A 115,343-nucleotide genomic window follows, 5' to 3' on the forward strand; every position below is an offset into this window, starting at 1 on the left:
GGAAGAACTTCCTGTACTCGCGCCTGATGTGCTGGGTGGCGATCGAGCGGGCGATCCGCATGGCCAACCGGCGTGGTCTGCCCGCCGATCTGCCCCGCTGGCGGGAGTGCCGGGACACCATCTACCGGCGGATCATGAGCCGTGGCTGGTCGGAGGCGCGTCAGGCGTTCGTGCAGCACGAGGACGGCGACGTGCTGGACGCGGCCGTGCTGATGATGCCGCTGTCGAAGTTCATCGCACCGACCGACCCCAAGTGGCTGTCCACGCTGGACGCGTTGACGCAGGAGCTGGTCTCGGACTCGCTGGTCTACCGCTACGATCCGCTGGCCAGCCCGGACGGACTGCGCGGCGACGAGGGCACGTTCTCGATCTGCTCGTTCTGGTACGTCGAGGCGATGGTGCACGCCGGCCGGGTCGACGAGGCGCGGCTCGCCTTCGAGAAGATGCTGACGTACGCCAACCATCTCGGCCTCTACGCCGAGGAGATCAGCCACACCGGTGAGCAACAGGGCAATTTCCCGCAGGCGTTCACCCATCTCGCGCTGATCAGCGCCGCGTTCAACTTGGACCGGGCGCTGGGCTGAACAGCGACCTGGGGCGCAGGTCGGTCCAGTTGGCCTCGACGTAGGCCAGACAGGCGTCCCGGGTGTTCTCCTCGAAGGCCACCGTCCAGCCGCCGGGGACTCCGGCGAAGGCGGGCCACAGCGAGTGCTGGCCCTCGCCGTTCACCAGGACCAGGAAACGGCCTTCGGCGTCGTCGAACGGGTTGGTGCTCACGTCGAGTACCTCCTGCGAACGTCAACATTAGGTTAGGCTCGCCTAATTGGATCGAGCGTAGCTTTTCGCCTTCCCTCCCACAAGGAGTCGTCCATGGCCCAGCACGCCCTCGGCTTCGGCGAGTTCGGGCTGGCGGAGGAGCCCGGCTCCGACGCGTTCTGGGCGACGGTGCGCGGGCCGCTCTCGGTGCCCGCCGGTGATGGCGGCTGGGTGACTTTGTTCCTGTGGCGCGGGTCCGAGGCGAGCGTCGGCTTCGAGAGCTGGTCGGGTCCGGTGGCATTGCGCCGGTGGGGCGACACGGACTGCTGGTACGCCGAGGTGCGGATGCCCGAACGGCTGCGGGTCACTTACCAGTTCCTCGTCGACGGCATCGCGTACGCCGACCCGTTCAACCCGGCCGGGGCGGGCGGTGACCGGTCCATCGCGGCCACGCCGGACGCGCCGCCGCAGCCGCACTGGCCCCTGGTCGGGGCCGACGACGTGCTGCCGCTGCCCCGCACCCGGCTCCGCTGGTCCTCCGAGCGGCTCGGTGGGCGTCGTACCGTACGCGTTCATCCGGTGGGCGGCGGTGGGCCGTTGGTGCTGCTCCTGGACGGGGACGACTGGCTGTATCTGCATCCGGCCATGACCGCCTTCGAGTCGGCGGTCGCCGGTGGTGACATGCCTCCCGTGACGCTGGTCTTCCTTCCGGCCAAGGACCGGGGGACCGAGTACGCGTGCCGGCCCGAGCTGTGGGAGGGCGTCCGGGACGAACTGCTGCCGCTCGTCGCGGAGTCGGGCGTGCCGGGCGACCCGGACCGGCTGGTGGTCGCCGGGCAGAGCCTCGGCGGGCTGAGCGCACTGTACGCGGCGCTGGAGTTCCCTGAGCTGGTGTCGCGCGTCGCCTGTCAGTCGGGGTCGTTCTGGTGGGCGCCGGGGGCGATGGAGTCGGCGGATCCGTTCGGGGGGACCGTGGGTGGCGCCCTCGCCGAGCGCCTGCGCCGGCTGCCCGACCCGTCCGGACTGCGGGTTGCCTTCGACGTGGGGGAACACGAGACGCGGATGCTCCCGCACTGCGGACGGGTGGAGGCGCTGACGGAGCGGTGCGGTGCGGTCGTACGGGTGTCGCGGTCGGCGTCGGAGCATGACCGGGCGGGGTGGCGGCACGCGCTGCTCAGGGATGTGGCGTGGGTGCTGCGCTGATGTGCCGGGATCACCGGCTCATCGGGCCACCGCCGCGCCGTAGCCCGCGTCCGTGGCCAGCAGGTTGCGGTGGCTGTCCTCGGCCGTGACGACCCCGTCGTCCAGGACGAGGACGCGGTCGGCGGCGTCCAGCAGGGCCGGGCTGCTGGTGATGACGAGGGTCGTCCGGCCGCGGCGGAGCTTCGCGAGGTTGCGGGCGATGAGCTGTTCGGTGACCGTGTCGACGGCGGTCGTGGGGTCGTGCAGGACCAGGATGTCGGTGTCGGCGGCCAACGCGCGGGCCAGGGACAGGCGTTGGCGCTGTCCGCCGGACAGGTTCGCGCCCCGGTCGCGGACGGCGTGGTCGAGGCCCTCGCGGTGAAGGGCGACGACGTCGGTCAGCAGGGACGCCTCGACGGCTTCGGCGACATTGCGGCTGGTGCCCGAGGGGTCGATGTTGGTGCGGAGGGTGCCCGCGAAGATCTCGCCGTCGTACGGGTTCACCAGCAGGTGCTCGCGGACCGCCTCCACGGACAGCTCCCCCAGCTCTCGTCCGCCGAGCCGGACCGTGCCCTCGTAGGCGTCGGGCGGGACGCGCACGGCCAGGACCGCCACGAGGTCGGCCGCGGCACGCGGCTGGTAGGCGGCGATCGCGACGAACTCGCCTGCCGCCACCCGGAACTTCAGCTTGCGCAGGGTTCCGTACCGGACGCCGTCGACCTCCAAGTCACTGCCCGCTGACGGACGTTCGGAACCCGGCGTGGCCACCGGCAGCGCGGTCAGCACCAATGCCATCCGCTCGGCCGAGGCGCGCGCGATCATCACGTACTTGGGCATCTCGGAGAAGAGTTTGAGCGGTTCGATGATGAACTGCGCCAGCCCGACGGCCATGACGAGTTCGCCGACGGTGATGCGGCCCTCGAAGGCCAGCCAGCCCGCCGTCAGGGTCACGGCGGCGGCGAGGAGGGCGTTGAGGGCCAGGGCGGCGCCCGCGTAGGCGCCGTTGACCTTGGCGACGGTGATGGCCTGGTGTTTCGCCTCGGTGCTGACCGTGCGGTACGACGCGAACGCCGCGTGGTTGCCGCCGAAGCCGTGCAGTGGGCGCAGCCCGGTGATCAGGTCGGCGACCTTCGCCCCGGCCCGCGCGACCCGGGCCTGCTGTTCCTGGGTGCTGTCGCCGATGCGTTTGGACAGCACGCTGAGGATCGACAGGATCGCGACGGTGCCGACGATCACCAGCAGGCCGAGCCGGAGGTCGGCCAGGCCCAGCGCGACGGCGGCGACCAGGACCGCGACCAGCGAGCTGATCAGCAGCGGCACCACCTCGATGATGTCGGCGGTCTGGTCGGCGTCCTCGGTGGCGATGGTGAGCACCTCGCCGGACTTCAGGTCGACGTCCCGGGCCACCGGCTGGAGTCCGCAGGCGGCGACCCGGACCCGCCAGCGGTGGGCCTCGGTCGTGTTGGCCTTCTGCAGGACGCGCATCCCGAACCGCCAGGACAGCGAGACGGTCGTGACGATCACGGCCAGCGCGGCGATCGACAGTCCGAGCGCGCCGGGGCTGCGGTGCTGCAGGGTGTGCTCGACGATGAGGCCCAGCGCGATCGGGAACGCCGTCTCGCCGGCCTGGTACAGGCCCATGAGGACCGTGCCCGCCACCATGGCACCGATGTTGCGGCGCAGGGCGATGCGGAGGATGTCGGCCCCGAAGCGGGGCGCTCGCGTGTCAGGAGGGGTCATCGAATCGGTCATCAAGGTGACGGGCGATCGCTTCCGGGGTCCGCAGGGTGAACAGGTCTCGGATGGTGATGACCGGGCCGAACTCCCGGCGGAGCAGCCCGATCAGCCGCACCGCCAGCATGGAGTGCCCGCCCAGGGACACGAAGTCTCCCACCGCGCTCACCTCGTCGTCGTCCAGGTCCAGTGCCTCGGCGAAGTACGCGCACACCACGCTCTCGGTCTCGGTCTCCGGCCCCCGCTCCCCTGCCGTGGACAGTGCGCCCAGCGGCTTGGCCTCCGGGAGCGCCTTGGTGTCAGCCTTTCCGTTGACGGTCAGCGGGATGCTGTCGACCTGGGCGTAGTGCGTCGGCCGCAGGAAGTCCGGGAGACCGGCGCCCACTTCCGTGGCGACCGTCGCCAACTCGGCGCCGTCCAGCACCAGATAGGCCGCCAGCCGGTGGGCGCCGTCGACCTGTGGATCGGCCTGGGCGACGGCGGCGACGAAACGCACCGCCGGGTGGGCCGCGAACGCGGCCTCGACCTCGCCGAGTTCGACGCGGTGGCCGCGGATCTTGACCTGCTGGTCGGTGCGGCCCAGGTACATCAGGTTGCCGTCCGGGCGCCGGACGACGAGGTCGCCGGTGCGGTACATGCGCTCGCCGGGGGCACCGAACGGGCAGGCCACGAACCGGTGGGCGGTCTGGCCGGGTTGGCCGAGGTAGCCGCGGGCGATGCCGATGCCCGCCACGTACAGCTCGCCGGGCACGCCGTCCGGCAGGGGTCGCAGCCAGGGATCGAGGACGTAGACGTCGGTGTTGTCGATGGCCACGCCCACCACCGGGTCCTCGCACTCGAAGGTGCCGACGCCGAGGGTGTTGATGGTGTACTCGGTGGGCCCGTACAGGTTGTAGCCGACGGTGCCCTCGGTGTCGGCGAGCCGCTGCCACAGCGTGGGGGTGACGGCCTCGCCGCCCAGCAGCACCAGCGGCGGCCGCCGGTCCGGGTCATCCAACAGGCCCTCGGCGACGAGCTGTTGGGCGTAGGTCGGGGTCACGTTGATGACGTCGATGCCGTGTTCCAGGCAGTACTCGACGAGCCGGGGCGCATCCCTGCGCAACTCCTCGTCGCAGATGTGCACTTCATGCCCGTCGGCGAGCCACAGCAGCTCCTCCCACGACATGTCGAACGCGAACGACACGGTGTGCGCGATACGGAAGACACGGTGGCCGTGGTCCGCCAACACCGGTTCGAAGATACGGCGCTGATGGTTGATCAGCATGTTGGTGAGTCCGGCGTACTCGGTCACGACGCCCTTGGGCTTTCCGGTCGAGCCGGAGGTGTAGATCGTGTACGCCGGGTGCCCCAGCCGGTCGGGGTCGTCGGGGGCGAACGTCACGTAGGGCTCTGCGGCGGGCAGCGGCCGGTCCAGCTCGACGAGGTCACCGGTCAACCGGGACGCCACCGAGCTCACGGTGAGGACCACGTCCGGGCGGGCGTCCTCGACGATCGCCGCGATCCGTTCGTCCGGGTGGTCCAGCTCCAGGGGCACATAGGCGGCACCGGTACGCAGTACGGCGAAGAGGGCCACGATCGAGTCGAGCGAGCGTGGCACGGCGAGGCCCACGGTCCGCTCCGGGCCGATGCCGCGCCCGGCGAGCACCCCGGCCACGGTCCGGCTGCGGTCCCGGAGTTCGGCGAAGGTCATCCGTGCGCCGTGGGCGACGAGCGCCACCCGGTCCGGATGACGGTCCGCCGCCTGGTCGAAGCGGTCGACGACGCTGTCCGTGCCGACGTCAGTCCGCGCCCCGGGCCCCGGAGCCGGCCCGAGCCCCGGCAGCGCACCGACCGGCCCGGTCGAGCGGGCCACGTCCTCCAGCACCCGCAGATAGTCGTCGAGCAGCCGCCGGGCACCGGACGTGTCCCCGTCGCGGTGCTCCAGCTTGACCGTGAGCCGATCGCCGGGCGTGACGACCCAGGTGAACGGGTAGTGGGTGGAGTCGTCGGCCTGCACCGACGTGATGCCGTGCCGGGCGTTCATCGCGGCCAAGGCGTCCAGGTCGAGGAAGTTCTGCAGCACGAACAGGTTGTCGAAAAGCGTGTCGTGGCCGCTGGCCCGCTGGATCTCCCCCAGCCCGAGGTGCTCGTGCTCCATCGCCGCGACCCTGGCCGCCTGCACCCCCGCGAGGTACTCCCGGACCGTGTCGCCGGGCCGGGCCCGCGTCCACATCGGCACGGTGTTGAGCAGCACCCCGACGACGTCCTCGAGCCCCTCCCCCTCCCGCCCGGACACGGTCACCCCGAACACGGCGTCGCCCCGCCCCGTGCAGGCGCCCAGCAGCAGCCCGAACGCCCCGGTCAGCACCGAGTTCAGTGTGACCCCGTGCACCCTGGCGGCGTCCCGCAGCAGCTCCGACAGTTCGGCGGAGACGGTGTGCACGAGGGTGCCCGGCAGGTCGTCGGTCAGGGTCGGTGCCGGCCCGGCGAGCAGGGTCGGACCGGGCAGGCCCGCGAGGTGCTCGGCCCAGAAGCGTTCGGATACGGCGGTGTCCTTGGCGTCGAGCGCCCGCGCATGCTCCTCGAAGCTCGGCACGGCGGGGACGGGGTCCGTCAACTCGCCTGCGACAAAAGCCTCGTAGGCGTCGAAGAGATCCCGCAGCACGATCTCGCGGGACCAGCCGTCCCACAGCAGCAGGTGGTAGCTGAGAAGCAGCCCGTCCCGCCCGCCGGGCAGTCGCACGACGGTCAGCCGGATCAGCGGGGGCTCGCCCGGGTCGAAGCCCGTGTCCCGGTCACGGGCGCGCAGGGCGTCGACCTCGGCGTCCGTGGACAGCTCGACCGTACGGACACCGACCCGTCGCCCGGCCTTGAGGACCTGCACCGGATTGCCGTCGTCGTCGGTGGTGAACCCCGCGCCCACGACCGGGTGGCGGGCGATGACGTGGGCCATCGCCTCGGCCAGCGCCTCCGTGTCCAGACGCCGGTCGAAGGTGAACCAGCTCTGCGCGACGTAGTGTCCGGTCGACCCCGTCAGCTGGGCCTGGAAGAACAGGCCGCGTTGGAGCGGGGTGACCGGGGCGGTGCGCTCGGCCGTCGCCGCGGCGTCGGCGATGTCCTCCAGGGCGTCCAGCCAGTACCCGGCTATGTCGTCGGAGACACCCTCGGCGAGCACGACCTCCGCGGCCAGACCGCCGGTCGCCTCGTCCAGCCAGGCGTTGACCTCGACGGCGTACGGACTGCCCTGCTCGCCCCCGGTGATGCGCAGCGCCTGGGACTCGCTGCCGCGGCCCAGGTAGTTGAACAGCACCTGCGGCTGGGCGGTGAGCAGGGGCGCCGACTGCGGGTTGAGGTAACGGAGTTGGCCGTAGGCGATGTGCGCCCGCTCGTCCGGCTGTCGTGCGGCGACCTCGTGCGCGGCCGCCACGGGGTCGGTGTGCGCGGTGAGCCGTACGGGTGCGACGGAGGTGAACCAGCCGACCGTACGCGTGTAGTCATGGCCCTCCAGGGCGGGGACCCGGCCGTGCCGCTCCAGGTCGATCGCCAGGTCGGTCGGGGTGGCCTGGACACGGGTGAGTGCGGTGCGCAGCGCGCCGCACAGCAGCTCGGTGAGGCCGACGCCGAAGGCCGCCGGGGCGGTACGGGTGACGTGTTCGCTGACCTCGGGGGCGAGGACGACGGTGGTCTCACGGAGCCCGCCGACCTCGGGCAGCAAGGCGGGCGCCTGGAGCGTCGTACGCCAGTGCCCGAGCCCGTCGAGGGCCTGGGCGGACCCGAGGGCCAGCGCTTCGGCGTACTCGGCGTACGAGGTGGTGGGGGGTGCCAGGGGCTCCCCGCGCAGGGCGGTGGCCAGGTCGTCCAGGAGGATCAGCCAGGACACGGAGTCGACGGCGAGGTGGTGCACGGTGACCACCAGGGTGCGGGTGACCTCCAACCACGCGAACGCCACGACGTCCCCCGACGCGGGGTCGAGGCGTGCGGCGGCCTCGTTCGCCGCATCGGTCGTGTCGGGGCGTACGACGGTGACCTCGCGGGCGGGTTCGGTGCTGAGCGCCCACACCCCTTGTTCGACGCGGAGGCGCAGCCGGAGTGCCGGGTGGGCGGCCACGACGGCCTTCGCCGCGCGTCCTATGTCGGCGTGTCCGAGGCCCTCGGGGACCGGCAGGGTGCGGGCCTGCGCGAACCGGGCCAGCGTGCCGCCCAGTTGACGTTGGCGCAGGATGATCGGTGTCGGCGGGAAGGGGCCGTCGGCACGGTGGGCGGGGGCGGTCTCCGCGTGGGGTGTGTGCGTGCCGAGGTGCTCGACGAGGGCACGCGGCGTCCGGAGCAGGAACACGTCCCGGGGCGCGATCGGCAGGCCCAGCGCTCGCGCCCGGTTGATCACGGTGATGGCGACGATGCTGTCTCCGCCGGCCCTGAAGAAGTCGGTGTCGGCGTTCACGTCGGCGCCGCCGGGCAAGGTCGCGGTGAAGATGTCGACGAGAGAGGCGAGCGCGGAGTCGTTGGCGGCCGTGGGAGTGTCCGGTGCTGCGAGCGCGGAGTCGTTCACGGGCGTAGGAGTGTCCGGTGCGGCGGCCGCCCGCTCGGTCAGTGCCTTCCGGTCCAGCTTGCCGTTGACCGTCAGGGGCAGGGCGTCGACCGTCAGCACCCGGCTCGGCACCATGTGCGCGGGCAGCTTCGCGGACAGTAGGGCGGTGACATCGCCGGGGGCCCGGCCCACGACGTGCGCGACGAGATGATCGCCGGAGGCGGCCACCGTGACAGCCGCGTCGACCACACCGTCGAGCCCCCGGAGCGCGGCCTCGACCTCGCCCAACTCGACGCGGAAACCCTTGAGTTGGACCTGGTCGTCGGCGCGTCCGACGAACTCCAACTCGCCGTCTAGCGTGCGGGCGGCGAGGTCGCCCGTGTGGTACATGCGGGAGCCGTCGCCCGCGAACGGGTCCGCCACGAACCGGCCCGCGGTGAGCCCGGGCCTGCCCAGATAGCCGAGCGACACCTGGTCACCGGCGACGTAGATGGCGCCCACACGACCGGGCGGCACCGGCCTGAGCCGTTCGTCGAGCAGATAGGTGACCAGGCCGGGGATCGGACCGCCGATCGGACTCGCCTCGGCACCGGCACGGAAGTCGTCGTCGGTCAGCACCCGGTGGGTGACATGGACGGTCGTCTCGGTGATGCCGTACATGTTCACCAACTCCGGCTGGTCGGAGCCATGTCGTGCGACCCAGCCGCGCAGCCGCCCGAGGTCGAGCGCCTCGCCGCCGAAGACGATCCGACGCAGGGCGGGGATCGGCGCCTCGGCCTGCCGATCGGCCTCGATGAACTGGTAGAAGGCGGACGGCGTTTGGTTGAGCACGGTGACCCCCCGTTCGCGGACCAGCCGGTGGAAGTCGACCGGCGAGCGGGTCAGCCCGTACTCCGGCACCAGCAGTTCACCCCCGTGCGCCAGGGCGCCCCACAGCTCCCAGACCGCGAAGTCGAAGGAGTACGAGTGGAACTGGACCCACACGTCGTCCGGGCCGAAGTCCATCACGGGCCGGGTGTTCGCGAGGAGGGTCACCACGCCGGCGTGCGGGACGACGACCCCCTTGGGGCGGCCCGTCGAGCCGGACGTGTAGATCACGTACGCGGGGTCGTGCCAGTCGGCCTCGAACTCGACGGGTGACTGCGGGAGTTCGTCACCCTGCACCAGGACCCGCGCCGATACACCGGTCCGGTCCAGCAGTTCGGCGAAGCGCTCCCGCTGCCCCGCCTCCACCAGGACGACCTGAGGGGCGGCGTCGGCAAGGATGTACTCCAGGCGTTCGTCGGGGTACGCCAGGTCCAGGGGTACGTAAGCGCCGCCCGCGCTGACGATGGCGACCAGGGCCACGACCTGCTCCAGGGAACGCGGCACGCCGACGGCGACCCGTTTGCCGGGGCCGACCCCGGCGGCGGCCAGTACAGCCGCCAACTCGCCCTTCTTGAGCGCTAGTTCCCCGTACGTCAGGGACCGGGTGCCGCCGTCGAGGGCGCACTGGGTGACGGCCGTGGCGGACGGGTCGCGGCGTGCGGCGGCGTCGAAGAGGGCGCCCAGGGTGGTCGGGGTGACGCGCTGCCGGGAGCTCTCCGTGGCAAGGTCGTCGACTGGTGTGTCCGGTCGGGTGAGCAGGCCGGTGAGGGTCGTCTCGAAGGTGCGCAGGATCGCCTGGGCTCCGGTCTCTTGCAGCAGCTCGCCGTCGTAGATCAGGTTGAAGCGCGGGCGGCCGTCGAGGGTGCGCTCCACGACCAGGGTCAACGGGTAGTGCGGGGCGCCCTCGTTCACGATGTCGGTGACGATCAGCTCGTCGGCCGGTCCGCGCAGCGCCTCCACGTCGGTCGCCACGTCGAAGACCACCAGGGTGTCGAACAGAGAGCCCGCGCCCGCCTCACGGCCGATCCTCGCCAGCGAGACGTGCTGATGCTGGAGTACCGCGCTCTGGTGTTCGCGGACCGAGGCGAGCAGGTCACGCGAAGTGGTCGTAGGGGTCCAACTGGCCCGCACAGGAATCGTGTTGATGAACAGGCCCACCATGTTCTCGATGCCGGGCACATCCATGTCCCGTCCGGACACGGTGGAGCCGAAGACGACGTCCGTGCCGTGCAGGATGCCGCCGAGCGTCACCGCCCAGGCGCTGTGCACGGCCACGCTGAGCGGGACACCGGCCGACCGGGCGGCGGTGTCGATGTCGTCGGCCGGGGTGCGGGAGGTGTCGGCGAACCGGTCGGACGGGGTGTGGCCCTCGGCGACGAGGGAGGGGCCGGGCAGTTCGGCGAGCTGGGTGCGCCACACCCGGTCGCTCTCGTCCTCGTCCCGCTCGGCGAGCGCGCGCACATAGTCGGCGAAGCCGCCGAGGGGATAGGTCGTCCCCGGCGCGTGGTACTCGGCGAGCAGGGCGCGGAGCATCGGCGGCACCGACCAGCCATCGGCGATGATGTGATGCACGGTCTGCACCAGGACGCTGCGCCCGGCCTCTGTCCGAATGAGGGTGTACCGCATGAGCGGCCCGGTCGCGAGGTCGAACCCGGCGCGGCGGTCGCGCTCGGCGTAGGCGCGGATCTCGTCGTCGGTGATGCCGGGGCGGTCCAGCGTGCTGAATGGCGCCTCGACGCCGCTCTCCAGTACGGAGACCACGCGACCGTCGCCGAGGGACACGAACCGTGCGGCCAGGTTCGGGTAGAGGGTGAGGAGCCTGGTGGCCGCCGCCGCGAGCCGTTCGGCGTCCACGTCGCCTTCCAGGGTGAGGAGTTGCTGCTCGACGTAAGCGCCGGCCGAGTCGTCGTCGAAGACCGAGTGGAAGTACAAACCCTCTTGCAGCGGGGTGAGCGCCAAGATGTCCCGCAGGTCCGGGCCGTCGAGGGCGTCGGCGTCGGCCTGGGTGAGCGGGACCAGGTCGAAGTCGCTGGGCGAGTGGCCCCCCTGGTCGAGGGCGGCGAGTCCGGCGAGGGCCGTACGGAAGTACGCGCCGATCGTCGTGATGTCCTGGTCGGTGAACAGGCCTTCGGGCCAGGAGAGGGTGGTGACCAGCTCGTACTCACCGCCGGCTGTGGCGGGTTCGGCGATCGCGTTGAACTCCAGGGCGCGCGGGAGCCGCATGGCGGGGTCACGCTTCTCGCCCAACTGGCCGGTCGTACGGGCGAGTTGCCAGTCACCGGCGGCGCCGGCAGCGAAGCGGCCCAGGTAGTTGAAGAGCACCTGGGGCGCGGGGGCGTCGAACTCGGTGTGGGTGAGGTAGCGCAGGGCGCCGTAGGAGACGCCGTTGTCGGGCACCCTGGCGAGGTCTTCCTTGACGGCCTTGAGTGCGGTGGCCAGGTAGTCGGGTGCGGTGAAGTCGGCTGCCGCGCCGGGGTCGACGACCACCGGGAAGAGGGTGGTGAACCAGCCGACCGTGCGGGCGAGTTCGGGTTCGAACCCGGCGGTGTCCGCCACGAAGTGGCCTTCGCGGCCGTGGCCCTCCAGTTCGATGTGCGCGAACGTCTGGTCCTGGCCTCGGTCGTGGCGCCAGCGGGCGAGGGTGACCGCGAGTGCGGTCAGGAGGACGTCGTTGACTCCGGCGTGGAACCTGGCGGGGATCTCACCGAGCAGGGCGGCGGTGACCTCAGGGCCGACGGTGACGGTGTGCAGCCGTTCGCCCGCGACGGTGTCGGTCTCCGCCAGGGGCCGCCTGCCCAGCAGGTGGTCGTCACCCGGCAGCGGACGCCAGTAGTAGGAGCTGTCGGCGTCGAAGGCCGCGCGCTCCAGCAGCTGGGTCCAGCGGCGGAAGGACGTGCCGGTCGGGGGGAGTTCGATCGGTGTGCCGGAGGATGTCTGGCGCCATGCCGTGGCCAGGTCCTCCATCAGGACACGCCAGGACACGCCGTCGACGACGACGTGATGGGCTGCCAGCACCAACTGCCGTGCCGCGGGCCGCCATAGGGCCCGCAGCATCACACCGCTGTCGGGGTCGAGTCCGGCGGTGGCGAGCGCGACGCACTCCTCCAGCGGACGGTCGCTCTCCTGCCAGGCCACGGTGGTCGCGCCCGACTCCGGGATGTCGAAGCTCCAGCGGTCGCCGCGCACCAGCCTGGCGCGCAGCATGGGGTGGTGTCGTACGACGGCGGTGAGGAGTGCGTCGAGGGTGACGGCGGTGAGGTCGGCCGGGGTGTTCAGGACCACCGACTGCACGAATCCGTCGACGGCGTCCGTGGTCTCGCCGAGCCACTGCACGACGGGTGAGCCGACGACGGTGCCGGTGGGGACGTCGCGGTGGTCGACGGTGGAGGTGTCCTCCCGGCTTGCCACGGCCGCCAGCGCGCGCGGGGTGCTGTGGGCGAAGATCTGCCGGGCCGTCACATGGAGTCCCTCGGCGCGCAGCGCGCTCAGCAGGGAGATCGCCAGGATGCTGTCGCCGCCGAGTTGGAAGAAGTCCTGGTCGGCGCCGATCTCGTCGAGGCGCAGTACGTCGGCGACGGCTTGGCACACCACGCGTTCGTCGTCGGTGGCGGGCGGGACGAGCGTGCCGGTGGCGAGCTCGGGCTCCGGCAGGGCGTTCCGGTCGAGCTTGCCGTTGGCCGTCAGCGGGAACTCCCGCAGGACGACGACATGGGCGGGGACCATGTACTCGACCATGTGCTCGGCGGCCCAGACCTTGACCTCGTCGGCCCGCAGCGCCTCACTCCCGGCGGCCGGGATGACGTACCCCACGAGGTAGGTGCCGCCGGCGGTGTTCTTCCTGGCGACGACACAGGTGTGCCGTACGCCCGGGTGTTCCGCGAGGCCGATCTCGACGTCCTCGATCTCCAGGCGCATACCGCGGATCTTGATCTGGTTGTCGGCGCGGCCGAGGAAGTCCAGCGAGCCGTCGGGGGCGTAGCGAGCGAGGTCGCCGGTGCGGTAGAGGCGGGAGCCGTCGGTGGCGAAGGGGTTGGCGACGAACCGGGAGGCCGTGAGGCCAGGCGCGTTCACATAGCCGCGGCCGAGGAGGAAGCCGCCGACGTAGAGTTCGCCGCCGACGCCGACCGGGACGGGGCGCAGCTCGTCGTCGAGGACGTACAGCTGGGTGTTGGGGTTGGCCTTGCCGATGGAGGTGGACAGGCGTTCGGCGGCACCCCGGTAGATGACGTGGGAGACGCCGATGGTCGTCTCGGCCGGTCCGTAGCCGTGATACATGGGGATGTCGAGCTGGGTGCGGAACCGCTCGTACAGCTCAGGGGTCAGCACCTCGCCGCCGCACCACACGTGGCGCAGGCTGTCCAACTGCCCGGAGTCGCCCGCGATGTCGAGCAGCACGTCCAGCATGGAGGACACCAAGTAGGTGAAGGTGACGCGGTGTTCGGCGATGACGCTCAGCAGGTGGTGCGGGTCGCGTTCGCCGCCGGGGCGCAGGACGACCAGTCGGGCGCCGGACACGAGGGGCAGGAAGATCTCGTTGATGGAGATGTCGAAGGACAGGGGCGCCTTGAACAGCGAGGCGTCGTCGTGGCCGAAGCCCAGGATCTGGTGGACCTGCCACAACAGGCGTTCGCTGATGGCCTCGTGCCGGATCATCGCGCCCTTGGGTCGGCCGGTGGAGCCGGAGGTGAAGATCACGTAGGCCAGGCCGGTACCGGGGACGGTGATCCCGGTGCCCTCAGTCGGGTAGCCGTCGAAGCGCCAGTCGTCGAGGTCGACGGCGACGGCTTCCGGCTCGCCCGGGGCGTGTTCGCCGTTGTCGTTGAGCTGGAGGACGACCCCGGCGTCCTCGATGACGACGGCCCGGCGTGCGGCGGGCCACTGCGGATCGAGTGGCACGAACGCGCATCCGGCCTGGAGCACGGCGAGGAGCCCGATCACCATGTCCGCGGAGCGGCCCAGGGAGATGCCGACGATCTGCTCGGCGGTCAGGTCGCGTTCGAGCAGGTGGTGGGCCAACTGGGCCGAGAGGGCGGCCGCTTGACGGTAGGTCAGTGTGCGGTGTTCGTCGACGATGGCGACGGCGTCCGGCCTGGTCCGCGCCTGTTCGAGGAACATCTCCACCAGGGTCGGGCGGACCCGGTCGGCGTCGGTCGCGTTCCACACGGCCAGGGCTTCGAGTCGTGCCGCCACGCTGGAGGGGCCGACGGTGCCGAGCGGGCGGTCCGGGAAGTCGGCGAGGTCGTCCAGGGCGAGCTGTGCGTCGGCGAGGTCGACGCCGTCCGGGACAGGGACAGCCACTCCGTCGTCCTGCCGACTACCGGCACTTGTACCGCCGTTGTCGACCCAGCCGAGGACGTCGGCGAACAGGGTGCCAGGGGTGAGGTCGATGCCGTCGGGGCTCTGCCCAGTCGCCCAGAACGCCAGCGCGATGGCGCAGGCCTCGGCGAGGGTCCGGTCGGAGTGGTCGCCGGTCCTCCGGCGCAACTCGGTCAGTCGGGTGGGGGAAAGAAGTACGTGACGAGCGCGCGGTTCGATCATCGAAGACTCAGCACCCTTCCACAGCATGAAAGTTAGGCTAGCCTAAGCTAAATTCTCTCAACTGCCTTCTCGCCAGGCCTGCCACAGTCGTGCGTACCGGCCGTCCAGGGCCACCAGCTCCTCGTGGGTCCCCTGCTCGACGACGCGTCCGGCGTCCAGCACGGCGATCCGGTCCGCCGCCATCGCCTGCGTCAGCCGGTGCGCCACGAAGAGCGTGGTCCGGCCCGCGCACGCGGCGAGTACGGCCCGTTCCAGCTCGGCGGCGCCCTCGCTGCCGGCCTCGGCGGTCGACTCGTCCAGCACCACCACCGGCGCCCGGCCCAACACGAGCCGCGCCAGGGCGATTTGAGTGACCTTGGTGACGTCGAGCCGCTCGCCGCCCTCGCCGACCGGCGTGTTCAGGCCCTCGGGCAGCGCCTCGACCCAGCCCTCCGCGCCGACCGTGCGCAGCGCGTCGGTCAACTCCGCGTCGGTCGCCTGCGGCGCGGCCAGGCGCAGGTCGTCGGCGAGCGGGCCGGAGAACACATGGGTCTCCTGCGTCAGCAGGCTCACCAGGGCCCGCGCCCCGGCCTCGTCCAGGTCCGCCAGGTCGGTCGTCCCGATGCGGACGGTCCCGGCCCGCGGGGTTCCGATACCGGCGACGAGCGCGGCCAGTGTCGTCTTGCCCGCGCCGGTCGCACCGACCAGCGCGAGCGAACTCCCCGCCGGAATCCTCAAGTTGACGTCCCGCAGGACCGGCTCCTCGGTGCCTGGATAGGCGAAGGTCACACCCTCCACGGTCACGGCGTACGCCACGGAGGCCGCCGGTGTCACCGCCTCGTCGCCCACCAGCCGTTCCTCCGCCTCCTCCCCCAGCACCCCGACCAGCCGGGTCAGGCTCGCCCCCGACTTCTGCGCCTCGTCGAAGGTGAACATGATCATGCCGAGTGGCACGAACAGCCGGTGGAAGAGCAGCGGGGCCGCCGACACCTCGCCCAGGCTGGCGGCGTCGGCCTCCAGGAGGGCGTAGCCGACGCCGAGGATCAGGGTGAGGCCGATGAACTCGGCGCGGTTCTCCCGGCCGACGAACCGGCCGAAGAAGTGGAACACCTCGATGCCCAGGTCGCGCACCCGCCGCGATTCATCGGTGACCTTCTCCCGGAAGGCCTCTTCGAGGCGGTACGCGCGGACCGTGTCGATGCCGTTGAGACCGCTGATCAGCGCCTGGGCGCGGTCGGCCTGGGCCGCGCGCTGCTTGCGGTAGAGCGGGGCCGAGCGCGGGAGGTACCAGCGCAGGGCCAGGGCGTACGCGGGCAGCGCGCCGGCGCCGGCCAGGCCGAGCCGCCAGTCGAGGCCGAACATGCCGGCCGTGGCGATGACGACCAGCACGCCCGCCGAGAACACCGTGGGGACGGCCATCCGGATGCCTCGCGAGAGCACGGCTACGTCGTCGCCGACCCGGGACAGCACATCGCCCCGGCCGACCTGTTCGATCCGGGCGCTCGGCATCCCGAGCACCGCGCGCACGGCGGACTCCCGCAGCTTGGCCAGCAGGTCCGCGCCCAGCCGTCCGATCAGGTAGGTCGAGGCCGCGGTGGCCACCGCGCCGAGCAGCGCGGCGGCCACCATGACGACCCCGATCCTGACCAGGACCGAGCGGGACTCCCCCGCGACGACCCCGTCGACCACCTGGCCGAGCAGCAGCACCGGGAGCACCTGGAGCGCGGCCCCGGCCACCGAGGTGACCACGGTGGCGGTGGTCAGCCAGGGCACTTCGCGGCAGTGTGCCGTGACCCAGCGGGCGGCCTCGCGGCCGGTGGTGGTGTGCAGGGCCGGCGAGGCCGGGCGCGTGACCGTGTCGTACGTCTCGGTGGCGCTCACACCTACCCGGCCGCCGACTTGACGAGCTCGTCGATGGCGTACGGCATCGACAGCAGGGTGCCCTGCGAGATGGCCGCGCCGACCGCCGGGCCCTCGCTGTCCAGCAGGTACGACACGTTGCCCTTCTTCACGGCGTCGAGGTTGGCGAAGAGCTTGAACTTCTTCAGCGCCTCGGTGTCGGCCTTGTCGTTGATGACGAAGATGTGGTCGACGTCGACCAGGTCGATGCGCTCCGGGGAGAGCTTGGTGTAGAAGCTGCCGCCGGCGGCCTTGTCGATCTCCGTCCGGTACTTGAAGCCGATGCCGGAGACGAGGCGGCCGCGGACGTCGGTGGAGGTGAAGGGGGCGACCGAGTCCTCGTACCAGGACAGCGCGACAGCGGTCCGGCCGGCGAACTCGGGGTGGGCCTTCTTGGCCGCGTCGAGTTTGCCCTGGATGTCCGCGACCATCTTCTCGCCCTCCTCGGCCTTGCCGAGGGCCTTGGCGATGTGCAGGGCGTTGTCCTGCCAGGGGGCGCTGAAGGGTTCCTTCTCGGCCTTGGTACGGCCGACCGTCGGCGCGATCCTGGAGAGCTTGTCGTAGGCGGCCTGGTCGATCTCGGAGTAGACCGCGACGATCAGGTCCGGGCGCAGGGCGGCGATCTTCTCGTAGTTGGGGCCGGAGTCACCGTTCTTCATGATGACCTCGGGCTTGGTGTCGCCCCACTTGTCCTTCACCCAGGGCCACTGGGTGTTGATGTCGGGGCTCTGCCCGGGCGGGTTGGGGTACTGATCGACCATGCCGACGGGCTTGATGCCGAAGGCGAGGATGGTCTGGTCGTCGGTGTAGCCGACCGAGACGACGCGCTGTGGGGCCTTGGTGATGGTCGTGGTGCCGAAGGCGTGCTCGACCGTGACCGGGAAGGCGCCGGCGGCGGCCGTGGCCTTGGCGTTGTCGCCGGTGGACTCGTCCGAGGAGTCGGAGCCGCATCCGGCGAGGAGGCCGACGGTCAGGCCTAAGGCGGACACCGTTGTCGCCAGCCGCCGCAAGGGCGTTGTGAGCGTCGTTCTACGGAGGAGCATCAGCCATCCCTTGCCTTCGCACAGTCGCTGCGCCACGTTCTTAGGGCAGGCAAACCTTATCCATAAAAATGAGGTTAGCCTAGCCTAACTACCGTTCTTTCCTCGGTAGTTGGGGTGCACCTGCGTGCGACCGATCGGCACGACGAGCGGGCGGTCCCCCACCGGGTCGTCGACGACCAGGGCGCGCAGTCCGAACGCCTCGTGCAGCAGCTCGGCGGTGACGACGTCCCGCGGGTGGCCCTGCGCCAGGATGGCGCCCTCCTTCATCACGACGAGGTTGTCGCTGTAGCGGATGGCGAGGTTGAGGTCGTGCAGCACCATGACCACCGTGCAGCCCGACTCGTGCAGGTCGTCGACCAGGTCGAGCACGTCGATCGCGTGCGCCAGGTCGAGATAGGTGGTCGGCTCGTCCAGCAGCAGCAGGTCGGTGCCCTGGGCCAGGGTCATCGAGATCCACACACGCTGACGCTGTCCGCCGGACAGGGTGTCGACGGGCCGGTCGGCCAGGTCGGAGACCCCGGTCAGGGCCAACGCCCGTGCCACCACGTCGGCGTCGTCCGAGGACCACTGCCGCAGCCAGCTCTGGTGCGGATGCCGGCCCCTGGCGACCAGGTCGGCCACCGTGAGTCCTTCCGGCGCGACCGGTGTCTGCGGCAGCAGGCCGAGCTTCTTCGCGACGTCCCGGGTCTTCAGCCGGACGATGTCGTCGCCGTCCAGCAGGACGGTGCCCCGGGTCGGCTTGAGCAGCCGCGACAGGGTCCTCAACAGGGTTGACTTGCCACAGCCGTTGGGGCCGATGATCGTGGTGATCACTCCGGGCGGCACGCTCACGTCGAGGCCGTCGATGACGGTCCGGCTGCCGTATCCGACGGTGACGTCCTCGGCCGTCAGCCGTGAGACCTGCTCGACGGCGGACTTGACCTGGGTGATGTCATGAGCGACCACGAGGCCCCCTGTGTTTAGGCATACCTGACTCTCGCATCGTCTACCGGGCGTTGGCCCGCACCAGCAGATGGACGAGGAAGGGTCCACCGATCGCGGCGGTCACCACACCCACCGGGAGGCTCACCGGCAGCGCGGTGCGCGCGACCAGGTCCGCACCGATCAGCAGCAGCGCCCCGACGAGCCCCGAGGCCGCCAACGGCGGTGTGGGGCACCGCGCCAGACGCATCGCCACCTGCGGCGCGACCAGCGCGACGAACGGGACCGGGCCCGCCGCGCTCACCGCCGCGCCCGCCAGCAGGACCGCGCACAGCAGCATGACCGCCCGCACCCGCGTGTACCGGACGCCCAGGCCCGCGGCCACCTCGTCGCCGAAGTGCAGCGGCCGGAACTGGAAAGCCACGCACGTCACGACGGCGAGCAGGGCGAGCGTGCACCACAGTGCGGTCCGCACCTCGTCCCACCCCCGGTCGTCCAGCGAGCCGACCAGCCAGGCCTGGGCCCGCGCCACGTCCCTGATGTCGGCCGTGGCCAGCAGCCAGGTGGTGATCGCCTCCATCACGGCGGTCACCGAGATGCCGATGAGGATGAGCCGGAAGCCGTCGATGCCGCGCCGCCAGGCCAGGAAGTACACCAGCAGCCCGGTGCCGAGACCGCCGCCGAGCGCGGCCGCCGACAGTCCCACGGAGTCGACGATCGCCGTGGCGGTGCCGCCGGAGACGGTCACCAGGAACACCGCGACCGCGCCGGCGCCCGAGGTGATCCCGAGCACGTCCGGACTGGACAGCGGATTGCGCGCGACGGACTGCGTGATCGCCCCCGACACCCCCAGCGCGATGCCGACGACGAGTCCGGCGAGGGCCCGCGGCAGCCGCAGGTCCATGATGACGAACTCGTCGACCGGCTCGCCGTGACCGAAGATCGTGGCGATCACCTGGGGCAGGCCGATGGGGAAGTCGCCGATGCCGATGGAGAGACAGAACAGCAGGAAGGTCACCGCGGCCAGCAGCAGCGTGACGCCCGCGATCCAGGGCCGCCAGACGAACGACACCCGGCCGAGCCGCAGGCCCGGCAGGACCGATGACTTCGCCTCTGCACTCATCAACTCTGGTCCGCTCATGCGTTCTTGAACTTTCCGAGCCACACCAGCGCGGCGAAGAACGGGGCGCCGAGCAGGGCGACGACGACGCCCGCGTCCAACTCGCCCGGCCGTACCACCAGTCGGCCCACGATGTCGCAGACCAGCAGCACGATCGCGCCGAGCAGTCCCGCGTACGGCACCAGCCAGCGGTAGTCGGGGCCGGTCAGATAGCGGGCCACGTGGGCCACCATCAGTCCGAGGAACGCGATGGGACCGCAGGCCGCCGTCGCCGCGCCCGCGAGGAGGGTGATGGCGACGATGCCGACGGTCCGGCTCAGCGCGATGTTCACCCCGAGCCCGCGGGCCACGTCCTCCCCGAGGTTGAGGAGGTTGACGGCGGGCAGCGTGATCAGCGCCAGCACCAGGCCGACCGCGACGAACGCGGTCACCGGCCAGATGACGCCGAAGCCGACCCCGGCGACGGAGCCCGCGTTCCAGAACCGCAGCGCGTTCAGCGCCGCCTGGTCCGTCAGCGCGATCGCCGTGGTCATCGCGGCGAGGAAGACCGCGACGCCCTGCCCGGCCAGGGCGAGCGTGAGCGGGTTCCCTGCGCCCCGGCCGAGGCTGGACAGCCCGAACACGACGACGCCGGCGACCGCCGCGCCCAGGAAGGCGAACCAGACGTACTGGAAGGGGTTGGTGAGCCCGAACAGGGTGATCGCCGAGACCACCGCGAAGGACGCGCCCGCGTTCACCCCCAACAGGCCTGTGTCGGCGATGGGGTTGCGGGTGTAGCCCTGGATCAGGGCGCCGCCGACGCCCAGGGCGATGCCCGCCACCACGGCGAGCACCGTCCGGGGGACCCGGACCGTCCGCACGATGAGCCTGATCTCGGTGAGCCGCTGGTCGGACTCCGGCGCCGCGAACAGTCCGTGCCACACCTCGGCGGGGCTCAACGCGCGCGCACCGACGGCGAGCGACACCGCCCCCGCGACCACCAGGATCACCACGAGCACGGCCAGGCCCACAACTCGCCGCCTTCGGGCCGGAGTTGAGGCTCTGGGCGCGGCACGCTCGACTGCGGTGATGGCCATGTGGACGTACGTTATCCCTTTGATCGAACCGGTGGAGCGGCTGTCGCTAGCGGGCGGCGGTGCTGCCGATCCCGTCGACGACCGGACGGGCCTCGTCGGGGCCGGTCTTGAGGACGGAGTCGAGGATCTCGCCGACCCTGATGGCGGTGTTGGAGAGCAGGGACGAGGTGATGCCGTGCGTGTGCTCGGTGCCGCCCTGAAGGTAGATGCCGCAGCGGAGTTCGGGGCGGGTGGCGATGCGGTAGTCGCGTTCGACGCGCAGCCGGCCCTCGTCGTCGCGCAGACAGAGGTCGGCGACCTCTCCCAAGAGGCCCTGCGGGTCGGCGGGGCGGTAGCCGGTGGCGAAGACGACGACGTCGGCGTCCAGGGCTGTTTCCTCGCCGGTGACAAGGGACTTGACGGTGGCCCGCACCCGGTCGGGCCGCTCCTCGACGCCGACGAGACGGGAGACGTTGAGGAAGCGCAGCCGCTCGGTGCCGAGGACCTTCTCCTGGTACATCTGCCGGTACAGGTCGTCGATGAGGTCGATGTCCACCACGGAGTAGTTGGTGTTGCCGTGGTAGTCCATGAGTTGGCGTTTGACGTCGTCGGGCGCCGCGAAGTACTCGTCGACCGCGGCGGGGTCGAAGATCCGGTTGGCGAAGCTGCTGTCGTCGGCGGGGCTGTAGCCGTAGCGGGAGAAGACCGCGCAGACCTCGGCCTCGGGGAAGCGGCGGTGCAGGTAGGCGACGTTCTCGGCGGCGCTCTGCCCGGCGCCGACGACGACGAACCGCGAGGGCGAGGCGCCCCCTAACTCCTCGACCCGCGCGAGGAGTTCGGCGTTGTGCCAGACCCGCTCGGTGCGCTCGACGCCGTCCGGCATGAGGGGGCGCAGCCCGGTGCCGATGACGAGGTTGCGCGCCCGGTGGAGCGCGAGCCCCTCGGCCGAGCGGACCGTGACGTCCAGGTGGTCGACGATGCCATCGCGGACGACCGGGGACACGGCGACGACCTCGTGGCCGTACGAGATCATGTCGTCGACCTTGGCGGCGGCCCACTCGAAGTAGTCGTGGAACTCCACCCGCAGCGGGAAGAGGTTCTTGTGGTTGATGAAGTCGATCAGCCGCCCCTTGCTCTGCAGATAGCAGAGGAAGCTGTACTCGCTGGCCGGGTTCCGGAGCGTCACCAGGTCCTTGAGGAAGGACACCTGCATGGTCGCGTCGTCGATCAGCATGCCGCGGTGCCAGCCGAAGTTCGGCTGCTGCTCGAAGAAGTGAGCGCTGACCGCTTCCTGCCTGTCGACGCGTGCGTTGTGCTCGCTGAGCGCGATCGCCATGGCGACGTTGGACGGCCCGAAGCCAACACCTATGAGGTCGTGGATCAGTGATGCGTCGTCAGGAAGAGCCTGTGCCATGTCACTCCCATCCTGCGGGGGAATGGGCGCACCCACGGACGGGCAGCCCAAAACTTAGGTAAGGCTAAGCTGATCCTGTGGAACTGTCGATAGGCCGGGCACCGTTGTGCGCTTAGGTAAGCCTTGCTTTACTGGCGCCGGTCAGTCCCTGCTCCGAGGAGGAACCGCATGCGGGTCGTCATGTTCGGCTATCAGACCTGGGGGCACCGGACCCTCCGCGCCCTGCTGGACTCCGAGCACGACGTGGTCCTGGTCGTGACGCACCCCAAGAGCGAGCACGCCTACGAGAAGATCTGGAGCGACTCGGTCGCCGACCTCGCCGAGGAGCACGGCGTCCCGGTCGTGATCCGCAACCGCCCTGACGACGACGAGCTGTTCGCGCGCCTGAAGGAGGCCGACCCGGACATCATCGTCGCCAACAACTGGCGTACGTGGATTCCGCCACGCATCTTCGACCTCCCCCGCCACGGCACTCTCAACGTGCACGACTCGCTGCTGCCGAAATACGCCGGCTTCTCCCCGCTGATCTGGGCGCTGATCAACGGCGAGACCGAAGTGGGCGTCACCGCGCACCTGATGAACGACGAGCTCGACGCCGGCGACATCGTGCGTCAGGAGGCGGTGCCGGTCGGACCGACGGACACCGCGACCGACCTCTTCCACCGCACCGTCGACCTCATCGCCCCGGTCACCATCGGCGCACTCGCCCAAATCGCCTCCGGACAGACGGAGTTCACCCGGCAGGACCGCTCACAGGCGAGCTTCTTCCACAAGCGCTCCCTCGAGGACAGCCGCATCGACTGGACCTGGCCGGCGGCGGACCTCGAACGCCTGGTCCGCGCCCAGTCGGAGCCGTACCCGAGCGCCTACACCTTCCACAAGGGCCGGCGGCTCGACGTCCTCGCCTCGGTCGTCTCCGAGGGGCGCTACGGCGGGACGCCCGGCCGCATCTTCTACCGCGAGGGCGAGGGTGTCGTCATCGTCGCAGGCGCCGACGCCCGCACGGGCCGCAACCACGGGCTGGCCATCACACGCGTACGGACCGAGGACGGCCGGGAGCTGCCCGCCACGGAGTACTTCACCGCCATGGGCGGCTATCTGACCAACCAGCCCTGAAGAAGCGGGAGTCGGAACACGGCGACCCGCCGCTGCACTCGCAGCGGCGGGTCGCCGTGTGTCCGGGTCAGTGACCGTGCGCGCCCTCGACGCCCTCGTGCCCCTCACCGGTGGTCACGGTGAACGCCGCCGTGTGGACCTGTCCCTGGTGCTTGAAGTCGAGGAACAGGCGGTACGTCCCGACGCTGGGCGCGGTGGCCGTGAAGGAGATGTCCGGGCCGGGCTTCGTCGTGGCGTCGCCCGGTTCGCCGTTGGGGTGGACGTGGAGGTAGGCGAGGTCTCCGGAGCGCAGCGCGACGAGGTGGCCGTAGGCGCCGAGGTAGGGCTGGAGGTCGGTGACGGGGCGGCCGTCGCGGGAGACCTTGAGCTTGAGCTCGGTCGCGGTGTTCGGGGTCAGTCCGCCGGCCAGTTCGACCTTGTAGCCGTCGACGGTCGCGGTGCCGTTCGGCTCGGGGAGCTTCTGGGCCGTGTAGCTGCCCGAGGCCGCCAGGTCCGCGCCGAGGACGAGGTTCTCGGCACCCTTTTTCGCCGGGGTGAAGTCGGCGAAGACGCGGTAGCCGCCCGCGCGGGGCAGCTCGACGGGGATGCTCCAGGTGCCGTCGGCGGCGCGGGTGGGGTGCAGATGGCGGTAGGTGACGAGGTCGCGTGAGGCAACGATGAGGTGGAGTTCCTTGTCGTGCTCGCGCTGGTACGCGGTGACGGCGCGACCCGCGGCGTCGCGTATCGCGAACCGCAGCTCGGTCCGCTGCCCGGCCGTGACCCTCGGGGTCTCCAGGTCGAGGGTGTAGCCGCCCTCGGAGATCTGCAGCCCGCCGGCCGGGCTCTCCTTGTGCGCCGCGTCGTCACCGCCTCCCTCCTGGGTCCCATGACTCTCATGGGAGGGGGTCGCACTCTCCGTGACCACCGGGTCGATGCCCTTGCCCACGCCGTAGGCGGTGCCGAAGGTCGCGGCGAGCGCGGCGGCGAACGCGGAGATCTTGAGTCCGGCATGCATGGCCAGCTCCTCGGGATCACGGCCACCGCCTGGTCGCGGCGGGCCTCGATGCAGTCGACAATACCCCTGGGGGGTATAAAGTCAAGCCGTCTCGGCGCTTGCGTCGGATACCCCCCATGGGTATATGTTTGAGCCATGGCGGTGATACCCCCGCCCCCTGTCCAGTCCACGAGGAGCAGCAGCGATGACCACCACCGCGACCGGAGCCCCTTCCGAGGTCGAGCTCGCCATCGGCGGCATGACCTGCGCCTCCTGCGCCGCCCGTATCGAGAAGAAGCTCAACCGCATGGACGGGGTCACCGCCACGGTCAACTACGCCACCGAGAAGGCGAAGGTCAGCTTCGCCGGTGACGTCTCCGTCCAGGACCTGATAGCGACCGTCGAGAAGACCGGGTACACCGCGCAGGAGCCGTCACCACCGGACGAACCCGGCGACGACGAGCCCGTGGACGACGAACTGCGCACCCTGCGGCAGCGGTTGACGACCGCCGCGCTCCTCGCCGTGCCCGTCGTCGCGATGGCCATGATCCCGGCCCTGCAGTTCGAGTACTGGCAGTGGCTGTCGCTCACGCTGGCGGCGCCGGTCGTCACGTACGCCGGCTGGCCCTTCCACAAGGCGGCGTTCACCAACGCGCGGCACGGAGCCGCGACCATGGACACCCTGATCTCGGTGGGCACGCTCGCCGCGTTCGGCTGGTCGCTGTGGGCGCTGTTCTTCGGCACCGCGGGCGAGCCGGGCATGACGCACCCCTTCGAGCTGACGATCGCGCGCGGCGACGGCGCCGGGAACATCTATCTGGAGGCCGCGGCCGGCGTCACCGCGTTCATCCTGGCCGGGCGGTACTTCGAGGCGCGCTCCAAGCGCAAGGCTGGTGCCGCGCTGCGGGCGCTGCTGGAGCTGGGCGCCAAGGACGTGACCCTGCTGGGAGTCGACGGGCGCGAACAGACCGTTCCCGTCGGTCAGTTGAAGGTCGGTGACCGGTTCCTGGTCCGGCCCGGCGAGAAGATCGCCACCGACGGCACGGTGGTCGAGGGTTCCTCGGCCGTCGACGCCTCGATGCTGACCGGCGAGTCCATGCCGGTGGAGGTCAGCCAGGGCGACGCGGTCACCGGCGCCACCGTCAACGCCGGCGGGCGGCTCGTCGTCGAGGCCACCCGAGTCGGCGCCGACACCCAACTCTCGCGCATGGCCAAGCTGGTGGAGGACGCGCAGAACGGCAAGGCGGCGGCGCAGCGGCTCGCGGACCGGATCTCCGCGGTGTTCGTCCCGATCGTGATCGCCCTCGCGCTCGGCACCCTCGGCTTCTGGCTCGGCAACGGCGCCGGACTGACGGCCGCGTTCACCGCCGCGGTCGCCGTGCTGATCATCGCCTGCCCGTGCGCCCTGGGGCTGGCCACACCGACCGCGCTGCTGGTGGGCACGGGCCGTGGTGCCCAACTCGGCATCCTCATCAAGGGCCCTGAGGTCCTGGAGTCCACCCGCAAGGTCGACACGATCGTCCTCGACAAGACCGGCACGGTCACCACGGGCCGGATGACTCTGCTGGCCGTGCACACCGCCGACGGCACCGACGAGGCCGAAGTCCTGCGGCTGGCGGGCGCGTTGGAGCACGCCTCCGAGCACCCGATCGCCCGTGCCGTCGCCGACGGCGCGCTGGCGAAGCTCGGTTCGCTGCCCACGCCCGAGGACTTCGCGAACGTGCCCGGGCTGGGCGTGCAGGGGATCGTCGACGGCCATGCGGTGCTGGTCGGCCGGGAGCGGTTGCTGGCGGAGTGGGCGATGGAGCTGCCCGGGACGCTGGCCCTGGTGAAGGCGGAGGCCGAGGCGTCGGGTCGTACGGCGATCGCGGTCGCCTGGGACGGCGAGGCGCGGGCGGTCCTCGAGGTCGCCGACGCGGTCAAGGAGACCAGCGCCGAGGCGATCACGCGGCTGCGGGCGCTCGGCCTGACGCCGATCCTGCTGACCGGTGACAACGAGGCGGTGGCGCAGTCCGTCGCCCGCGAGGTCGGCATCGCGCCCGAGGACGTCATCGCCGAGGTGCTGCCGCAGGACAAGGTCGACGTCGTCAAGCGCCTTCAGGGCGAGGGGCGTTCGGTGGCGATGGTCGGCGACGGCGTCAACGACGCGGCCGCCCTGGCCCAGGCCGACCTGGGGCTCGCCATGGGGACGGGCACGGACGCCGCGATCGAGGCCGGCGACCTGACCCTCGTCCGCGGCGACCTGCGCGCGGCGGCGGACGCCATCCGCCTCGCCCGGCGCACCCTGGGCACCATCCGGTCCAACTTGTTCTGGGCCTTCGCCTACAACGTGGCCGCCCTGCCGCTCGCCGCGGCCGGCCTGCTCAACCCGATGCTCGCGGGGGCGGCGATGGCCTTCTCGTCGGTGTTCGTGGTGGGCAACTCGCTGCGGCTGCGGTCGTTCAAGGCGGCGAACTGAACGCGCCAGGGCCGCGCTTGTCGACGACCGCGGTCTGAGGGACCGGACACCGAGCAACGCCACAGCGCCCGCCGGACGACACCGGCGGGCGCTGTGGCGTTGCGCTCAGCCCAGCTTCTTCAGCAGCTCGTCGGCGAGCGGCGCCGACGAGGCCGGGTTCTGGCCGGTGACGAGGTTGCGGTCGACGACGGTCTTCGGCGCCCACGGCGTGCCCACCTGGACCTCGACGCCCGCTTCGGTCAGCCGGTCCTGGAGCAGCCACTTGGCCTTGTCGGCGAGGCCGCCCTGGATCTCCTCGTCGTTGGTGAACGCGGCCACCTGGTAGCCGGCGAAGGAGTTGGTGCCGTCGTCCCGCACCGCGGCGAGCAGCGCGGCCGGGCCGTGGCAGACCACGCCGAGCGGCTTGCCGGACTCCAGGGCTCGGGTCAGCAGCTTGCCGGAGTCGGCGTCGACGGCCAGGTCCTCCATGGGGCCGTGGCCGCCGGGGTAGAAGACGGCGGCGTAGTCGTCGAGGTCGACGTCTGTCAGCTTGACCGGGTGCTGGAGCTCGGTCATCGCGGCGAGCGCGGCGGCGGTGCGGTCGGCGCCCTCCTGGCCGCCGTTGTACTCGGGCGCGAGGCTGCCCTTGTCGACGGTGGGGACGACCCCGCCGGGGGTGGCCACGACGATCTCGTGCCCGGCGGCCTTGAAGGCCCGGTACGGGGCGACGGCCTCCTCGGCCCAGAAGCCGGTGGGGTGCAGGGTGCCGTCGGCGAGGGTCCAGTGGTCGGCGCCGGTCATCACGAAGAGGATCTTTGACATGGTTCGAACGTAGGCCGTCCACTCATAGAAATCCAATAGGCTCACATATATGAGAGATAGGGAAACCAATGCCCACCCGGTCGGAGGCCCGCTGGACCTGAACCTGCTGCGCACGTTCCTGACCGTGTACCGCACGGGCTCCTTCACCGCCGCCGCCCGGCTCCTCGGCCTGTCGCAGCCCACGGTGACGACCCAGATCCGCGCCTTGGAGCGGCAGCTGGACCGGGAGCTGTTCGAGCGGCTGGCCCGCGGGGTGGCGCCCGCGCCTTACGCGGACGAGCTGGCTGCCCGGATCGTCGAGCCCTTGGACTCGCTCGCCTCGGTGGCGCGACCGGAGGACACCCCGGCCGAGCCCGTGCACCTCGCCGGTCCGGCCGAGTTCCTGGCCCGTTCCATCCTGCCGGGCATCGCGCCGCTCGTGGAGAAGGGCGTACGGCTGCGGGTCACGCCCGGCCTGACCGAGCCGCTCCTGGAGGATCTGCGCGCGGGCCGGCACGACCTGGTGATCGCGACCTTCCGGCCGCGCGGCCGGACGCTGACGGCGGTGCCGCTGAACGACGAGGAGTTCGTGCTGGTCGCCGGGCCCGCGTGGGCGGAGCGGATCGGTGGCGCGGGCCGGCTCGCGACGGAGGGGGCCGCCGCGCTGCACGGCGTCCCCCTGGTCGCGTACGCCGAGGACCTGCCGATCGTGCGCCGCTACTGGCGGCATGTGTTCGGCAAGCGCCTGGTGTGCCAGCCCGCGGTGACGATGCCCGACCTCAACGCGGTCAGGGCGGCGGTCGCGGGCGGTACGGGATTCTCGGTCCTCCCCCGCTATCTCTGCGCCGACGAACTGGCGTCCGGCGCACTGGTCCTGCTGCACGATCCGGACGACCCACCCATCAACACCGGGTTCCTGGTGCAGCGCCCCGGCGTCTCGGGCAACCCGCACGTGGCCGTCGTACGCGACCATCTGCTGCGCGCCGCCCGGGAGCGGTAGTCGGGCTTGAGGAACTCAGGGCTTGACGAACCTCAGGGCTTGAGGAACGAGGAGCGGGCGCCCTCCAGGGTCGCGTCGATGCGGGCCGCCTGGCCCTGGGTGAACATGAACATCGCGATGTCGTCGGTGTAGTCCATGTAGTTGACGAACATGTCCCCGTCGGGTGCGTTGTTGCAGGTCACGTGCGGGAACGTGGGGGTGCCGAAGTTGGGGCCACCCGCGTTGGGAGTGTCCGCGACGAAGTCGCTGCCGCTGCACCCCTGGCCGTCGTCACCCCAGATGTGGAAGAGGTTCAGCCAGTGACCCACTTCGTGGGTGGCGGTCCGGCCCAGGTTGAAAGGCGCCTGTGCCGTACCCGTCGTACCGAGGAAGCGGTGTCCGATGACCACGCCGTCGGTCTCGGGCGGGCCGCCCGGGAACTGGGCGTAGCCGAGGATCTCCCCGAGGTTGGGGTCGGGGTCCTCGAGGCGTGGGGCGACCCAGAGATTGAGGTACCGGTCGGCGGGCCAGGCGTCATGGCCGCCGCTCGCCGCGAACTTGACGGCGTCGTCGGTGCGGAAGAGGTCTGCCGCGGTCTCGGTGCGGGTGATGCCGTCGGTGGGCGCACCGAAGGGGTCCTCGGTGGCGAGCGCGAACTCGATGCGGCAGTCGGCGGTGAGGGACCGCCAGACCTCGGGGACCTTCGAGACGTCCGGGTTGAGCATCCGGTAGTCCTGGTTCAGGACCTCGATCTGGCCGGCGATCTGCGCGTCGCTGATGTTCTGGTCAGGCGTGTGGTGCACGACGTGCACGACCACCGGGATGACCGTCACGCCGACACGGGCCGAGGTCTCCATGCCGGTCTCGAAGGCGAAGGCCCTGTTCTCCACCGCGTCCCGCGCGAGGGCGTAGGAGGGGTTCTCGGTCAGCAGCCGCCGGTGCACCGGCATGGTGCCGCAGACGCGGCGGGCGGGGGCGGGGGTGGTCTCGTCGATCTCGTTCTCGGGCACGCTGCACCGCCTGACGATGGCCGCGTCCGTGCGACGCGGAAGGTGAGGGTGGAACGGGCCCGTTGAGGTTTACGGTAGGGCGACCGCACGGACACGGTCAGCAGAATCACCGAATTCACGGTAAGTACGGCGTTGCATTCCGTATCGGGTCAACCGGACAGGTTTCCGGCCGAACCCGCAGGGAGCAGGAGGTGCCCGGCCATGAGCGGTCCGCCGCCGGAACTGATCGGAACATGGGTGCATTCGTACGAGGAGGACTCGCCCGGCGTGACCGTCTACCGCCGGGCCGGGTACCCGCTGCCGCCCGCGCGGGGCCGCCGCGGACTGGAGTTCGCCGCGGACGGCACCTTCACCGAGCGGCCCATCGGACGCGGCGACGCACCGGGGCGGCGGACCGGCAGCTGGGCACCGGCGGACCAGGAGGGGCGTCGACTGGCCCTCAACTTCCCTGACACGGAACGCCAGTTGGAGGTTCTGCACGTCGACGACCAGATTCTCGAGGTGCGGGCCCCGGACGGAGGGCGGCGTGTTCCGTAGGAGTGCCGTGGCGGTGGCGGCGGTCGGTGTGCTCGCGCTGGCGGGCTGCGGTGCCGATGACTCCGGGGGCGCGGCGCCGGAGCCCACCGTGACTTCCGGAGCCCCGGCGCCGGAGGTGACGGCCGACGCCACGACGCCGACCCCGGCCCCCACCACTGACCCCACCCAAAAGCTCGCGTCCCTGAACATCAGCGGCGGTTTCGCCGGCGTCTCCCGGCAGGTGGTCCTGCGCGGCGACGGCACCGTCCACGCCCGCGACAACGGCAGGTCCGCGACGCGCCACCTCAAGGCCGCCGAGTTCAGGGAGCTGCGGACGCTGCTCGGCGATCCGGCGCTCGACAAGGTCCCCGACTTCACGGTCAACACCGGCGCCGCCGACCTCTTCCAGTACCAACTCCGCTTCGACGGCCGCACGATCATGACCGACCGCTCCGCATCACACCCCGCCCTCGACCGCCTCATCGACGCCCTGAGCGCGTTCCTGCCGAAGGGCTGACGGCGTACTCCCCCGTCAGTACACCGGCTTACTCCCGCTGTGAGACGACCTCGCCGTGCCCGCCCGGCACCGTGGGACCCATGAAACTCAGCCGCCCGGCCCGCAAGGGCTCCGTCGTCGTCCATGTCGTCGCCTCCGCCGGCTGGCTCGGGCTCACCTTCGGCCTGCTGGCGCTCGGGATCACCGCGGCCACCACCGGTGACCCGGTGATCGTGGAGTCGTCGGTCCGGGCCATGAAGCTGTTCGCCGACTGGCTCCTCCTCCCCCTCGCGTTCCTCACCTTCCTCAGCGGACTGCTGCTCTCGCTGGGCACGCCGTGGGGACTGGCGAGGCACCGCTGGGTCTACGCGAAGTTCTGGCTGACCCTCGCCACGCTCACCGCGACGGCGTTCGTCCTGCGCCCGGCCGTGAACTCCGCGGTCGCCGCCGTCGCCGCGGGGCACCCGCTGCCGGACACCGGCGACGTCCTGTTCGGTCCGATCGTCTCGTCGAGCGCGTACGTCTTCATGACGGTGATCTCGGTCGTCAAGCCGTGGGGGCCGACGCGGCGCGGACGCATGCACCGGGCAAGCTCAACTCCCGCCGCCCGACGCGGCATTGACGTCCCCGTCCGGACCGCGTCACGGTGATGGTCCGTCAGACATCTCCGGAGGGCGTCCATGACTTCAGCGTCGGCACCCCGCTCCGACTCCGAACTCCTCGCGCGGGTAAGGGAGATCCGTCCGCTGATCGCCGAACACGCGTTGCGGACCGAGCAGGAGAGGCGGGTGACCGGCGAGGTCGTCGCGGCGCTCACCGAGGCCGGCGTCCACCGGATGAACGTCCCCCGGCGGTACGGCGGTCATCAGACGCGGCTGCGCACCCAGGTCGACGTGCTGGCCGAGGTGGCCGGGGCGTGCGGGTCGGCCGGTTTCACCGCCCTGATCCAGGCGGGCTGCGCGTTCATCGCCGCGCTCTTCCCCGACGAGGCGCAGGACGAGATCTTCGCCCGCCCGGACGTGCGGGTCGGCGGCACGCTCATCCCGGACGCCACGGCGGTCGCGGTGGACGGGGGCTATCTGGTCAACGGCACCTCGGGCTTCGCCACCGGCTGTCAGGACGCCGACTGGCATCTGCTGACCGTCCGCGTCGAGTCCGGCGAGGGGCCGCCGGAGGTGCTGTGGACGGCCGTACCGGTGTCGGAGCTGGAGATCCTGGACGACTGGCACGTCTCCGGGCTGGCCGGTTCCGGCAGCAACAGCGTCGTCGCCCATGACGTCCTCGTGCCCGCGCATCGCGTGCTGCCCGTCGGGCCGCTGCTGGCGGGCGAGTTCCCCTCCAAGGCGAACGCCGACGACCCCTTCTACCGGATGCCCGTCCTGCTGCTGTTCTGCGCGTGGACGGCCCCGCACGCGCTCGGTCTGGCGCGGGCGTCCCTGGCGGGGTTCACGGACCGCATCCACCGGCGGGGCATCACGTACACCTTCCACGAGCGGCAGCACGAGGCGACCGTGACGCACCTCCAGGCGGCCGAGGCGGCGATGAAGATCTCTTGCGCCGAGCTGCTCGCGGACGAGTTCGTCGCCCGCATCGAGGCCGGGGAGCCGTACACGCAGGAGGAGCGGGCGAAGATCCGGGCGCAGAGCGGTTATGTGGCGCGGCTGTGCAAGGAGGCCGTCGATCTGATCGCCTCCGCCTCCGGCGCGTCCTCGCTGCGTCTGGACGTGCCGGTGCAGCGGGCGGTGCGCGATCTGCACGCTCTCAACCTGCACTCCTTCGTCAATCCGGCGACCAATCTGGAGCTGTACGGGCGGGTGCTGTCCGGGCTGGACCCGGGGACGCTCTTCCTCTGATCGAGGGGTGCTCGCTCTTCGGCGGAGAGGTGATCCAGACCACGAAAGAAACGATGCCGTTTCTCTGGTGGCGGGGCTATGCTGAGCTCCAAGCGAACGAAACCGTTTCGTTCAGGAGGGTCGCTCCCATGACCTCTGTACTCATCGTCAGCAGCCAGTCGCTCCAGCGTCTCGGCCTGCGCATGCTCCTGACGGACCAGCCCGACCTGACCGTCTCCGGCGAGGCGACCACCGGCGCCGAGGCGGTCCGCATGAGCGCCGTGCTGCGCCCGGACGTCGTCCTGCTCGACGGCCGCGTCCAGGACACCGACGGCATCGATGTCATCCGCCGGATCACCCATCCGCCGGCCTTCGCCGCCACCCCCGGCCTCTCCGAAGCGGCGGCCCGCCCTCCGCGCGTCCTCGTCCTCACCCCCGACACCCATGAGCAGCACGCCTACGCCGGGCTGCGCGCCGGGGCCGGCGGGTTCGTCCTGGAGAGCGCCGCCCCCGAGGAACTGGTCGCGGCGATCCGGGTGGTGGCGGTCGGGGACGCCGTCATCACCCCGAACCTGACCCGCGCCCTCATCGACACCGTCCGGCAGCAGCAGCCGGTCCGTCCCGCCACGACCGGGGTCGGCCTGGACACGCTCACCGAGCGGGAACGCGACGTCCTGACCGCCATCGCCTCCGGCTGGTCCAACGCGGAGATCGCGGCGCGCCTGAACATCGCCCCGACGACCGTGAAGTCCCATGTCAGCCACATCCTCGCCAAGATCGGGGCGCGTGCCCGCGTGCACGCGGTCGTCTTCGCCTACGAGACGGGCCTGGTGCGGCCCGCCGCCTGAGGGCCGCGCGGGCGTTTGAGCCCGCGAGAACTGGTCAGGCGCGGGGGATGTTCCAGCTTCCCGCCCCCGCGGTCCCGTCCCCCACGCCCGTCAGACCGGCCCCCGGCGCCACGCGTCCCCCGCGCGGCGTACCGGGGGCGGTGTGGTGAGCGGGCCCCTCACGAGCCGCCCGCCGGTCCAGGACCCGGCGCCCGGACCCGGCCGCCCCGCCGAGGACCGCGACGCGTTCTTCGACAACGCCAAGTACCTGGCGATCGTGCTGGTGGCGTCCGGCCACGCGTGGGAGCCGCTGCGTGACGGCAGCCGGACGGTCAGCGCGCTCTACATGCTCGTCTACGCCTTCCACATGCCGGCGTTCATCGTCGTCGCGGGCTACTTCTCCCGGAACTTCGACGCGAGCCCACGGCGGCTGAGACGGCTGGTGACCGGGGTCGCCCTCCCCTACGTCGTCTTCGAGACGGCGTACACCTTCTGGACGCGCTGGACCGACGGCGTCCCGGACCGTCCGGTCAGCCTCCTGGAACCGCTGTATCTGACGTGGTTCCTGGCCGCGTTGTTCATGTGGCGGCTGACCACCCCGGTGTGGCGGCACGTGCGGTGGCCGCTGCCCCTCGCGCTCGGTGTCGCGGTGCCGGCGAGCGTGACGCCGTCGATCGGCGAGGACCTTGATCTCCAGCGCACGTTGCAGTTCCTGCCGTACTTCGTGCTGGGCCTGTGTCTGCGGCCGGAGCACTTCCGGCTGGTGCGCCGCCGTGCGGCGCGGGTGCTGGCGGTGCCGGTGTTCGTGGGTGCGCTCGGTGTGGCCTACTGGGCGGTGCCGCGGCTGAGCGGTGCCTGGTTCTACCACCGGGACAGCGTGCAGGAGCTCGGTGCGCCCGGCTGGTCCGGCCTGGTCATGACGCCGGTGCTGTTCGGCTGCTCGGTGCTGCTGGTCGCGTGCTTCCTCGCCTGGGTGCCGGGGAGACGGACGTGGTTCACCACGCTGGGCGCGGGCACGCTGTACGGCTATCTGCTGCACGGGTTCGTCGCGCGGGGCTCCGAGCCCTGGGGCTGGTACGAGCCCGCCTGGGTCCACGGGCCGCTCGGCGCGGTCGTCGTCACGGCCGTCGCTGCGGTGACCGTGACGCTGCTGTGCACCCCGCCCGTGCGCCGGGTGTTCCGCTTCGCGGTGGAGCCGGACCTGCCGTGGGTCTTCGGACGTCACGGGTCGCGGGAGCGGGTCGCCGCGCCCGTGTGAGCGGGTGTGCCGTCACGGGGACGGCGGCCTGGAGGTGCCCGCGACGGTGGGGGTCGGGGTGACCTCGGGCAGGTGGGTGTCACCGCCCGACGGGATCGCGGTGACGGCCATGACGACGGCCACGGCCGCCGCGACGATCAGCACCAGGGCGACCAGGAGCCGCGAGCGCACGTCACGCACCGGCTCGGGGCTCGCCTCGGGTCGCGCCGCCACGGCGGCCAGTGCGGCCACGATCTCGTCCGCGCCCGGTCGCCGCGCCGGGTCCTTCGCCAGGAGCTCGCGCAACAACGGCGTCAACGGGCAGTCCGCGCCGGGCAGTTCGGGCTCCTCGTACACCACCGCGTACAGCGTCCCCGGCGCGGACGGCCGGGCGAAGGGGGAACGGCCGGTCAGGGCCGTGCAGAGCGTGGCGCCGAGCGACCACCAGTCGGAGGCGGGCCCCGGCACCCCTCCGGTGGCGCGCTCGGGCGGCATGTACTCGGGCGAGCCGACGAGCAGACCGTCCTGGGTCAGCCGCTGCGCGTCCTGTACGGCGGCGATCCCGAAGTCGGTGAGCACGACCCGGCGGCCGGGGCCGAGCAGGACGTTGCCGGGCTTGACGTCGCGGTGCAGCACCCCGGCGGCGTGCACCCGGCGCAGCGCATCGGCGAGCGCGAGACCGATGCGTGCCGTCTCCCGCACGCCCAACGAGCCGTACCGGGCGACCGTCTGCTCAAGCGAGGGCGCCTCGACCAGTTCCATGACGATCCACAGCCGGTCGTCCTCCTCGGCCACGTCGTACACGCGGACCACGCCCGGATGGTCGATACGGGCACCGGCCCGTGCCTCACGCAGTGCTCGTTCGCGGCGGGTGCGCTCGTCGGGGTCGGTGCCCGGGCCGTCGAGACGCAACTCCTTGACCGCGACCTGCCGTTCGAGCATCTCGTCGCAGGCCCGCCACACCCGCCCCATGCCGCCCTGTCCGACGCTCTCCGCAAGGCGGTAGCGGCCGGCGATGCGCATGGGTGGTCACCTCCCCGGCTTCCATCACAACACAGGCCGCCGGTCCACGACAGGCCACGACCGGCCGGACGCGGGGCGGGGGTGTGAACACGCCGTTCAGGGACGCCAGTACAGCGCGGGATCGGGGTGGTCGGTGAACCCCAGGTCGCGGTAGAGGGGTTCGCCCTCGGCCGAGGCGTACAGGTCCACGCGTGACACCTCACGCTCCCGGAACCAGTCCAGCAACTCCCGCATGATCGCCCGGCTGTGACCGCGCCGTCGGTGCGCGGGGTCGGTGACGACGCCGACGACCTGACCGACGCGGCCGTTGAGGAGGTGCGGTCCCGGCAGTCGTTGTTCGACGACCCCGATGCCGCAGGCGGCGAGCCGGCCGCCCGCGCCGTCGACGACGAGGATACGGACGGACTCCGAGGTCAGCTGCTCGGTCAGCACCACGGCCAGTGCGTCGAGCCAACCGTCGTCACCCGATGCGGAGTTGAAGAAGGGGTCCGCCAACTCGTCGAACAGCAGCGCCCTAAGACGCAGGAGCTCGACGAGGTCGTACGGCCCCGCCGGGCGTACGGCGGTACGGATCGCGGTGCGTTGTCCCATGCCCACGAGCCTGATGTAATGACCTTATGCATCTCAACCCTTACGGCGAGGATGCCGTGAACCTCGCCGCCGACCTGGCCAACCGCCGCCCGGCCGACGCCGGGGAGCTCGCGGACCGCTGCCGGGCCGCCGGGGTGGCGGTGGAGGGGCCGGTGACGCCGGACGACCTCGACCGGGTCGGGGCCGCGCTGGACGCCTGGGAGAAGGTCGTCGACGCGACGGCCGAGCACGAACGCGCCGCGCTGGTCAACGCGATGCTGGCCGCGGCCGCCGCCCATCCCCGGATGACGAACCACGTCGGCACCGGCTGGCACCTTCACTACCGCGACGACGGCCAGCCGCTCGGCGCGGTCGTCTCCTCACTGATCTCGGTCGGCACGGCACTGCACCTCGCGGGCCGCGGCATGCACCGCCTCGGCCGCTGCGCGGTGACCGAGTGCACCACGATCTTCGCCGACACCTCCCGCACCGGCAGACAGCGCTACTGCTCCCACCCCTGCGCCAACCGCGACGCGGTCCGCCGCCACCGCGCCCGCGGGGTGCCGCCCACCGGCTAGCGAACGGCACCCTCAGGATCAGCTCACTCGCCGACCGGCTTGCCGCGCTGCCAGGCCCAGGCCAGGCGGTCCGCGCCGGACTGGTTTGTGGTCTTCAGCCAGGGCTTCGCCGGGTCACCGGTCAGCTCCTGTATCGAGTAGATGTCGTCGGTGCGCAGGCCCGGCCAGTACACCGAGCCCATCTTCAGCTCGCGGAAGGTGTCCGTGACGGCCTGGATGAAGTTGACGTAGTTGTCGTCCGGCGTCTTCACGTTGTAGTTCAGGCCCGTGGTCATCGGCGCCCCGAACTCGTCGGCGACGGTCCGGTTCGCGCAGTCGCCGATGCGCACCTTCAGGTCGGCGACCCACTCGTCGTAGGTGGCGTACGACTTCCAGAAGCCGTAGTGGTGCAGGGACAGGTACGTGCCCTTCAGGCGCGGGTCGGCGCAGACGGACGTGACGTGGTCGTTGTAGCCGGCGCCGCTGACGAAGACGCGGTTGCGCGGCACGGACTTGTAGGTGTCCAGCCACTTCGCCGCGATGTCGGCCCACTCGGTGTCGGTGTAGCCGTGCGGCTCGTTCATCGGCTCGAAGTAGACCCGGGAGTTGCCCTTGTAGGCCTTCACGACGGTGTTCCACATCGGCCAGTAGGTGGCCTCGTCGTCGATGTAGCCGTCCTTGCGCTCGCCGGTGCCCTCCCAGTAGGACACGATCACCTTGAATCCGTGGGCCGTCGCGGCGTCGATGACCCCGCGGTACGACTTCCAGTAGGCGCCGTTGACCGTGGACGGGTTGATCGGCAGCCGGACCGTGTTGGCGCCGAGGTTGGCGCGGAACGCGGAGATGATCCGGCTGGCCTTGACGTAGGTCTGGGCGTAGGTGTCCGTCGTCGACAGGCCGGACAGCTGGAGCGTGTCGTCGGCGAAGTTGTCCCGCGGGTCGGCCCAGTTGACGCCCTTGAACTGGGTGGTGTCGATGCTCGGTGCGGCGACTGCGGGGCTGCCCGCGAGACCGGCACCGGTGACGGCGGCGATCGCGACCGCGGCGAGGGCGGCCCGTGTACGGGGCTTGAGGCGGGTGCTGACAGGGGTCTTGCGCATCGACGTACCCTTCCGGAGCGACAGGATGTTTACGTAAACATCACGGCGCCGGAATCGTGGCATCCACCCCCACGACCGTCAAGGTTTCCCACACGTAACATCCGTTGCGACGACAGTGCGGACAGCGGGGTCCGCGACGACCGAGGGGGTCACCAGTGGTGGAGCGAGGCGGTTCCGGGGTGCCCGGCGGGCGCCGGAGACAGCGGGTGTCCATGGCCGACGTGGCCCGGCTCGCGGGCGTCTCCTCGCAGACCGTCTCCCGGGTCTCCAACGGCCATCCCGGGGTGGTCGACGCGACGCGGGAGCAGGTCCTCGCGGCGATGCGGGAGCTCGGCTACCGACCCAACAGCGCGGCCCGCGCCCTGCGTTACGGCCAGTTCAACACCATCGGCGTGATCCTCTTCGACCTGGCCTCGACGGGCAACAGCCGCACCGTGGAGGCCATCGCCACGCATGCCGCCGCCGAGGGCTACGCGATCACCCTCATCCCGATCGACGTGCCGACGCAGGACAACGTGCTGGGCGCCTTCACGCGCATGGGCGAGCTGGCGGTCGACGCCGTGATCGTCATCATGGAGGTCCGGCTCCTGGACGCCGGAACCGTCCAACTGCCGCCGGGGGCCCATGTCGTGGTGGTGGACTCCGACGCCGGCGACCGCTACAGCGTGGTCGACACCGACCAGGCCGACGGCACCGGGAAGGCCGTACGGCATCTGCTGGACCTCGGCCATCGCACCGTATGGCATCTGACGGGTCCCGCGGAGTCCTTCGCCGGGCAGCGTCGCACGCAGGCCTGGCGGGCGGTCCTGGAGGAGGCCGGGTGCCCGGTGCCGGCGCCGCTGCACGGGGACTGGTCGGCCGAGTCCGGGTACGCGGCCGGGCTCGCGCTCGCCGAGGAGCCGGACTGCACGGCGGTGTTCGCGGCCAACGACCAGATGGCGCTGGGCCTGCTGCGGGCGTTCCAGGAGCGCGGGCTGGCGGTGCCCGGCGACATCAGTGTCGTCGGCTTCGACGACATCCCGGACGCCGCCTACTTCGTGCCGCCGCTGACCACCGTCCACCAGGACTTCGCCGAGGTGGGCCACCGCTGTGTCCAGAAGGCACTCCAGCAGATCCGCACCCCGGGCGCGGCCCTGCCGGGTCGCGATCTGGTCCCGACCCGACTGGTGCTGCGGTCGAGCACGGCACCGCCGCGGGGCTGAGGGCCAATTCGGCAACACCGTCTCGCGGAACCGGACGCCGAGTCCCGACTGCCCTGGCCACGACGGCGATGTGAAAGGTCCCCGAGAACGCCTCGCGCCCGTCGCGGCGGGACGCGGAGACCGACCTGAACGTGTGACGCGTGGGCCCGGCCCCAAGTGCGGCCGGGCCCATGCGGGTTCAGGCGGTGTGCAGGGTCAGGCCGTACCGGTTGAGGATCTCGTTGACCGGCTGGAACCAGGTCTCGCCGCCGCTGGAGCAGTTGCCCCAGCCGCCCGAGGTGACGCCCTGGGCCTGGTCGCCGCTGATGAACGAGCCGCCGGAGTCGCCCGGTTCGGCGCAGACACTGGTCTTGGTCATCTGATGCACCGCGCCCTGGCTGTAGTTGACGGTCTCGTTCATCGCGAGGACCGTGCCGCAGTGCCAGTGCGTGGTCGAACCGGACCGGCAGATGGAAGAACCCACCGGCGCCACGTTGGAGCCGCGCACCAGTTGGTCGGAGACGGTGCCCCAGCCGAGCACGACCGGTACCGTCCACCAGCCGCTGCCCACGTTGACCCAGGCGTAGTCGTTGTCGGGGAACGACGAACCCTGGAAGTTGCCGATGTAGCTGCGGTCCCAGCCGTAGACGGCGCCGGTGTGCTGGTCGCAGTGTCCGGCGGTGATGAAGCCGCCGTACACCGAGAAGCCTATGGAGCAGCGGACGTTGCCGGTGTAGAAGGGGTCGCCGCCCACGGTTCCGGCGGCGAAGGTCTGCGGTGCGGTGGAGACGTGCCGGACGGTGACGGGGCCGGCGCGGTGGGCCCGCTCCACGAAGCGCCGGACATCGTTGTCGGCCTGCTCGCCGGCGACGACGTTGACGACGACCGTGCTCTCCTGCGGGTCGACATGCCAACTGGCGACGCCCGCCGGGGCGTTGAGCTTGTCCAGGCGGGCCTGGGTGGCGGCGAGTTCGCGGGCCGTGTGGGCGACGGTGCGGACGTGGGCGCCGGTGGCCCGGACCGCTCGGACGGTCGCCTGCGGCGCGTCCGGGGTGAGGCCCACGGTCAGGGTGCCGGCGGTGGCGTCGTACCAGGTGCCGCCGAGTGAACTACCGGCGGCCTTGCGGGCCTTGGGATCGGCGGCCGTGGCCCGCTGTTCGGCGGCGAGCCGCTGCTCGGCCTGGGCCTTGGTGAGGTGCAGGTCGCTCTGCATCGCGGTGAGGAGACCGGCGGAGGCGGGTGCCTTCGTCGGACGTGCGTCGCCGGAGGAGGAGGCGGAGGCGGGTGCGGTGCCCGCCGCGAAGCCGGCCCCGAGCGTAAGCAGGGCGGCCAGGGCGGCATGGGTGAGTCTGGTGCGTCTCATGGGGGTTGCCCTTCGTCGTTCCAGTGGAGTGGGGTGGAACAGCGGGGAACAGCAGGATGCTGAGAGCGCTCTCAGGGGTGTGGCCGGGCAGAGCCTAGCGGCTGATCATGGTCAGGTCCATACCAATTCGGCCACTCTGTCGAAGGCCGCGCACGCCGGCTCAACTGGTCAGGGTTTGGCGCGTCGTTGGGACGGCCCGACATAGGCTGCTCCAAGATCCGCCGCGGAGCGGAGTCCCCTCGACAGGAGGCCCGATGGGTGTGGCGGATGCGATCAGGGTTCGGCCGGTGCCGGAGCTCCTCGCGGAGAACGCCGTACGGTACGGCGAGAAGCTCGCGTTCGCCGACGACCGGCGCGAGGTGAGCTGGGCCGAACTCGACCGCAGGACCGCACGGTTGGCGACCGGACTCGCGGTCGGGCGCGGCACCCGGGTGGCGTTCTTCCTCGACAACGGCGTGGAGCTGGTCGAGGGTCTCCTGGCGACCGTGCGTGCGGCGGCAGTCGGGGTGCCGTTGCCGCCGCGTGCCACGCACACCGAGCTGGCCCAGCTGTTGGCGGACTGCGACCCGGCCGTGGTGGTCACCGACCAGCGGCGGTTGCCTCGGATCGCCGGGATGGTCGCGGGGCGGCCGGTGCGGCTGGTGGTGATCGGCGAGGGACCCGTACCGGAGGGCGCGTCGCACTTCGAGGATCTGCTCTCGGGGCAGCGGGCCGAGCCCCGAGACGACCTCGGTCCGGACGAACCCGCCTGGCTGCTCTACACGTCCGGCACCTCGGGCACCCCCACGGCGGCCGTGTCCAGTCAACGCTCCGCACTCTGGTCCTCGTTCGCGTGCTATCTGCCCCGGCTCGGACTGACCGCCACGGACCGGGTCCTCTGGCCCCTGCCGCTCGCCCACACCTACGCCCACTCGCTGTGCGTGCTGGGCACGACCGTGGCCGGGGCGAGCGCACGCATCACCTCGACCCCCGGCCCCTCCCAACTCACCCGGCTGATCGGCGAGTTCGAGCCGACCGTGCTCGGCGGGGTGCCGCTCACCTTCCGGCAGCTCCTCGACACCGGCCTCGGCGCGGTGCCCTCGCTTCGGGTGTGCGTCACCGCGGGCGCGCCGAGCGACCCGGAGCTGCGGGAGCAGGTGGAGCGGCGGTTCGGGGCGCCGCTCCTGGACGGGTACGGCTCCACCGAGACCTGCGGCAAGATCGCCATGGAGTCGCTCGACGGGCCACGGGTGCCGGGGAGCAGCGGAACGCCGGTGCCCGGCATGGACGTCCGCCTGGTCGACCCGGACAGCGGCTTGGACGTCGTGGGCGGCGAGGGCGAGATCTGGGTGCGCGGCCCCGGCGTCATGCTCGGCTACCACAACCGGCCCGAGGCGGACGCCGACGCCCTGCGCGAGGGCTGGTATCGCACCGGTGACCTGGGGCGGCTCGGGGCGGGCGGCAGTCTGACCGTCACCGGACGGCTCAACGACCGGATCGTGCGGGGCGGCGAGAACGTCGATCCGGCCGAGGTCGAGCGGGTGCTGCGCGGTCTGCCCGGGGTGCGGGACGCGGCCGTGGTGGCGCGGGCGCATCCGCTGCTGGGTGAGGTCCCGGTGGCGTTCGTGGTCCCGGCGGAGGAGTCCCTGGACCCCGCCGGTCTGCTGCGCGAGTGCGCCGCCGTGCTGTCGGCGCACAAGGTGCCCGAGGAGGTCCTGTTCACGCCGGCCGTCCCGCGCACGGCGGCGGGCAAGCCGCGGCGGGCGGTGCTGCGCGAGACGCTCGCCGAGCGGCCCCCGGCGCCGGACCTCGCGGGGCTGGCCGGTCTGACCGCCGGTGAACGGCGGTCCGCGCTCACGGAGTTGGTGTGCCGGGAGGCCGAGGCGATCCGGGGCACGGTCGCCGATCCCGGCACCGCGTTCGCCGATCTCGGGCTGACCTCGATGGATGCCATGACCCTGTGGCACCGGCTCAGCCTGCGCACCGGACTGCGGCTGCCGGCGACCCTGGTCTGGGACCACCCGACCCCGGCCGCGGTCGCCGCCCACCTGGACACCCGGATGACCGGCGAGACAGCGGCGACGGTCCCGCCGCCGCGCGGCCCGGAGGCCGAGCCGGTGGCGATCGTGGCCGTCGGCTGCCGCTACCCGGGCGGGGTGAGCTCCCCGGAGGACCTGTGGCGGCTGGTCTCCGACGGTGTGGACGCCACGGGCGACTTCCCCACTGACCGCGGCTGGGACGTCGACGCCCTGCACGATCCCGACCCCGACCGGCTCGGCACGACGTACACCCGCCGCGGCGGCTTCCTCGATGGCGCGGCCGACTTCGACCCGCTCTTCTTCGGCATCTCGCCGCGCGAGGCCCTGGCGATGGACCCACAGCACCGCCTGCTGCTGGAGGTCGCATGGGAGACGCTGGAGCGCGCCGGCATCCCCGCGCCGTCGCTGCGCGGCAGCGCGACCGGCGTGTTCGTGGGCCTGATGCACGCCGGGTACGGCACCGGGCTCTCGCCGCACGAGCTGGAGTCGCACATCGGCATCGGCTCGTCGGGCAGTGTCGCCTCGGGGCGGATCTCGTACGTCCTCGGCCTGCGCGGTCCGGCCATGACCGTGGACACGGCGTGTTCGTCGTCGCTGGTCGCGATGGACCTGGCCGCCAAGGCGCTGCGGGCGGGTGAGTGCACGCTCGCGCTGGCCGGCGGGGTGACGGTGCTGTCGAGTCCGCAGCCGTTCATCGCGTTCAGCAGGCAGCGCGGGCTGTCGGCGGACGGCCGGTGCCGGTCGTTCGCGGCAGGCGCGGAGGGCACCGCGTGGGCCGAGGGTGTCGGCCTGGTGCTGCTGGAGAAGCTGTCGGACGCCCGGCGCAACGGCCACCCGGTGCTGGCGGTGCTGCGTGGGTCCGCGGTGAACTCCGACGGCGCGTCCAACGGCCTCACGGCCCCCAACGGCGAGGCCCAGCGCGACCTCATCCGCCTGGCGCTGGCCGACGCGGGCCTCGGCCCGGCCGACATCGACGTGGTCGAGGGCCACGGCACGGGCACGGCACTCGGCGACCCGATCGAGGCGGGCGCCCTCCTGGCCACCTACGGCCAGGACCGCGACCCGGCCGACCCCGTCTGGCTGGGCTCGGTCAAGTCCAACCTCGGACACTCGCAGGCCGCCGCCGGAGTGGCCGGAGTGATCAAGATGATCGAGGCGATGCGCCACGGCGAACTCCCCCGCTCCCTGTACGCGGAAGAGCCGTCGCCGCACGTGGACTGGACCGAGGGGGCGGTACGACTCCTCGACCGCCCGCGACCGTGGCCGCACCGCGACCGGCCGCGCCGGGCGGCCGTGTCGTCGTTCGGCATCGGCGGCACCAACGCCCATCTCATCCTCGAAGAGCCACCGTCGCAGGCCGCGGTCGGCGTCGAGAACCGCCTTGTGGCCGCCGCCCCTTGGCTGGTCAGCGGCGGCGACGAGGCCGGACTGCGGGCGCACGCCGCGAAGTTGGCGGAGACGCTGGCGGACGTCACGGACGAGGACGCGCTGGACGTGGCGTTCTCGCTGGCGACCACGAGGACACCCCTCCCCCACCGAGCGGCTGTGCTGGGCGACAGCACCGCCGAACTCCTCGCGGGTCTGCGCCGATTGGCAGCGGGCGAGGACAGCCCCGGGCTGCTGAAAGGCACGGTGCGCGGCACCCCGAAGCTGGCGCTGCTGTGCGCAGGCCAGGGCACGCAGCGGGCCGGGATGGGGCGCGAACTGGCCGCCGCCTTCCCGGCGTTCGACGCCGCCTTCACCGAGGTGTGCGAGCTGTTCGACCCGCTGCTGGACCGGCCGCTGCGTGAGGTGATCGACGACCACGACGGCGATCTACTGGACCGCACGGACTACGCACAGCCCGCGCTGTTCGCCTTCGAGGTCGCCCTGCACAGGCTGCTCGCGGAGTGGGGTGTACGCCCTGACTACCTGGTCGGCCACTCGATCGGCGAGCTGGCCGCCGCCCATCTCGCGGGCGTGTTCTCGCTGGCCGACGCGGTCCGGCTCGTGGCCGCGCGGGGCCGGCTGATGGCGGCCCTGCCCGAGGGCGGCGCGATGGTCGCGGTGCGGGCGCCGGAGGCGGAGGTCGCGCGCAGGCTCGCCGAGACGCCCGGCCGGGTGGCGATCGCGGCCGTCAACGGGCCGACGTCGGTAGTGGTGTCCGGCGACGAGGCCGCGGTGACCGCGCTGGCCGCCTCGCTCGGCGGGCACAGCACCCGGCTCCGGGTGAGCCACGCCTTCCACTCTCCGCTGCTCGATCCGATGCTGGCCAAATTCCGTGCCGTCGCCGAGACCGTGACGTACCGGCGGCCGTCCGTGCCGGTGGTCTCCACGGTCACCGGCCGCCCCGAGCCGGACGCGCTCGCCACCGCCGACCACTGGGTACGGCAGGTGCGCGAGACCGTCCGGTTCGCCGACGCGGTGAGCTGGCTGGCGGAGGCGGGCGTGACGGCGTTCGTCGAAGCCGGTCCCGCCGCCGCCCTGAGTGTGGCGGCCGAGGGGTGCGTCGTACCGGAGTCGGGCTCGGTGTTCACGTCGTGCGCCGATGCGCAGGGAACGCTCGCGGCACTGGCCGCCCTCCAGGTGCACGGGGTGCCGGTCGACTGGCGGTCGGTGTACGCGGGCAGTGGTGCGCGGCGGCGCGCGTTGCCGACGTACCCGTTCCAGCGGCAGCGCTACTGGCTGCATGCGGTACGGCATCCGGTCGCGGCCGGCCATCCGGTGCTGGGCGAGGCTCAGCCGGACGCCGACGGGCCCGGCGTGCGGCACGCCGGGGTGCTGTCCGCCGTACGGCAGTCCTGGCTCGCCGACCATGTGATCGGCGGCCGGGTGCTGCTGCCTGCGGCGGCCTTCGCCGAGCTGGCGTGTCATGCGGCCGGGGCGTCCGGGCCCGTACGCCTGGCCGAACTGGCCTTCCGGGAGCCGTTGGTGCTGCCGGAGTCCGAGCCGGTGCGTGTGCAGGTCGTGACCGGCGGTCCGGACGAGGCGGGGAACCGGCCGGTCGCGGTCTGGGCGCGGGAGGGCGAGACGTGGACGCGGCATGCGACGGCGACGATCGCCCCGGTCGGCGCGGCGCCCGTCGTACCGCTCCGGGTGTGGCCGCCCGCCGGTGCCGAGCGGCTCCCGGTCGACTACGACCGGCTCGCGGCTCACGGTCACGACTACGGACCGGCTTTCCGGGCGGTGACCGGTCTCTGGCGTCGGGGCACCTCCCTGTACGCCGAACTGGCCCTGCCGCCAAGGGAAGCGGCGACCGCGGGTTCCTACACCCTGCACCCCGCGCTGCTCGACGCGGCCCTGCACGCGGCACTCCTGGCCGACGGCCCCGGCGAGGCACGGGTCCCGCTCACCTGCGCCGGGCTCACGGTGTACGCCACCGGCGCCACCAGCGCCCGGGCCCACCTGGAACGGCTCGGCCCGGACGAGTTCCGGGTGACGCTCACCGACCCCACCGGGCAGCCGCTTGCCGCGGTCGAGTCGATGGTCACCCGGGTGCTGCCGCCCCAACGCCCGGTCGCACACGGCGAGTTGTACCGTCTGGCATGGCTTCCGGCGACGGCTTCCGGCAACGCCGACGCGCGCCATGAGGTGTTCGACGTGAAGAGGTCGGGCACGGACGCAGACACGCCTGCCCGCGTGCGGAGCCTGCTCGGCGGAACGCTCGCGCGGATTCAGGAGTGGGTCGCCGACGCGCGCCCGGGGCGGCTGCTGATCCTCACCCACAACGCGACCGGCGACGATCCCGACCCGGCCGAGGCGGCGGTGGCCGGGCTCGTGCGCAGTGCCCAGTCCGAGCATCCCGGCCGGATCGTGCTGGTCGACCGGCGCGGGGGCCCGGCGTCCCCGGCGGACCTGGAGGCGGCACTGCGGACCGGCGAACCGCAGGTCACCCTGCGCGACGGTGCCGTGCTCGTGCCCCGGCTGACCGCCGTGCCGTCCACCGTCGAGACCGAGGCGCCCGTTCTCGATCCCGACGGCACGGTGCTGATCACCGGCGGCACCGGGGCGCTCGGGGCGAGCCTCGCCCGGCACCTCGTCGACCGGCACGGGGTGCGTCAGCTGGTGTTGGCCGGGCGGAGCGGTCGTACGCCGGCGTGGGTCGCCGAACTCGGGGCGGCGGTACGGGTGATGGCCTGCGATGTGAGCAACCAGGACGCTGTCGATACCCTGGTGGCGGCCTGTGGGCCGAAGTTGACCGCCGTGTTCCATCTCTCCGGTGTCGTGGACGACGGTGTGGTGGACGGCCTGACGCCGGAGCGGCTCGCGGCCGTGCTCGCGCCGAAGGCGGACGGGGCCTGGCATCTGCACGAGGCCACCAAGGATCTCGGGCTGTCCGCGTTCGTGCTCTACTCCTCGGCGGCGGGCGTGCTGGGCCGCCCCGGACAGGCCAACTACGCGGCCGCCAACGGTTTCCTGGACGCGCTGGCCCGCCATCGCACCGCCCAGGGGCTGCCCGCGCAGTCGCTGGCCTGGGGACCCTGGACCACGGCCGACGACGAGGGCATGGCAGCCCAGGTCGCTCCGCACCGACTCACCGACGGGGGTGTCCTGTCCGTCGGCGAGGAGAAGAGCATCGGCCTGCTCGACCGGGCGTCGCGGACCTCGGAGCCGGTCCTCGTGCCGCTCGCGTTGGACCTGACGGCGCTCCGCGCGCAGACCGCGCCGCCGGTGCTCACGGATCTGCTGCCGCGCCGTCCGGCGGCCGCCCCCGCCACCACCGTTCCCGCGCAGGCGCCCGGTGCCTGGCGTGAGCGGCTCGCCGCCGCGCCGGTGGACGAACGCGAGGCAGTGCTCGTCGAGTTGATGCGCGCCGAACTGGCCCTGGTGCTGGGCTTCCCGGACGCCGCGTCCTTCCCCGTCGAGCGGGCCTTCACCGAACTCGGCTTCGACTCGCTGACGGCGGTGCAGTTCCGCAACCGGCTGAGCGCGTTCACGCGGGTTCGGTTGGCGCCGTCGATCGTGTTCGACCATCCGACGCTGCCCGCGCTGGCCGCGCATGTGCACGAAGCGCTGCGTCAGGTGTTGCCGGATGCCGGAGCGGAGGTCGCAGGGGACGAACCGGCCTCCTACCGTTTCGGCCCCCTGTACCACCAAGTCCTCCGCGAACGCGGCCCGTTGGAGGCCATGGGCCTGCGCTACCTCGCCTCCCACGCCCTCCCCTCCTTCTCCGCCGCCGACCGCGCCCGGCATGCCGTCCCGCCGGTCCGGCTGGCCCAGGGCGCGGGCACGGCCCTGGCCTACGTCCCGGACTACCTCACGCCGTACCACCGCGTTCCCGCCGGGCTGGCCAAGCAGTTCGACGGCGAACGCGACCTGTTCCTGCTGGAGCACCCGGGATTCGGCACCCGCCGAGCCGTTCCGGAGGACGTGGACGCGGTCGTCAGGACGCATGTCGACACCGTGCGGACCTTGTCGGCGAACAGTCCGGTCGTCCTCGTCGGCTACTGCGCGGGCGGCGCGATCGCGCACGCCGTGGCGCGGGAGCTCGCGCGGGCCGGGGAGCCGCCGGCGGGGCTGATCCTGCTCGACGGACACGCCGGTGTGCTGCGTCGGGACGACGAGCGGGCGTTGGCGCTGATGGCCGCCGGTGCCGAACTGCCGGACGACGTCGTGGTCGAGTTCGACGACTCGCTGCTGATCGCGGGCGGAGGCTACGCACGGGTGCTGGAGAACTGGGAGCCGGAGCCCTCTCCCGTCCCGACCCTGCTGGTACGGGGCCGCCCGACCGCGCAGATGCTCCGCATCGCCCCCAAGGCCGACTGGCAGCCGCGCTGGCCGCTCCCCCACCAGGCCGTCGACGTCCCCGGCGACCACTACACCCTCGTCCACCACGACGCCGACACCACGGCCGCGGCGATGCGCGCCTGGCTGCCGGCATGAGCGACCGAAACGACCACCAGACCGCAGGAGTTGACGCATGACCCAGGAGTACGACCTGATCGTCGTCGGCGGCGGACCGGCCGGCTCGACGGCCGCGACCGCCGTGGCCCTGCGCGGGCACCGGGTCCTGCTGCTGGAACGCGAGACCTTCCCGCGCTACCAGATCGGCGAGTCGCTGCTGCCCGCGACCGTGCACGGCCTGTGCCGCATCCTCGGCGTCGCCGACGAGGTCCAGCAGGCCGGCTTCACCCTCAAACGCGGGGGCACCCTGCGGTGGGGCCGTGATCCGGAGCCGTGGCAGTTCTCCTTCGCCATGACCCCGCGCGTCCCCGAACCCACCGCGACCGCCTTCCAGGTGGAGCGCTCACGCTTCGACGAGATCCTGCTGCGGGGCGCCCGGCGAGCCGGTGCCGAGGTGCGCGAGGGCAGCACGGTGCGGCGGGTCGTCGCCGACGAAGAGCGGGTGCGGGGCGTGGAGTTCAGCGACGCGGACGGCAACTCCCGTACGGCGTACGCCCGGTACGTCATCGACGCGTCCGGCAACACCAGCCGCATCCACACCGGCGTCGGCGGCGGGCGCGTCTACTCCGACTTCTTCCGCAACCTCGCCGTGTTCGGCTACTTCGCGGGCGGCGCCCGGCTTCCCGAGCCGAACAGCGGCAACATCTTCTGCGCCGCGTTCGACGCGGGCTGGCTCTGGTACATCCCGCTGCGCGACGACCTGACGAGCGTCGGCGCGGTGATCTCGCCCGAGCACATCGGCGCCGTGCAGCGGGACGCGCGGGGCGCCTGGCGGGACATGATCGAGGCGTGCCCGGAGGTGAGCCGCCTGGTGGCGGGCGTTCCGGAGGCGACCGAGGCGCCGTACGGCCAGGTGCGGGTGCGCCGGGACTGGTCGTACTGGAAGCAGTCCTTCTGGAAGCCGGGCATGGCGCTCGTCGGCGATGCCGCCTGCTTCGTGGACCCGGTGCTGTCCTCCGGAGTCCATCTGGCCACGTACGGCGCCCTGTTGGCGGCCCGCGCGGTGAACGCGGCGCTGGACGGCAGTGTGCCGGAGGAGCGGGGCTTCGCCGAGTTCGAGGCGCGCTACCGGCGCGAGTACCGCGTCTTCTACGAGTTCCTCATCGCCTTCTACGACATGGAGCGCAACGAGGACTCGTACTTCTGGTCGGCGAAGAAGATCACCAACGTGGATCTCGGCGAGGCGGCGGCGTTCGCCGAGCTGGCGGGCGGGCTGGTCTCCCGTGACTCCGCGGTGGTCCGCACGGACTGGCACACGGCGGCCACGCAACTGGACGGAGCGGTAGGCGAGTTGGCGACATCGGACGGGCGCATGAACCCCCTCCTCTCCGCTCCGGTCGTCGGCGAGACCTTCCGCACCGGCAACGACCTTCAGGAGCAGGCCCTGTACGGCGGTCCGCTCGACGACCCCGGCCCGGCGGCCCCGGACGGGCTGGCCGTCACCCCGGACGGACTGTCCTGGATCAAGGTGTGACCACGGCAACCTGTTGACCTTGCCCGAAGGGGAACCCGCAGCATCGGCGTACCGAGGGCTGCGGGAGGAGCGAGGGTGCGCGGGCTGCTGATCGACGTACGGCCGTTGCGGCGGGCCGAGTTCCGGCGGCTGTGGGCGAGCGGCATGGTGACCACACTGGGCGCCCAACTGACCGCGGTCGCCGTGCCGATGCAGCTGTACGACCTCACCGGGTCCTCGGCGTACGTCGGGCTGGCCGGGTTCGTGGGGTTCGCGCCGATGGCGCTCGCGGCGCTGTGGGGCGGCACGCTGGCGGACGTACGGGACCGGCGGCGGGTGCTGCTGGCGACCACGGCCGGGATCGCTCTGACGTCGCTGCTGCTGTGGGCGCAGGCGTGGGCGCGGCTGGAGTCGGCGGGGGTGCTGCTGGCGCTGGTGGGGGTGCAGCAGGCGTTGTTCGGCGCCAACGCGGCGGTGAGCGGGGCGGTCGTCCCGCGCCTGGTGCCGCGTGAGCTGCTGCCCGCCGCGAACACGTTGCAGTCGCTGGTGTCCTGGTCGGCCGGGATCGCCGGCCCGCTGCTGGCCGGCGGGCTGCTGCCGGTCGTCGGGGCCGCGTCGCTGTATCTCGCGGACGCGGCGACGCTCGGCGTCACGCTGTGGGCCGTGTGGCGACTGCCGTCGCTCCCGCCCGTCGCCGAACAGGGCGCCGGAACACGGCAGTTCGCCGCGGGCTTCCGGCTGCTCGCCGCCCGGCAAGTGCTGCTGGTCGTCTATCTCGCCGACTTCTCGGCGCTGCTCCTGGGCATGCCCGCCGCGCTGTTCCCGCAGTTGGCGAGGGAGACGTACCCGGGGGCGAACGTCGGGGTGCTGTACGCGGCGATCTCCGCCGGGGGCGTGCTCGCGGCCCTGTTCTCCGGTGGCTTCACCCGTGCGTCCCGGCACGGTGTCGCGGTCGCGGTGTCGGTGTGCGTGTGGGGGCTCGCGCTGGCAGCGTTCGGGCTGGCCGACTCGCTTGTGGTGGCGGCGGGTTGGCTGGTGGTGGCGGGCGGTGCGCTGCTGACGCTGGGTGTGTTCCGCAAGTCGGTCCTGCAGTCCGCGGTGCCGGACGGGATGCGGGGCCGCCTCCAGGGCGTCGACACCGTGATCGCCGCGGGAGGTCCACGGCTGGGCGACCTCGTGCACGGCCTGGCCGGCGCCTCTTTCGGGGCGACCTGGGCCGTCACCGGCGGCGGGCTGCTGACTGTGACGGCCGGGCTGGCGCTGCTGGTGTTCTTCCCCGCCTTCAGACAACACCGGGCCGCGTGAGGGGCGTTACTCCGGCGGGGTCGGTGTGTCGTGGGTGCGGTACATGGCCTGTACGTCCAACTCCAGCTGGACCGTGGGACCGACGACCGCGATGCCCCGGGCCAGCATGGAACGCCAGTTGAGGGTGTAGTCCTCGCGGTGCAGCTCCGCCTTCGCGAGGGCGGCGCAGCGCAGCTCCTCGCCGTAACCGCCGTTGACCATGCCCAGGTACGTCGTGTCCAGGGACACCGAGCGGCTCACGCCGTGCATGGTCAGCGTGCCGAGCAGGGACCACTTGCTGCCGCCGCGGTAGGCGAAGCGGGTGCTGCGGAAGTCGATGTACGGGAAGTGCTCGACGTCGAGGAAGTCGGCCGAACGCAGGTGGTTGTCACGGGTGTTGTTGCCGGTGGTGATGCTGGCGGCGTCGATCCGCACATGGACGCGGGAGTCGGCGACGTCCTGGGTGACCTGGATGCCGCCCTCGAAGCGTTCGAACCGGCCGTGCACATGGGCCATGCCGACGTGCTTGGCGATGAAGCGGATCGCGGTGTGCGGCGGGTCGAAGAGCCAGGTGCCGGGGACCGGGAGCTCGGCCTGCCGGGCGGGCTGGAGCCAGACGCGCTGCGAGGACAGACCGGCGTCGGCGGCGACCTCGACGGTCTCGCGGTGCGGTTCCAGGCCCTCCGCCATGACCATGAGGCTGTAGCTGCCGGCCGGCAGCACGGCCAGGAACGTTCCGTACGGGTCCGTGGTGCCGCGCGCCACGACCTGGTGGCTGCGGAGTTCGGTCACGGTCACGTCGGCGGCGCCCAGGGGCTGGTTCACCGGGTCGAGGACCTCGCGGACGAGGACACCGGCACCGGCCGGAACGGGAAGCGTGTGGCCCGCGGCGCCTCCGGAGGCACTCCTGAGTCGCCGCCGGAGCAGTCCGAGGGGCATGGGTCTCACCTTTCAGTGGGGGGACAGTGGGTGCGTGGGGGGAGGAAGGGGGTCAGCGGTGATGCCCGAGGATCGTCCGCACCGCTTCGGTGAGCCTGCGCTCGGCGTCGTCCGCGGAGTCCGGTGCCGTCGCGTGCCGGAAGGCGACATAACCGTCCGGCCGTACGAGGAGCGCGCCGGCGTCGGCCACCTCGCTCAGGCGGGCCCAGTCGCCGTACGGGTCCTCGTACTGCTGCCCCGGGCCGATGACCACGGTGGCGATCTCCACGTCCTGATTCGCGGCAGCCTGCACCCAGGCGCCGCCGCCGATGCCCGTGACGAGCGTGAACCGGCCCTGTCCCACGGTGTCGAGGGTGGAGAGCGTCCGGGTGCCGGAGGTGAGCCAGGCGTGCGGAAGCTTGGCGCCGGGGCGGGACGTGGGCTGGTGGTGGAGCTCGGGGTCGCGGTCGAAGCCGGGGTCGGCGGTGCCGTCCGGGACGATCGCGGCGGAGGTGTAACGCTGATTGAGGTCGACGCCGTGCGCGTTGAACTCGTACGCCTTGAAGGCGATGGCCTCGCGCAGCCGCGCCCGCTGCTTCTCGGCCGCCTCGCCGGTCTCCTTGCGGGCGGCGATGTTGGCCCACAGCTGCTCGGGGGTCTGCGGGGAGAGTCCGTCGAGCGCCTCGAAGATCGGGGCGGTCTCGCCGATGGACTTGTTGGCGCGGGTGACGATCTGGCGGCCGATCGGGGCGCGTTCGGCGGTGTAGGTGTCGAGGAGCTTCGGGGAGGCGGTGCCGTCGAGGACGAGCTTGAGCTTCCAGGCCAGGTTGTAGGAGTCCTGGATCGAGGTGTTGGAGCCGAGGCCGTTGGACGGCGGGTGGCGGTGCGTGGCGTCGCCGGCGCAGAAGACGCGGCCGTTGGAGTAGGTCTCGGCGTACATCTCGTTGACGGTCCAGGCCGAGGACGACTTGATGGTCACCGGTATGTCGTCGTCTCCGACCAGCTTGCGGACGATCGACTCGGCGTACTCGGTCGTCAGGTCGGGGGCGCCGGCCGTGACGTCGTACCCCCACACGATCAGCCACTCGTTCCAGGGCCGCACGCAGCGCACGAGGCCCGCGCCGATGCCGCCGACCGTGGCGCCGGGGGCGAGCACCCAGTAGAGGGTGGAGGGGCGGTGGGCGGTGTACTTGCTCAGGTCGGCGTCGAAGACGATGTTGATGCTGCCGGCCACGCCCATCTGGCCGCCCATCGGCAGCCCGGCGTCCTCGGCGACCTGGCTGCGGCCGCCGTCGGCGCCGATGAGGTACTTGGCGCGGATCGTGTACTCGTCACCGCGCAGCCGGTCCTCGACGGTGACCGTCACGCCGTCGTCGTCCTGGACGAAGGACTTGTAGACGGTGGAGAAGCGCAAGTGCGTGCCGCGCGCGACGGCCGCGTCCATGAGCACCGGCTCCATGAGGTGCTGGGGCATGTCGCACATGCGGCTGGGGCTGGCGAGCTCGTGGGCGGCCTGCACGAGCGGGTCGTTGCCCCAGGAGCGGACCCGGCCCAGTTCCTCGCCGGCCAGGCTCGTGCAGAAGGTCGTATTGCCCATCAGGTGCTGCGGGGTCGCCTTCGCGACGACCTCGTCCTCCACACCGAGGTCGCGCAGCACCTCCATGGTGCGCTGGTTGGTGATGTGCGCCCTGGGCGTGTCGGCCAGGCTCGCGTAGCGGGTGACGACCATGTTGGGGACGCCGTAGGTGCTGAGGGCGAGCGCGGCGGAGGCTCCCGCGGGACCGCTGCCGACGATGAGTACGTCGGTCACGACATCGGGCTCGGCGGTGGGGACGCGGGTCACGGGGGACGCTCCAGGGAATGAGAACAGGCACCGGCTCTTCAAGATCATGAAGGGGGTCGCCGGGCCGTGGGTGTCTCAATACGAGACAGACGGGTAGTTGTTTTGCGTTCGGGTAGTTGTTTTGCGTTCAACCGTTCCCCGTAGGCTGAGCGGTGCCATGACCACCGCAGAGCGCCCCACCGCCCTCACCTCGCTGCGCCGTGCCCGGGAGCTGTTCCTGCGCGGACAGCAACCGCCGGACGGAGTGCCGGACGACGTCCTCGCCGCGTGGAAGCGTGCCCGGTTCTTCGGCGTACGACACGACGTAGGTGACCCCGCGCCGGAGGCGGCGTCCGGGACCGCCGACTCCCCCTTGCTGGCCGCGGCCCGCCCGGTGCTCGACCGGATCGCCGGGACGCTCGGCGGCGGGGAGACCTCCCTCGTACTCACCGACGCGCGGCTGCGGGTGCTGTGGGCGTCCGGGTTCGCGCCGGACCACCACTGCCGGGACCTCTCCGAGGAGCTGGTCGGCCACAACAGCGCCGCCCTCGCCCTGCACACGCACCGCCGCGCCGAGGTGCACGGGCCCGAGCACTTCCTCGACCGCTGGCAGGACGTCTCGGCGGTGAGCGTGCCGGTGCGGGCGCCGGAGACGGGGGACACCGTGGGGACGGTGACCGTGGCTACCGGGTTGTACGGCGGGCGAGGGGAAGGACCAGGATACGGACCGCATCCCGGTGCTCCGCTGGCCGAGGCCGTGGCGACGGCCGTCGAGACCGAGCTTCTCTCTCGGTCGCGGGCGGCCGAACGGGCGCTGCTGGACGCGTACTTGCGGGCCTCGGGGAAGAAGGGCCAGGCGGTCGTCGCGTTGGACGGCCGCAACCGGCTCGTGAGCGAGGCGGCGGGGCGGATGTTGTCGCCGGAGGGGCTGGAGGCGCTGGAGCGGAGGGCGGTCGCGCTGATACGGGAGTCCGGGTCCGGGCGTCCGACAGCGCTCGCGGACGGCCCAGACGGGTCCGCGCAGCCGGACAGCCCAGACGGGTCCGCGCAGCCGACAATGCTCCCCGACGGCCCAGGCGGCACCGTCTCCCTCACCCCCGTCTCCCACCAGGGTTCCGTCATCGGCGCGGTCGCGATGCTGGAGTCGTCGGGGTGCCCGGCGCCGGTCACAGCCGACAGACGCGACCTCGGTCTGGCCGGGCGTTCCGTGCCGTGGCGGCACGCGGTCGGGCGGGCCCTGGAAATGGCCACGTCCAGCGAGCCGCTGCTGCTGGTCGGCGAACGCGGCACCGGGAAGACCTCACTCGCCCGCGAACTGGCCGCCGACGCCCTGCTCATGGACGCGGCCGAGACCGAACTCGGCACCCACGCTGACGTGTTGCGCACCGGCCGCCCCCTCCTGGTCCGCCACGTCGAGCGACTCGCCCCGCCCGACACGGCGACCCTCAACTCCCTCCTCGCGGCTCACCCGAACGTCCCGCTCCTCGCCACGTACACCCCCGGAGCCCCTCCGGGCCCCTGCCTCCAGCGCCTCCTGGACACCCTCGCGGCCCGCTCGGTCACGCTGCCCGCCCTCCGTGAACGCCCCGAGGACATCCGGGAGTTGCTCACCTCCCTGACCCCGCGCCCCGAGCCCGGACGTCCTCCGCTCACCTGGTCCCTCGATGCGCTGCGTGCCCTGGAGCGGCACCCCTGGCCCGGCAACGTCACCGAACTCGCCCACCTGGTCCGGACGTTGGCCGAACACCGCCGCACGACCGGCCCCGTCCGCCGTACCGAACTCCCGGACGCCGTACGCGAAGGCCCGGCGCCCCGCCCGCTGACCCCGATGGAACTCGCCGAACGGTCCGCCATCCTGGACGCCCTCCACCTCCACGGCGGCAACAAGGCCCGAGCGGCGGCGTCCCTGGGCATCGCCCGCGCGACGCTCTACCGGAAACTGCGGGGCTACCGGGTTTGAGGTGTCGTCAGGGGATGGGTACAACGACCGGGTGGGCGTCTGAGGCTGCCGGAGGGGGTGGCGCCGCATGTCGTTCGAGGATCTGCACCGGATATCGGTGCTGCACATCGACCGCGACGCCGACCTGCCGCTGTACTACATGTATCTGCCGGAGTCCGGCACCTTCCAGACCATGGGCTACGTCCGGCTGCGGGCCGTGACCGCCTGGAACGGTGTGACGCACACCGGTCCTGACACGGCCGAGGAGCGCGACGCGTTCCTGATGAAGGTGCTGACCACGCTCCTGGTGTCGCCCCGTGAGGCGCGGCGCATCGTGCGCACCGCCGACCACCTCTCACCGGACGGCGGCACCAGCTTCACTTCTCCGGCCCCCTTCACGGCCGCGACCCCGGAGGAGGAGCAGGGCGGCACCCACATGATCGGGCCCGGTGTCGTCGTGGGGCTGGTGAGCGGGCTGCTCATCGGGCTGCTGCTGGCGGGCTGGACCGGCGCGGTGATCGGGGCGTTCGTCGGGGTGTCCACGTTCCCGGACCTGTTCATGGGCGGTTGGCAGCTCGTCCACCGCGACAGCCCCCGCAACTACGTGGAGATCCACGACACTTGGGCCGTCCTGCTGCTGGCCGCGGGCACCGTCGCGGGAGCCGTGGCCGGTTACGCGGTCGGCGGCGGAGGCTTCGAGAGCGCGCGTGGTGTCTTCCTCGGCATGGCGTCGGTGGCGTTCGTCCTCGCCCTCCTCGCCACGCAGTTCAGCATGGAGCCGTTCCGGCAGCGGTCGGTGGTCTGGTACGGGCCGTTGATCGTGGGCGGGTTCGCCTGGGCCGCGCATGCCGTGTGGAGCGGCCCGGTGCTGTTGACGGTGGGGATCGTCGTCGGGTCGGTGGTCTCGGGCTCGCTCGCGCGCCGGATCGCCGGTGTCGGTTGAGCCCCGGGCGCGGTCAGGTGTCCGGCGGCCGGTCCTCGGTGCGGGGGGCCTGGCCCGGATCGGCCTGGGCGATGTGCCACGACCGGGACGGGGCGTCGTACGAGATCCGAAAACGCCCGTCGGCCTCCTGGAGGGTCGCCACGACGTCCCGCAGGTCCCGGGCGGCCTCCGGTGGCAGCCGCTCGGGCATGCTGATGGCCAAGCGGCCGTCGAGTGCGGCGATTTCGAGGAGACCGGTCTCCTCGACGCCCTGGCCGAGTTCCTCGCGCCGACCCGGCCGGACCAGGCCCGCGATCTTGGGCCAGACCTCCTCGCCGGCCTTGCTCGCGATGGCCTGCACGAAGGGCTGCACCGCCGCGGTGACCACGACCGTCGTCACCAGGTCGTGCAGGCCGATACGGTCGCCGGAGTCGCGCACATCGCATTCCCAGCAGCGCGCGGCCGTTCTCCGGTGACCGCAGACCGGGCAGGGGAACTTCGCCAAGTCGCCTGTCATCCTCACCTCGCTCGCGGGACGGCCGGGATCGTCGCGTCAGCGTGCACCGAAGACGGGATCACCGCAAGGCGGCGTGCGTCCGGGCACGGCAGCTCACAGGGCAGGGAGAGCCGGTGGACGACGGGTTCCTGAAACACAATCAGCTGGCGCGCCGGGCGTTGTGGGAGCTGCAACGCGCCGTCAAGAAGCGCAACTTGAAGAAGCTGGCGGGTGCCCAGGACGCGTTCGCGGACCTCCTGGACGTCATGTCGCCCGCGCATCCGGACCGGCCGGCCTGCCTCGGCAATCTGAGCACGGCCCTGCGCCTCCAGTACGAGTGGTCCCAGGACGTCTCGGCCGTCGAACGGCTCGTCGACGTGGACGAGTTGATCCGGCGGAGCCTCGATCCAGCCGATCCGCAGCGCGCCCTGCACCGGCACAACCTGCGGAACGTCATGGTGCACCTCATGACCGGCCCGCGCCGTCCCGGCCTGCTCGCGCGGGCGGTCCCGCTCGCCAGGGAGGCCGCGGCCGACCCCGCCGAGCGGACCCTGTTCCTGGAGGCGCTCGTCGCCTGCCTGGACGAGCTGTTCGAGCAGACCGAGGACGAGCACGTCATGGTCGAACTGATCGCGCTGGACCGGGAACGGCTTGCCGCGCGCCACCCCGACGACCCCGAAGTCGGTCCGATCCTGGCCGACTTGGGCGCCGGGCTGCGCACCCTCGCCCTGCTGCGGGGCCGCCCGGAAGACCTGCCGGGAGCCGTCGCCGTCGGTCGGCAGGCCGTCGGGAAGTGCCCGGACGGCCACGAGAACCGCGCGTTCTGCCTCGCCCTGCTCGCCAACTCCCTGCACGCCCGGTTCGTCCAGCTGGACCGGTCGATGGAGACCTTGCGGGAGTCGGTCACGGTCGCACGGCAGGCGGTCGCGGCGGCCCCGCCCGGGCACCCGGACCGGCCCGCCGCCCTCAACGGCCTCGGGATCGGCCTGCGTTCGGTGTTCGAGGAGGCCCGGGAGCTCGACGCCCTGCACGAGGCGGCGCAGGTCCTCCAGGACGCCGTTGCCGAGCTCGGCCCGGACGAGCCCGCCCGCCGCGCCCGTTACCTCGGCAACCTCAGCGCCGTGCACCAGGAGCTGTTCAAGCGGACCGGGGAGACCCGAGCGATCCTGGCGGCCGTGGAGGCCTCCCGCGAGGCCGTACGACTGAGCCCGCACGACACTCCGCAGCGGGCCGGCCGGCTCAGCGACCTCGGCAACGCGCTGCACATCCTGTCCACGGGCCTGTACTTCGCCGCGCCGGGGGACGAGGACGCCGTCACGACCGGCACGGAAGGCCCTGTCGATCTGCCGTACCTGCGGGAGGCGGTCGAGGTCGCCCGGGCCGCGGTGGCGGGCACCCGCGACGACCCCGACCTCGGCGGACGGCTCAGCAACCTCAGCGTGACCACCCGCACCCTGTACGAACTAACCGGCGACACCGAAGCGTTGGACGAGGCCGTCCGAGCCGCCCGCGCAGGCGTCGCCGCCGCGACGGCCGACACCACGAACCACGCGACAGCGCTCATGGCCCTGGTACGCGCCCTCGCCCAGCGCCCCGCCGCACCGGACGTCCTGCACGAGATGCAGGAGTGTTGCAAGGAACTCGCGACGGCCACGACCACACCCCGCACCCGGGTCATCGCCCACCTCCTCCTCGGCCGTACGGCGATGTCCGCCACGCCGCCCGAGGCCGCGACCGCCCTCGCGGCGTACGAGAAGGCCGTCGGGTGGCTGCCGGAGATCGCCCCGCGTCAACTGCTGCGCCCCGACCGGGAGTACGGCCTGGGCGAGCTGTCCGGTCTGCCCGCCGAGGCCGCCTCCGCCGCCCTGCACCTCGGCCGCCCCGAACACGCGCTTCTGTTGCTGGAACACGCCCGGGGCCTGCTCCTGCGGGAGGGCATGAGCGGCCGCGACGACCTCACCGAGGTACGCCGCGCCGACCCGGAGGCCGCCGACGATCTCGTACGCCTCAGGGACCTGCTCAACGCCTCCGACCAGGGTGGGGTGGACCTCTATCGCGGCGACGGAAACGCAGCACCACGGGCCCGGCACGGAAACGAAGCACCACGGGCCCGGCACGGCGCAAGGGCCCGCCGCCACCGTGAACTGGCGCTGGAGTGGGAGCAGTTGCTCGACCGCATCCGCTCGCGTCCCGGTCTGGAGGGCTTTCTGCTCCCGCCGACGATCGAGTCCCTGCGACGCCGTCCCGTGGACGGTCCGGTCGTCCTGGTCAACCCCGGTCCGGCCCGGTGCGACGCGCTGCTGCTCACGCCGGACGGCGGCGTCCGCGCCCTGCGCCTCGACTGCGACCACGTCGAACTGCGCGAGCGGGCGCGGGCGTTCCGTCGGCTGCCGCGCTCCGCTGGGGGCGCGTCGCCGGACGAGGCCGAGTTGCTGGGTCACCTGGCCTGGCTGTGGGACCGCATCGGCCGGCCGGTCCTGTCGGAGCTGGGGCTGCTGTCCCCGGTACGGCTCCCGGCGGAGGCGGCGCCCAGGATTTGGTGGTGCCCGATCGGGGTGGCCGCGTCCCTGCCTCTGCATGCGGCGGGCCGGCACGACGCCGCCGATCCGGCCGGGGTCTCCGCGGTCATGGATCACGTGGTGTCGTCGTACACCTCGACCGTGCACGCGCTCCAAAGGGGCCGCAAGGACGGCCACAGCGCGTCCGCGCACAGGCCACTGGGCAGGTCACCTGGGCAGCCGCTGAACAGCGTCCTGGTGGTCGAGATGAGCAAGACCCCCGGCGCGGGTCCGCTGCCCGGCGCCCGTCTCGAGGCCGAGCGGCTGACCGAGCTGGCGCCGCAGCCGACCGTCCTGTCCGGCCCTGGGGCCACCCGGGAGGCCGTCCTGCGGGAGCTGCCCGGCCACACCGTCGCCCACTTCGCCTGTCACGCCGTGACCGACCCCCGCTCCCCGTCCCTCGACCGGCTGCTGCTGCACGACCACGGGTCGACGCCCCTCACCGCCGTCGAGCTGTCGTCGGTGCACGTCCCGAACGGCACGCTGGCCTATCTGTCGGCCTGCGAGACGGCCAAGTCCGACGAGCGCCTCGCCGACGAGGCGATCCACATCGCCACCGCCTTCCAGCTCGCCGGCTACCGCCATGTCATCGGCACGCTCTGGCCCGTCGCCGACAGCGCCGCCGGACGCATCGCGGACGACTTCTACACGGGCCTCACCCGGTCCCCCGACGCTGCCGACGCGGCCAGAACCCTGCACCGCGCGGTGCTGGAGCTCCGCGAGGACGCCGCCGGCAGGCCGTCCCGGTGGGCGGCGCACGTTCACTTCGGCGGCTAGAAGGCGAGGGCGCAGTACCCCCGTACAAACGCACATGCGATGCCGTCACGGAGACTGGCCCGCTCATGCGATGCGACAGGAGACTTTCGCCTCGCACCTGCGGCACTATTATCGGCGCATGCACACCGTGACCGGTCCGCCAGGGCCGGTGCGATTGTGGCCGTGAGGACCAGAGGGAGTTGGACCCGTGAAGACCCGTTCCGTGCGTCGGACCCGTCGGATGATGCAGGTGACCGGCGCCGGCGCCGCCGCCCTGCTGGCCCTGACCGCCTGTTCGTCCTCCGACGACGACTCCTCCGCGGGGTCCGACTCCGCCGGCTCCGCCTCCGGCAAGCTGTCCGGCGAGGTCACCGTGTTCGCGGCGGCCTCGCTGAAGGAGAGCTTCGAGACGCTGGGCAAGCAGTTCGAGAAGGCCCACCCCGGTACGAAGGTCACGTTCAGCTTCGGCGGCAGTGACGCGCTCGCCGCGAGCATCACCGGCGGTGCCCCGGCGGACGTCTTCGCCTCCGCCAGCCCCAAGACCATGAAGATCGTGACGGACGCGGGCGACAACGCCGGCGAGCCGGCCACGTTCGTGCGCAACCAGCTGGAGATCGCCACCCTGCCGGGCAACCCCGACAAGGTCGCCTCCCTCAAGGACCTCACCGACTCGGACCTGAAGGTCGTCCTGTGCGACAAGACGGTGCCCTGCGGCGCGGCCGCCGAGAAGGCCCTGACGGCGAGCAAGCTGAAGCTCACCCCGGTCTCCTACGAGGAGGACGTCAAGTCCGCCCTCAACAAGGTGGTGCTCAAGGAGGCCGACGCCGCGGTCGTCTACAAGACCGATGTGAAGGCCGCGGGTGACAAGGTGGAGGGCGTGGAGTTCCCCGAGTCCGCCGACGCGATCAACGACTACCCGATCACCCTGCTGAAGGAGTCGAAGAACACCGACACCGCCAAGGCGTTCATCGCGCTGGTGCGGTCCGCCGAGGGGCAGAAAGTGCTGACCTCGGCCGGGTTCCTCAAGCCGTGACGTCCTCCGACTCGGGCAAGGCCGGCACCGTGGACACCCTCAGCGGTGGTCCGCGGCGCCGCGCACGCCGTCGTGGGGGTGCCGCTCCGCTGCCGCTCCTCGTGCCCGCGCTGATCGGTCTGGCGTTCCTCGTCCTGCCGCTGGTCGCCCTGCTGATCAGGGCGCCCTGGCACAGCATGCCCGACCTGCTGACCAGCACCGAGGTGTGGCAGGCGCTGCGGCTGTCCCTGGTCTGCGCGACGGCGGCGACCGCAGTGAGCCTGGTGATCGGGGTGCCGTTGGCCTGGCTGCTGGCCCGGGTGGAGTTCCCAGGACGTGGTCTCGTACGGGCCCTGGTCACCCTGCCGCTGGTGCTGCCGCCGGTCGTCGGGGGTGTGGCGCTGCTGATGGCGCTGGGCCGCAACGGGGTCGTCGGGAAGTGGCTGGACTCCTGGTTCGGGGTCACGCTTCCCTTCACCACCACCGGCGTCGTGATCGCGGAGGCGTTCGTCGCGATGCCGTTCCTCGTGATCAGCGTGGAAGGCACCCTGCGGGCGGCCGACCCGCGCTACGAGGAGGCCGCCACGACGCTCGGCGCATCCCGCTTCACCGCGTTCCGCCGGGTCACGCTCCCCCTCATCGCGCCCGGTATCGCGGCGGGCGCCGTCCTCGCATGGGCGCGGGCGCTCGGCGAGTTCGGCGCGACGATCACCTTCGCCGGCAACTTCCCCGGCCGCACCCAGACCATGCCGCTGGCCGTCTACCTCGCCCTCCAGAACGACCCGGAGGCCGCCATCGCCCTCAGCCTGGTGCTGCTCGCCGTCTCCATCGCGGTCCTCGCGGGCCTGCGCGACCGCTGGATGACGGCCTCATGACCGGCCGCGCCGGAAGACCGCCTCACGACCGGACGTGCCTGATGACCGCCCCATTTCGACCGTGCCGGAAAACCGCCTCACGACCGGACGTGCCTGATGGCCGCCCCGTTCCGACCGTGCCGGATGACCGCCCATGGCCGGACGCGCCGGATGACAGCCCCATGACCAGCCACGCCCGATGACCACCCCATGACCGACCATGCCGATGACCGCCTCATGACCGACACCTCTGGACGACCGCCCATGACCGACATCGAGAAGCCGAGCCGCTACGACGTCGACGCGCCGTCGGCGGACGGTCTCGACGCCCGTCTCGTCGTCCAGCGCGGCTCCTTCCGTCTGGACGTGGCCCTCACCGCGGCCCCCGGTGACGTCGTCGCCCTCCTCGGCCCCAACGGCGCCGGCAAGACCACCGCCCTGCGCGCCCTCGCCGGTCTCGTCCCGCTCACCGACGGCCATCTCCGCCTCGACGGCGCGGAGTTGGACCGTACGCCACCGGAGTCCCGCCCGGTCGGCGTCGTCTTCCAGGACTACCTGCTCTTCCCGCACCTCACCGCACTCGACAACGTGGCCTTCGGGCCCCGCTGTCACGGCGCCGGCAAGGCGGCGGCCCGCGCCCAGGCCGCCGTATGGCTGGAACGGATGGGCCTCGCCGCGCACGCGTCCGCCAAACCCCGCCGCCTCTCCGGCGGTCAGGCCCAGCGCGTCGCGCTCGCCCGTGCCCTGGCCACCCACCCCCGGCTGCTGCTGCTCGACGAGCCGCTCGCCGCTCTCGACGCCCGCACCCGCCTCGACGTCAGGGCCCAACTCCGCCACCACCTGGCCGACTTCGAGGCGGTCGCCGTACTCGTCACTCACGATCCGCTGGACGCGATGGTGCTGGCGGACCATCTCGTCGTCATCGAGGAGGGCCGGGTCGTCCAGCGGGGAACGCCCACCGACATCGCCCGCCACCCGCGTACCGACTACATCGCCCACCTGGTCGGCCTCAACCTCTACCGTGGTGAGGCCGAGGGGCACACGGTCCACGTCGACGGCGGCTCCACGGTCACCACCTCGGAGGACCTGACCGGCCCGGTCTTCGTCGCGTTCCCGCCCAGCGCGGTCACCCTGCACCGCGACCGGCCCACCGGGTCGAGCGCCCGTAACTTCTGGCGCTGCGAAGTGTCAGGCCTGGAGACCCACGGAGACCAGATCCGCGTCGCCCTCGGCGGCGAACTCCCCCTGGCCGCCGACCTCACCACGGTCGCCGCGGCCGAACTCGACCTCCACGCGGGAGCCGAGGTCTGGGCGACGGTGAAGGCGACACAGACCCACGCCTACCCCGCCTGAGCCGGCTACCCGTAACTCATCGCCCTCGCACGGCAGTTGTCAGCGTTCCAGGAACACCATCGCCGCCAGAACGACGACGAGCAGAGTGACGTAGGCGAGCGAGTGGACCCGGTCCGGGACCCGGCCGGTGAGGCGGCGGGTCAGCGCGATCGCGGGCAGGGAGCCCAGCAGCAGGGCGGCGCCGGCGGTGAGGTCGACGTAGCCGAGTGGTCCGGTGCCGGTGGGGGCGAGGGCGTAGACAAGGGTGCCGGTGACGGCGACGGGGACGCTGAGCGGGTTGGCCAGGGCGGTCGCCTCGGCCATCGGCAGCCCCCTGCGGCGCAGCAGCGGCACCGTCATGACGCTGCCGCCCACGCCCAGGGCGGCGGCCACGAGGCCGATTCCGGTGCCGCCGAGGGTGGTGGTGGCGGGGCCGAGCGGCTTCGGGCCTGTTCCGGGTGCCACGGAGAGGAAGCCCTTGCGCAGCACGCTGTCGGCGATCGTCACCAGCAGGTAGGCGGCGAACAGCAGGCGCAGCGTCGTACCGCCGAGCAGGGTGGCCGCGAAAGACCCGGCGGCGGCGCCGAGCACGATGTACGCCGCCAGGGGCCAGACGTACGCGCGCCGCAGCCGGCCCTGACGCCACGACGCACGGGCCGCCACCACGGCGTTCACGACCATCACCGCCGCCGAGGTCGCCACGGCGATGTGCATGGCGTCGGCGGCGGCGCCCGGGCGAGCGGTGGCGGTCAGGACGCCGTAGACGACGGGCACCGTGACGAAGCCGCCGCCGAAGCCGAAGAGGACGGTCGTGACGCCGGTCAGGCAGCCGAAGAACAGGAGGGTGAGGAACATGGTCAGCACGGGCACGACGGTAGGGATCATGAAGTGTGGCGGGCAATCGATGAATCGCCAGGTTCCTACGCGCAGCAGACACCCGTAGCCTGCGGGCATGCGCAACATCCCGGTCGCCGAGGTGGACGGCCTCGACCGTGCCGTGCTCGCCATCGGCACCGACTACCCCGCGGACCATCTGCTGCCGTGGCACGAGCACCGCCGCGCCCAGGTGCTGTACGCGGCGACCGGCGTCATGCGGGTGGAGACGGCGGACGGCAGCTGGACGATCCCCACCGCCCGCGCCGTGCTGATCCCGCCGACGACCAGGCACCAGGTCACCATGACGGGCGTCAGCACCCGCAGCCTCTACCTCGAACCGGCCGCCGTCCCCTGGTTCCCGGCCCGCTGCCAGGCCGTCGACGTCTCTGCCCTGCTCCGGGAACTGATCCTGGAAGCCGTCGAGATGGACCCGTACTACCCCGAACACGGCCGCGACGCGGCGGTCGCCGCCCTCCTGCTCCACGAGTTGAGGCACCTCGCCCCGCTCCCGCTGGACGTGCCACTGCCGTCCGAGCCCCGGCTGCGCGGCCTGTGCGAGGAGTTCCTCGACAAGCCCGACATCCATGATCCGCCCGCGCGTTGGTGCGCGGCCCTCAACGTCAGCGAACGCACCCTCGCCCGGCTGTTCCGGCGCGGTACGGGCCTGAGTTTCTCCGAGTGGCGGCAACGGGCGTGCGTCCTGCACTCCCTGCACCACCTCACGACGGGCGTGCCCGTCACCCGTGTCGCGGCCCTGCTGGGCTACGACAATCCCGCCGCCTACACGGCCGCGTTCGGGAAACTCCTCGGCCGGCCGCCGACGGCGTACCGGCAGACGGGCCGGTGATCCGCACGGTCGAGCGAGTTGATCACTCGATCGTGAGTTCCTCCGACCCGGCGGCCGACGTGCGGCGATGCTCGATGGCACGGGTGCGCGGCCGGTGCTCGGACGTACGGCGGGTGGGGAAGAAGTGACGCGAGAAGCAGGACGCGAAAGCCTCGACGAGCAGGCGTTACTCCTGGTGGCGGGGCTGGCCGACCTGGCCGTGAGCACACTGGGGTCGGCCGTGGGCACGGTCCGGGGCCTGCTGCGGCGTTCGGCCGCGGCGGACCTCGCCGCGCAGGCCGAGCAGGACCTCGCCGCGCGGGGACGCCTGGTGCTGGACCGGTATGCGGCCGTGCCACCGGCCCAGTTGGAGATCCTCGCCCGGCAGTCCCTGGCCCGGAAGAGCGCCGGTGAGGACTGACCGCTGGGAACCGGCGGCGTTCAAGGCCCGCGTCGACGAGGTGCTGAGCCGGTTCGTGGCCGAGGAGGCCGAGCAGTTCGCCGGGATCGACCCTCTGCTGGGGCCGGTGGCCGGGCAGTTGGAGGAGGCGGTGACGCACGGCAAGCGGCTGCGCGCGGCCTTCTGCTACTGGGGCTGGCGTGCCGTGGGGCAGCCGGACTCCGACGCGCTGGTGCGGGCGGCGGCGTCCATGGAGCTGGTGCACTGCGCGGCCGTCGTCCATGACGACCTCATCGACGACAGTCCCCTGCGGCACGGGCGCCCCACGGCCCACGTCGCCCTGCGTGACGTCGTACGGCATCGTCCGCATGCCCCGGCTGCGGCGCGGTCGTTGGCGATGCTGGTGGGCGATCTGCTGATGGCGCTGGCGGGGCAACTGTTCGCCACCAGCGGCCTGCCCGCCGCGTATCTCGCCCGCGCCCGGCCCCTGTGGTCGGTGATGGCCCGGGAGCTGATCGCGGGTGAGTGCCTGGAGATCCTGCGCACGGGAGCCGGGCCGGACACCGACGCGTCGCTGAAGGTGATCCGCTACAAGACCGCCAAGTACACCGTGGAACACCCCCTGTTGATCGGCGGCGCCCTGGCCGGGGCCGGCACCCGGCTGCGCGAGGGCTACTCGTCGTACGGGCTGCCCCTGGGCGAGGCCTTCCAGCTCCGGGACGACCTGCTCGGCCTGTTCGGGGACCCGGCGCACACCGGCAAGGCCAACACCGACGACGTCGAGGGCCACCGCCCCACGGCCCTGCTGGCCGAGACCTGGCGCCTGGCCGGCGACGCCGACCGGAAGCGGCTGAGCTCGCTTCTGGGCCGCCCCAGCGTGAACACGGAAGCCCTCGACGACATCCGCGAACTGATGCGTGCGCTGAGGGCACCTGACCGTATCGAGGACATGATCGGCGCTCGGGTCGAGGAGTCGCTCGGCGCCCTCGACCAGCTGAATCTCCCGCCGCACGCCGCCGCCGCGCTGACCGCGCTGGCGCGGTCGGCGACCGACCGCCTGTCCTGAAGCGACCCCGGGCAACCCCACGGACCACAAGGAGCATTGCCATGACCCGCACCGAGGCCTCGATGGACGCCCTGCGGCGGACCGGGGACGAACTCGCGGACGCCACCGTCGCCACGCTCTTCGAACGCGGCGAGGTGGGCACGTTCAACTCCCTGATGCGTTACGTCTCCACGGCCGGCGCTCCCCTGCCGGACGGACTGCCCGAGGTCGCACGGGAGTACCTCGAAGCCACCCGTGTCCCGCCGAGCTGGGTGGACTGGTCGGAGATGGAGAAGGCCCGGCTGTTCTTCATCGACAACAACGTGCACATCTCCACCGCCCTGTCCTTCGCCTCCATGCCCGCCTGCTACGTCGTCCCGCATGTGGCGAGACTGCTGTCGGCCACGCACGGGCTGAAGTACCCCGCCAAACGGATGGCGGAGACAGGCCAGTTCACCGTCCATCTCATGCAGCCGGACGCCTTCGAGGCGGGCAGCCGCTTCATCCCGGCCGCCCAGAAGGTCCGACTGCTGCACGCCTCCATCCGTCACCATCTGAGGCGCGAGAACCGCTGGGACGTCGACGCGTCGGGGGTGCCGATCTGTCAGGAGGACATGATCGGCGGGCAGATGTTCTTCTCGCTGCTCGTGCTGGACAGCCTGCACCGTCTCGGCATCCACATGTCGCAGGAAGGCGCGGAGGCCTACTACTACGCGTGGCGGGTGGTGGGAGCGATGCTCGGCGTGGACCAAGACGCCGTCCCCAAGTCCCTCGACGACGCACGCCAGTTCCTCGACCTCTACATGATCCGGCACATGGGCCCGTCCGAGGAGGGCGCGCACCTGACCCGCCAACTCATCGACCTGTACGAGGAGATCGTCCCCGGCACCTTCTTCGACCCGATCGTCTCCGCGCTGATCCGCTATCTCGTCGGCGACACCTGCGCCGACTGGCTGGAGGTGCCACACACCCCGTGGGACACCGCGGTCAAGGCCGTACCCCACCTCCTGGGCGTCCTGGAGTCGATCGAGGACCGCTCCCCGCTCGGCGCCTGGGCCCTGGACCGCCTCGGCCACCTCACGACGGTCCTCGAACTGTCCTCCCTGACGCGCGGCCGGGTCATGCACTACGCCATCCCCGAACACCTCAAGAAGGACTACGGCGTCCCGGGCACGGTCCCCCGCACCCGGCGGTGGGTCCCGCCGGTCGGCGCGTCGGGCCGATGAGTTTGCCGGTCACCGGAAGTCTTCCCTGTGGCAGGCCCGCACTCTCGGGGCAGTGAGGGAGAGGAAGAGCAGGATGGACAATCCGATTCGGCTGTACATGTCGATGTCGCTCGACGGTTATGTCGCCGGCCCGGACGACCGGCCGGGGCAGGAGCTCGGACGCGACGGTGGGCGGCTGTTCAACTGGCTCGACGACCGGGAGTCCGACGGCCCGAGCGGCCAGGTCTACCGCGAGGCGCTGGCGACCGGCGCGGTGATCTCCGGCCGACGCACGTTTGAACTCGCCGGCCGCTGGCAGGGCGACCACCACGACGGCGTACCGATCTTCGTCCTCACCCACCAGGTGGCGGACGGCGACGTCCCACCCGGCCACGCGCGTTTCGTCACCGATGTCGAGGACTGCGCCCGCCAGGCCCGCAAGGCCGCCGGGGACCGGCCGGTCATGGTCCACGGGGCGGGCGCGGCGCAGGCACTGCTGCGCGCCGGGCAGCTGGACGAGATGGAGATCCACCTGGTCCAGGTCCTCCTCGGGGGCGGTCGGCGGCTCTTCGAGCACCTGGGCGGCGACCACATCGAACTCGACCTCGTCCGACGCCTCGACGACCGGGACGTCACGCATCTCCGCTACCGGGTGCGGCGCCCCGAGGAGGCCGCGTGAGGACGCTCTTCGTCTCCTACCGCGTCACCGACCTCGCCCGCTCGCTCGCGTTCTACACGGCCTTGGGCTACACCGAACTGGGCAGGGTCGAACTCGACGGCGGGGCTCGCCTCGTACTCCTCAACTTCCCGGACGAACCGGCGGCGTCACTGGAACTGGTCCACCGCCCCGCCGCCGGACCGGTCGACGTCGGCAGCGGCTTCGACCACCTCGCGATCCAGGTGGAGACGCTCGCCACCACACTGGACACGCTGACCGCAGCCGGCCTGCGGCCCGAGCCCCTCCAGCATCCGGGCGGACCGCAGGGCCCGAAGACCTCGTGGCTCACCGACCCGGACGGCTACCGGATCGAGCTGGTGGAGTGGCCGCCCGGACACCCCGACGGCATCACCGCGGCGGACTTCGCGTGAGCGCGTCTCGGCCGGCCCCGCGGCTGGGTCAGCCCGGCTTCACCGCCCGCGTCGCGAAGTAGTGCGACATGTATGCGGCGGACGCGCTGGACTGGTGCGGCGCCTCCGTGAAGCCGGTGAGAACGAACCCCGCGGCGAGTTGCCCGCCGATCTGGTCGGTGAGGGTGTGGCTGTGTTCAAGAGCGGCGTCCGCACCGAACTTCGCCGCGCGCTCCTCGGCGGAGTACTGCGTGACATCGCTGTAGGGCAGCTTGTGCACGACGACCAGCTCGCCCCGCTCCTCGAGCGCCTCGTGGTCGAACAAGTACGCGTCCGGGTTGAGGAAGCCCGCGAGCAGCGTTCCGCCCGGTCGCAGGACGCGGAAGCACTCACGCCACACCGCCCCCAACTCCGGGACGAACAGGTTGGAGACCGGATGGAACACGACGTCGAAGGTGGCGTCGCCGAAGGCGCTGAGGTCGCGCATGTCGCCCAGGACGGTGCGCAGCTCGAGTCCGTCGCGGGCCGCCACCATCTGGTCCTGGCCGAGCTGACGGGGTGAGTTGTCGAACACGGTGACCCGCGCCCCGGCGGCGGCGAGGATCGGCCCCTGCTGACCACCGCCGGAGGCCAGGCACAACACGTCCGTGCCGGTCAGGTCCGTCGGCAGCCAGGAGCGGTCGACGGGCTCATGCCCGATGAGAACGACCGACCAGTCGCCCGTGCGGGCCCGCTCGACCTCCTCGGCACTCACCGGCCTCGACCACTCGCTGCCCTCTTGGACGTACTTGTCCCAGGCGGCCCGATTGTGGGCAACCGGGTCGACCTCCCTGTCCTGCACGTTCAACTCCCTGCTACGGGCAAGCGGACACCTGCGCCACTGATGGTTCGGTGCGCCAGCCAACACGATCACAGGGTGCGGGCTCAACGAAATTTGCGCCCGCGGCAAGGCAGCGGCGCAATGCCAGGACGGTCTCCCTCACCCCGCTCACCCGAACGCCCTTGCCCACAACCGAGCACACCCCTACCCTGATTTTGTGCCGCCAATAAACAAACCCCGAACGCACAACGCCGTGCCGGGCCACTCCACCACCGACCTCAGCCGCCTCCGCACCGCCCTCACCGTCTTCTTCGCCCTCGACGGCTTCATCTTCGCCGGGTGGGTCGTCCGTATCCCCGCGATCAAGGAACAGACGAACGCCTCCGCCACCACCCTCGGCCTCGCCCTCCTCGGCGTCTCCGCGGGCGCCGTCGTCACCATGATCCTCACCGGCCGCCTCTGCCGCCGCTACGGAAACCACCAGGTCACCGTCGCCTGCGCCGTCCTGCTCTGCCTCAGCGTGGCACTCCCGCCCCTGACCCACTCCGCCCTCGCCCTGGGCGCCGTGCTCCTGGTCTTCGGCAGCGCGTACGGCGGGATCAACGTCGCCTTCAACAGTGCCGCGGTCGACCTGGTGCACGCCCTGCGGCGTCCGATCATGCCCAGCTTCCACGCCGCGTTCAGCCTCGGCGGCATGGCCGGCGCCGGGCTGGGCGCGCTGGTCGCCGGTGCGCTCTCGCCGACCCAGCACCTGCTCGGCCTCACCGCGCTCGGCCTCCTGGTCACCGCCTTCACCGGCCGCGTCCTCCTGCGCATCCCACCGCCCGCACCGCCCCGGGACACTCCCCAGGCATCGCCCCGAGCGCACCGGCCGGGCGCCGGCACCCGCCCCCTCGTGCTGACCTTCGGACTGATCGCCCTGTGCACGGCCTACGGCGAGGGCGCCCTGGCCGACTGGAGCGCTCTGCACCTCAAACAGGACCTGGACGTCACCGCCGGCATGGCCGCCGCCGGCTACTCCTGCTTCGCCCTCGCCATGACCATCGGCCGCCTCACCGGCACCCGCCTGCTGGAACGCCTCGGACAGACCCGCACCCTCGTGGCGGGCGGAACCACCGCCGCGATCGGCATGCTGCTCGGCGCCCTCGCCCCGGCCCTGTGGATCGTGCTCCTCGGCTTCGTGATCACCGGGCTCGGACTGGCCAACCTCTTCCCGGTCGCCATCGAACGCGCCGGCACACTCGCCGGGCCCGACGGGGTGGCGATCGCCTCCACCCTCGGCTACGGCGGCATGCTCCTCGGGCCTCCCGCCATCGGTTTCATGGCCGACTGGTTCTCCCTGCCTCTCGCCCTCACCAGCGTCGCCGCGCTGGCCGCGACGGCAGCCGTCATCGCCCTCCTCACGCACCGCGCGACGCAACGCTGAGCAGGTGATCGGCCACGTCCGCCGATCCGCCGACGATCACCGCGCCCGCTTCTCGAACCCCCGCCTTTCGAGCGCACTCGATACGTCAGACTCACCCCATGGACACCTCCATGGACACCTCCTCGGACACACCCCTGGACGCCCCTTTGGACACTGCCGAGTTCATCCGGATCCTCGACCGGGAGGGCCGCCTGCTCGCCGACGCCGCGGAGCGGGCCGGCACCGACGCCAAGGTGCCCACCTGCCCGGAGTGGCAGGTGCGGGACCTGGTACGGCACACCGGCGCGGTGCACCGCTGGGCCACCGGCTACGTCGCCGAGGGGCACCCGTCCCGCCGCCCCTTCGACGACCCGCCCGTCCTCGACGGCGCCGAGCTTGTGGCCTGGTTCCGGGAGGGCCACGCGAACCTCGTCCGCACCCTCACCTCCGCCGCCCCCGACCTGGAGTGCTGGCACTTCCTGCCCGCCCCGTCGCCCCTCGCGTTCTGGGCCCGCAGGCAGGCGCACGAGGCGAGCGTGCACCGGTTCGACGCGGAGGCCGCCCGCGGTGGCACCCCGAGCGACCTGGACCCGCGGTTCGCCGCCGACGGCGTCGACGAACTGCTGCGCGGCTTCCACGCCCGCCCCAAGAGCCGGGTGCGCAGCGAGGAGCCGCGCGTGCTGCGGGTGCGGGCGACGGACGCGGACGACGCCGTGTGGACCGTACGCCTGACGCAGGAGCCGCCCGCTGCCGAGCGGGGCGAGACGGGGGACGCGGAGTGTGAAATCAGCGGGCCCGCGGCCCAGTTGTACCTGTCGCTGTGGAACCGCGTGCCGTTCCCGAGCGTGACCGGCGACCGGGCGCTCGCCGAGCTGTGGCGGTCGAACTCGGCCGTGTGATGCGAAGTCGCCCCGGCTCAGCCTGAGTTCAGCATCCGGGTCAACACCGCACGCTGCACGGGCAGTACCTCGCCGTGCAGCGTGCGCCCCTTGTCCGTGAGGCCCACCCGGACGCCGCGCCGGTCCTCGGGACACATGCCGCGCTCGACGAGCCCGTCCTTCTCCAGGCGGGCGATCAGCCGGGACAGCGCGCTCTGGCTGAGATGGATGCGGTCGGAGATCTCCTGGACGCGGTAGAAGCAGGCGTCGCCCTTCGCACGCCCGTCGGCGAGCACGTCGAGGACCTCGAAGTCGCTGGCGCACAGGCCGTGTTGGTGGAGCGCGCGGTCGAGTTCGCATTGGGTGCGCGCATGCAGCGCCAGGATGTCCCGCCACTGTTCCACGAGTGCCTGCTCGGCCTTCTTCGCCGCCATGGGCGCACCGTAGCAGAGAACGAGAATTATTGCACCGTAATTAAATGCGCTTGCATTCGATGCATGCGCATGTAGTGTCTTCGGCATGACCTCTCCGCTCACCACCCCCGCGTCCGAAGGACGCTGGACCCCCCGGCTGTGGGGCACCCTGCTGGTGCTCTGCGCCGCGATGTTCCTGGACGCACTGGACGTGTCGATGGTCGGCGTCGCCCTGCCGTCCATCGGTGCCGACCTCGGCCTGTCCACCTCGACCCTGCAATGGATCGTCAGCGGCTACATCCTGGGCTACGGCGGTCTGCTGCTCCTCGGCGGACGCGCCGCCGACCTGCTGGGCCGCCGCCAGGTCTTCCTGGTCGCCCTCGCCGTCTTCGCGATCGCCTCGCTGCTCGGCGGGCTCGTCGACTCCGGACCGCTGCTGATCGCCAGCCGGTTCGTCAAGGGCCTGAGCGCCGCGTTCACCGCGCCCGCCGGCCTGTCCATCATCACCACGACCTTCGCCGAGGGCCCGCTGCGCAACCGCGCCCTGTCCATCTACACCACCTGCGGCGCCACCGGATACTCGATGGGCCTGGTCTTCTCCGGCCTGCTGACGGAGGCCAGTTGGCGGTACACGATGCTGCTGCCCGCCCCCGTCGCGCTCGTCGCCCTCGTCGTCGGCCTGAAGCTGCTGCCGCGCACCGAGCGCGAGAAGAACAGCGGTGGCTACGACATCCCGGGCGCCGTTCTCGGCACCGCCTCGATGCTGCTGCTGGTGTTCACCGTCGTCCAGGCCGCCGAAGTCGGCTGGGGCTCCGCCCGAACCATCCTTTCCTTCCTGGCAGTTGCCGCCCTCCTCACCGCCTTCGTGGCCGTGGAACGGCGCAGCCCGAGCCCGCTCATCCGGCTCGGCGTCCTGCGCTCCGGTCCCCAAGTCCGGGCCCAGCTGGGTGCGTTGACGTTCCTCGGCAGCTACATCGGCTTCCAGTTCCTGGTCACGCTGTACATGCAGCAACTGCTCGGCTGGTCGGCACTGCACACCGCCCTGGCCTTCCTGCCGGCGGGCGCGCTCGTGGCGCTCTCCGCGACGAAGGTGGGCACCGTCATCGACCGCTTCGGCACCCCGCGGCTGATCGTGCTCGGCTTCGCACTGATGGTCGTCGGCTATCTGCTGTTCCTGCGCATCGACCTCGACCCGGTCTACGCGTCCGTGATCCTGCCGACCATGCTGCTCGTCGGCGCGGCCTTCGCACTGACCTTCCCGTCCCTCAACGTCCAGGCCACGAACGGCGTCGACGAACACGAGCAGGGCATGGTGTCGGGGCTGCTCAACACCTCGGTGCAGGTGGGCGGCGCGCTGTTCCTGGCCGTGGTGACGGCGGTGCTGACGGCCAACGCCCCGCAGGACCCGGCCGCGTCGAGGCAGGAGATCCTCGACGGCTATCTGCCCGGCCTGGTCGTGGTCACCGGCATCGCGGTCGCGGGCCTGCTGATCTCCCTCACGGGCCTACGCGTCCGACGCCCGCGCCAGCCGTCCGTGGTGGTCGCCAAGTCCACGTCCCAGGAGGAGCCGGACCGCGTCGCCGTACGCGACTAGCCGTACGTTTTCGACACGCTGGCCATGCCCTTTCTGAGTGCTGGCCGCCTTTTCGGAGTGCGCCCGGCGGAGCCTGCTTGCTCCGCCGGGCGCACTCCTGGGCGAAACCGCCGTTGCTCTTCGAGCTGCGTCGGGCTCGGGATCGCCCCCGTGTTGTTCGTGGCCCGGGTCATCAGCGTGCTGGTCCGGTTCCGTCAGGACGACGCTCAGCCCAGCCAGCCCGGTCGCACCAACCCCGACTCGTAGGCCAGCACCACGAGTTGGGCCCGGTCGCGGGCCCCCAGCTTCACCATCGTCCGGCTGACGTGGGTCTTCGCGGTGAGCGGGCTGACCACCAGACGCCGGGCGATCTCCTCGTTGGACAGCCCGATGCCGACCAGGGCCATCACCTCCCGCTCCCGCTCCGTGAGCCCCGCCAGGGCGCCCTCGGCCGCGGGTTCCTTGGAGCGGGCCGCGAACTCGGCGATCAGCCGCCGCGTCACCCCCGGCGACAGCAGCGCGTCGCCCTCGACCACCGCCCGTACGGCGCGCAGGAGTTCCTCCGGCTCCGTGTCCTTGACCAGGAAGCCGGAGGCACCCGAACGGATCGCCTCGAAGACGTACTCGTCGAGCTCGAAGGTCGTCAGCATGACCACCTTCACGTCCGGCAGGTCACCGTCGCCGGTGATCGCGCGGGTCGCCGCGAGGCCGTCGAGCACCGGCATGCGGATGTCCATCAGGACGACGTCGGGGCGGAGTTCACGGACCATCCGCAGCGCCTCCTCGCCGTCCGACGCCTCCCCGGCCACCTCGATGTCCGGCTGCGCGTCGAGCAGCGCGCGGAATCCGGCCCGTACGAGTGACTGGTCGTCGGCGAGCAGTACGCGGATCACCGGTCGTCCTCCTTGGCCTTGGTCGTCAACGGCAGTACGGCGAGCACCCGGAAGCCCCCGTCGGGCCGCGGTCCCGCCTCGATCGTGCCACCCAGCGCGGCGGCCCGCTCCCGCATTCCGGCCAGCCCGTTGCCGCTGCCGCCCGCGTCGGCGCCGGTCGCGGGACCGTCGTCGTCGATACGCAGCCGTAGCGTCGTACCGTCGCCGGAATCGACGTGCACGCGTGCGTGCCGCGATCCCGAGTGCCGTACGACATTGGTGAGGGCCTCCTGGACGATGCGGAACGCGGCGAGGTCCGTGCCGGGCGGCAGCTTGGGTGCCGTCCCCTCGACCGTCACGGTCAGGCCCGCGCTCGCGGCCTGCTCCACCAGCTCGGGGAGGCGGTCGAGGCCGGGGGCGGGCGCGCGGGGCGCGTCTCCGGGCGTGCGCAGGGTGTCGAGGACCTGGCGGACCTCGCCGAGGGCCTCCTTGCTGGCGGCCTTGATCGTGGTGAGCGCCGTGCGGGCCTGCTCGGGGTCGCTGTCGAGGAGGGCGAGACCGACACCGGCCTGCACGTTGATCACGGAGATGCTGTGGGCGAGGACGTCGTGCAGTTCGCGCGCGATCCGCAGCCGCTCCTCGTCGGCCCGCCGCCGCGCGGCCTGCGCCCGTTCGGCCCGCTCCCGCACCCACTGCTCCCGCCGGGTCCGGGCCAGCTCCGCCACCGCCACGATCGCGACGGCCCAGGCCGCGACCACACCCTCCGACCCCCAGGAAGCGGCCTGGTCCCCGGACGGCGGCAGCCACTGGTAGAGCCAGTGAGCCACCAGCACATGCCCGGCCCAAAGCCCGCCGAGCGCGGTCCAGGCGGCCGTACGGTGTCCGGCGACGATGGCGCTGAAGCAGGCCACCGCGACGGCCAGGAAGACGGGTCCGTACGGGTATCCGGCACCGAGATAGAGCATGGTCGCGGCCGCCGTGCCGAAAACGACGACCACCGGGTACCGGTGCCGCCACAGCAGCAGCCCGGCCGCCACCACGAGCAGCACGCGCGCGAAGGTGTCGAGCGAGGCCCGCTCGGGCACCTGCTGCTCGGCCGCGAAGCGTGACCCGCCGAGCACGAAGGCCGTGATCAGCAGGGTGGAGGGCCAGGGCCACCGGGAGGTGGTGCCCTCCTCGCCCCAGCGGTTCCACCAGGGCGGCCCGTGCCGCCACCACTGGGGCAGGCCGCCGCCGCGTACGCGCTGCTCGTCCATGTCCGCCACGCTAGACGCCACCACGCGCGCGGGGCGTCAGCCGGGCGAGGTGATCACACGTACTCCCCCCGAAGTACGTCGCCGTCCCCGGCCGCGCGCTCCCTGATCCGCAGCCCGCGCAGCCACCTCGGTGCCCACCAGTTCGCGCGCCCGGCGAGCCGCATCGTCACCGGCAGCAGCACCACCCGGATGAGGGTGGCGTCGACGAGGACGGTGAGGGCCGTGCCGACGCCGAGTTCCTTCAGGAAGACGACGCCGCCGGTGGCGTACGACAGGAAGGACAGCGCGAGGATTCCTGCCGCGGCGGTGATCAGCGGCGCGCTGCGCCGGATGCCCTCGCCCACCGCGCGCACGGTGTCGCCGGTCCGCTCGTGCTCCTCCTTGATGCGGGCCAGCAGGAACACCTCGTAGTCCATCGACAGCCCGTACGCCACACAGAACATCAGCACCGGGATGCTCGGCTCGATCGAGCCGGTCGGGGTGAAACCGAGGAGCCCGGACAGGTGCCCGTCCTGGAAGACCCACACCAGGCAGCCGAACATCACCGACAGGCTCAGCAGGTTCAGCACGGTCGCCTTCAGCGGCAGCAGCACGCTGCCGGTCATCAGGAAGAGGATCACGTACGTCGCCACCAGCACGATGCCCACCGCGAACGGCAGCCGGTCGAGGAGCGTGGCGCGGAAGTCGGTGGTCTCGCCCGGGTAGCCGCCGACGAGTGCGGGGGCTGGAGCTTCGGTGTCCCGGACCCGTTCGACGAACGCGGGCACGTCCCCGTACATGGCCTGCTGTGTCGGTACGACGGCCAGGCGCGCGCGTCCGTCGGCGGCCGTGAGCCGGTCCTGGCCCGGAGCGCCGGTGCGTCGGCCGTCCCGGTAGGCGCCCTCGGGCGCGTCGACCTGGAAGACGCCCGGGACGCGGGAGAGCCGGGCGGCGTACGCGCGCGTGTCGGCGGGTGCGGTGCGTTCGGTGAGGACCACCTGGATGGTGTCCGTGGGTTCGCCGGCGAACTCGCGGTGGACGATCTCGGACGTGGTGCGCGAGGAGGTGCCGGCGGGCAGGGTGCGTTCGTCCGGCAGGCCGAAGCGCAGGCCGAGCACGGGCGCGGCGGCGACGAGGAGGACCGCCAGGACCCCGGCGCCGGCGAGGACCGGGCGGCGCAGGGCCGCGAGGGCGGCGCGGTGCCAGAAGCCGGAGGCGGGGGCCGCGGGGCGTTCCACGCGGTGCCCCCAGCGGGCGAGCCCGGCCGGCAGGACGAGGACGGCGCCGGCGACCGCGGTGAGGACGACGAGGACGCCCGCGTACGCGAACGAACTCAGGAAGAAGAACGGGAACACCAGCAGCGCGCACAGCGACACCGCGACGGTGACCCCGCTGAAGACGACCGTGCGCCCGGCCGTGACGGTCGTCGCGAGGACCGCGTCCCGCTGCGCGCGCCCCGCGGCACGCTCCTCGCGGTAGCGGTTGATGACGAACAGGCTGTAGTCGACGCCGAGTCCGAGGCCGAGGACCAGCGCCAGGTTCGCGGCGAACGTCGACACGGAGGTGAACTGCGCCAGCAGCCGCAGGCCCGCGAGCGTGCCGAGGACGGAGAGGAGACCGACGGCCACCGTGAGCAGGGCGGCCACCGTGCGCCGGTACACCAGGATGAGCAGGAGCAGGACGAGGGGCAGGGCGAACGCCTCCGCGCGCAGGAAGTCGGCGCGGGCCTCTTCGCCGACCTGCCGGGAGATCTCCTCCTGTCCCCCGACGCGGACGTCGAGTTCAGCAGTGGTGCGGGTCAACTCAGGTGAGAGGGCGGCGAGTTGTTCGCGTGTATCGGTGGCGCTGCCCGCCAGGTGAGCGAGGATCAGGGCACGGCGGCCGTCCTCGCCGCGCAGGGCGGGACTGCGGGCGTCCCAGTAGGAGCTGACGTCCGTGACGCCAGGCAACTCCTCGACCTCGGCGACGAGTTCACGAGCGGCCCGCCCGGTGCGCGGGCTGTCCACGTCGCCGTCGCGGGCCGTCACGAGGAGGGCGAGGTTGGGGTTGCCGGTACGGAAGTCGGCGCGCAGCCGGTCCGCCGCCCGCACCGACTCCGTGCCGGGCGCGCTCCAGCGGGAGAGGTCGAGATCCTGCTGCGCGCCGGCACCGTAGGCAGCGAGGCCGAGCAGGACGAGGAGCGCGCCGAGCAGCACGGCACCACTGCGCCGCACGGCAAGACGGCCGAGCCGGGTGAGCATGAAGGGGCCTTTCCGGAGGGGGCGTTGACCCGCCCACCGTCCACCGGACCGCTGGAAGACCCACTGGAAGATCCGCTGGAAGGCCTTGGTCGGCCTGCCGGGCCAGCGCCCGGGTTAGGCTCGACGCATGGGTGAGGGGACGGAAAACGGGACGCTGCGCTTCGAACTGCTGGGCCCGCTGCGCGCGTTGCGCGACGGCGCCGACGTCCCGCTCGGCCCGCCGAAGCAGCGCGCGATCCTCGCCGTGCTCCTCCTCCAGGACGGGCGGACGCTGTCGTACGAGGGTCTGGTCGAGGCCGTGTGGGGCGACGCACCGCCGGCTCATGTCCGCAACCTGGTGCAGAAGTACGTCTCCGGGCTGCGCCGCGCCCTCGGGGACGGGGTGGAGCTGTCGTGGACGGGCGCCGGTTACCGGCTGACCGGCGCCGCCGTCGACGACCTGGCGGAGCGCCGGCAACTGGTGGACGCGGCGCTCACGGCGCGGGACGCCGGTGACGTGCGCCGCGCCGTCGAACTGGCCTCGGAGGCCGAGGAGTTGTGGCGCGGCGACTTCGCGGAGGGCCTGCGGGCGCCCTACCTCGCGGCGGAACGCCTGCGCTGGGCGGAGAAACGGCTCACGGTCCTCGAAGCGCGCCTGGAGGGCGAGATCACCCTCGGCCGCTCCTTCGAGCACGTCCACGAACTCGTCCGGCTCGTCGCCGCCCACCCCCTCCGCGAGCGCCTCGTCGAACTCCTCATGCTCGCCCTGTGCCGGCTCGGCCGCCCGACCGACGCCCTCACCACGTACGAGGCCGCACGCCGACGCCTGGCGACAGCGCTGGGCGCGGACCCGGGACCGGCACTGCGCTCCCTGCACACCCGAGTCCTGCGCCAGGACGCGGAACTGCTGCCGTCACCCCCGGTTCCGGTGGCCTGAGGTGCCGGCCCACGACTGTCACTGCCGTCCGCCATGCTCTGGCCCATGAACGAGAACACCTTCTGGGAACTCATCGCGGAGTGCACCCCGCAGACCCCTGACCCCGACGCCGAGCAACTGGCCGCCACCCTGACGGCCCGCCTGTCCGACGGCCCGATCACCGTGGTCACCGGCTTCGCCGAGCAACTGTCGTGGGCTCTTTACCGACTGGACCGCGAGGAGTACTGCGGCGACCTGTCGGGCGACCCCTTCCTCTACACCCGCGCCGCGGTCGTGGCCGCTGGTCGCGCCGCCCACGAGGCCGTCCTCCACGACCCGTCGAACTTCGCCCCCTACGCCGCCGGTCTCGTCTGGGCCGAGAGCCTGCTCTACGTGCCGGACCGGGCATACCTGCACCTCACGGGCGAGGAATGGCAGCGCGAGACGCGCTACAGCTATGAGACCGGCTCCAACGCGGAGGGTTGGGCAGCTGCATGAACGGCAGGGCCACCGGGCGTCCCTACTCGCCGTGCACCAGGCCCACCCCATGGGCGAGTTGACCGACCGCGTGCCGGAAGAACGTCGCCCGGTCCTCCACCACCCGTTTGAACTGTCCGAAGAGCTCGAACCCGATCAGCCCGTACAGCTGGGCCCAGGCCGCCACGAGCGTGGTGACCGTCTCCGGTGGGAGGTCGGGAGCAAGGTCGGCGGTCATGCGCTCGGCCTCGGGGCGCAGTTCGGCGGGCAGCCTGGGCTTGGCGAGGCCGCGGCCCTGGTACGCCTCACGCGTGATGCCGATGAGGAGGAGCCCGACGCGGGAGGCGGCCGGGACGGTCGCCTCGGGGGCGCTGTACCCGGGGACCGGGGAACCGTAGATCAGCGCGTACTCGTGCGGATTCCCCAGCGCCCAGCCGCGCACCGCCTCACAGACCGCCACCCAGCGCTGTGCGGGCGCGGCGCCGGCCGTCTTCCGGTGCGCCGCCTCCGCGCTCTCGCCGAGGGAGTTGTAGGCGTCGATGATGAGTGCGGTGAGCAGGTCGTCACGGCTGGGGAAGTAGCGGTAGAGCGCGGAGGAGACCATGCCGAGTTCACGCGCCACGGCCCGCAGCGAGAGCTTGGCGGCGCCGTCGACCGCGAGCTGTCTGCGCGCCTCGTCCTTGATGGCCGCGGTGACTTCGATACGGGCGCGCGCTCGGGCGCCGCGGGGGGTGCTGTCGTCTGCGGGGCTCATGAGGGCCAGTCTCCCATGAAACGAGAGCAGTGCACACAAACGAGAGCGCCGATACAAAAAGAGAGCACTGCTCTTGCTTTGGAGCACCGATCCGGTGCAGACTGAAGACCAAGCGAGAGCACCGCTCGCAAAAGAGAGCAGTGCTCCACACAAACCCCTGGGGGACCCCATGTCCGCGTCCACGCACGTCAAGAAGCCCGGCTGGTTCACCGTGAACGTCTTCAACCGCGTCGTGGCCTGGCTGACCCGCCGCGGCCTCAGCGTCTGGGGCTCCAGGGTCCTCGCCGTGCGCGGTCGCAAGAGCGGCGAGTGGCGGACCACCCCCGTGAACCTGCTGACCGTCGACGGACAGCAGTACCTCGTCGCCCCGCGCGGTCACGTCCAGTGGACGCACAACATGCGGGCGGCCGGCGGCGGCGAGCTGCACCTGGGCAAGAAGGTGGACGCGTTCACCGCGACGGAGGTCGCCGACGACGACAAGGTCCCGCTGCTGCGCGCCTACCTCAAGCGCTGGAAGGCAGAGGTCGGCGTCTTCTTCAACGGCGTCGGCCCCGACTCCCCCGACACCGACCTGCGCCGCATCGCCCCGGACCACCCGGTCTTCCGCATCACGTTCGCGAGCTGACGCCGCGCCCCACGACCGACGCCGTGCTCAGCCGCCGACGCCCCCACAAGCTGACGCCACACACCACGGCCGACGCCGCACTCAGCCGCCGCCGACACCCCCACAGGCCGACGCCGCGCCCCACGACCGACGCCACACTCAGCCACCGACGCCGCCCACCACAGGCTGACGCCGCTCACCCCACGCCCCGGCGTCACGTTCCGCGACCGACGCCGCCTCCAGAGGCTGACGCCACCCGCCAAAGCCAGCCGGCACGCAGGACAGGCCGACGTGCCGCTTCACCGCTGACGCCCCACAGGGCCGCTGACGTCCTACTCACCACCGACGCCACGCGTCACCGGCAGACGCCCGCCTCACCGGCCAGCACCCCACTCCACCGACGGCCCCCGTACGTCAGGAGCCCGCCCCACCGTCCGCCGGAGCAGCCGGAGCAGGCTCAGCAGCGCCCGCAAGCCCCACCCGCCGGTCCAACGCCGCCAACGCCCGCTGTGCCATAGGACGCCCCCGCACGATCTCCCCCAACGACGTCGACCCGCGGGTGATCTCCATGAACGCCCGCCAAGCCGGGCGGAACCCCGTCAGCGCCGCATGGAACAGCCCCGGCCGGCGCTCGAACGCCAGCAGCAGCCGCTTGCCGACGCTCATCTCCACGCCCAGCCCCGCCTTGATCGCGAAGGCGTAGTTCAGGGCCTGGCGCCGGGTGTCCACGGCGTCATGGGCCTCGGCGATCCGCACCGCCCACTCCCCCGCGAGCCGCCCAGACCGCAACGCGAACGAGATCCCCTCGCGGGTCCACGGCTCAAGGAGCCCCGCCGCGTCGCCGCAGACGAGCACCCGCCCACGCGACAGCGGGGAGTCGTCGGCACGGCAGCGGGTCAAGTGCCCGGAGGAGATGCTCGGTTCGAAGCCGGCGAGCCCGAGCCGGGCGATGAAGTCCTCCAAGTACCGCTTGGTGGCGGCGCCTTCACCGCGTGCGGAGATGACGCCGACCGTCAGCGTGTCGCCCTTGGGGAACACCCAGCCGTAACTGCCCGGCATCGGCCCCCAGTCGATGAGCACCCGCCCCTGCCAGTCCTCCGCGACGGTCTCCGGCACCGGGATCTCGGCCTCGAGCCCGAGGTCGACCTGGTCGAGCTTCACCCCGACATGTGCTCCTATGCGGCTGGCGCTGCCGTCCGCGCCGACCACCGCGTGCGCCAGCAGCGTCTCACCGCCCTGGAGGACGACCGCGACCGTGCGCCGGTCGGGCACCGCCGAGCCGTGCTGCTCGACCCGCTGGACGGTGACGCCCGTACGCAGCTCGGCGCCCGCCTTCTGCGCGTGCTCGACGAGCTGATGGTCGAACTCGGGCCGGTTGATCAGCCCGAACAGCATCTGCTTGGAGCGGCGGGTGCGGGTGAAGCGGCCGTTGTGCGAGAACGTCACCGCATGCACCCGATCCCGGAAGGGCAGCTCGAAGCCCGGCGGCAGGGAGTCACGGGAGGGTCCGATGATGCCGCCGCCGCACGTCTTGTAGCGGGGCAGCTCCGCCTTCTCCAGCAACAGCACACGCCGCCCGGCGACAGCCGCCGCATAGGCGGCCGAGGCCCCCGCGGGTCCCGCGCCCACCACGACGACGTCCCACACCTGCCGCGCGTCGTCCGCCGAAGAGTTCTCGCTGGTCACGATGGTCTACTGCTCCGATCAAGCCGCTTGCCGCTGCTGCCTTGTGCATCCTACGACCGCCATCGCCGCAGGCCACTGTGGGAGGATCTCCGTACCCACACGTACAACGTCGCACCTACAAGGAGCGTGCCCATGTCGTCGAATCCGGTCGCCGAGACCGTCGCCTCACTGATGCCCCGGGCGAAGGCGGAGCTCACCGAACTGGTGGCGTTCAAGTCGGTGGCGGACTTCGACCAGTTCCCGAAGAGCGAGAGCGAGGGCGCCGCCCGCTGGGTGGCGGACGCGCTGACCGCCGAGGGTTTCCAGGACGTGGCGCTGCTCGACACCCCGGACGGCACCCAGTCGGTGTACGGCTACCTGCCCGGCCCCGAGGGCGCGAAGACCGTCCTGCTGTACGCGCACTACGACGTGCAGCCGCCGCTGGACGAGTCGGCGTGGACGACTCCGCCGTTCGAGCTGACCGAGCGCGACGGCCGCTGGTACGGGCGCGGGGCCGCCGACTGCAAGGGCGGCGTGATCATGCACCTGCTGGCCCTGCGCGCGCTGAAGGCGAACGGCGGTGTGCCGGTGCACGTCAAGGTGATCGCCGAGGGCTCGGAGGAGATGGGCACGGGCGGTCTGGAGCGGTACGCCGAGGAACACCCGGACCTGCTGGAGGCCGACACCATCGTGATCGGCGACGCGGGCAACTTCCGCGTCGGTCTGCCGACCGTGACGACGACCCTGCGCGGCATGACCCTGGTCCGCGTCCAGGTCGACACCCTCGCGGGCAACCTGCACTCCGGCCAGTTCGGCGGCGCGGCGCCCGACGCGCTGGCCGCGCTGATCCGCGTACTGGACTCGCTGCGCGCGGAGGACGGTTCGACGACGGTCGACGGGCTCGCCCCCGGGACGGCGTGGGACGGGCTGCAGTACGACGACGAGCAGTTCCGGCAGGACGCCAAGGTGCTGGACGGTGTGGAGCTGATCGGTTCCGGCACGGTCGCCGACCGTATCTGGGCGCGTCCGGCCGTGACGGTCCTCGGCATCGACTGCCCGCCGGTCGTCGGCGCCACCCCGTCCGTGCAGGCGGGAGCCCGTGCGCTGGTGAGCCTGCGGGTGCCGCCGGGCGTGGACGCCGCCGAGGCGACGAAGCTGCTCCAGGCCCACCTGGAGACGCGCACCCCGTGGGGCGCCCGGGTGCGCACCGAGCAGGTCGGCCAGGGCCAGCCCTTCAGCGCCGACCCGACCAGCCCGGCGTACACGGCGATGGCCGAGGCCATGTCGGTGGCCTACCCGGGCCAGGAGATGCAGTACGCGGGCCAGGGCGGCTCCATCCCGCTCTGCAACACGCTCGCCGCCCTCTACCCGAGCGCGGAGATCCTCCTGATCGGCCTGAGCGAGCCGGAGGCGCAGATCCACGCGGTCAACGAGAGCGTCTCCCCTGAGGAGTTGGAGCGGCTGTCGGTGGCGGAGGCCCTGTTCCTGCGGAACTACGCGGCGATGTGAACCGCCTGACGGCACACTCCGACATCGGAATATCTCTGGCCCGCCTCGACGACCACGACCTCGCCGGTCTGGTGGCGTCGGGGCGGCCGCTGGGCACCGGGACAGGCGGCCGGACCACGGTCGTCGAGGTGGCGGGCAGACCGGTGTTCGTGAAGCGGGTGCCGCTCACCGACATGGAGCGGCACCCGTTTCACGTCCGGTCCACGGCAAACGTCCACGACGTGCCCCTCTACTGCCACTACGGTTTCGGCAGTCCGGGTTTCAGCGCCTGGCGTGAGCTGTCCGTCCACACGATGACGACCGACTGGGTCCTGTCCGGCAAGTTCACGGGTTTCCCGCTCCTGCATCACTGGCGGGTGCTGCCCGACACGCCCCAGCCGCTCCCGGCCGAACTCGCCGACGTGGAGCGGACGGTGGCGTACTGGGGGCCGGGCGTGCGCGAGCGCATCGAAGAGCTGCGGACGGCGTCCGCGAGCCTGACACTGTTCCTGGAGCACGTGCCGTACACCCTGCACGACTGGTTCGACGCCCAGTTGCGCACCAGCCAGGCCGACCGCGCCTGTTCCCTGGTGGAGCGGGGTCTGCGGGCGGTCACCGACTTCCTGCACGCGCGCGAACTCCTGCATTTCGACGCCCACTTCAAGAACATCCTCACCGACGGCCGGCAGCTCTATCTGACCGACTACGGCCTCTCGCTCTCGGCCCGCTTCCAACTCGCTTCGCACGAGCGGGACTTCTTCACGAGACACCGCCACTACGACCGCGCCTACACGGCCAGTTACCTGGTGAACTGGCTCACCGTCGCGCTGTACGGCTATGACCCGGACGATCGCCGGGCGTTCATCGAGGCCTGCGCCGAGGGCATGCGGCCCAGGGGCATCCCCCGGGCCGCGGCGAGCATCCTCGTCCGGCACGCGCGCGTGGCGTCTTTGATGGGCGACTTCAACCGCCGGTTCCAGCAGGTGAGCAGGACGACGCCGTATCCGACGGAAGAGCTGCGACTCGCGAGCGCCTAGCCCACCGGAATTCCGGCCTCCAGGTAGAGCGCGGCGCCGCGTTCGCGGGCCCGCAGTGCCCAGCGCAGCCGCTCGTAGCGGACGGGGGGCAGCAGGTCGGCGGCCTCTTCTTCGCTGACGAAGCGCCATTCGCGCAGTTCGGGCCCGGGCAGCAGGAGTTGAGCGGCCTCGGCGGCGTCGAGCCGGCCGCCGTCGAAGAGGAGGCGCAGACCGCCGTATCCGGGAGGCGCGGGCTGTTCCCAGTCGACGACGAGCAGGCGTGGTACGTCGTCCAGCTCGATCCCGGTCTCCTCGGCGACCTCGCGCATGCCCGCGCGCGCGGGCGCCTCGCCGGGTTCGACGACGCCGCCGGGGAACTCCCAGCCGGGCTTGTAGGTGGGGTCGACGAGCAGCACGCGGTCCTGCTCGTCGAAGAGGAGGACGCCGGCGGCGACGGTCTCGGCGGTCGGTTCGGGCGTCTGCACGATGTCGCAGACGGGGACGGCACCGGAGCCGACGGCCTCGGCGATCTGGACGGCCGTCTCGTACGGGGTGAGGGCGCTGGTGTCGACGAGATGGGCGTCGGCGGTGAGCCAGGAGGCGAGGGCGGTGCGGTACGGCTCGATGTGGTCGTACGACCACTGCCGTACCCGTATCTCGCCGTCGGGGAGGTCAGGCGGGATCTCCCGCCCGGCTATTCGCTCGCGCAGGATCGTTTCCGCCGGGGCGAGGAGGAGGTGCTGGACGGTGATGCGGCGGGCGGCGAGGCCGCCGAAGATCTCGTCGCGGTACTCCTGGCGCAGCAGGGTCATGGGGACCACGAGGGTCCCGCCGAGTTCGGTGAGCAGGGCGGCCGCCGTGTCGATCACGAGCCGGCGCCAGATCGGCAGGTCCTGGAAGTCGCCGACCTCGGCGAGGCGCTTGGGCGGGAGCAGGTGCGTGAGCGCTCCGCCGACGACCTCGGGGTCGAAGAGCGTGCTGTTCGGGATCAGTTCGATCAGTTCCCGTGCGGTGGCGGTCTTCCCCGCACCGAACGCGCCGTTGATCCAAACGACGGTCACGGTTCCCCCTCTTCTGTTGGCCCCCTGAGGCTTGCCCGCTCCACCCCGGCACGGAAACCAGCCCCAGTTGAGGGCCCTCGTACGACGGTGCCGGCGCCCCTCGCGGAAAGGGGCGCCGGCACCGGGGTGCGGTGGCCGTCAGTTGTTCTGGCCGAGGGCGTTCTCGTCGACGGCCAGGCTGTCGCTGGCGATCGTGTGGTCGAGGGTGCTGAGGGTCTTGTCGACGTCGAGGTCGGTGAGGTTGTCGCCGACCGCGTGGGACGGGGTGATGGCGGCGACGACGAAACCGGTGGCCAGGGAGGCGATGGCAGCCATGGTGCGCTTCTTCATGCCCCGTTCAACTGCGAAACGGCACGCGGGTCACGCGCCCGCCCGCGCGGGCACCCGGCCGGCTCCGGCGCGGGCGCGTCGTACGAGGTCACGGGCGGCGTCGGACCACTGCGGGTGCTCGAACTCGAACCCGGCCTCCAGCAGGCGCCCCGGCACCACCCGGCGGCTCTTCAGCAGCAGTTCGGTGTCCGAGCGCAGCACGAACGCCCCGGTCTCGGCCATCCACCGGGTGGCGGGCAGCCCGACGGGCATGCCTTGGGCGGCCCGCAGGTCCCGCATGAACGCGCGGTGCGGCAGCGGCCCGGGGGCGGCGAGGTTCACCGGCCCGGCGAGGTCGTCGCGGTCGACCAGGAACTCGACCGCGCGGACGAAGTCGTGCTCGTGGATCCAGGAGACGTACTGCGCCCCGCCCGCCACGGGGCCGCCCAGCCCGAGCCGCACCATGTTCCGCAGCACGTCGAAGACCCCGCCGCGGTCCGGACTCATGACCATGGCCGACCGGAGGGCGACCTTCCGGGTGTGCGGGGTGTCGGCTGCGTCCTGGGTGGGGCGCGTCGAAGCGATGGGCGTAGACGGTGGCCGTACTCATCTGCAGCCAGACGCGTGGCGGCCGTACGGCCCCCCGCGATCGCCTCTCCGACGACCCTGGCGGAGTCGACCCGCGAGTCCATCATGGCCTTCAGGTTGGCCGCGGTGTAGCGGCAACTGACGCTGCGCCCGGCCAGATTGATGACCACGTCGCTGCCGTCGACCGGACCGTGCCCACCTGCCCGAGTCCCCCGCGGATCACGAACTTCATCAGGACCGCGCGACAGGCGGTCTACCGGGATCCCGCCTCGACGCGTACATGTAGTCATCCCATCTTTCGCTGGTACGGAGGAACGTAACGATGCGTCACCTTCACACCCGCACAACCCGTGGCCGAGTGGTCGGAGCACTCGCCGCCGCGCTGCTCGCCGCGGCGGGACTCGCCGCACCGTCGGCGCGAGCCGCCGCGCCCGCCCTGGACGACGGTCTCGCCCTCACCCCGCCCATGGGCTTCAACAACTGGAACTCCACGCACTGCCGTGCCGAGTTCAACGAGGCGATGGTCAAGTCGATCGCGGACATCTTCGTGGACAAGGGCCTCAAGGACGCCGGGTACCAGTACGTCAACCTCGACGACTGCTGGGCCCTGCCCGAGAGAAACGCGGACGGCAAACTCGTACCGGACCCCGTCCGCTTCCCCAACGGGATCAAGGCGGTCGCCGACTACGTCCACTCCAAGGGACTGAAGTTCGGCATCTACACGAGCGCGGGCACCAAGACATGCAACAGCGCGGGATTCCCCGGTGCGCTGGGCCATGAGTACAGCGACGCCCAGCAGTTCGCGGACTGGGGCGTGGACTATCTCAAGTACGACAACTGCAACAACCAGGGCGTGGACGCGAAAACGCGTTACACGACCATGCGCGACGCCCTCCGGGCGACCGGCCGGCCCATCGTCTACAGCATCTGCGAGTGGGGCGAGAACAAACCCTGGGAGTGGGCGTCCGACGTCGGCCATCTGTGGCGCACGACCGGCGACATCAGCGACAACTGGGGCTCGATGCTCTCGATCCTCAGGCAGAACCTCCCGCTCGCCGCGCACGCGGGCCCCGGGCACTGGAACGACCCGGACATGCTGGAGGTCGGCAACGGCGGCATGACGGACACCGAGTACCGCTCGCACTTCTCCCTGTGGTCGATCATGGCCGCGCCGCTCCTCATCGGCTCCGACCTGCGCACCGCGAGCGACGCGACCTACGAGATCCTCGGCAACAAGGAGGTCATCGCGGTCGACCAGGACCCGCTCGGCAAACAGGGCACCGTCGTCTCCTCGGAGGGCGGCCGGTGGGTCGTCGCCAAGCCGATGCGGGACGGCAGCCGCGCGGTGGCCCTGTTCAACGACTCCGGCACCGCACAGCGTATCGCCACGACCGCCACGGTCGTCGGCCTGCCCGCCGCCGACGCCTACACGCTGCGCGACCTGTGGCAGCACCGGAGTTACAACACCGCGGGGACCATCGCGGCGACCGTCCCGGCGCACGGCACGGTCCTCGTACGGGTCTCCGCCGACTCCGCGTGGGCCAAGCACCCGCCCGCCGCGGAACTCGGCCTGGAGGGCGGCCAGTTGATCGAGGCCGGCACCCCGGCCACGCTGACGAGCACGGTCACCGACCTGGGCCGCACCCCGGCCCGGCAGGTCTCCGTCGCCCTGACCGGCCCCGCCGGCTGGTCCGTACGCCCCACCTCGGCGACCACGGCGGCCCTCCTGCCGACGAACCGTTCGCTGCGCACCGGTTGGACGGTGGCAGCCCCGGCCGGGACGCCTGCCGGGTCGTACGACCTGACGCTCAAGGCGAGTTACCGCTCACCGACCGGCGTCCGCGTCGCCACGGCGCTGACCGTTGCGGTCTCCGTGGTGGTGCCGCCGCCCTCAGGGACCTCCGAACTCGGCGACCTTCCCTGGCTGTCGGCCCTGAGCGGATGGGGGCCGGTGGAGCGCAACACCAGCAACGGGGAGAGCGCCGCGGGCGACGGACATCCGATCACCATCGGCGGCGTGGTGTACGCCAAGGGGCTCGGTGTGCACGCCCAGAGCATCATCGAGTACTACACGGGCAGGACGTGCGAGACGGTCACCGCGGACGTCGGCGTCGACGACGAGAAGGGTGCCGCCGGGACGGTCGCCTTCGAGATCTGGGCGGACGGCACCAAGGTCGCCTCGACCGGCGTCCTCACCAACGCCATGCCGGCCCAGCCGCTCACCGCGGACGTCACCGGCGCCCAGGTGGTCCGGCTCGTCGTCACCGACGGCGGCGACGGCCTCGACTCGGACCACGCGGACTGGGCGGACGCCCGCCTGAGCTGCTGAACCCCACCGGGCGGGCCGGTCGCGCCGACCGCCCCGCCCGGCATACGCCGTGAGCGTTCCGCCCGGCCCGACCAGCCCACGGCGTGAACGTTCCGACCGACCCGGGGTGTGACCGTTCCGACCGACCCTCCGGCGCCCGGCGTGAACGTTCCTGCGGAATCAGACCGTCGCCTTGTCCGCGCCCTTGGCGAGCGCCGCCGCGGCCGCCCCCACCAGGCCCGCGTCCGTGCCCATCTGGGCCGGCACGACCGCCAGACGCTGGACGAAGGACAGGGTGGCGTAGTCGGTCAGGGCCTTGCGGAGCGGGGTGAGGAGCACTTCGCCCGCCTTGCCCACTCCCCCGCCGATCACCGCGATGTCGATCTCGACGAGGGTCGCGGTGGCGGCGATCCCGGCGGCCAGCGCCTGCGCGGCCCGCTCGAAGGAGGCCACCGCGATCGGATCGCCGGCGCGGGCCGCGTCCGCCACGGCGGCGGCGGACGTGTCGCCGTCCGGCCCGGGCCGCCAGCCGTTCTCGTACGCCCGGCGGGCGATGTTGGGGCCACTCGCGATGCGCTCCACGCAGCCGCGCGAGCCGCACGCGCACGGGTCGCCGTCCATGTCCACGCTGATGTGCCCGATGTGGCCCGCGTTGCCGGTCGGCCCCGGGTGCAGCCGACCGCCCAGGACCAGGCCGCCGCCGACGCCCGTCGACACCACCATGCACAGCGCGTTGTCGTGCCCGCGCGCGGCGCCCTGCCAGTGCTCGGCCGCCGTGATCGCCACGCCGTCGCCGATCAGCTCGACCGGCAGCCCGCCGGTCGCCGCACGGACCCGCCGGACCAGCGGATAGTCGCGCCAGCCGGGCACGTTGACCGGACTCACAGTGCCCGCGGAGGCGTCCACGGGGCCCGCGCTGCCGATACCGAGGGCCGAGGCGCGTCCCCACAGCGGCGACACGGTGAGTTCACCGAGCACCTCCTCGACGGCCCGCATGACGGTCTCGCCGTCCTCCTGGGCGGGCGTGGCGCGCTGCGCGCGGACCAGGATGTGGCCGCGGTCGTCGACCAGCGCGCCGGCGATCTTGGTGCCGCCGATGTCGAGCGCTGCCACGAGGTCGGTGTGCATCAGTGTCAGATCTCCCCGTCAACCGTGAGAAAGGGCGGGCCGTTCCGAGGTGGGGGCACGGACACGGCAATTGCGGTGGACAGTGTCCCCCGCATCTGACAACGTTGTCCAGGCTCTATGCTCGACGCCACATCCTCATACAAAATCATGGACGCCGCACCCCTCCCCGTGGACGACAGGACAGGACGCCGCATCGTGCCCGAGACCACCCGCCGTGCAGACCGAATCGCCGCCACGCGTTACGGCAACCGTCCGACGATGAAGGACGTGGCCGCACGCGCCGGAGTGGGCCTCAAGACGGTCTCCCGCGTGGTCAACGGCGAGCCGGGCGTCACCCCGGAGACCGAACGCCGCGTGCAGGAGGCCATCGACGCGCTCGGCTTCCGCCGCAACGACAGTGCGCGCGTGCTGCGCAAGGGCCGTACCGCCAGCATCGGCCTGGTCCTCGAAGACCTCGCGGACCCGTTCTACGGCCCGCTCAGCCGCGCGGTCGAGGAGGTGGCCCGCGCCAACGGCGCCCTGCTGATCAACGGCTCCAGCGCGGAGGACCCGGACCGCGAGCAGGAGTTGGTGCTGGCGCTGTGCGCCCGGCGCGTGGACGGCCTGGTGGTCATCCCGGCCGGTGACAACCACCGGTATCTGGAGCCGGAGTTGAAGGCGGGCGTGGCCACGGTGTTCGTGGACCGTCCGGCCGGCCAGATCGACGCCGACGTGGTCCTGTCCGACAACTACGGCGGCGCCCGCGACGGCGTCGCCCACCTCATCGCGCACGGACACCGCCGGATCGGCTTCATCGGCGACATGCCCCGCATCCACACCGCCGCCGAGCGGCTGCGCGGCTATCGGGCCGCCATGGAGGACGCGGGGATACCGGTCGAGGAGAAGTGGATGTCCCTCGGGGTCACCGATCCGGAGCGGGTGCGCCGGGCGGCCGAGGAGATGCTGTCCGGGCCCGATCCGGTGACCGCGGTCTTCGCCGGCAACAACCGGGTGACGGTCACCGTGGTCCGGGTTCTCGCCGAGCACGCGCGCCGGGTCGCCCTGGTCGGCTTCGACGACATCGAGCTCGCCGATCTGCTCCAGCCGGGCGTCACCGTCGTCGCCCAGGACGCCGCCGCCCTCGGCCGCACGGCCGCCGAGCGGCTGTTCCGGCAGCTGGACGGCACGCTGGTCACCCCGGAGCGGATCGAACTGCCGACACGGCTGATCACCCGCGGTTCGGGCGAGCTGCCGCCGGCGGACTGAGGCCGTGCCCTTGAGCGACCGCACCCTGGAAGCGCTCGGTCTGGCCGAGGCGCCGCGCGATCACCCGCTGCTCTACCCGGGCGCGTGGCCCTCGGACTCCGGGCTCCTCGACGGGGACCGGCTGTTGCCCCTCGACCGCCTCGTGCACGAGGACCGCGTCCCCGTCCTCGCCGTCGGCTCCAACGCCAGCCCGGCCCAACTACGGCACAAAATGGCCGAGTACGGGATCGTCTCCCCGATCCCGATGGTGCGGACCCGTGTCACGGGCATCGACATCGGCGTCTCCGCGCACGTCAGCCGCCTGGGCTATGTGTCCGCCTCTCCGGTCGAAGCACCGGGAGCCGTACGGGAGTTGTTCGTCACCTGGCTCGACGCCGAGCAGCTGGCGGTCGTCGACGCGAGCGAGGGCGCGCATCTGGCGGCCGGGAACTACCGGCGAGCGTGGCTGCCCTCCCCCGAGGTGCGGTTCGAACTCGCCGACGGTACCGCACTGTCGGGCGCGTACGTGTACGTCAACACGCACGGCGTCCTCCACGACGGCACCGGCGCCCCGCGCGGTCACCCCGGCCAGCGGCCGCTGCTCACCGAACTCCTCGTCGGATCGGCCCGGTTGAGGGAGCTGTTCGGCGTGACGCCCGAGGAGTTCTGCGCCCGGGCGCGCGCCGACCACGAGCTGTGCCGACAGGGGACGCGGCTGTTCAAGCGGGAGAAGCTGGTGACGGTCTCCGGTCTGGAGCGGTACGCGGAGGCTCAGCAGACGGGCAGTCCGGGCACCGGCTCGTCGTTGTCGCCGCCCTTGAGGTAGACGTCGCTGACGAAGACGCCGGTGTTGCCGCTGTCGTCGTCGGTCTTCGCCCACCAGACGTTGGTCCACTCGCCGTAGGTCTCGCGGCGGCCCAGATTCTGCTGGCAGTAGAAGTAGTTGGTGCCCGCCTTGAGGATGCCCGCCTTGGCGCCGGAGGCGGTGTAAGAGTCGGCGGTCCGCCAGACCTCGCAGTTGTACTTGCCGCCGCCTATGGAGACGCAGGACGCGGCGGGCTTGGGCTCGCCGGTATCGCTGTCGCTGGGGGCGGGGGCGTTGCCCGAAGTCCTGCTCGGGGCCGGGCTGGTGGCCCGCTCGGTGGGCTTGCTGTCGGCCGTGCGGCTCGCCGAGGGGGTTTCCGTCGGCGTCTTCTTGTCGTCCTTCTCCGTCGGTTCGGGCTCGTCCGTGCGTACGGCGTCGCCACGGCCGCTCGCCGCAGACGTGGTCTTGGCGTCGGTGACGGAGGACGTCGACCGCGCGTCGGTGTCCTTGTCACCCGAGTCGTTCAGAAGAGCCACCGTCACGCCTGCCGACGCGAGCACGAGAGCCACAGCCGCGGCAACCAGCAGAACGCGGCGCCTGCCCCGGGTGGGGCGGGTGGTGTCCATGGGGCCGGTGACGACCTGGGCGTCCTGCGGCGGTCCGAAGCCCTGGGGTACCGAGGGCGCGTTCTGTGCCGGCGGCGGCCCGAATCCCGGCGGTACCGCCGGGACGCTGTGCTCCGTCACCACGGGCGCCGCCACCGCCGTACCCCGAAGGCGCGTCGTCGCGGAGTCGGTCGCCCCGGCATCCGCGACCGCCTGGAGCAGTGCGCGGGCCTCCTCCGCCTCCGGACGCCCCTCGGGGCGCTTGTCCAGAAGCCGCTGGAGCACGGGACCGAGCGCTCCCGCGCGGGTGGGTTCCGGCAGGGGCTCGGTGACGATGGCGGTGAGCGTGGAGAAGGTCGACGTACGGCGGAACGGCGAGGAGCCCTCGACCGCCGCGTACAGGGTGGCGCCCAGGGCCCAGACGTCCGAGGCGGGGCCCGGGTCGGCGCCTTGGGCGCGCTCGGGCGCCAAGTAGTCCAGGGAGCCGACGAGTTCGCCGCTGCGGGTCAGATGCGTGGCCGAGCCGTCGCCCGGGTCGTCCATCGTGGCGATGCCGAAGTCGGTGAGGACCACGCGGCCCGACCGGTCGAGCAGGATGTTGCCGGGCTTCACGTCCCGGTGCAGGACGCCTACTTGGTGGGCGGCGGCGAGCGCGTCCATGACCTTGGCGCCGATGCCGGCGGCCTCGTGGGGGTCGAGGGTGCCGCGGTCGCGCAGGACGTCGTCCAGGGAGGGCCCGTCGACCAGTTCCATGACGATCAGCGGGCGGCCGTCGACCTCGGCCACGTCATGGACGGCGACGACTCCGGGATGGCGCACCCGGGCCGCCGCGCGGGCCTCACGCTGCATGCGCAGCCGCAGATCGGACAGTTCCGGCCCGTCCGCGTCGGTGTAGGTGCGCAGTTCCTTGACGGCGACCTCACGGCCGAGGACCTCGTCCACCGCCCGCCAGACCACGCCCATGCCGCCCCGCCCGAGCTGGGCCAGGACGCGATAGCGCCCGGCCAGCAGCCGGCCGGCCCCCTCCGTCTGTCCGTTGTCCCCCGAAGACACCGCGGCCCCGTTCCTCCGTACGCATGTGCAAGGTCGCGTCCAGAGTACGGGGCGGCTGTGACAGTCCTCGTCCAGGCGGCCGAGGTGTTACTTGGCCGAGGCCGTCAGGTCCGCGCGGCGGGGTCCGGCGTACGACTGGAGGCGCGCCAGGGTCAGCCCGGTGAGGCGGGTGACCTCGCCGGAGTCGAGGGCGCCGCAGTCCAGGCCGCGCAGGAGGTACCCGGCGAGGGCCTTGGCGGTGGCGGGCTCGTCCATGACGTCGCCGTCGACGTGGTTGGCGTAGGCGGCGAGGCGCTTGGCGGCCGCTTCGAAGCCTTCGCGGTAGAAGGCGAAGACGGCCGCGTAGCGGGTGGGGAGGTGGCCGGGGTGCATGTCCCAGCCCTGGTAGTAGGCGCGGGCCAGGGCGCGGCGGGTGAGGCCGTAGTGCAGCTTCCAGGCCTCGTGGACCTTCGCGGTGGTGCCGACCGGCAGGACGTTGGTGGAGCCGTCGGAGACGCGTACGCCGGTGCCCGCGGCGGCGACCTGCATGATCGCCTTGGCGTGGTCGGCGGCCGGGTGGTCGCTGGCCTGGTAGGCGGCGGAGACGCCGAGGCAGGCGCTGTAGTCGAAGGTGCCGTAGTGCAGGCCGGTGGCGCGGCCCTCGGCGGCGTCGATCATGCGGGCGACGGTGGCGGTGCCGTCGGCGGCGAGGATGGACTGGCTGGTCTCGATCTGGATCTCGAAGCCGATCCGGCCGGGGTTGAGTCCGCGGGCCTTCTCGAACTGCTCCAGGAGCCGGACCATCGCGGTGACCTGCTCGGGGTAGGTCACCTTGGGCAGGGTGAGGACCAGTCCGTCGGGCAGTCCGCCGGCCTCCATCAGGCCGGTGAGGAAGACGTCGAGGGTGCGGATGCCGCGGTCGCGGACCGGGGACTCCATGCACTTCATGCGGATGCCCATGTACGGCGCCGCCGTGCCGTTCTTGTACGCGTCCGCAATCAGGCGTGCCGCGCGGGCGGCGTCCTGGTCCTCGTCGGCGCCCTTGTAGCCGTCCTCGAAGTCGACGCGCAGGTCCTCGATCGGTTCGCGCTCCAGCTTGGCCCGCACGCGCGCGTGGACGGGTTCGGCGAGTTCGTCGGAGAGGCCGAGCACGGCGGCGAAGGACGCGGCGTCCGGGGCGTGTTCGTCGAGGGCCGCGAGGGCCTGGTCGCCCCAGGAGCGCAGGGTGTCGGCGGCGAAGACGTTGCCGGGCACGTAAACGGTGTGGACGGGCTGGCGGGTGCCCGGGTCGCCGGGGTAGCGGCGCTCCAGCTCGGCGTCGACCGGCGCGAGGGAGGCGCTGATCTCCTCGCTGACGGCGCCCGCGAGGCTCGTCGCCACCTGCTCCTGCTGACCCATGCCACACCCTCCTGTTTTCCGCAGTACGGAATCAACAATCCGTAGAATGAAGTTATCCGTGGATCTTCCCGCAGGTCAACACCCCGTCCACAGCATGGGCCGCCCCGCCCCTTCCGGCACGCCCGGTCCCACCACGCCCTCTTTCGCACACCGGTTCGCCCCTTCATCCTGATCCGTCGGGAGGGGATTACATGCCGGACACCGACAGAATGACGCGTCGCATGGGACTGAGAACCATGGTGGCCACCGCGCTCACCTTGCCCCTGATGGCCACGATGCCCGCCTCCGCCGCCCGCTCGGTCGGCCGCCGGCTCGACGCCATGACCTTCAACCTGCGTTTCGCCAGTGCCGTCGAACCCAACAGCTGGGCCGTCCGCCGCCCGGTGATGCGCGCCCTCCTGCGCCGCGAGGCCCCGACGTTCCTCGGCACCCAGGAGGGCCTCTACCAGCAGCTGCTGGACATCCACGCCGACCTCGGACCGCACTACGCCTGGATCGGCACCGGCCGCGAGGGCGGCAGCCACGACGAGTCGACCGCGGTCTTCTACGACACCCGGCGTCTGGCCCCGCTCGAACACGACACCTACTGGCTCTCCGACACGCCCCGGACGATCGGCTCGAACACCTGGGGCGCCGCACTCCCCCGGATCGTCACCTGGGTGCGCTTCCGCGACCGCGCCGACGAGGGGCGCGAGTTCTACGTCCTCAACACCCATCTCGACCACGTGAGCCAGTACGCGCGTGAGCGGGCCACCCTGCTCATCGCCAAGGGGATCGCCGCGTTCGACCGTTCCTTACCGGTCGTCGTCACGGGCGACTTCAACGCGGCGGCCCACAACAACCAGGCCTACGACAACCTCGTCGAGTCCGGGCTCGTCGACACCTGGGACGCGGCCGCCGAACGCAGCGACGCCTACGGCACGTTCCACGGCTACCAACCGCTCACGCCGGACGGCGAGCGCATCGACTGGATCCTGGCCACGACAGGGGTGAAGGTCCACCGGGCCTCGATCAACACCTTTGCCGTCGACGGGCAGTTCCCGAGCGACCATCTGCCGGTCCAGGCGTCTTTGACCCTGGGATGAGCCGAGGCCCCCGCCGCCGCCGGGAAGGCGGTAGCGGGGGCCTCGTACGGGCGCCTTCGGGGATCAGCCCTTGCGGGACTTGATCTCCTCGGTGAGGGCGGGGACGACGTCGAAGAGGTCGCCGACCACGCCGTAGTCGACGAGGTCGAAGATCGGGGCCTCGGCGTCCTTGTTGATCGCCACGATCGTCTTCGAGGTCTGCATGCCCGCGCGGTGCTGGATCGCGCCGGAGATGCCGGAGGCGATGTACAGCTGCGGCGAGACGGACTTGCCGGTCTGGCCGACCTGGTTGGTGTGCGGGTACCAGCCGGCGTCCACCGCGGCACGCGAGGCACCGACGGCCGCGCCGAGGGAGTCGGCGAGCGCCTCGATGATCGCGAAGTTCTCGGCGCCGTTGACGCCACGGCCGCCGGAGACGACGATCGCGGCCTCGGTCAGCTCCGGGCGGCCGGTCGACTCGCGCGGGGTGCGCGCGGTGACCTTGGTGCCGGTCGCGGCGGCGGAGAAGGTCACGGCCAGCGCCTCGACGCTGCCTGCGGCCGGGGCGGCCTCCACGGCGGCCGAGTTGGGCTTGACCGTGATGACCGGGGTGCCCTTGGAGACACGGGACTTGGTGGTGAAGGAGGCGGCGAACACCGACTGGGTGGCCACCGGGCCCTCGTCGCCGGCCTCGAGGTCGACGGCGTCGGTGATGATGCCGGAGCCGATGCGCAGCGCCAGACGCGCGGCGATCTCCTTGCCCTCGGCAGAGGACGGCACCAGCACGGCGGCCGGGGAGACGGCCTCGACGGCGGCCTGGAGGGCGTCGACCTTGGGGACGACCAGGTAGTCGGCGTACTCTGCGGCCTCGTGGGTGAGGACCTTGACCGCGCCGTGCTCGGCGAGGGCGGCGGCGGTGTCACCGGCGCCGTTGCCCAGCGCGACGGCGACCGGCTCGCCGATGCGGCGGGCCAGGGTCAGCAGCTCCAGGGTGGGCTTGCGGACGGCACCGTCCACGTGGTCGACGTAGACGAGAACTTCAGCCATGGGAATGCTCTCCTGCTTGGATCAGATGAGGGGCGGTCGGCGAACTCGGGCTCAGATGAACTTCTGGCCCGCGAGGAACTCAGCGAGCTGCTTGCCGCCCTCGCCCTCGTCCTTGACGATCGTGCCCGCGGTGCGCGCCGGGCGGGCCGCCGCGGTCTCGACCTTGGTCCAGGCACCCTCGAGACCGACCTCCTCGGCCTCGATCTCGAGGTCCTCCAGGTCCCAGGACTCCACCGGCTTCTTCTTGGCCGCCATGATGCCCTTGAAGGAGGGGTAACGCGCCTCGCCCGACTGGTCGGTGACGGACACGACGGCCGGCAGGGACGCCTCCAGCTGCTCGCTCGCGGCGTCGCCGTCACGGCGGCCCTTGACGGTGCCGTCCTCGACGGAGACCTCGGAGAGCAGGGTGACCTGCGGGACGCCCAGGCGCTCGGCGACCAGCGCCGGGACGATGCCGGCGGTGCCGTCGGTGGAGGCCATGCCGGAGATCACCAGGTCGTAGCCGGCCTTCTCGATCGCCTTCGCGAGCACCAGCGAGGTGCCGATCGCGTCGGTGCCGTGGAGGTCGTCGTCCTCGACGTGGATGGCCTTGTCGGCGCCCATGGACAGCGCCTTGCGCAGCGCGTCCTTGGCGTCCTCCGGACCCACCGTCAGAACGGTGATCTCCACGTCGTCGTCGGAGTTCTCCGAGATCTGCAGCGCCTGCTCGACCGCGTACTCGTCCAGCTCGGAGAGCAGACCGTCCACATCGTCACGGTCGACGGTCAGGTCATCGGCGAAGTGCCGGTCGCCAGTGGCGTCGGGCACGTACTTCACGGTGACAACGATCCTCAAGCTCACGCCGGCTCTCCTACTGCTGCGTCGACATTTCTGTGCTGCCTACTTGCAGGCAGCATAGGCGCCCCAAGCGGCCGATCCCGATCGGGGCGGCCCGCGCTCCGAACGAAATATTACTCGTCAGTACACCCAGTTCGTTCCCGCTAAGCAAGCGCTTTGAACTGTGACCTTCGCAACGCAGCGTAATCGGAATTCGACGGTCCCGCAGCGGGAGGGCCGACGTGCGGTGCGGGCCGTCAGTCGCGGAGACCGCTGAATCCGCCCTGGTGGTACAGGAGCGGACGGCCGGGGCCCGCGGGGTCGCCGAGGAGCACCTCGGCGAGGACGATCCGGTGGTCGCCTGCGGGCACGCGCGCGACGACGCGGCAGACCAGCCAGGCCAGGACGTCGTCGAGGACGGGGACGCCCTCGGGCCCCTCGCGCCAGCCGGTGGGGGCGCCGAACCGGTCGGCGCCGCTGCGGGCGAAGGTGGCGGCCAGCTCCTGCTGGTGCTCGCCGAGTATGTGGACGCCGACGTGCTCGGCTCCGGATATCGCGGGCCAGCTGGAGGCTCCGGTGCCGATACCGAAGGACAGCATCGGCGGCTCGGCGGAGACCGAGGTGAGCGACGTGGCCGTGAAGCCGACCGGGCCGGCCTCACCACGGGCGGTGATCACGGCGACGCCCGCCGCGTGCCGCCGGAAGACGGAGCGCAGCAGGTCGGGGGAGGCGAGCTGAGGGGTGCGGAGATCCGGCGTGGCCGTCATGGGGTCGTCCTTCTGCGAGGTGGGGCGAGCTGGTCCGTGGCTGCTCAACAGCCCGGACAGCGCGCGCTCGCGGTGCGGGCCAGGTCGACGTGGACCCGCCCGAAGAGAAGGAGTTCCGAAGGCATACGGTCAGGCTGACGATAGGTGGTGCGCCCAGTCAAGTACGTCCCGGCATATGGGAGCTGCCTCACCGTCACACGGCCTCGCCGAGTGCCGCGATGACGTCCGCCTTGCGCGGCTGCCCGGTGGCGCGCCGCACCACGCGGCCGTGGGCGTCCAGCACCAGCACGGTCGGCGTCTTGAGGATGTCCAGTGCGCGTACGAGGTCCAGGTGGGCCTCGGCGTCGATCTCGACGTGGGCGACCCCGGGGACCAGGTCGACGACCTCACCGAGGACTCTCCGGGTGGCCCGGCAGGGCGCGCAGAAGGCGCTGGAGAACTGGACGAGGGTGGCCCGCTCCCCCAACTCCGCGCCCAGTTCGGCCGAGCCGAGCCGCTTGTCGTCGTCGCGCCCGCGCACCCGCACTCTCCCGCTCCGCTGCCTGTGCAGCACTCCGTAGACGCTCGCCGCAGCGAGCACCAGCACACACACCACGACTCCGACCATCACCCAGCTCCAGCGTTCACGAGACTGCAAAGATTCCCGACTCCACCCACGGCGTTCCTTGCGGAATGCTTGATTCATGGACATCGACGTGAGGGGACCGCGCTTCGGGGCGGCCGTGACGACCCTAGTACTGGCCGTCGTGCTGATCACCGGCAGCGTGTGGCTGCTGGCCTGGCAGACGCTGGCGTTCGCGCTGGGGGCCGCGGGCGGGGTGGGGCGTTCGCCGTACGGCTGGCTGTTCCGGAAGGCCGTGCGGCCGCGCATCGGTCCGCCGACCGAGTTCGAGGCGCCCGAACCACCGCGGTTCGCACAGGCGGTGGGCCTGGCCTTCGCGGTCGTGGGTCTGGTCGGGTACGGCGTCGGACCGGAGTGGCTGGGGCTGGCCGCGACGGGGGCCGCGCTCGCGGCCGCTTTTCTGAACTCCGCGTTCGGGTACTGCCTGGGGTGCGAGATGTACCTGCTCGTACGGCGCGTGACGGTACGCGCGCAGTAAAGACGACGTAAAAGCACGAGGTGGATCAAGTGGCCGACGTGACAAGGATCTCGCCGTTCACGGGCACGAGGACTGGCCCCCCGCCCGTTCTTGGGGCACGATCTGCGAGATGCCGTAAACCTACGGTGTCGTAACTTTCCCGCCGGGAGCCCCTCTTCCCAGGCAGAGAAGGAAGGGTCCACCCCGTCCATGGCAGAGCTTGTCTACCGACCCGTCGTCGGCCTCGCCCTCACCCTGTTCAAGGCGTGGGACCTGAAGATCGACTGCAAGGGTTCGGAGAACATCCCGCGCTCTGGCGGCGCCGTGCTGGTGAGCAATCACATCAGCTACCTGGACTTCATCTTCGACGGACTGGCCGCGCTGCCCCAGAAGCGCCTCGTGCGCTTCATGGCGAAGGAGTCCGTCTTCCGGCACAAGATCTCCGGCCCCCTGATGCGCGGGATGAAGCACATCCCCGTGGACCGCAAGAACGGCGAGGCGGCCTACGAGCACGCCCTTCAGTCACTGCGCTCCGGTGAGATCGTCGGGGTCTTCCCCGAGGCCACCATCTCGCAGTCGTTCACGCTCAAGTCCTTCAAGTCGGGTGCCGCCCGCCTGGCGCAGGAGGCGGGCGTGCCGCTGATCCCGATGGCGCTGTGGGGCACGCAGCGGCTGTGGACCAAGGGCCACCCGCGCAACTTCAAGCGCAGCCACACCCCGATCACGATCCGGGTCGGCGAGCCGGTCGAGGCGCCCAAGGACAAGTACGCGGGCGCGATCACCCGTCAGCTGCGCGAGCGCGTCCAGGAGCTCCTGGAGGCCGCCCAGCGCGCCTACCCGGTCCGCCCCAAGGACGCCGACGACACCTGGTGGATGCCGGCCCACCTCGGTGGCACGGCGCCCACCCCGGAAGAGGTCAAGGCCGCCGAGGCCCGCTGAGCGCTCCGCGAGCCGAGCGGCTCGAAGCGGCCTGACCCCACTGAACAGGGCGCGTCCGCGGACCCGCGCCGTTCGCTGCGCCGCCCGACCGGTAGGGTCCCGCCCGTAAACGGGTGGACGCGCTACGGGGGCAAGGAATGCGGCGCTGGGTCAGGGTGTCGGTGTCGGCTGCGGTCGTGCTGGGGGTGGGCGGCTGGATCGCCACCCCCTATGCGCAGGACTGGTGGTTGCTGCGGACGGCCTGCGACGGTGCGCTGCCCGTCGACGCGGTGCGTGAACTGGGGCGCGACGGCGATCACTTCAAGCACGCGGAGTCCGCGACCCACGAGGAACTCGGCGACTACGGCTGCTCGCTCGGCTTCGACGGTGACGACCTGCGCGACGACCGGCTGCTGTCGACCGAGGCGTACACCCGGCGGGACGACCTGGACCGGGAGTTCATGACGGTCCTCCCCGAGTCCGGGTTCGACCGCGTGGGGGCCATGCCGGACGGACTGCCGGGCTTCGTCGACAAGTTCGGCGCCCTGCAATTCCTCCTCCCCTGCCCCGAGTTGGGCAAGGACGACGAGGGACGGCAGCGCAAGCTGCTCGTCCGCACCTGGCTGGGCCGGGACACGCTGCGGGGCACCCCCGCCGCCTATGAGACGGCGGTGGCGCTCACCAACTCCGCCTCCGACCGCCTCGGTTGTGGCGCCGAGCCGCTCAAGGCGCCCGGCGGGGACGCCGCGCCGACCGATCCGCAGGAGGAGCCCAAGACGGTGCCGCTCGCCGACGCGGGTGACACCGCATGCGGCTGGGCGCTCAAGACAGGAGCCCTGAAGGCCTCGCAGTGGCGGGTGGCGGTGCTCCTGAACGACGCGGGTCCGGTGGGTCGTTGCGATCTGTACGCGCGGGACGCCGACTCCGGCGAGTGGGAACCCCGCATGTGGTTCGCCGCCTGGTACGGCGACTGGAGCAACCGCCTGATGACCGAGCAGCACAAGCGCGAGCCCAACGGCCGTACGGCGACGGCCCGTTGCGACGGCGAGGCCGCCAACTTCGCGCTCAGCGCCGGCAAGGACCTCCCCGGCGTCGGGGAGGCGGGGAAGCGGAGGCTGTTCGCGGCCTTCACCGAGGCCCAGGTCGAGCAGCGGGGCTGCACGGAACTGAGCCTCGGCGGCTGAGCCGGTCCGGGGACCGGACGGGGCCACCGCCTCGGCGCCCGGGACCGTCCGGTTCAGTACGAGGTCAGCCAGAGCGCCCTGACGTACCGGTCGTCGATCAACTGCCGTAGCTCCGCCGCGCGTTCCGTCGGCACCTTGCGCGCCTTCGCCCAGGCGTCGAGGACGGTGAACAGCTGGTGCCGCCCGTCCATCAGGTCCCCGCTCAGCGGTCCGGAGACCGGCCGTTCGGCGATGTCCCCCATGACCGGCCGGCTGCTCACCTGACGCGGGGCCGCCTGGTAGGCGCCGCGCGTGTGCTGCCGTACGGCCTTGTCGAAGGCCGCGAGGTCGGGGATCGTGCCGTCCCTGCCGTACAGCGCCCGGTGGTTCATGAGGCTGCCGATGCGGTCGGTGAGGTGTTCCAGGTCGATGTCGGCCCAGGTCGTGGTCGACTTCGGGCTGCCGTCCTTCTCCTTGCCCGGCCGGTAGTCGGGGTCGGCGCCCGCGCTGGTGAGGCGTTCGAGGTAGTACGCGAAGTACGCGCGCTCGGCGTCGTAGAGGATCGCGAACGCCTCGGGGTCCTGGGCCAGTTCGCCGACCAGGTCCTCCGGGTCCGCGCGGACGTCCGAGTAGGGCACGGTGTGCTCGAAGTCGGCGTGCGCCTCGTCCGGGGCCAGGAAGCGGCCGTACGTCGTCCAGCCGGTGTCGTCGGGAGCGGCTCCCACGGCGTCCACGGCCGGGGTGTACGCGTCGCGGTCGGGGCTCAGGAAGCGGTTGGCGTCGACCACGTACTCGGCGAGGACGCGGGCCACGCCGGGTGCCGCCCCGTCGGGCACGGGCTCGTCCCCGTAGGCGGCGACGACGGCGTACGCGGCACGGGCCTGGGCGAGGGTGTGGGGCTTGCCCTCGGCCGTGGCCCGGGTGGCGGCGTCGACGACCTGCCCGAGTACCTCGCCGCCGTCGCCGCACGGGTTCTCGTGGACCAGCAGCTCGCGCACGGCGTCGTAGCGGGCCAGGTCCTCACCGGGGTCGAGCGCGCGGGTGGCGGCGGCCGGGGTTTTCGCGAGGGCGCGGGTCGAGGCGGGGATCTCCTGGCAAGGAGCGTCCTCGTGGGAGTCCGCGAGGACGATCGGTACGGTCGTGGCGGTCGCGAGCAGGGCCAGTGCCACGGCCGAGGTGAGCAGCCAGTGCTTCCCCAGCCGGGCGAGGGGCCTCATGGACTGCTCGTCGGTGCCGGTGCTGTTCTCTTGTGTTCCCCCGTCATGCATACGGGGAGGTTAACGACCGCGTGGGCTCAGCCGCGCACCGGGTCGGCCGCGTGCACCTCGATGCGCGCTCCGGGGCTGAACTTCTCCAGCAGCTCGGCGAGTTCGGCGCCCGCCCGCTCGACCTCGGCGACCGGCATCGGGGCCAGGCTCTCCAACAGGAAGATGCCCGAGACGGTCTCCTCGGTGAGCCGGGTGCGCGGACCCTGACGCCAGTTCCAGCGGCGACAGGTCACCCCCAGCTCGTCGCGCCACACCACCTCACCGGCGTCGGGGTGCTCGACGACCTCCTCGCCGCCGGCGACGGTCACGAAGTCCTCGTCACCGCCGGCCCGCACGAGCCGCATCCCGCCCTGGATGCGGTCGATGTCCTCACCGCCGACCGGGATCAGGTGGGCGACGCTGATGGCGTTGTAGAGGTCGACGAGCAGGTTGATCCGGGGCAGTCCGCCGTCCGCCAGCGCCCTCTTGGCCAGCGCCTCCGCCGAGTTGCGGGTCCGCGACGGCTTCGACCCGAACGCCGTGTACACCTCGCGCCACGCCGCCATGTGCGGGTCCTCGTGCGGGGCGCGCCCGTCCAGGCGTACGGCGAGACGGCGGACCGCGTCATCGAGGAGCGCCGAACTGGCGTCGGTGCTCGGCCCGTTGACGAGGCCGTGCGCCTCGATGGCGACGTGCGTGAAGCCGGGCGCGAGGGCGCGGACCTCGTCGGACACGGTGAGGGAGAAGGTCATCGCCTGCCTCAGAGTTCGGTCGGGAGCGTCTTCCACAGGTAGGGCCGGTCGGGGGCGGCTTTGAGGACGCTCAGGACGGCCGGGTGAGGTTCAGCATACAGGACTGGATAGTCCACCTCATTGGACTCAGGGTCAGGCACCCATGCCAGCCGCTCACCGTCGAGGGAGAACTGCGCGTCCACGCCCGGCTTGTTTCCGCGCGGGTCCTGTCGATGCCATGCCCCGTTGAAGCGCACGGCGACGAGTCCGTGGACGGCATGTCCGCTGCCGTCGTCGTGCGCCAGCCGCTGGTAGCACAGAGCGGTCGGGATGTCCTCGGCCCGCAACAGGGCCGCCAGCGCATGGGACTTGGCGTAGCAGATACCGGTGCCCTGCTCCAGGACGTCGGAGGCCCGCCAGGTGACGCGCGGGTCGCCGCTGTCGGCGGAGTGGGGGATGGTGTCGCGCACGAACTCGAAGGCCAGCCGCGCATAGGCATACGAGTCCTCGGCCTGCCGGGCGAGCCGGGCGGCCGTCTCCCGTACGAGCGGGTGGTCATGGTCGATGACCTCATCGGCGGCGAGATACGCGGACAGGTCAGGGGTGTTCTGGATCAGCTCCATGCCCGCAGAGCATAGGAAGACGATCACCCGGCAGTCAATTCTTTTCCGGGTGATCGCATATTTATGCATCCAGGGAGAAGGCTGTGCTCCTCAGTACCAGAACGCCTTGACGACCGCCTTGCCGTCCGCGGCGGTGCGCCGGTAGAAGTCACCGAGGTCGGCATGGTGCTGGAGGTAGATGCTCTTGAAGTCGCCCTCGGCCCACCCGGGGCCGAACGTCGCGCACAGCTTCGGCCCTCCCGCCTCCCAGAGGGCGTCGAACGAGACGTCCGTCAGGAAGGCGACGGCCCGCCGCACCGTCTCCGGGGCCAGGTGGACGAGCGGCGGTTCCCCGTCCCCGGCGCCGAACACGAGCTCACCGCCGAAGACGGGCAACTCCCATGTTCCGTCCCGGCCCTCGGGCAGACGGTCGGCCGCCTCGTAGAGTTCGTGCATCGGGCCGAAGTCCTTCGAGATGGACTCGGCGATTCCCGCCTTCAACTCCGCCTGATGGACGTCCCAGTCCCAGGCGGCCCCCATGAACTCCTCCAACCAGGCGTGGTCGAGCCGTATCTCGGAGTCCTGGACGGCGCGCAGATGCATGTCAAAGCCCATGGCGCCGACCCTAATGCACCCCTAGTGCGCCATCTCCTCCTTGAGCGCCGCCACGAACGCGTCCACGTCGTCCTCCGTCGTGTCGAAGGCGCACATCCAGCGGACGACGCCCGCGCTCTCGTCCCAGAAGTAGAAGCGGAAGCGCTTCTGCAGGCGCACGCTCACGTCGTGCGGGAGCTTGGCGAAGACGCCGTTGGCCTGGACCGGGTAGAGGATCTCGACGCCGTGCACGGCACGGACGCCCTCGGCCAGGCGCTGGGCCATCTCGTTGGAGTGACGGGCGTTGCGCAGCCACAGGTCCTTGGCGAGCAGGGCCTCCAACTGCACCGACACGAAACGCATCTTGGAGGCGAGCTGCATCGACAGCTTGCGCAGGTGCTTCATGTGGGAGACGGCGTCCTGGTTGATCACCACGACCGCCTCGCCGAACAGCGCGCCGTTCTTCGTCCCGCCGAGGGAGAGGATGTCGACGCCGACCGCGTTGGTGAACGTCCGCATGGGGACGTCGAGGGACGCGGCCGCGTTGGCTATGCGGGAGCCGTCGAGGTGGACCTTCATGCCGTGCGCGTGGGCGTGGTCGCAGATCGCACGGATCTCGTCCGGCGTGTAGAGCGTGCCGAGTTCGGTGCTCTGGGTGATCGAGACGACCTGCGGCATCGCGCGGTGCTCGTCGTCCCAGCCGTACGCCTGCTTGTCGATCAGCTCGGGGGTGAGCTTGCCGTCGGGGGTGGGGACGGTCAGCAGCTTCAGGCCGCCCATCCGCTCCGGCGCCCCGCCCTCGTCGACGTTGATGTGCGCGCTCTCCGCGCAGATCACCGCGCCCCAGCGGTCGGTGACCGCCTGGAGCGCCACGACGTTGGCGCCGGTGCCGTTGAAGACCGGGAACGCCTCCGCCGTGGGCCCGAAGTGGCTGCGGATGATCGACTGGAGGTTCTCGGTGTAGTCGTCCTCGCCGTAGGCGACCTGGTGCCCGCCGTTGGCCAGGGCCAGGGCGGCGAGCACCTCCGGGTGGGCGCCGGCGTAGTTGTCGCTCGCGAATCCCCTGCTGTCCGGGTCGTGGTGACGCCGGGCGTCGGTGCGGGGAGGGTTCACGGCTTCTCGGTGAGCCACAGACGGTTTCCGTTCACTTCTCCGGCGGGCTTGTCCCAGACCTCGGCGATGGCTCCGGCCAGATCCTTGACGTCCGTGAAGCCCGCGAACTTGGCGTTGGGTCGCTCGGCGCGCATCGCGTCGTGCACCAGGGCCTTGACCACCAGGATCGTGGCGGCGGAGGTGAGCTCCTCGCCGGCCCCGGCCTTGCGGAAGAAGTCTGCCATGGCGAGCGTCCACGCCTCGGCGGCGGCCTTGGCGGCGGCGTACGCGGCGTTGCCCGCGGTGGGCTTGCTCGCGCCCGCCGCGCTGATCAGGACGTAGCGGCCGCGGTCGCTGCGCTGGAGCGCCTCGGAGAAGGCGAGGGAGGTGTGCTGCACGGTGCGGATGAGCAGCAGCTCCAGGAAGTCCCAGTCGTCGAGGCTGGTCTTGATGAAGGTCTCGCTGCCGCGCCAGCCGCCGACGAGGTGGACGACGCCGTCGACCCGGCCGAAGTCCTTCTCGATGCCGTTCGCCCAGTCTCGCGTGGAGTCCAGGTCGAGCAGGTCGACCGGCTCACCGGTCACCGTGGCGCCACCCGCGCTGTAGCGGGCCGCGTCCACGGCCTCCGCGAGCCGCTCGGGGTCGTTGTCCGCGCCGACGACGGTCGCCCCGGCCTCGGCCAGGCGCAGCAGGGTCGCGCGCCCGGCGGGTCCACCCGCGCCGGCCACCGCGATCACCGCACCGCTGAGAGCTCCGTTCCCCGCCATGATCTTCGCCTCCTGAGCTTGCCGTGCAGTGTCCTGGGTACCGCGGTCGTTCACGCGGCGACCCGCTCGGCGCTCTCCGCACGGATGCCCTTGGTGCCGGCGATCACGTTCTTCAGCTTCTTGGAGAGGGCCTCATAGAACATGCTCAGCGGAAACTCGTCCGGAAGCACGTCATCGACGAGTTTCCGCGGCGGCTGGGTCAGGTCCAGGGCGTCCGGGCCCTTGGCCCAGCGGGAGCCCGGGTGCGGGGCGAGGTACTGCGAGACCAGGTCGTAGGCGGCGAACCAGTGGACGAGCTTGGGACGGTCGATGCCCGCCCGGTAGAGGTCCTCGATCTCGGCGCACAGCTGGTTGGTGACCTGCGGGGCGCGCTGCCAGTCGATGTGCAGCTTGTTGTCGGTCCAGCGGACGACGTCGTGCTTGTGCAGGTAGGCGAAGAGCAGCTGGCCGCCGAGGCCGTCGTAGTTGCGCACCCGCTCGCCGGTGACCGGGAAGCGGAACATGCGGTCGAACAGGACGGCGTACTGCACGTCACGGGCCTGCGGGACGCCGTCGGCCTCCAGCTTCACGGCCTCCTTGAAGGCGGTGAGGTCGCAGCGCAGCTCCTCCAGGCCGTACATCCAGAACGGCTGGCGCTGCTTGATCATGAAGGGGTCGAAGGGCAGGTCACCGTGGCTGTGGGTGCGGTCGTGGACCATGTCCCACAGGACGAAGGCCTCCTCGCAGCGCTTCTGGTCGTGGACCATCGCGGCGATGTCCTCGGGCAGGTCCAGGCCCAGGATGCCGACGGCGGCGTCGGTGACGGCGCGGAAGCGGGCGGCCTCGCGGTCGCAGAAGATGCCACCCCAGGAGAATCGTTCCGGCGCCTCGCGCACGGCGATCGTCTCCGGGAAGAGCACGGCGGAGTTGGTGTCGTAACCGGCCGTGAAGTCCTCGAACTTGATGCCGCAGAACAGCGGGTTGTCGTAGCGGGTGCGCTCCAGCTCGGCCAGCCACTCCGGCCACACCATGCGCAGCACGACCGCTTCGAGGTTGCGGTCGGGGTTGCCGTTCTGCGTGTACATCGGGAAGACGACCAGGTGCTGCAGGCCGTCCGCGCGGCCCTTGGCGGGCTGGAAGGCGAGCAGCGAGTCGAGGAAGTCGGGCACCTCGAAGCCGCCCTCGGCCCAGCGCTCCAGGTCCTTGACCAGGGCCTCGTGGTAGGCGCGGTCGTGCGGGAGCAGCGGGGACAGCTCCTCGACGGCCGCGGTGACCTCGCGTACGGCGGCCTCGGCGGTGGCGCGGTCCGGGGCACCCTCGGCCGTGAAGTCGATGGACCCGTCCTTGGACTGCCAGGGCCTGATCCGCTCCACGGCACCCTTGAGCACGGGCCACGCCGGGTGGTCCACCACCCTGGTCGCGGGAGGAACCTGCTCCCCCGTAGCCGCCTGCACAAGAATTTCCGTCATGTCCCATCCTCCACGGGAGAACCTCGCGTAAGGACACCGTATGCATATGAGGTTCCTGCCAGCAAGAGGGGCCTCCGTAAATTATCCTGCGCACCTTCATGGTCACGGAACTTTTTCCTGCCGGATGCCATGACGGCGCTCTCGATGGGTATACGTGATCCTCTTGGGCACATGAGCGGTCAATGCCCGCAGGACTCGCCCACCCCAGGGTGACCCGCCGAGCGGACCTCGGCCAGTTCCGCCCCTCGCGTCACCCCGATCCCCCGTGTACGCAGGGGTTCATCACCGGCCGAGGCCACTAGGCTGCGGATCTGTCCGCGCGTCCGTCCGCTCCGGTCCGCGCGGAGGCCGAGCCGCCGTCGACGGAAGCGAGTTGAACCTTGAACTTCCTTACCATCGGTCATCGCGGAGTCATGGGTCTCGAACCCGAGAACACCCTCCGTTCCTTCGTCGCCGCCCAGCAGGCCGGCTTCGACGCCATCGAACTCGACCTGCATCTCAGCAAGGACGGGGCCCTCGTCGTCATGCACGACACGGACGTGGACCGCACGACCGACGGGACCGGTCCGATCGCCGAGAAGACACTCGCCGAGCTGCGCACGCTGGACGCGGGCCGCGGCGAGAAGGTCCCCGTCTTCGAGGAGGTCCTGGAGGCGGTGCGGTCACCGCTCCAGGCCGAGATCAAGGACATCGCGGCAGCGCGGGCGCTGGCCGAGGTCATGCTCAAACGGGACCTGGTGGGCCGGGTGGAGGTGTCCTCGTTCCACGACGAGGCGATCGCCGAGATCTCCCGCCTGGTACCGGGCGTACGGACCGCGCTGATCGGCAGCCGGTACGGCACCGACATCGTGGACCGCGCCGTCGAGGCAGGCGCGGCGACCGTCTGCCTCAACATCCGCCGGATCACCCTGGAGATCGTCGAGCACGCCCGCAAGGCGGACTTGAGGATCATCGGCTGGGTGGTGAACACGCAGGACCATCTGCGTCTCGTACGCGCCCTGCAGCTGGACGGCGCGACCACCGACTACTCGGAGATCAAACGCACGGCCCGGTTCACGGCGTAACGATTATGCGAGCGGCTTGACCAGCAGCTCGAACTGGAGGTCGTCGCGCTGCGGGATGCCGAAGCGCTCGTCGCCGTACGGGAACGGGGTCATCCGGCCCGTACGGCGGTAGCCGCGGCGCTCGTACCAGGCGATGAGGTCGTTCCGTACGGAGATCACGGTCATGTGCATCTCCGTGACGCCCCAGGCCTCGCGGGCCGTCCGCTCCGCCTCCGCGATGATCACCTTGCCGAGGCCGCCGCCCTGGAGCCGCGGGCTGACGGCGAACATGCCGAAGTAGGCGTGGTCGCCGCGGTGCTCCAGCTGGCAGCAGGCGACGACCTCGCCCTCGCGCTCGACGGTGAGCAGCCGGCTGTCGGGCGACTTGATGACCTGGAGCACGCCCTCCGGGTCGGTCCGCTGCCCCTCCAGGATGTCCGCCTCGGTGGTCCATCCGGCCCGGCTCGCGTCCCCGCGGTACGCCGACTCGATCAGCGCGACCAGCGCGTCCACGTCGGCGTCGGTGGCATCGCGGAAGGTGAGTCCAGCGGTCATGGGGCGTTTCTCCACTCTCGGGCACGACACGGGCACCGACGAGGGTAACGCCCGCACTAGGCTCCGCCGCATGGTGCACGTACTGAGCGGCCGGACCCTGATCCACCCCGTCGACCCCGAACGATCCCGGTTCTTCTACGGCGAACAGCTCGGCCTCGCCGTCTACCGCGAGTTCGGCACGGGACCGGAACGCGGCACCGTCTACTTCCTCGGCGGCGGCTTCCTGGAACTCTCCGGCCGCGCCGACACCCCACCGTCCCCGGCGGTGCGGCTGTGGATGCAGGTCGACGACGTGACCGCCGCGCACGAGGAGCTGACGGCGAAGGGCGTCGAGATCACACGGCCCCCGGTGCGGGAACCCTGGGGCCTGATCGAGATGTGGCTCACCGACCCGGACGGCCTCAGCATCGCCCTCGTCGAGGTCCCCGAGGACCACCCGATCCGCTTCCGCCCGGGCATCTGAGAACCGCCGCACAGCACGAGCGAGAGCCAACCCCTGGCCGGTGAGGGGTTGTTGGGCGGCTGCGGCGTTTCGTACATTGGTTGCTCGCAGCATTGCGAGTCGTCACCGGACGGGGGTCCGGGGGCAGCTCGTGGTGCTGCGGCAGATCGACGCCGGGCAGTACGACTGCTCGGCGTTGCCGGCCCGCAGCCACATGCACACCGAAGTACCTCGACGAAGAACCCCCGGTCCACGGGGGCGCAGTTGGCGGGCGCTGCGTCTGACAGGCGTCCGCCTGCCTTCGTTGAGGGTTCGCCCCTTGGCGGAGTCTCTCGGAAGCGGCGGCTGACACCGTCCCGGGAGGCGGTATGTGGGCCGTACTGGAGCAAGTGGCCGTGGCTGCTCCGCAGATCTTCCTCTGTGCCATCGGGCTGTTCGTGCTGATGATCCTCCTGTCCCTGGTCATCAGTCTGCGCAAGGCCGAGGCCGAGCAGCGGCCCGAGATCATCAGGGCTCTCGCGGATCTGATGGCGTTCTGGAAGAAGCGCTGACCGGAACCACCCGCCGGCAGGTCCGCGGGTACCGCCCGTGGCCCTCGGGCCGGATGGCAGCCGCGGTTGACCGGGGCTAGCGTGCGAGAGAAGGCACTCGCGTCGGCGGAAGGGTCGTGGCGGCATGAGGCTCGACAAGCCGGTGGTCGGTGGGCCCTGCTGGGCCGAGGTGGGGACGCCGGATCTGGAGGCCGGCAAGCGGTTCTACGGTGCGCTCTTCGGCTGGCGGACGGAGACCGACGCGCGGGAGGGGATGGGCGGGTACACGATCGCGTACGTCGGTCATCTTCCGGTCGCCGGCATGGTGCCGCTCGGCGCGGAGGGGCGGCCCTGCTCGTGGTTCGTGACCTTCGCCGCTGCGGATCTCGACGCCACCCTGGCGAAGGTCGAGGCGGCGGGCGGGGCGGTGGTGTCGCCGCCGGCCGACGTGCCCGGCATGGGTCGCTTCGCGTCCGCGACCGACACGCAGGGCGCCGGTTTCCATCTGTGGCAGGCGCAAGGCTTCGAGGGGGCCGGGCTGCTCAACGCCCCCGGCTCGCTGGGCTGGGTGGAGCTGCTGTGCCGGGCGCCGGAGCGGGCCGTGGACTTCTACACCACCGTGTTCGGCTGGAGCGTCAACGCCTCCGAGCACTACACGCAGTGGGGCCTCGACGGCGCCGACTTCGGCGGCATGGTCACGATGGACGACAAGTTCCCGCCCGAGGTACCGCCGCACTGGCTGCCGTACTTCGCGGTCGAGGACGTCGACGCGACCGCCGCCTCCGCGCCCGAGGCGGGCGGCACCGTCCTCATGGAGCCCACGTCGGTACCGGACGGGCCCCGGATCGCGGTGCTGCGCGATCCCGGCGGGGCGGTCTTCGGCGTGTATCTGGCGGGCGCGGAGGGCTGAGCCGCGCCGCTTGCGTTGGAGCGCGCTCCACCCCATAGCGTCGTACGCACGACGACCTGCCTGAAGGGGAACTGATCGTGCGTCACACACTGTTCGGCAAAACCGGCCTGCGCGTGAGCGAACTCGCTCTCGGCACCATGGTCATGGGCGACGACCCCGCCCACGGCTCCGACAAGGAGACCAGCGCCCGGCTGCTGGACGCCTATGCCGACGCGGGCGGCAACTTCCTCGACACCGCGGACATCTACTCCGGCGGCGACTCCGAGCGCATCCTCGGCGAGCTTCTGGCAGGCCGGCGCGAGGAGTTCGTGCTGGCGAGCAAGTACACGTGCGGGACCCGCGACGGAGACCTCAACGCCGCCGGCAACCACCGCAAGAACCTGGTGCAGTCGCTGGAGGCGAGCCTGAGGCGGCTGCGCACCGACCGGCTGGACGTCCTGTGGGTGCACGCACGGGACAACTTCACGCCGGTCGACGAGGTGATGCGGGCGCTGGACGACCTCGTACGGACGGGCAAGGTGCTGTACATCGGCGTCTCGGACTGGCCGGCCTGGGAGATCGCGCAGGCCAACACGCTGGCCGAGCTGCGGGGTTGGACCGCGTTCGCCGGTTCGCAGCTGCGCTACAACCTGCTGGAGCGGACTCCGGAGCGCGAACTGCTGCCGCAGGCCCGGGCGTTCGGCCAGGCGGTGTTCGCGTGGGCGCCGCTGGCGGCCGGGAAGCTCACCGGCAAGTACCGGCGCGGTGAGACGGGCCGGCTCGGCTCGGGCGGCGACAAGCCGAACCCGCAGCAGGAGGAGGTCGTCACCGCGGTCCTGGACATCGCCGAGCAGGGCGGCTGGAGTCCGGCCCAGGTGGCGCTGGCCTGGCTGCTGGGGCGCCCCGGGAACGTCGTGCCGATCATCGCGGCCACCAAGGAGCACCAGCTCGCCGACAACCTCGGCTGTGTCGACGTCCGCCTCGACGCCGACGCAGTCGCCCGCCTCGACGAGGTGAGCGCGGTGCCCCTCGGTTTCCCGCACGACTTCGTACGGGAGCCGGCCGTCGTCCGCACCATCTACGGCGACCGCTGGGAGACCATCGACGACCGCCGCTCGGGCTACCGGCGGACGGCGACGGACGTCCTCTAGGGCCGTCAGGCCAGCGGGGTCACCGTCACCGAGTCGATCACCGGGGCGTGGGCGGACCGCTGGCCGTAGGTGTTCTTGGTGACGCCGTCGAAGTCGGGGAGCTCGTCGGCGGTGAACGTGACGGTGTTGGCGCCCTGTTGAAGGGTGACGGGGACGGCGAGCTGCCAGAAGTTGTTGAAGTGGAAGGTGGTGGGGAACAGGACGCGCCGGGTGCTGTCGCCGTTGACGCTGATGTCGGCGTGGCGGCAGACCGGGTCCGGGTTGTAGTGGGTGCCGGGCGGCTGCTCGCCGTTGGAGTAGCGGATCGTCAGCGCATGACGTCCGGGGCGGTCCGCCGTCACCGTCAGGGTGAGCGCGTTGCCGGGGCCGTGTCCCACACCGTCGACGGCCTTGCCGCCGGTGGCGTACGAGAAGGCGCCGACCTTCGCGGTGCCGCTCAGTTCCCCGTCCTCGGCGGCGTACGTCGTGGTCGGCAGCACCCCGCGCGACGGCCCCACGCTCAGCCGGTCCACGACGAGTCGGTCCGAAGTCGCCGTCACCGTCACCTTGTTGACGCCTCCTGCGAGAAAGAGCGGGATCTCCGTGTGCGGGACGGCACCGATCTCCTCGCCGTTGACCGTCAGCACGGCCTCGCCCTCCCCCGCCAGGGTCACCGCGGCCTCCCCGTCGTCCTCGGCGTGCACCCAGAACGTCACGGTGCCGCCGCGCGGGAGCACGGCCGCCGAGCCGTGGACGCGTGCGCCGCCGCCGAGGGCCGCGTACAGAGCGTCGTACGTCGCGATGGACTCCGTGTCGCGCAGGGCGAGTTCGATCCGGTCGACGACCGCGTCACCCCGGGTCGCTCCGAGGTCGGGGTCCTGAGCGGCCAGGGTGACGCGGTGCGGGCCGGCGGTCAGGCGCACCGTGGTGTCGGTGTGGCCCCACACGGCCCACTTGTAGCCGAGCGGCAGGCGCAGTTCGCGCGGGTCGTCGCCGTCGACGCGCAGGAAGACGTTGGTGGGGCCGTGCTCGCGCACCAGGTCGGCCTGGTTGTGGGAGTTGGCGTACACGCGGAGGTCGTACGTGCCGTCCCGCGGGACTTCGACGTCGAAGGCGAGGACGAGGTCGGAGCCGGTGCGCAGACCGCCGACGTGATGGCCGCCCGAGGTGGCGAACTTGTCGACGTCCGCCGGAGATCCCTCGGGACCGTTCTTGGCGTAGCCACTGCCGGTGTACGCGGCGTCCTCGGCCTCGTACGTCCGCCGCCAACCGGCCGGGGACGACACGGGCGCGCCGGCGGGCGACAGGATCAACTGGTAGGCGGACATCGCGTCGAGGCCGGTGAGGGGCAGCGCGAGCCGGCCGTTCACCACCGGGAGCTCGCCCTCCCTCACGACCAACGGCCGGCCGGAGGCGCCGAGTTGGCCCGTCCACGGAATCTCCTGGAGCCGGGCGTGGACGGTGGCGCCGAAGACGTCCGGGTCGATGTGCTCGACGACGACCTCGGCGGCGCCGTCGGCCCCGCCGAACAGCACCCGCGCCTGCCGCTTGTCGCGGTCGAGCGTGGCGACGCCCTGGAGGGTGTACTGCACGTTGGGGTGGGGCGCGGTGACCGCGACGGTGTTGCCGGTCAACTGGCCGTAGGCGTTGAACAGCCACCACTGGCCGTTGGCCTTGTTGGCCTCGACCGCCGAGTCGTTGAGGTTGCCGGCGATGTTCCAGTACGCCATGTCTGCGTCGACCTTGGACTCCTCGATCGCGGAGATCCACTGGATCATCTGGCCGGGGACGGAGAGGTGGTAGTTGTGCGCGTACTCGTTGAGGTTGACCGGGAGCGGGCCGATGCCCAACTCCCGCTCCCACGCCCGGTATTCGGCGACGTTGGTGCGCACCTCGGCGGGTGAGGAGAGCTCGTGCCAGGTGATG

At 71.7% G+C, this 115,343-nt stretch carries 94 protein-coding genes and 1 pseudogene (2 of these 95 cut by a window edge); 49 read left to right on the plus strand and 46 right to left on the minus strand.

Annotated elements, in window-relative coordinates; genetic code table 11:
- Positions 1–584: the 3' end of a glycoside hydrolase family 15 protein gene (locus IQ210_RS05905; RefSeq protein ID WP_194077771.1), read on the plus strand. The gene continues 1,243 nt to the left of window position 1, outside the view; 584 of the gene's 1,827 nt are visible here — the last part of the coding sequence; its start codon lies beyond the left edge, outside the window; its stop codon occupies positions 582–584.
- Here the strand turns inward: IQ210_RS05905 and IQ210_RS05910 are convergent.
- Entirely contained in the window at positions 559–777 is a 219-nt protein-coding gene (locus tag IQ210_RS05910; protein ID WP_194077772.1) for an MbtH family protein, read from the minus strand. The genes IQ210_RS05905 and IQ210_RS05910 overlap by 26 nt on opposite strands.
- Positions 778–870: 93 nt before the next feature.
- On the opposite strand from IQ210_RS05910, the gene IQ210_RS05915 reads away from it, so the two are divergent.
- Positions 871–1,959: an alpha/beta hydrolase-fold protein gene (locus IQ210_RS05915; protein WP_194077773.1), complete on the plus strand. Its 1,089-nt coding sequence runs from the start codon at positions 871–873 to the stop codon at positions 1,957–1,959.
- Between the two features lie 18 nt (positions 1,960–1,977).
- Here IQ210_RS05915 and IQ210_RS05920 read toward each other — a convergent pair whose 3' ends face one another.
- From IQ210_RS05920 to IQ210_RS05955, 8 genes are all read right to left on the minus strand, one after another.
- On the minus strand, positions 1,978–3,678 hold the full coding sequence (locus IQ210_RS05920) for an ABC transporter ATP-binding protein (RefSeq protein ID WP_194077774.1): 1,701 nt from the start codon (positions 3,676–3,678) through the stop codon (positions 1,978–1,980).
- On the minus strand, positions 3,665–14,584 hold the full coding sequence (locus IQ210_RS05925; protein ID WP_194077775.1) for a non-ribosomal peptide synthetase: 10,920 nt from the start codon (positions 14,582–14,584) through the stop codon (positions 3,665–3,667). The genes IQ210_RS05920 and IQ210_RS05925 overlap by 14 nt, the downstream gene beginning before the upstream one ends.
- Positions 14,585–14,641: 57 nt before the next feature.
- The gene (locus IQ210_RS05930; RefSeq protein WP_194077776.1) at positions 14,642–16,444 is read right to left on the minus strand and encodes an ABC transporter ATP-binding protein; all 1,803 of its coding nucleotides are present in this window, start codon (positions 16,442–16,444) and stop codon (positions 14,642–14,644) included.
- Between the two features lie 2 nt (positions 16,445–16,446).
- The gene (locus tag IQ210_RS05935) at positions 16,447–17,505 is read right to left on the minus strand and encodes an iron-siderophore ABC transporter substrate-binding protein (RefSeq protein ID WP_194077777.1); all 1,059 of its coding nucleotides are present in this window, start codon (positions 17,503–17,505) and stop codon (positions 16,447–16,449) included.
- An 84-nt stretch (positions 17,506–17,589) separates the two neighbouring features.
- Entirely contained in the window at positions 17,590–18,450 is an 861-nt protein-coding gene (locus IQ210_RS05940) for an ABC transporter ATP-binding protein (protein ID WP_194077778.1), read from the minus strand.
- Positions 18,451–18,490: 40 nt separating this feature from the next.
- Positions 18,491–19,549, minus strand: a complete 1,059-nt coding sequence (locus IQ210_RS05945; RefSeq protein WP_407699681.1) for a FecCD family ABC transporter permease — start codon at positions 19,547–19,549, stop codon at positions 18,491–18,493.
- 14 nt (positions 19,550–19,563) lie between these two features.
- Positions 19,564–20,622, minus strand: a complete 1,059-nt coding sequence (locus tag IQ210_RS05950) for a FecCD family ABC transporter permease (RefSeq protein WP_194077780.1) — start codon at positions 20,620–20,622, stop codon at positions 19,564–19,566.
- A 46-nt stretch (positions 20,623–20,668) separates the two neighbouring features.
- The gene (locus IQ210_RS05955; RefSeq protein ID WP_194077781.1) at positions 20,669–22,015 is read right to left on the minus strand and encodes a lysine N(6)-hydroxylase/L-ornithine N(5)-oxygenase family protein; all 1,347 of its coding nucleotides are present in this window, start codon (positions 22,013–22,015) and stop codon (positions 20,669–20,671) included.
- A 168-nt stretch (positions 22,016–22,183) separates the two neighbouring features.
- Between IQ210_RS05955 and IQ210_RS05960 the strand changes: the two genes are divergently transcribed.
- Positions 22,184–23,131, plus strand: a complete 948-nt coding sequence (locus IQ210_RS05960; RefSeq protein WP_194077782.1) for a methionyl-tRNA formyltransferase — start codon at positions 22,184–22,186, stop codon at positions 23,129–23,131.
- A 67-nt stretch (positions 23,132–23,198) separates the two neighbouring features.
- Here IQ210_RS05960 and IQ210_RS05965 read toward each other — a convergent pair whose 3' ends face one another.
- Positions 23,199–24,125 carry a hypothetical protein gene (locus IQ210_RS05965; protein ID WP_194077783.1) on the minus strand — a complete coding sequence of 309 codons (927 nt, stop codon included), beginning with the start codon at positions 24,123–24,125 and terminating at the stop codon, positions 23,199–23,201.
- Positions 24,126–24,309: 184 nt separating this feature from the next.
- Here IQ210_RS05965 and IQ210_RS05970 point away from each other — a divergent pair, with 184 nt between their 5' ends.
- Positions 24,310–26,562, plus strand: coding sequence for a heavy metal translocating P-type ATPase (locus IQ210_RS05970; protein ID WP_194077784.1), 2,253 nt, complete (start codon positions 24,310–24,312; stop codon positions 26,560–26,562).
- A gap of 105 nt (positions 26,563–26,667) precedes the next feature.
- Here the strand turns inward: IQ210_RS05970 and IQ210_RS05975 are convergent, their stop codons facing one another.
- The gene (locus tag IQ210_RS05975) at positions 26,668–27,363 is read right to left on the minus strand and encodes a type 1 glutamine amidotransferase domain-containing protein (protein ID WP_194077785.1); all 696 of its coding nucleotides are present in this window, start codon (positions 27,361–27,363) and stop codon (positions 26,668–26,670) included.
- A 49-nt stretch (positions 27,364–27,412) separates the two neighbouring features.
- On the opposite strand from IQ210_RS05975, the gene IQ210_RS05980 reads away from it, so the two are divergent.
- On the plus strand, positions 27,413–28,342 hold the full coding sequence (locus IQ210_RS05980) for a LysR family transcriptional regulator (protein WP_194077786.1): 930 nt from the start codon (positions 27,413–27,415) through the stop codon (positions 28,340–28,342).
- Positions 28,343–28,374: 32 nt separating this feature from the next.
- Here IQ210_RS05980 and IQ210_RS05985 read toward each other — a convergent pair whose 3' ends face one another.
- Positions 28,375–29,331 (minus strand): zinc metalloprotease, encoded by a 957-nt coding sequence (locus IQ210_RS05985; RefSeq protein WP_322656317.1) that lies wholly within the window; start codon positions 29,329–29,331, stop codon positions 28,375–28,377.
- Between the two features lie 201 nt (positions 29,332–29,532).
- Between IQ210_RS05985 and IQ210_RS05990 the strand changes: the two genes are divergently transcribed.
- The 6 genes from IQ210_RS05990 to IQ210_RS06015 all read left to right on the plus strand — a co-directional run bounded on the left by IQ210_RS05990 (position 29,533) and on the right by IQ210_RS06015 (position 34,260).
- Positions 29,533–29,868 carry a hypothetical protein gene (locus IQ210_RS05990; protein WP_194077787.1) on the plus strand — a complete coding sequence of 112 codons (336 nt, stop codon included), beginning with the start codon at positions 29,533–29,535 and terminating at the stop codon, positions 29,866–29,868.
- Positions 29,858–30,364 (plus strand): hypothetical protein, encoded by a 507-nt coding sequence (locus tag IQ210_RS05995; protein WP_194077788.1) that lies wholly within the window; start codon positions 29,858–29,860, stop codon positions 30,362–30,364. The genes IQ210_RS05990 and IQ210_RS05995 overlap by 11 nt, the downstream gene beginning before the upstream one ends.
- A gap of 80 nt (positions 30,365–30,444) precedes the next feature.
- Entirely contained in the window at positions 30,445–30,993 is a 549-nt protein-coding gene (locus IQ210_RS06000; protein WP_194077789.1) for a DUF2269 family protein, read from the plus strand.
- Between the two features lie 30 nt (positions 30,994–31,023).
- Positions 31,024–32,196 carry an acyl-CoA dehydrogenase family protein gene (locus IQ210_RS06005; protein ID WP_194077790.1) on the plus strand — a complete coding sequence of 391 codons (1,173 nt, stop codon included), beginning with the start codon at positions 31,024–31,026 and terminating at the stop codon, positions 32,194–32,196.
- A 128-nt stretch (positions 32,197–32,324) separates the two neighbouring features.
- Positions 32,325–33,023 carry a LuxR C-terminal-related transcriptional regulator gene (locus IQ210_RS06010; RefSeq protein ID WP_194077791.1) on the plus strand — a complete coding sequence of 233 codons (699 nt, stop codon included), beginning with the start codon at positions 32,325–32,327 and terminating at the stop codon, positions 33,021–33,023.
- 145 nt (positions 33,024–33,168) lie between these two features.
- Positions 33,169–34,260, plus strand: a complete 1,092-nt coding sequence (locus IQ210_RS06015) for an acyltransferase family protein (RefSeq protein WP_322656318.1) — start codon at positions 33,169–33,171, stop codon at positions 34,258–34,260.
- A 12-nt stretch (positions 34,261–34,272) separates the two neighbouring features.
- Here IQ210_RS06015 and IQ210_RS06020 read toward each other — a convergent pair whose 3' ends face one another.
- Both IQ210_RS06020 and IQ210_RS06025 read right to left on the minus strand, forming a co-directional pair.
- Positions 34,273–35,262, minus strand: coding sequence for a serine/threonine-protein kinase (locus IQ210_RS06020; RefSeq protein ID WP_194077793.1), 990 nt, complete (start codon positions 35,260–35,262; stop codon positions 34,273–34,275).
- Positions 35,263–35,358: 96 nt separating this feature from the next.
- Positions 35,359–35,853, minus strand: coding sequence for a GNAT family N-acetyltransferase (locus tag IQ210_RS06025; RefSeq protein WP_194077794.1), 495 nt, complete (start codon positions 35,851–35,853; stop codon positions 35,359–35,361).
- Positions 35,854–35,879: 26 nt separating this feature from the next.
- On the opposite strand from IQ210_RS06025, the gene IQ210_RS06030 reads away from it, so the two are divergent.
- Complete coding sequence (locus tag IQ210_RS06030) at positions 35,880–36,410, plus strand: CGNR zinc finger domain-containing protein (protein ID WP_194077795.1); 531 nt, start codon at positions 35,880–35,882, stop codon at positions 36,408–36,410.
- Positions 36,411–36,433: 23 nt separating this feature from the next.
- Here IQ210_RS06030 and IQ210_RS06035 read toward each other — a convergent pair whose 3' ends face one another.
- A complete protein-coding gene (locus tag IQ210_RS06035; RefSeq protein ID WP_194077796.1) occupies positions 36,434–37,489 on the minus strand; it encodes a glycoside hydrolase family 5 protein in 1,056 nt (351 codons plus the stop codon).
- 155 nt (positions 37,490–37,644) lie between these two features.
- On the opposite strand from IQ210_RS06035, the gene IQ210_RS06040 reads away from it, so the two are divergent.
- Positions 37,645–38,691: a LacI family DNA-binding transcriptional regulator gene (locus tag IQ210_RS06040; protein WP_314206179.1), complete on the plus strand. Its 1,047-nt coding sequence runs from the start codon at positions 37,645–37,647 to the stop codon at positions 38,689–38,691.
- 178 nt (positions 38,692–38,869) lie between these two features.
- On the opposite strand, the gene IQ210_RS06045 is transcribed toward IQ210_RS06040, so the two are convergent.
- On the minus strand, positions 38,870–40,033 hold the full coding sequence (locus IQ210_RS06045; protein WP_194077797.1) for a S1 family peptidase: 1,164 nt from the start codon (positions 40,031–40,033) through the stop codon (positions 38,870–38,872).
- A gap of 254 nt (positions 40,034–40,287) precedes the next feature.
- Here IQ210_RS06045 and IQ210_RS06050 point away from each other — a divergent pair, with 254 nt between their 5' ends.
- The 3 genes from IQ210_RS06050 (at position 40,288) to IQ210_RS06060 (ending at position 50,692) form a co-directional block, all read left to right on the plus strand.
- On the plus strand, positions 40,288–47,913 hold the full coding sequence (locus IQ210_RS06050; protein ID WP_194077798.1) for a type I polyketide synthase: 7,626 nt from the start codon (positions 40,288–40,290) through the stop codon (positions 47,911–47,913).
- Positions 47,914–47,950: 37 nt separating this feature from the next.
- Positions 47,951–49,408 (plus strand): tryptophan 7-halogenase, encoded by a 1,458-nt coding sequence (locus IQ210_RS06055; RefSeq protein WP_194077799.1) that lies wholly within the window; start codon positions 47,951–47,953, stop codon positions 49,406–49,408.
- Between the two features lie 75 nt (positions 49,409–49,483).
- Positions 49,484–50,692 (plus strand): MFS transporter, encoded by a 1,209-nt coding sequence (locus IQ210_RS06060; RefSeq protein WP_322656319.1) that lies wholly within the window; start codon positions 49,484–49,486, stop codon positions 50,690–50,692.
- 6 nt (positions 50,693–50,698) lie between these two features.
- On the opposite strand, the gene IQ210_RS06065 is transcribed toward IQ210_RS06060, so the two are convergent.
- The gene (locus IQ210_RS06065) at positions 50,699–51,610 is read right to left on the minus strand and encodes a YceI family protein (protein ID WP_194077800.1); all 912 of its coding nucleotides are present in this window, start codon (positions 51,608–51,610) and stop codon (positions 50,699–50,701) included.
- Positions 51,611–51,662: 52 nt separating this feature from the next.
- A complete protein-coding gene (locus IQ210_RS06070) occupies positions 51,663–53,432 on the minus strand; it encodes an FAD-dependent oxidoreductase (RefSeq protein WP_194077801.1) in 1,770 nt (589 codons plus the stop codon).
- A 157-nt stretch (positions 53,433–53,589) separates the two neighbouring features.
- Between IQ210_RS06070 and IQ210_RS06075 the strand changes: the two genes are divergently transcribed.
- Both IQ210_RS06075 and IQ210_RS06080 read left to right on the plus strand, forming a co-directional pair.
- Positions 53,590–55,371, plus strand: a complete 1,782-nt coding sequence (locus IQ210_RS06075; protein WP_194077802.1) for a sigma-54-dependent Fis family transcriptional regulator — start codon at positions 53,590–53,592, stop codon at positions 55,369–55,371.
- Between the two features lie 67 nt (positions 55,372–55,438).
- Positions 55,439–56,293, plus strand: a complete 855-nt coding sequence (locus IQ210_RS06080) for a hypothetical protein (protein WP_194077803.1) — start codon at positions 55,439–55,441, stop codon at positions 56,291–56,293.
- A 13-nt stretch (positions 56,294–56,306) separates the two neighbouring features.
- On the opposite strand, the gene IQ210_RS06085 is transcribed toward IQ210_RS06080, so the two are convergent.
- Positions 56,307–56,711 (minus strand): hypothetical protein, encoded by a 405-nt coding sequence (locus tag IQ210_RS06085; RefSeq protein ID WP_194077804.1) that lies wholly within the window; start codon positions 56,709–56,711, stop codon positions 56,307–56,309.
- 191 nt (positions 56,712–56,902) lie between these two features.
- Here IQ210_RS06085 and IQ210_RS48180 point away from each other — a divergent pair, with 191 nt between their 5' ends.
- From IQ210_RS48180 to IQ210_RS06105, 4 genes are all read left to right on the plus strand, one after another.
- Positions 56,903–60,103: a CHAT domain-containing protein gene (locus tag IQ210_RS48180; RefSeq protein ID WP_194077805.1), complete on the plus strand. Its 3,201-nt coding sequence runs from the start codon at positions 56,903–56,905 to the stop codon at positions 60,101–60,103.
- Positions 60,104–60,323: 220 nt separating this feature from the next.
- Complete coding sequence (modA, locus tag IQ210_RS06095; protein ID WP_194078194.1) at positions 60,324–61,115, plus strand: molybdate ABC transporter substrate-binding protein; 792 nt, start codon at positions 60,324–60,326, stop codon at positions 61,113–61,115.
- Complete coding sequence (gene modB / locus IQ210_RS06100; protein ID WP_194077806.1) at positions 61,112–61,969, plus strand: molybdate ABC transporter permease subunit; 858 nt, start codon at positions 61,112–61,114, stop codon at positions 61,967–61,969. Before modA ends, modB begins: the two co-directional genes overlap by 4 nt.
- Before the next feature lie 243 nt (positions 61,970–62,212).
- Positions 62,213–63,301: an ABC transporter ATP-binding protein gene (locus IQ210_RS06105; RefSeq protein ID WP_194078195.1), complete on the plus strand. Its 1,089-nt coding sequence runs from the start codon at positions 62,213–62,215 to the stop codon at positions 63,299–63,301.
- A gap of 39 nt (positions 63,302–63,340) precedes the next feature.
- Here the strand turns inward: IQ210_RS06105 and IQ210_RS06110 are convergent, their stop codons facing one another.
- A complete protein-coding gene (locus IQ210_RS06110) occupies positions 63,341–64,144 on the minus strand; it encodes a sulfite exporter TauE/SafE family protein (RefSeq protein ID WP_407699683.1) in 804 nt (267 codons plus the stop codon).
- 88 nt (positions 64,145–64,232) lie between these two features.
- On the opposite strand from IQ210_RS06110, the gene IQ210_RS06115 reads away from it, so the two are divergent.
- The 6 genes from IQ210_RS06115 to IQ210_RS06140 all read left to right on the plus strand — a co-directional run bounded on the left by IQ210_RS06115 (position 64,233) and on the right by IQ210_RS06140 (position 68,721).
- Positions 64,233–65,003: an AraC family transcriptional regulator gene (locus tag IQ210_RS06115; RefSeq protein ID WP_194077808.1), complete on the plus strand. Its 771-nt coding sequence runs from the start codon at positions 64,233–64,235 to the stop codon at positions 65,001–65,003.
- A gap of 124 nt (positions 65,004–65,127) precedes the next feature.
- Positions 65,128–65,403, plus strand: coding sequence for a polyprenyl synthetase (locus IQ210_RS06120; RefSeq protein ID WP_194077809.1), 276 nt, complete (start codon positions 65,128–65,130; stop codon positions 65,401–65,403).
- Positions 65,393–66,448 (plus strand): polyprenyl synthetase family protein, encoded by a 1,056-nt coding sequence (locus IQ210_RS06125; RefSeq protein WP_194077810.1) that lies wholly within the window; start codon positions 65,393–65,395, stop codon positions 66,446–66,448. The genes IQ210_RS06120 and IQ210_RS06125 overlap by 11 nt, the downstream gene beginning before the upstream one ends.
- 41 nt (positions 66,449–66,489) lie before the next feature.
- Positions 66,490–67,653, plus strand: coding sequence for an oxygenase MpaB family protein (locus tag IQ210_RS06130; protein ID WP_194077811.1), 1,164 nt, complete (start codon positions 66,490–66,492; stop codon positions 67,651–67,653).
- 73 nt (positions 67,654–67,726) lie between these two features.
- Positions 67,727–68,311: a dihydrofolate reductase family protein gene (locus tag IQ210_RS06135; protein ID WP_194077812.1), complete on the plus strand. Its 585-nt coding sequence runs from the start codon at positions 67,727–67,729 to the stop codon at positions 68,309–68,311.
- Positions 68,308–68,721: a VOC family protein gene (locus tag IQ210_RS06140; protein WP_194077813.1), complete on the plus strand. Its 414-nt coding sequence runs from the start codon at positions 68,308–68,310 to the stop codon at positions 68,719–68,721. The genes IQ210_RS06135 and IQ210_RS06140 overlap by 4 nt, the downstream gene beginning before the upstream one ends.
- 28 nt (positions 68,722–68,749) lie before the next feature.
- Here IQ210_RS06140 and IQ210_RS06145 read toward each other — a convergent pair whose 3' ends face one another.
- Positions 68,750–69,541, minus strand: a complete 792-nt coding sequence (locus IQ210_RS06145; RefSeq protein ID WP_194077814.1) for a class I SAM-dependent methyltransferase — start codon at positions 69,539–69,541, stop codon at positions 68,750–68,752.
- Between the two features lie 232 nt (positions 69,542–69,773).
- Here IQ210_RS06145 and IQ210_RS06150 point away from each other — a divergent pair, with 232 nt between their 5' ends.
- Both IQ210_RS06150 and IQ210_RS06155 read left to right on the plus strand, forming a co-directional pair.
- Positions 69,774–70,946, plus strand: a complete 1,173-nt coding sequence (locus IQ210_RS06150) for an MFS transporter (protein WP_194077815.1) — start codon at positions 69,774–69,776, stop codon at positions 70,944–70,946.
- A gap of 146 nt (positions 70,947–71,092) precedes the next feature.
- The gene (locus IQ210_RS06155) at positions 71,093–71,824 is read left to right on the plus strand and encodes a maleylpyruvate isomerase family mycothiol-dependent enzyme (RefSeq protein ID WP_194078196.1); all 732 of its coding nucleotides are present in this window, start codon (positions 71,093–71,095) and stop codon (positions 71,822–71,824) included.
- 17 nt (positions 71,825–71,841) lie between these two features.
- On the opposite strand, the gene IQ210_RS06160 is transcribed toward IQ210_RS06155, so the two are convergent.
- Positions 71,842–72,237: a MarR family winged helix-turn-helix transcriptional regulator gene (locus tag IQ210_RS06160; RefSeq protein WP_194077816.1), complete on the minus strand. Its 396-nt coding sequence runs from the start codon at positions 72,235–72,237 to the stop codon at positions 71,842–71,844.
- Between the two features lie 85 nt (positions 72,238–72,322).
- On the opposite strand from IQ210_RS06160, the gene IQ210_RS06165 reads away from it, so the two are divergent.
- Complete coding sequence (locus IQ210_RS06165; protein WP_194077817.1) at positions 72,323–73,810, plus strand: MFS transporter; 1,488 nt, start codon at positions 72,323–72,325, stop codon at positions 73,808–73,810.
- Positions 73,811–73,834: 24 nt separating this feature from the next.
- Positions 73,835–74,056, plus strand: coding sequence for a DUF6332 family protein (locus IQ210_RS48445; RefSeq protein ID WP_407699684.1), 222 nt, complete (start codon positions 73,835–73,837; stop codon positions 74,054–74,056).
- Here the strand turns inward: IQ210_RS48445 and IQ210_RS06170 are convergent.
- Genes IQ210_RS06170 through IQ210_RS06180 form a run of 3 tightly spaced genes read right to left on the minus strand, consistent with a single transcriptional unit; the run spans position 74,017 to position 78,136 of the window.
- Positions 74,017–74,682 carry a response regulator gene (locus tag IQ210_RS06170; RefSeq protein ID WP_194077818.1) on the minus strand — a complete coding sequence of 222 codons (666 nt, stop codon included), beginning with the start codon at positions 74,680–74,682 and terminating at the stop codon, positions 74,017–74,019. The two genes, IQ210_RS48445 and IQ210_RS06170, sit on opposite strands and share 40 nt — an antisense overlap.
- A complete protein-coding gene (locus IQ210_RS06175) occupies positions 74,679–75,917 on the minus strand; it encodes a sensor histidine kinase (protein ID WP_194077819.1) in 1,239 nt (412 codons plus the stop codon). The genes IQ210_RS06170 and IQ210_RS06175 overlap by 4 nt, the downstream gene beginning before the upstream one ends.
- Before the next feature lie 53 nt (positions 75,918–75,970).
- Positions 75,971–78,136: an MMPL family transporter gene (locus tag IQ210_RS06180; protein ID WP_194077820.1), complete on the minus strand. Its 2,166-nt coding sequence runs from the start codon at positions 78,134–78,136 to the stop codon at positions 75,971–75,973.
- 127 nt (positions 78,137–78,263) lie between these two features.
- Between IQ210_RS06180 and IQ210_RS06185 the strand changes: the two genes are divergently transcribed.
- Together IQ210_RS06185 and IQ210_RS06190 are read left to right on the plus strand one after the other, a co-directional pair.
- Positions 78,264–79,052, plus strand: a complete 789-nt coding sequence (locus tag IQ210_RS06185) for an AfsR/SARP family transcriptional regulator (protein ID WP_194077821.1) — start codon at positions 78,264–78,266, stop codon at positions 79,050–79,052.
- Between the two features lie 45 nt (positions 79,053–79,097).
- Positions 79,098–79,529 (plus strand): DUF4240 domain-containing protein, encoded by a 432-nt coding sequence (locus IQ210_RS06190; protein WP_194077822.1) that lies wholly within the window; start codon positions 79,098–79,100, stop codon positions 79,527–79,529.
- Positions 79,530–79,551: 22 nt separating this feature from the next.
- Here IQ210_RS06190 and IQ210_RS06195 read toward each other — a convergent pair whose 3' ends face one another.
- Entirely contained in the window at positions 79,552–80,262 is a 711-nt protein-coding gene (locus IQ210_RS06195) for a TetR/AcrR family transcriptional regulator (protein WP_194077823.1), read from the minus strand.
- A gap of 169 nt (positions 80,263–80,431) precedes the next feature.
- Between IQ210_RS06195 and IQ210_RS06200 the strand changes: the two genes are divergently transcribed.
- Positions 80,432–80,887: a nitroreductase family deazaflavin-dependent oxidoreductase gene (locus tag IQ210_RS06200; protein ID WP_194077824.1), complete on the plus strand. Its 456-nt coding sequence runs from the start codon at positions 80,432–80,434 to the stop codon at positions 80,885–80,887.
- Between the two features lie 393 nt (positions 80,888–81,280).
- Here the strand turns inward: IQ210_RS06200 and IQ210_RS06205 are convergent, their stop codons facing one another.
- The gene (locus IQ210_RS06205) at positions 81,281–82,552 is read right to left on the minus strand and encodes a geranylgeranyl reductase family protein (RefSeq protein ID WP_194077825.1); all 1,272 of its coding nucleotides are present in this window, start codon (positions 82,550–82,552) and stop codon (positions 81,281–81,283) included.
- A gap of 132 nt (positions 82,553–82,684) precedes the next feature.
- Between IQ210_RS06205 and IQ210_RS06210 the strand changes: the two genes are divergently transcribed.
- Positions 82,685–84,040 carry a dipeptidase gene (locus IQ210_RS06210; RefSeq protein ID WP_194077826.1) on the plus strand — a complete coding sequence of 452 codons (1,356 nt, stop codon included), beginning with the start codon at positions 82,685–82,687 and terminating at the stop codon, positions 84,038–84,040.
- Positions 84,037–85,056: a protein kinase family protein gene (locus IQ210_RS06215; protein ID WP_194077827.1), complete on the plus strand. Its 1,020-nt coding sequence runs from the start codon at positions 84,037–84,039 to the stop codon at positions 85,054–85,056. The genes IQ210_RS06210 and IQ210_RS06215 overlap by 4 nt, the downstream gene beginning before the upstream one ends.
- On the opposite strand, the gene IQ210_RS06220 is transcribed toward IQ210_RS06215, so the two are convergent.
- From IQ210_RS06220 to IQ210_RS06230, 3 genes and pseudogenes are all read right to left on the minus strand, one after another.
- Positions 85,053–86,096: an NUDIX hydrolase gene (locus IQ210_RS06220; protein ID WP_194077828.1), complete on the minus strand. Its 1,044-nt coding sequence runs from the start codon at positions 86,094–86,096 to the stop codon at positions 85,053–85,055. The genes IQ210_RS06215 and IQ210_RS06220 overlap by 4 nt on opposite strands.
- 138 nt (positions 86,097–86,234) lie before the next feature.
- Complete coding sequence (locus tag IQ210_RS06225) at positions 86,235–86,426, minus strand: hypothetical protein (RefSeq protein WP_194077829.1); 192 nt, start codon at positions 86,424–86,426, stop codon at positions 86,235–86,237.
- Between the two features lie 30 nt (positions 86,427–86,456).
- Positions 86,457–87,283 (minus strand): annotated as a pseudogene (locus tag IQ210_RS06230) (DUF1731 domain-containing protein).
- A gap of 32 nt (positions 87,284–87,315) precedes the next feature.
- Between IQ210_RS06230 and IQ210_RS06235 the strand changes: the two are divergent.
- Positions 87,316–89,322 (plus strand): NPCBM/NEW2 domain-containing protein, encoded by a 2,007-nt coding sequence (locus IQ210_RS06235; protein WP_194077830.1) that lies wholly within the window; start codon positions 87,316–87,318, stop codon positions 89,320–89,322.
- A 159-nt stretch (positions 89,323–89,481) separates the two neighbouring features.
- Here IQ210_RS06235 and IQ210_RS06240 read toward each other — a convergent pair whose 3' ends face one another.
- Positions 89,482–90,429 carry an ROK family protein gene (locus IQ210_RS06240; protein ID WP_194077831.1) on the minus strand — a complete coding sequence of 316 codons (948 nt, stop codon included), beginning with the start codon at positions 90,427–90,429 and terminating at the stop codon, positions 89,482–89,484.
- A 195-nt stretch (positions 90,430–90,624) separates the two neighbouring features.
- Here IQ210_RS06240 and IQ210_RS06245 point away from each other — a divergent pair, with 195 nt between their 5' ends.
- Both IQ210_RS06245 and IQ210_RS06250 read left to right on the plus strand, forming a co-directional pair.
- Positions 90,625–91,674, plus strand: coding sequence for a LacI family DNA-binding transcriptional regulator (locus IQ210_RS06245; RefSeq protein ID WP_194078197.1), 1,050 nt, complete (start codon positions 90,625–90,627; stop codon positions 91,672–91,674).
- Between the two features lie 10 nt (positions 91,675–91,684).
- Positions 91,685–92,479 carry a hypothetical protein gene (locus IQ210_RS06250; protein WP_194077832.1) on the plus strand — a complete coding sequence of 265 codons (795 nt, stop codon included), beginning with the start codon at positions 91,685–91,687 and terminating at the stop codon, positions 92,477–92,479.
- Here the strand turns inward: IQ210_RS06250 and IQ210_RS06255 are convergent.
- Entirely contained in the window at positions 92,425–94,116 is a 1,692-nt protein-coding gene (locus IQ210_RS06255; RefSeq protein WP_194077833.1) for a serine/threonine-protein kinase, read from the minus strand. The genes IQ210_RS06250 and IQ210_RS06255 overlap by 55 nt on opposite strands.
- An 87-nt stretch (positions 94,117–94,203) precedes the next feature.
- A complete protein-coding gene (locus IQ210_RS06260; protein WP_194077834.1) occupies positions 94,204–95,493 on the minus strand; it encodes a DUF6986 family protein in 1,290 nt (429 codons plus the stop codon).
- A gap of 191 nt (positions 95,494–95,684) precedes the next feature.
- Between IQ210_RS06260 and IQ210_RS06265 the strand changes: the two genes are divergently transcribed.
- Positions 95,685–96,578 carry an endonuclease/exonuclease/phosphatase family protein gene (locus IQ210_RS06265; protein WP_194077835.1) on the plus strand — a complete coding sequence of 298 codons (894 nt, stop codon included), beginning with the start codon at positions 95,685–95,687 and terminating at the stop codon, positions 96,576–96,578.
- Positions 96,579–96,641: 63 nt separating this feature from the next.
- Here the strand turns inward: IQ210_RS06265 and IQ210_RS06270 are convergent, their stop codons facing one another.
- From IQ210_RS06270 to IQ210_RS06285, 4 genes are all read right to left on the minus strand, one after another.
- Positions 96,642–97,604: an electron transfer flavoprotein subunit alpha/FixB family protein gene (locus IQ210_RS06270; RefSeq protein WP_194077836.1), complete on the minus strand. Its 963-nt coding sequence runs from the start codon at positions 97,602–97,604 to the stop codon at positions 96,642–96,644.
- A 51-nt stretch (positions 97,605–97,655) separates the two neighbouring features.
- Positions 97,656–98,444 (minus strand): electron transfer flavoprotein subunit beta/FixA family protein, encoded by a 789-nt coding sequence (locus tag IQ210_RS06275; RefSeq protein ID WP_059196784.1) that lies wholly within the window; start codon positions 98,442–98,444, stop codon positions 97,656–97,658.
- 233 nt (positions 98,445–98,677) lie between these two features.
- A complete protein-coding gene (locus tag IQ210_RS06280) occupies positions 98,678–99,187 on the minus strand; it encodes a flavin reductase family protein (protein WP_194077837.1) in 510 nt (169 codons plus the stop codon).
- A gap of 193 nt (positions 99,188–99,380) precedes the next feature.
- Positions 99,381–99,794, minus strand: a complete 414-nt coding sequence (locus IQ210_RS06285; RefSeq protein ID WP_194077838.1) for a TlpA family protein disulfide reductase — start codon at positions 99,792–99,794, stop codon at positions 99,381–99,383.
- Between the two features lie 76 nt (positions 99,795–99,870).
- Between IQ210_RS06285 and IQ210_RS06290 the strand changes: the two genes are divergently transcribed.
- The 3 genes from IQ210_RS06290 (at position 99,871) to IQ210_RS06300 (ending at position 102,368) form a co-directional block, all read left to right on the plus strand.
- Complete coding sequence (locus IQ210_RS06290; protein WP_194077839.1) at positions 99,871–100,287, plus strand: DUF4395 domain-containing protein; 417 nt, start codon at positions 99,871–99,873, stop codon at positions 100,285–100,287.
- A gap of 189 nt (positions 100,288–100,476) precedes the next feature.
- Positions 100,477–101,205 (plus strand): lysophospholipid acyltransferase family protein, encoded by a 729-nt coding sequence (locus IQ210_RS06295; protein ID WP_194077840.1) that lies wholly within the window; start codon positions 100,477–100,479, stop codon positions 101,203–101,205.
- A gap of 161 nt (positions 101,206–101,366) precedes the next feature.
- Complete coding sequence (locus IQ210_RS06300; protein WP_194077841.1) at positions 101,367–102,368, plus strand: hypothetical protein; 1,002 nt, start codon at positions 101,367–101,369, stop codon at positions 102,366–102,368.
- Positions 102,369–102,421: 53 nt separating this feature from the next.
- Here the strand turns inward: IQ210_RS06300 and IQ210_RS06305 are convergent, their stop codons facing one another.
- From IQ210_RS06305 to IQ210_RS06335, 7 genes are all read right to left on the minus strand, one after another.
- Positions 102,422–103,615, minus strand: coding sequence for a hypothetical protein (locus IQ210_RS06305; protein WP_194077842.1), 1,194 nt, complete (start codon positions 103,613–103,615; stop codon positions 102,422–102,424).
- Between the two features lie 26 nt (positions 103,616–103,641).
- The gene (locus IQ210_RS06310) at positions 103,642–104,346 is read right to left on the minus strand and encodes a B3/B4 domain-containing protein (RefSeq protein ID WP_194077843.1); all 705 of its coding nucleotides are present in this window, start codon (positions 104,344–104,346) and stop codon (positions 103,642–103,644) included.
- 8 nt (positions 104,347–104,354) lie between these two features.
- Positions 104,355–104,948, minus strand: coding sequence for a transglutaminase-like domain-containing protein (locus tag IQ210_RS06315; protein WP_194077844.1), 594 nt, complete (start codon positions 104,946–104,948; stop codon positions 104,355–104,357).
- Between the two features lie 90 nt (positions 104,949–105,038).
- On the minus strand, positions 105,039–105,542 hold the full coding sequence (locus tag IQ210_RS06320; protein ID WP_194077845.1) for a DUF1877 family protein: 504 nt from the start codon (positions 105,540–105,542) through the stop codon (positions 105,039–105,041).
- 21 nt (positions 105,543–105,563) lie between these two features.
- Complete coding sequence (locus tag IQ210_RS06325) at positions 105,564–106,634, minus strand: threonine aldolase family protein (RefSeq protein WP_194077846.1); 1,071 nt, start codon at positions 106,632–106,634, stop codon at positions 105,564–105,566.
- Positions 106,631–107,380, minus strand: coding sequence for an SDR family NAD(P)-dependent oxidoreductase (locus tag IQ210_RS06330; RefSeq protein ID WP_194077847.1), 750 nt, complete (start codon positions 107,378–107,380; stop codon positions 106,631–106,633). The genes IQ210_RS06325 and IQ210_RS06330 overlap by 4 nt, the downstream gene beginning before the upstream one ends.
- A gap of 50 nt (positions 107,381–107,430) precedes the next feature.
- A complete protein-coding gene (locus IQ210_RS06335; protein WP_194077848.1) occupies positions 107,431–108,828 on the minus strand; it encodes a DUF6421 family protein in 1,398 nt (465 codons plus the stop codon).
- Positions 108,829–109,208: 380 nt separating this feature from the next.
- On the opposite strand from IQ210_RS06335, the gene IQ210_RS06340 reads away from it, so the two are divergent.
- Positions 109,209–109,892, plus strand: coding sequence for a glycerophosphodiester phosphodiesterase (locus IQ210_RS06340; protein WP_194077849.1), 684 nt, complete (start codon positions 109,209–109,211; stop codon positions 109,890–109,892).
- A 3-nt stretch (positions 109,893–109,895) separates the two neighbouring features.
- Here IQ210_RS06340 and IQ210_RS06345 read toward each other — a convergent pair whose 3' ends face one another.
- Positions 109,896–110,426, minus strand: a complete 531-nt coding sequence (locus IQ210_RS06345; protein WP_194077850.1) for a GNAT family N-acetyltransferase — start codon at positions 110,424–110,426, stop codon at positions 109,896–109,898.
- A 70-nt stretch (positions 110,427–110,496) separates the two neighbouring features.
- Between IQ210_RS06345 and IQ210_RS06350 the strand changes: the two genes are divergently transcribed.
- The 4 genes from IQ210_RS06350 (at position 110,497) to IQ210_RS06365 (ending at position 113,438) form a co-directional block, all read left to right on the plus strand.
- The gene (locus IQ210_RS06350; protein ID WP_194077851.1) at positions 110,497–110,889 is read left to right on the plus strand and encodes a VOC family protein; all 393 of its coding nucleotides are present in this window, start codon (positions 110,497–110,499) and stop codon (positions 110,887–110,889) included.
- Between the two features lie 347 nt (positions 110,890–111,236).
- Positions 111,237–111,419, plus strand: a complete 183-nt coding sequence (locus tag IQ210_RS06355; protein ID WP_194077852.1) for a hypothetical protein — start codon at positions 111,237–111,239, stop codon at positions 111,417–111,419.
- Positions 111,420–111,543: 124 nt separating this feature from the next.
- Complete coding sequence (locus tag IQ210_RS06360) at positions 111,544–112,308, plus strand: VOC family protein (RefSeq protein ID WP_194077853.1); 765 nt, start codon at positions 111,544–111,546, stop codon at positions 112,306–112,308.
- Between the two features lie 77 nt (positions 112,309–112,385).
- Positions 112,386–113,438 (plus strand): aldo/keto reductase, encoded by a 1,053-nt coding sequence (locus IQ210_RS06365; protein WP_194077854.1) that lies wholly within the window; start codon positions 112,386–112,388, stop codon positions 113,436–113,438.
- A 5-nt stretch (positions 113,439–113,443) separates the two neighbouring features.
- Here the strand turns inward: IQ210_RS06365 and IQ210_RS06370 are convergent, their stop codons facing one another.
- On the minus strand, positions 113,444–115,343 hold the 3' portion of the coding sequence (locus IQ210_RS06370) for a carbohydrate-binding protein (RefSeq protein ID WP_194078198.1). The gene runs 638 nt beyond the window's last position; 1,900 of the gene's 2,538 nt are visible here — the last part of the coding sequence; its start codon lies off the right edge, out of view; its stop codon occupies positions 113,444–113,446.

The organism is Streptomyces justiciae (assembly GCF_015163075.1).
Taxonomy (GTDB): domain Bacteria; phylum Actinomycetota; class Actinomycetes; order Streptomycetales; family Streptomycetaceae; genus Streptomyces; species Streptomyces justiciae.

What these genes read in the sequence shown, in the direction of transcription:
- IQ210_RS05915 (WP_194077773.1), top strand. Translation starts at nt 871, where the DNA reads ATGGCCCAGCACGCCCTCGGCTTCGGCGAGTTCGGGCTGGCGGAGGAG.
- IQ210_RS05920 (WP_194077774.1), bottom strand. Translation starts at nt 3,678, where the DNA reads ATGACCCCTCCTGACACGCGAGCGCCCCGCTTCGGGGCCGACATCCTC.
- IQ210_RS05925 (WP_194077775.1), bottom strand. Translation starts at nt 14,584, where the DNA reads ATGATCGAACCGCGCGCTCGTCACGTACTTCTTTCCCCCACCCGACTG.
- IQ210_RS05935 (WP_194077777.1), bottom strand. Translation starts at nt 17,505, where the DNA reads ATGCTCCTCCGTAGAACGACGCTCACAACGCCCTTGCGGCGGCTGGCG.
- IQ210_RS05945 (WP_407699681.1), bottom strand. Translation starts at nt 19,549, where the DNA reads ATGAGTGCAGAGGCGAAGTCATCGGTCCTGCCGGGCCTGCGGCTCGGC.
- IQ210_RS05950 (WP_194077780.1), bottom strand. Translation starts at nt 20,622, where the DNA reads ATGGCCATCACCGCAGTCGAGCGTGCCGCGCCCAGAGCCTCAACTCCG.
- IQ210_RS05955 (WP_194077781.1), bottom strand. Translation starts at nt 22,015, where the DNA reads ATGGCACAGGCTCTTCCTGACGACGCATCACTGATCCACGACCTCATA.
- IQ210_RS05960 (WP_194077782.1), top strand. Translation starts at nt 22,184, where the DNA reads ATGCGGGTCGTCATGTTCGGCTATCAGACCTGGGGGCACCGGACCCTC.
- IQ210_RS05965 (WP_194077783.1), bottom strand. Translation starts at nt 24,125, where the DNA reads ATGCATGCCGGACTCAAGATCTCCGCGTTCGCCGCCGCGCTCGCCGCG.
- IQ210_RS05970 (WP_194077784.1), top strand. Translation starts at nt 24,310, where the DNA reads ATGACCACCACCGCGACCGGAGCCCCTTCCGAGGTCGAGCTCGCCATC.
- IQ210_RS05975 (WP_194077785.1), bottom strand. Translation starts at nt 27,363, where the DNA reads ATGTCAAAGATCCTCTTCGTGATGACCGGCGCCGACCACTGGACCCTC.
- IQ210_RS05980 (WP_194077786.1), top strand. Translation starts at nt 27,413, where the DNA reads ATGAGAGATAGGGAAACCAATGCCCACCCGGTCGGAGGCCCGCTGGAC.
- IQ210_RS05990 (WP_194077787.1), top strand. Translation starts at nt 29,533, where the DNA reads ATGAGCGGTCCGCCGCCGGAACTGATCGGAACATGGGTGCATTCGTAC.
- IQ210_RS06000 (WP_194077789.1), top strand. Translation starts at nt 30,445, where the DNA reads ATGAAACTCAGCCGCCCGGCCCGCAAGGGCTCCGTCGTCGTCCATGTC.
- IQ210_RS06005 (WP_194077790.1), top strand. Translation starts at nt 31,024, where the DNA reads ATGACTTCAGCGTCGGCACCCCGCTCCGACTCCGAACTCCTCGCGCGG.
- IQ210_RS06010 (WP_194077791.1), top strand. Translation starts at nt 32,325, where the DNA reads ATGACCTCTGTACTCATCGTCAGCAGCCAGTCGCTCCAGCGTCTCGGC.
- IQ210_RS06020 (WP_194077793.1), bottom strand. Translation starts at nt 35,262, where the DNA reads ATGCGCATCGCCGGCCGCTACCGCCTTGCGGAGAGCGTCGGACAGGGC.
- IQ210_RS06025 (WP_194077794.1), bottom strand. Translation starts at nt 35,853, where the DNA reads ATGGGACAACGCACCGCGATCCGTACCGCCGTACGCCCGGCGGGGCCG.
- IQ210_RS06030 (WP_194077795.1), top strand. Translation starts at nt 35,880, where the DNA reads ATGCATCTCAACCCTTACGGCGAGGATGCCGTGAACCTCGCCGCCGAC.
- IQ210_RS06035 (WP_194077796.1), bottom strand. Translation starts at nt 37,489, where the DNA reads ATGCGCAAGACCCCTGTCAGCACCCGCCTCAAGCCCCGTACACGGGCC.
- IQ210_RS06045 (WP_194077797.1), bottom strand. Translation starts at nt 40,033, where the DNA reads ATGAGACGCACCAGACTCACCCATGCCGCCCTGGCCGCCCTGCTTACG.
- IQ210_RS06050 (WP_194077798.1), top strand. Translation starts at nt 40,288, where the DNA reads ATGGGTGTGGCGGATGCGATCAGGGTTCGGCCGGTGCCGGAGCTCCTC.
- IQ210_RS06055 (WP_194077799.1), top strand. Translation starts at nt 47,951, where the DNA reads ATGACCCAGGAGTACGACCTGATCGTCGTCGGCGGCGGACCGGCCGGC.
- IQ210_RS06065 (WP_194077800.1), bottom strand. Translation starts at nt 51,610, where the DNA reads ATGCCCCTCGGACTGCTCCGGCGGCGACTCAGGAGTGCCTCCGGAGGC.
- IQ210_RS06075 (WP_194077802.1), top strand. Translation starts at nt 53,590, where the DNA reads ATGACCACCGCAGAGCGCCCCACCGCCCTCACCTCGCTGCGCCGTGCC.
- IQ210_RS06080 (WP_194077803.1), top strand. Translation starts at nt 55,439, where the DNA reads ATGTCGTTCGAGGATCTGCACCGGATATCGGTGCTGCACATCGACCGC.
- modA (WP_194078194.1), top strand. Translation starts at nt 60,324, where the DNA reads ATGATGCAGGTGACCGGCGCCGGCGCCGCCGCCCTGCTGGCCCTGACC.
- IQ210_RS06105 (WP_194078195.1), top strand. Translation starts at nt 62,213, where the DNA reads ATGACCGACATCGAGAAGCCGAGCCGCTACGACGTCGACGCGCCGTCG.
- IQ210_RS06115 (WP_194077808.1), top strand. Translation starts at nt 64,233, where the DNA reads ATGCGCAACATCCCGGTCGCCGAGGTGGACGGCCTCGACCGTGCCGTG.
- IQ210_RS06130 (WP_194077811.1), top strand. Translation starts at nt 66,490, where the DNA reads ATGACCCGCACCGAGGCCTCGATGGACGCCCTGCGGCGGACCGGGGAC.
- IQ210_RS06135 (WP_194077812.1), top strand. Translation starts at nt 67,727, where the DNA reads ATGGACAATCCGATTCGGCTGTACATGTCGATGTCGCTCGACGGTTAT.
- IQ210_RS06160 (WP_194077816.1), bottom strand. Translation starts at nt 72,237, where the DNA reads ATGGCGGCGAAGAAGGCCGAGCAGGCACTCGTGGAACAGTGGCGGGAC.
- IQ210_RS06165 (WP_194077817.1), top strand. Translation starts at nt 72,323, where the DNA reads ATGACCTCTCCGCTCACCACCCCCGCGTCCGAAGGACGCTGGACCCCC.
- IQ210_RS48445 (WP_407699684.1), top strand. Translation starts at nt 73,835, where the DNA reads ATGCCCTTTCTGAGTGCTGGCCGCCTTTTCGGAGTGCGCCCGGCGGAG.
- IQ210_RS06175 (WP_194077819.1), bottom strand. Translation starts at nt 75,917, where the DNA reads ATGGACGAGCAGCGCGTACGCGGCGGCGGCCTGCCCCAGTGGTGGCGG.
- IQ210_RS06180 (WP_194077820.1), bottom strand. Translation starts at nt 78,136, where the DNA reads ATGCTCACCCGGCTCGGCCGTCTTGCCGTGCGGCGCAGTGGTGCCGTG.
- IQ210_RS06185 (WP_194077821.1), top strand. Translation starts at nt 78,264, where the DNA reads ATGGGTGAGGGGACGGAAAACGGGACGCTGCGCTTCGAACTGCTGGGC.
- IQ210_RS06190 (WP_194077822.1), top strand. Translation starts at nt 79,098, where the DNA reads ATGAACGAGAACACCTTCTGGGAACTCATCGCGGAGTGCACCCCGCAG.
- IQ210_RS06195 (WP_194077823.1), bottom strand. Translation starts at nt 80,262, where the DNA reads ATGAGCCCCGCAGACGACAGCACCCCCCGCGGCGCCCGAGCGCGCGCC.
- IQ210_RS06200 (WP_194077824.1), top strand. Translation starts at nt 80,432, where the DNA reads ATGTCCGCGTCCACGCACGTCAAGAAGCCCGGCTGGTTCACCGTGAAC.
- IQ210_RS06210 (WP_194077826.1), top strand. Translation starts at nt 82,685, where the DNA reads ATGTCGTCGAATCCGGTCGCCGAGACCGTCGCCTCACTGATGCCCCGG.
- IQ210_RS06225 (WP_194077829.1), bottom strand. Translation starts at nt 86,426, where the DNA reads ATGAAGAAGCGCACCATGGCTGCCATCGCCTCCCTGGCCACCGGTTTC.
- IQ210_RS06235 (WP_194077830.1), top strand. Translation starts at nt 87,316, where the DNA reads ATGCGTCACCTTCACACCCGCACAACCCGTGGCCGAGTGGTCGGAGCA.
- IQ210_RS06240 (WP_194077831.1), bottom strand. Translation starts at nt 90,429, where the DNA reads ATGCACACCGACCTCGTGGCAGCGCTCGACATCGGCGGCACCAAGATC.
- IQ210_RS06260 (WP_194077834.1), bottom strand. Translation starts at nt 95,493, where the DNA reads ATGGGTCAGCAGGAGCAGGTGGCGACGAGCCTCGCGGGCGCCGTCAGC.
- IQ210_RS06265 (WP_194077835.1), top strand. Translation starts at nt 95,685, where the DNA reads ATGCCGGACACCGACAGAATGACGCGTCGCATGGGACTGAGAACCATG.
- IQ210_RS06270 (WP_194077836.1), bottom strand. Translation starts at nt 97,604, where the DNA reads ATGGCTGAAGTTCTCGTCTACGTCGACCACGTGGACGGTGCCGTCCGC.
- IQ210_RS06280 (WP_194077837.1), bottom strand. Translation starts at nt 99,187, where the DNA reads ATGACGGCCACGCCGGATCTCCGCACCCCTCAGCTCGCCTCCCCCGAC.
- IQ210_RS06285 (WP_194077838.1), bottom strand. Translation starts at nt 99,794, where the DNA reads ATGGTCGGAGTCGTGGTGTGTGTGCTGGTGCTCGCTGCGGCGAGCGTC.
- IQ210_RS06290 (WP_194077839.1), top strand. Translation starts at nt 99,871, where the DNA reads ATGGACATCGACGTGAGGGGACCGCGCTTCGGGGCGGCCGTGACGACC.
- IQ210_RS06295 (WP_194077840.1), top strand. Translation starts at nt 100,477, where the DNA reads ATGGCAGAGCTTGTCTACCGACCCGTCGTCGGCCTCGCCCTCACCCTG.
- IQ210_RS06305 (WP_194077842.1), bottom strand. Translation starts at nt 103,615, where the DNA reads ATGCATGACGGGGGAACACAAGAGAACAGCACCGGCACCGACGAGCAG.
- IQ210_RS06310 (WP_194077843.1), bottom strand. Translation starts at nt 104,346, where the DNA reads ATGACCTTCTCCCTCACCGTGTCCGACGAGGTCCGCGCCCTCGCGCCC.
- IQ210_RS06315 (WP_194077844.1), bottom strand. Translation starts at nt 104,948, where the DNA reads ATGGAGCTGATCCAGAACACCCCTGACCTGTCCGCGTATCTCGCCGCC.
- IQ210_RS06320 (WP_194077845.1), bottom strand. Translation starts at nt 105,542, where the DNA reads ATGGGCTTTGACATGCATCTGCGCGCCGTCCAGGACTCCGAGATACGG.
- IQ210_RS06330 (WP_194077847.1), bottom strand. Translation starts at nt 107,380, where the DNA reads ATGGCGGGGAACGGAGCTCTCAGCGGTGCGGTGATCGCGGTGGCCGGC.
- IQ210_RS06335 (WP_194077848.1), bottom strand. Translation starts at nt 108,828, where the DNA reads ATGACGGAAATTCTTGTGCAGGCGGCTACGGGGGAGCAGGTTCCTCCC.
- IQ210_RS06345 (WP_194077850.1), bottom strand. Translation starts at nt 110,426, where the DNA reads ATGACCGCTGGACTCACCTTCCGCGATGCCACCGACGCCGACGTGGAC.
- IQ210_RS06350 (WP_194077851.1), top strand. Translation starts at nt 110,497, where the DNA reads ATGGTGCACGTACTGAGCGGCCGGACCCTGATCCACCCCGTCGACCCC.
- IQ210_RS06355 (WP_194077852.1), top strand. Translation starts at nt 111,237, where the DNA reads ATGTGGGCCGTACTGGAGCAAGTGGCCGTGGCTGCTCCGCAGATCTTC.
- IQ210_RS06360 (WP_194077853.1), top strand. Translation starts at nt 111,544, where the DNA reads ATGAGGCTCGACAAGCCGGTGGTCGGTGGGCCCTGCTGGGCCGAGGTG.